A 110596-nucleotide genomic window follows, 5' to 3' on the forward strand; every position below is an offset into this window, starting at 1 on the left:
ATTATGCTGCCGGGCTTCATGGAAGCAACCATCGCCTCGTTCACCAGGATCGGCGCCTTGCGGCCCTGCACCAGCGCGGTGCAGACGACGATGTCCTGCTTGGCGATGTGGGCCGCGACCACTTCCGCCTGCTTGGCGTAGAATTCGGCCGAGAGCTGCTTCGCGTAGCCGCCCGCGGTCTGCGCGGCCTTGCTCTCCTCGTCCTCGTAGCCGACGAAGGTGGCGCCGAGGGACTTGATCTCCTCCTTCGCCGCCGGCCGCACATCGGTGGCGGAGACGCGGCCGCCGAGGCGCCGCGCGGTGGCGATGGCCTGCAGCCCGGCGACACCGGCGCCCATGACGAAGACATTGGCGGCCGGGATGGTGCCGGCGGCGGTCATCAGCATGGGGAAGCCGCGGTCGAAGGCGCCCGCCGCCTCCACCACCGCGCGGTAGCCCGCCAGATTGGCCTGGGAGGACAGCACGTCCATCGACTGGGCCCGGGTGATGCGCGGCAGCAATTCCATGCTGCACGCCTCGATGCCGAGCTGGGCGTAGGTCTCCGCCACGGCGCGGCTTGCACCGAGCGTGCCGACCAAAATGGCGCCGCGCGGGATCAGGGCGAGTTCATCGACCTCCCCCTCCCGGGCGCCGAGCGGCGCCCGCACCTTCAGCACCAGCCCGGCATTGGCCAGGGCGGCGGCCGCATCGGGCGCCACCTCCGCGCCAGCCTCGGCATAGTGGCTGTCCGGAAAACCCGAAGTGAGGCCGGCGCCGGTTTCCACGGCGACGGTGCAGCCCAGGGCGATGAGCTTCTTCGCCGTCTCCGGCGTCGCGGCGACCCGCGTTTCCGCCCCTCGCCGCTCGCGCAATACCGCAACGCGCATCAATTAGGACTCCCCGATTGCTTCGGTGCCGAAGTCGGCGCCATATGAAGGTGAGTTGCAAGTCTTGCAAGGACGCCATGTTCCGGGAGGGGACGGATCGCCCCCGGAACGGGGATTGCGGCCCGTCCGATCGGCGCCCATCCTGCCCGCATGCTGCTGCGCGATCTTCCCGATGGCTCCGCCCTGGCGATCAGCCAGCCGATGCATGCGCTGGTCTCCGGCCAGCTCGCCCGCGCCTGGGGCGCACCCGGCTTCGCCGCCCTCGATCCCTTCGAGGATGTCGCCACCGCCTGCGCCCAGCACGATGTCGCCTGGATGGGATGGGAGGCAGCCCCGACGCTGGACCCGGCGACGGGCCGGCCACACATCTTCCGCACCGTCGGCGCCCGGACCCACGCGCCGATGTGGGCGGCCGGCGTGGCGCTGGCGCTGTCGAATTGGGGGCCCTGGGTGGCGCTGCTGGTCAGCCGCCATGGCAGCCTGATCTATGGCCTTTATGCCGATCGCCACCAGCTCGACCAGGCGGATGCCGAGGCGGTCGATCGCTACCTGGCGGAGCAGGAGGTGGTGCAGCGTGACCTCGCCGCGCAGCTCGGCGCCACCCCGGCGCAGGTCGAGGCGGCCGGCGCCCTGGTCGCCGTGACGGATGCGCTGAGCCTGGCCGTCTGTGGCGGGGTGGAGACCATCGGCGGCGTTGGCACCGCGCCGATGGCGGATGGCAGCCGGGTGAAGCTGGCGCTGCAGGAAGGCGCCGGCGTGCTGAGCGTCGCGCCCTGGCCCTTCCGGCTGGCCGAGGTGACGCTGGAATGGCGTGCCCGCCGGCTGCCGCCGGGCGCCCATTGGACCGATGAGGCGGCGATGCGCGCGGACCTCGCAGCCGCCCCCGTACAGGCGCTTTCTGCACGGCTGGTGCCGGGCTGAAACGGGCCCCGGGGTGCGGGGCCGCGGCAGACCGGCTATGCTGGGTGCCGATCAACCCGACTGAGGATCCCCCCGCATGACCTTCCCCGGCCTTTCCCGCCGAAGCCTGCTCGGCGCTGCCGCGACGCTGCCCCTGGCCTCCAGCCTGGCCGCCCCCGCCCTGGCGCAGGAGAGCTGGCCGCAGCGGCCGGTCCGCATCGTCGTTCCCTTCGCGCCCGGCGGCGCGGTGGACATCACCGCGCGGCTGCTGGCGGAACGGCTGCAGCCGATCCTCGGCCAGACCATCACGGTGGACAATCGCGGCGGCGCTGGCGGCAATATCGGCGGCGACGTGGTCGCGAAGGCGCCGAAGGATGGCTACACGGTGCTGCTCGGCACCGCGACCATCCTGGCGGCCAACAAGTTCCTGTTCCGCCGCTCCATGCCCTTCGACCCGATCCGCGACCTGACCCCGGTGACGCGCGTGACCACGGGCACGGTGCTGCTGGTGGTGAACGCCAACAAGCCCTGGCGCAGCTTCGCGGAGCTGGTGGCCGCGGCGAAGCGCGATCGGGGCGCGATCACCATGGGCTCCTCCGGCGCCGGCACGGTCAGCCACCTGACCCTGGCGCGGATCAATGCGGCGGCGGGGATGGAGATCACCCATGTGCCGTACCGGGGCGGCGGCCCCGCCATTGCGGACCTGCTGGCCGGCAACATCGACATGATGTTCGACGTGATCCCGGCGCTGATGCCGCATGTGCGGGAAGGCCGTTTCCGGGCGCTGGCGGTGGGCTCCGCCGAGCGCGTGACCTATGTGCCGGAACTGCGCGAGGTGCCGAGCATGAAGGCGCTGTTCCCGAACCAGGGCATCGACATGCAGAGCTGGTACGCCGTGAACGCTCCTTCCGGCACGCCGGAAGCGGCGGTCAACCGGCTGCATGCCGCGCTGGTGCAGATCGCCCGGTCGGACGACTTCAAGCAGCGGATGGAGCCGCTGGGCTTCACCCCGGTCTGGGACGAGAGCCCCGCCGCCTATGGCCGCTACCTGCAGGCGCAGGAGCAGTTCTGGAAGGGCCTGGTCGAGGCTTCCGGCGCCACGCTGGACTGATGCCCCGGCCCCGCGCGCCGCAGTTCAGCGACGCGCGGGCGCCAGGCTGACGATGTAGGCGGCCAGATTGGCCTGCTCCTCCGGCGCAAGCTGGAAGGGCGGCATCCGGGGATGTGGTGCAGCGAGGAAGACCCCGACCGCTTCCCGGCTCGGCCGGCCGGCGGCCAGCAGCACGAAGCTCGGCACGCCGCTGCGCCGGACGGGCTGGGCGGTCGGCGCCACGTCGTGGCAGCCACCGCAATGGGCATCCGCCGTCCAGTGGCCCCGCGCCACGGCATCGCCACCGCCGCCCTGCTGCCAGGCGAGGATGCTGATGGCCAGCGCGGCGACCACGATTCCGGCAAGCACGCCGATGCGCCGGGACTGGCGCGCGGCGCGTGTGGCTTCCGACATGATGAGAACCCCCGAGAAGCTGCCGACCAGCCCGCCGCCGGCCTGAAACGTTCCGCATGATGATCCCCTGCCGCCGCGGCTTCCCTGATCTGCATCATGCCGGGCACACCATGCTGGGTGCATCACGGCGGGCCGCACCGGGATGCTTCGGTCCGGGCCGAAGCGCAGCGCCGCGGAATCGGGCAGGTTGCGGTCATGGAACAGCTCGCCACCCCCGCCCTCATCGGATTCGTCTTCCTGCTCGCCGGCGCCGTGAAGGGGCTGATCGGCCTCGGCCTGCCGACCATCGCCATCGGGCTTCTGGCGCTGGCGATGCCGCCGGCGGAGGCGGCGGCGCTGCTGGTGCTGCCCTCGCTCGCCACCAACATCCTGCAGGCCACCGGCCCGGCCTGGCGGGTGCTGCTGCGGCGGCTATGGCCGATGCTGCTGATGCTCGTGCCGGGCACCCTGGCGGGGATCGGGCTGCTGACCGGCGGCGGCGCGCTGGCGCTCGGCCTGCTCGGGCTGGCGCTGGCCGCCTATGGCGGCTGGGGGCTGCTGACGCCGCCCTTCCGGCTGCCGCCGCGGGCGGAGCGGATCAGCGCCGCGCCGATCGGCCTGCTGGGCGGGCTGGTGACCGGGGCGACCGGCGTCTTCGTCATGCCGGTGGTGCCCTGGCTCGGCGCGCTGGGACTGGCGCGGGATGCGCTGGTGCAGGCGCTCGGCATCGCCTTCCTGGCGGCGACCGTGGCGCTGGCGGTGGCGCTGGCCGTGCAGGGCAGCTTCACGCCGCTGGCCGCCGGTCAATCGCTGCTCGCCCTGCCGCCGGCGCTGGCCGGGCTGGCGCTGGGCAATTGGCTGCGCGGCCGCATTCCGCCCGCGCTGTTCCGGCGCATCTTCTTCGCCAGCCTGCTGGCGCTCGGCGCGCATCTGGCATGGCGCGGGCTTGCCTGAGGGGCCGGCTGGCCTCACAGATCGCGCCATGCCCGAGCCCGATTGCCGCCTGTACCTGATCACCCCCCCTGCCCTGCCGGACCTGCCAGGTTTCGCCGAGGATTTGGCCCGCGCGCTGGATGCCGGGGATGTCGCCGCGCTGCAGCTTCGCCTGAAGGGCGCGCCGGATGATGTGGTGCTGCGCGCCGCCGCGGCGCTGATCCCGGTGGCGCAGGCGCGTGGCGTGGTGGTGCTGATGAATGATCGCATGGATCTGGCGAAGAAAGCCGGCTGCGACGGCGTGCATCTCGGCCAGGGCGATGGCGACCCGGTTGCGGCCCGCAAGCTGCTGGGGGCGGAGGCGATGATCGGCGTGACCTGCCATGCCTCCCGCCACCTGGCGATGGAAGCGGGCGAGGCGGGCGCGGATTACGTCGCCTTCGGCGCCTTCTTCCCGACCGGCACCAAGGAAACCGTGCACCAGGCGGAGCCCGAGATCCTGGAATGGTGGTCCGAGATGTTCGAGATCCCCTGCGTCGCCATCGGCGGCATCACCGCCGCGAACTGCCCGCCGCTGGTGCAGGCCGGGGCGGATTTCCTGGCCGTGGTGGGCGCCGTGTGGAACCACCCGGAGGGACCGGCGGCCGGGGTGCGGGCGATGAATGCGGCGATTGCCTCGGCCTGAAGCACTGAAGGCAAGGCCGCTTTTGTCTTCACGCGCTTTTCGAATTGCCTTGCGAGGCCGCTGGGCCTGAAGACGACCGGAGTGGCCGCCAGATCGCACGGAAGGCGATCGCCGCGGCGAGGCCGGCGCCCAGGCCCATCAGGGCCACCGTCGGATTGCCGGGACCGCGCAGCATTTCCAGGCCGTCAAAGGCCAGCAGCCCACCCATCGCCCCGCCGGCGCCATAGATCCAGGCGGCATCGCGGCGCAGCAGCACCAGCAGCAGATGCGCCGGCACCCCCGCCACCAGGGTCAGCAGCAGCGCATAGGGGAACAGGAACAGCGAACTCAGCCAGGCCAGCAGGAACTGGGGCAGATCCGTTGGCTGCGGCAGGCGGGCGCCCTGCACCAGCTGCTCCACCGCCGCCTGCAGGAACAGCACCAGCAGCGGCGTCAGATTGGCGGCCAGCGCCGCCGCCGGCACGCCGAGCCAGAAGCGCCACGGCTCCGCCCCCAGGACACGGCGCAGAAATCGACGCAGCCTGGCCATGCCTCACCCCTTCCTCGGCATTCCGCCCCGGAACCAGATGCCGCCGACCGCGACCTGATGCCGGTGATCGCGCGGGAGTTCAAGCTGGGCGGAATGGCCGCCAGGGCGCCCGGCGTGGGAAATCCTCGCTTCGTGGCCCTGCCCTTCCCATCATACGGCGGGCCCCGCACAACATGCGCGGCCAGAAGAGCCGGGAAAGATGCCGATGGGCCTGGAATTCGAAACCTGCGACGTCTTCACCACCACCCGCCATGGCGGCAATCCGCTGGCCATCGTGCAGGGCGCCGCGGCGCTCGATGCGGATCTGATGCAGGCCATCGCGCGGGAATTCAACCTCAGCGAGACGGTGTTCATCCTGGCGGAGGATGCGGCGACGGCCAGCGCACGCATCCGCATCTTCACCACAGCGCGCGAACTGCCGTTCGCCGGCCACCCCAATGTCGGCACGGCCGTGATGCTGGCCCGCCGGATGGCGCTGGGCGGCGACCGGCTGACGCTGCACCAGCCGGCCGGGCCGGTCGATGCCCGGCTGACCCGTGATGCCGGCGGCCTGGTGACGGCGGCGGAGATCACCGCGCCGCAGCCCTTCGCCCTGCTCGGCCCGCTGGCCGCAGCCGGTCTCGCCGCCTGCGCCGGGCTGCCCGGGCTGGTGGGCGAGCCGGTCCTGGCCTCCTGCGGCACGCCCTTCGCCATCGCCGAGGTGGAAGACCCGGCGACGCTCGCCACAGCCGCGCCGGACGCCGCCGCCTTCCGCGAGTGGCTGCCGGCCACCCTGGCCGTGGGCCTGCTGCTCTACACCCGCCTGGGGCCGGACCTGCTGCGCGCGCGCATGTTCGCCCCGCTATCCGGCGTGGCGGAGGACCCGGCGACCGGCAGCGCCAATGTCGCCCTGGCCGGGCTGCTGCTGCACCGCCTGGGGGGCGAGAGCCTCGCGTTGAAGGTGGAGCAGGGCATCGAGATGGGCCGGCCGAGCCGCCTGGCGCTCGCGGCCAGCAGCACGCCGGATCGTGGCATCCGGGTCAGTGTCGGCGGCTCGGTGGTGCCGGTGAGCCAGGGTCGCCTCATCCTCTGACGGTCCGACCAAAGAAAAACGCGTTAGCCGACATGCAACAACTCCGAATCGTTTCGCGGCAGTCTTGGCGCCCATCACAAAGGGATTACGGTTGGATGCCGCGGCTGGATGCGGCCCGCGCAAAATTTTCAGAAACGCCCGAGACCGGCGCCGCATCCGCGCTGTGACCAGGAGACCTCCATGCTGCCCCGACACATCGCCGCGCTGCTGGCGCTGTCCGTCGTGCCGACGCTCGCGCTCGCGCAGGACTTCAACCGCCGGCCGTCCTTCGGCACGGTCAACCTCAGCGCCAATTTCGCGCCGGACCCGACCACGGTGAACGTCACCGCCGGCGGCACCCTGCCGGCGGAACGGCTGGGCGGGTCGCAATGCCTCGGCTCCATCGCCAATGCGCCGGATGTGCGGCTGAACTACCGCGCCGGCCAGGGCCTGCCGCTGTATCTCTCGGCCGCCTCGCGCGCCGATGTCACGCTGGTGGTGAACCTGCCGGACGGCACCTGGGCCTGCAACGACGACTTCCAGGGCACCGATCCGGGGCTGATCTTCCGCCGCCCGCAATCCGGCCAGTACGATATCTGGATCGGCCATTATGACCGCGGGTCCCGCGTGCCGGCGCAGCTCCGCATCTCGGAAGTGCCGCCGAACTGAGGCTGCGTTTCGCGGCATCCTCCCCACATGCCGGGCACTCAAGACGGAGGCCCGGCGGCTGCATGGATGAACTGACCTTCCACACCAGGCTGCACCAGCCCGGCAGCATCCTGGATGTGGGCGCGCATGACGGGCTGCTGACCCTGCCGCTGTCGCGCCTGCCCGGTGCGCGCATACTGGCCTTCGAGCCGCTGCCCAGCGCCTTCGCCCGGCTGGAAGCCGCGATCCGCGCCGAATACGGCAGCATCCCGCCGCATATCGGGCTGCACCCCGTGGCGCTCGGCGCCGAAGCCGGGCGGCTGACCCTGTCCGTGCCGGTACTGGAGGGGGTGGCGCAGGAACAATGGGCCTCCACCGCCAAGACCTATGCCGGCTTCGGCTCCGTCACCGTGCTGCGGCATGAGGTGGCGGTGACCACCATCGATGCGCTGGACCTGCCCGACCTCCGGCATGTGAAGCTGGATGCCGAGGGCTTCGAGGAGGAGGTGCTGCAAGGCGCCCGCGCCACCCTGGCCCGCTGCCGCCCGGTGCTGAGCCTGGAGGTGGAGGAACGCCACCGCCCCGGCAGCACGCGCGACGTGCCGGCGCTGCTGGCGGGCCTCGGCTACGAGACCTGGTTCGCGCTGCATGGCGAATGGCAGCCGCACGCCGCCTTCGACGCCGCGACGATGCAGGTGGCGTCGCCGGACCCGGCGGTCTTCGCCGCCAGCGATCCCTACGTCTTCACCTTCTTCGCCTGGCCGGCGGAACGCTCCGCCGCCATCCAGGCGGCGCTATCCTACGGCTGACGGCGCCGCCAGCAGCTTCGGCGGCGGCGCCAGGGCAGTGGCCGCCGCGCGCGGGATGGCGGGCAGCCACAGCACATCCTCGATCTCCGTCGCGCCGCTGGCCAGCATCGCCAGCCGGTCGAAGCCGAGCGCGATGCCGGAGGCCGGCGGCATGCCCGCCTCCAGCGCCGCCAGGAAATCCTCGTCCACGTCCCAGCCTTCCTCGCCCGTCTCGGCGCGGCGCTGGGCCACGTCGCGCTCGAAGCGGGCGCGCTGTTCCACCGGGTCGGTCAGCTCCTCGAAGGCATTGGCGAGTTCCAGCCCGGCGGCGAACAGCTCGAACCGCAGGGCGACGCGGCCATCGCGCGGGTCGCGCCGGGCCAGCGCCGCCTGCGGGGCGGGCCAGTGGGTGAGGAAGGTGGCGCGGCCGCGGCCGATGGCGGGTTCGATGTAGCGCATCACCAGGCGGAAGAAGCCGTCTTCCCAGCCATCGCTCTCCGGCACATGCAGCCCGGCGCGGGCGGCATTGGCGCGCAGCTTCGCGGCATCGCCCTCTCCGGTCGCGGCATCGATGGTGCCGAGGATGTCCATGCCGCGGCAGTGGCGGCTGAAGGCCTCGGCCATGGTCAGGCGTTCGAAGGGCAGCGCGAAATCGGCCGTAACCTCCCCCTGGCCGACCAGGCCTGGGCAGACGGAACGCAGCAGCAGCTCCGTCTCCTCCATCATCCCGGCCAGGTCCATGCCCGGCGCATACCATTCCAGCATGGTGAATTCGGGCGCGTGGTGCGGGCTGGCTTCCCCGTTCCGCCAGACGCGGGCGAGTTCGAAAACCTTCCCCGCGCCGCCCACCAGCAACCGCTTCAGCGCGAGTTCGGGCGAGGTCCGCAGCCACAGCGTGCTGTCCTGGCCGATGCCGAGATGCGGGCGGTATTCGGTGGCGAAGCCACGCAGATGCACCTCCATCCCCGGGGCGGGAACCAGGCAGGGCGTCTCCACCTCCATATAGCCGCGCGCGGCGAAGAAATGGCGGGTGGCGGCCGTCAGCGCCGCGCGCCGGCGCAGGAAGGGCAGCCGGGCGGCCAGCCCTTCTCGGGTCCAGGCGCGTCGCGGGGCGGTGGCGGCGATCGGAGCCTCGGGCATGGGCGCGTTCCCCCTTGTTGCGGCTGGGAGGTTGGGGTTTAGCAGGCCCAACCATGCCCCATCCCGCCGCCGCCCGAAACCTTTCCCGCACCCTGCGCGATACCGCTTCCCTGTCCGAGGCCGGGCTGCTGCCGCCTTCCGCCGACCTGGCGGGGCTGGAGGCGGTGCAGGCGCGCTATGCCATCGCGGTGACGCCGGCGATGGCCGCGCTGATCGACCCGGCCGACCCGCGCGACCCGATCGTGGCGCAATACATCCCCGACCCGGCGGAACTGGTCACCGCGCCGCATGAGATCGAGGATCCGACGGCGGATGCGCCCTTCACCCCGGTGCCCGGCGTGGTGCACCGCTACCCCGACCGCGCGCTGCTGAAGCCGCTGCTCGCCTGCCCCGTCTATTGCCGCTTCTGCTTCAGGCGGGAGGTGGTGGGGCCGGATGGCGGGCTGCTGACGACGGAACAGCTGGAAACCGCGATCGCTTGGTTCGAACGGACCCCGCAAGTGCGGGAGGTGATCCTGACCGGCGGCGACCCGCTGATGCTCAGCCCGCGCCGCCTGGCCTGGCTGCTGGAACGCCTGGCGGCCATTCCGCATATCGAGATTTTACGAATTCACTCGCGGGTTCCGGTGGCCGATCCGGCGCGGGTGAATGCGGCGCTGGCGGCGGCGCTGACGGTGGAGAAGCCGCTGTATCTGTGTGTCCACGCCAACCACGCGCGGGAATTTACGGCGGAGGCGATGGCCGCGCTGCGGCAGTTGACCGGGGCGGGGGTGGTGCTGCTCGGGCAGTCCGTGCTGCTGCGGGGGGTGAATGATAAGGCGGAGGCGCTGGAGGATCTGTTCCGGGCCATGCTGCGCGGGCGGGTGAAGCCGTATTACCTGCACCAGTTGGACCCGGCCCCGGGGACGGCGCGCTTCGAGGTGCCGCCGGAGGAAGGGCGGGCGCTGCTGGCGGCGCTGCGCTTCCGGGTGACGGGGCTGGCCTGGCCGACTTATGTGCAGGAACGGCCGAACGGCGGCGGGAAGGCGGTGGTGGGGCCGGTGTGGCGCGATTCCTGATTGCTGGACGTCGCGCCGAAGCCCATATGGTCATCTGAAATGACCACCCAGGCCCGCCCGATGCCCAAGCTCATCAGCGCCACCGAGTTCAAGGCCACCTGCCTCGACATCCTCGACCGCGTCGGCTCGGGCGAGTGGGACCGGGTGGAGGTGACCAAGCGCGGCCGGGTCGTCGCCGTGCTGGTCCCACCGACGCCCCCGGCCGCGGCCGTCGCCGGGCTGCACGGCTTCATGCGGGACAGCGTGGTGATCCCCGAGGGCCTCGACCTGACAGCCCCGATCGCCGACGAACACTTCGCCGCCGCCGAGGGCAAGCTGCACGGATGAGCCGGGACGGCGTGCTGCTGGACACCTGCGCGGTGATCTGGCTGGCCACCGGCGCGCCGATGGCCGCCCCCGCCCTGGCCGCGATCCAGCAGGCGGGCAATGGCGCGGGCATCTTCGTCTCGCCGGTTTCCGCCTGGGAGATCGGCTTGCTGGCGCGGCCGCGTCCCTCTCGCGCTGCCGCCATGACCTTCCTGCCGGACCCGAAGACCTGGTTCGCCCGGTTGATGGCCGCCCCTGGCCTGCGCGAAGCGCCGCTTTCAGCGGGCGCGGCGGTCGATGCCTCCTGGCTGCCCGGCGAGTTGCATGGCGACCCCGGCGACCGCCTGATCATCGCCACCGCCCGCGACCGTGGCCTGCCCCTGGTCACGCGCGACGGGCTGATTCTGGCCTATGGCCGGGCCGGGCACCTCGCCACCATCGCCTGCTGAAGGTTGCCCCTGGCCCTCCGCCGTTGTATCCGCGCCCCACATTCCCCACCGCTCATTCAGGACTACCCCACCATGGCGAAGATGCAGGCCAACCAGATGCGTGCCGGCATGGTCATCGAGTTCGAGGGCCAGCGCTACACCATCATCCGCCAGAACATCATGATCCCGGGCAAGGGCAACGCGATCATCCAGGTGGACATGCGGAACATCAAGACCGGCGCCAAGAAGGACCAGCGCTGGCGCACGGCGGATACGGTCGAGCGGCTGATGACCGAGGACAAGGAGTTCACCTTCTCCTACGCCGAGGGCGACATGATCGTCCTGATGGACCCGGAGAACTACGAGCAGACGCAGGTTCCGAAGGAAATCCTCGGCGACCGTTTGCCGTTTTTGGTCGAGAACATGACGGTCGGCGTGCGCCTGATCGAGGGTGAGCCCGTCGCCATGACGCTGCCGGAGCAGGTGACGCTGGAAGTGGTGGAAGCCGATCCGGTGGTGAAGGGCCAGACCGCCACCAGCAGCTACAAGCCCGCCATGCTGTCCAACGGCGTGAAGACCATGGTGCCGCCCTTCATCACGGTCGGCGAGAAGATCGTGGTGAAGACCGAAGACGGCAGCTACTACGAGCGTGCGAAGAGCTAAGCTCGGTCCTTCTTTTCCAGCGGGAAGCCCCCCTCACCCGCTTCGGCTAGGCGCTGCGCGCCAAGCCTGCGCTGCCCTCTCCCCCCGACGGGGGGAGAGGGTTGGGTGAGGGGGACCTCGCCAATATCTGCTCATTCAATCCGGAATCGCTCGCCCCATGGCCGTCTCCCCCCGCCTGTCCCCCGCCATGTCGGTCCTGCAGACCGCGATGCAGAAGGCTGCCCGCCGGCTGCTGCGGGATTTCGCGGATGTCGAATCCCTGCAGGTCACCGCCAAGGGCGCTGGCGATTTCGTCAGCCAGGCGGACCTCCGCGCCGAGCAGACGCTGCGCGAGGAACTGTCCCGCGGCCGCCCCGGCTGGGGCTTCCTGATGGAGGAATCCGGCACCTCCGGCAACGAGGATTGGGAATGGCGCTGGGTGGTGGACCCGCTGGACGGCACCACCAACTTCCTGCACGGCATCCCGCACTGGGCGATCTCGGTCGGCGTCGAAAAGCGCACCGGCGAGAACACCTCCGAACTCATGGCCGGCTGCATCTATAATCCGGCGGGGAACGAGATGTTCTGGGCCGAGAAGGGCATGGGCGCCTATCTGAACGACAAGCGCCTGCGCGTCTCCGCCCGCCGCGACATGGGCTCCGCCCTGTTCGCCACCGGCATTCCCTTCGCCAAGGTGCAGCGCAAGGCGGAATTCAGCGCCACGCTGGGGCGGCTGATGCCGCAGGTGGCCGGCGTGCGGCGCTTCGGCGCGGCGGCGCTCGACCTCGCCTGGGTCGCGGCCGGGCGGTATGACGGGTTCTGGGAACTCGGCCTGAACAAGTGGGACATCGCGGCCGGCCTGGTCATCGTGAAGGAGGCCGGCGGCTTCCTCTCCGACCCGGCCGGGGGCGAAACCCACTACGAGACCGGCGACGTGGTCTGCGGCAACCAGGCGCTGCACCCGAAGCTGCGGGAGGTGGTGGCCGATGGCATCGCCGCCGCGCAGGCGCACCGGGCCTCCATCACGGGCTGAACCTGGCGCGCCGCGGGAATACACCGGCGCAAGAAGACGCTGGCGCAAGAAGATATTGAAATCAGCCGGCAAACACCTACGGGGATGATTTGCACCGCCGGGGTATTGCTTTAGCCTCCGGCGCAGAATGATGCGCCGCGCCCTCATCCCCGTCCTGCTCGTTCTGCTCGCCGCCCCGGTGGCGGCGGAACAGGGGTTGTCCGTGCGGGCCGAGGGCGGCTGGCGGCTGGGCTTCGCGCCCGGCGAATCCGCGCTGGATGCCGCAACCCGCGATGCGCTGGCGGGCCTCGCCCCCGGCCTCGCCGCCAACCTCGCCGCCCTGGCGCGCGGCCGCATCACGGTGGAGGCGCAGGCCAGCAGCCCGGCCGACGATGCCTCCCTCGCCCGCCGCCTGTCGCTCACGCGTGCCGCGACGGTGCGGGATGTGCTGGTGGCGGCGGGGGTGCCGGCGACGCGCATCGATATCCGCGCGCTGGGCCGGCGCGATCCGCCGGTCGATATCGCGGAGATCCTTCCACCCGGCGTGCCGCGAGCCGATTCCGGCTCCGCCTCGCGGAATACGAGGTAGCGGCATGACCAGCCCGACCGTCTTCCTCTGGCGCATGCTCGCCTTCCTCGCCGCGGTGGTGGTGCTGGTCGGGCTGCTGGTGGGCGAGTTGACCACCGCCTTCGCGGCCAACCCGATGCTGAACGGCGTCATCGCACTGGTTCTGCTGCTGGGCATCGCCTGGAACATCCGCCAGGTGCTGGTGCTGACGCGGGAGGTCGAGTGGCTGGAGGCCTTCCGCAACCCCACCCCCGGCGCCCCCGCCCGCAAGCCGCCGCGCCTGCTGGCGGCGATGGCCAGCATGCTCGCCGGGCGGCGGTCGGAACGCCTGTCGCTGTCCGCCATGGCGATGCGCAGCGTGCTGGATGGCATCTCCTCCCGCCTCGATGAAAGCCGGGAACTGTCCCGCTACGCCACGGGCCTGCTGATCTTCCTTGGCCTGCTCGGCACCTTCTGGGGCCTGCTGATGACGATTGCCGCCGTGTCGGACGTGATCGGCGGCATGTCGGTCGGCTCGGGCGACATCAACGCGCTGTTCAACCAGTTGAAGCAGGGTCTGGCGCAGCCGCTGCGCGGCATGTCCATCGCCTTCTCCTCCTCCATGCTCGGCCTCGCCGGCGCGCTGGTGCTGGGCTTCCTCGACCTCACCGCCGGGCAGGCGCAGAACCGCTTCTACTCCGAGCTGGAAGACTGGCTGGCCGGCGCCACGCGGCTGTCCTCCGGCGCGCTGGGCAATGAAGGCGAGGGCTCGATGCCCGCCTATGTCCAGGCGCTGCTGGAGCAATCCGCCGAGAACATGGAGGAGCTGCAGCGCGCCATCGGCCGTGGCGAGGATGGCCGCGCGCAGTCGAACCAGGCGCTGATGACGCTGACGGAGCGGCTTTCCATCCTGGCGGACCAGATGCGCGCCAGCCAGGTGCTGATGACCCGCATGGCGGAAAGCCAGGCGCAGCTCGCCCCCACCCTGCAGCGCATGGCGGATGCCAATGCCCAGGGTGCGCTGGACGATGCCTCCCGCGGGCATATCCGCAACCAGGAGCTCTACCTCGCCCGCATCCTGGAGGAGATGACCCAGGGGCGGATGCAGGCCACCACGGAAATCCGCAACGAGATCAAGATCCTCGCCCGCACCATCGCGGCCCTGGCCGAAGAGCCGCCGCGGTGACGGCGCGGGCCGCCTAGCGACATGGCACTCGGCGGGCGGCGCAGGCGCGGCGGCGGCGGGCTGGATGCGTGGCCAGGCTATGTGGACGCGCTGTCCACGCTGCTCATGGTCATCATCTTCGTGCTGCTGGTCTTCGTGCTCGGCCAGGGGTTCCTGTCCGTCGCGCTGTCCTCGCGCGACCGGGCGCTGGACCGGCTGAACCGGCAGGTCGGTGAACTGTCCGAATTGCTGTCCCTGGAACGTGGCCAGGCGGAGGAATTGCGGCTCTCGCTCGACCGGCTGACCGATGACCTGCGCGCCGCCATCGTCGCCCGCGACACGGCGCTGGAGGGTCTGTCCGCGCTGCGCGAGGAACGCGACCGGCTGGTCGGCGAACGCGACGCGGCGCGTGGCGAACGCTCCCGCCTCTCCGCCCGCCTGGCGGACCTGGAAGTCTCGGCGCGGGACGGCACGGCCCGGATCGCGGAGCTGGAGGGCCGGCTGGCGGAGGCCCAGGCGCGCGTCGAGGCCGCCGGCGGCGACACCGCCCGCACCGTCCGCACCCTGACCGACGCGCAGCGCCTGCTGGCTGCCGAACGCGCGGCGCTGGAGGCGGTGCGGCGCGACCTGGCGACCTCGCGCGGCGAAGTGCAGGCGCTCGGCCGCGACCTGACGGCGGAACGCGACACGCTGGCGGCGACCGAGCGAAGCCTGCAGGAAACCCGCGCGGCGCGGGATGCGACGGCGCAGGAACTGGCGACGCGGCGGCAGGAAGCCGAGGCCCTGGCACGCGACCTCGCCGCCGCGCGCGGCACGCTGGAACAGGCGCGCGCCCAGGCCCAGGCGCTGTCCCGCGACCTCGCCGGCGAACGCGCCGCCCGGGGTGCCACGGAACGGGAGCTGGCCGAGGCCCGCGCCCTGTCGGCCGAGCAGCTCGAGGCCCGCCGGCAGGAGGCGGAGGCGCTGGCCCGCGACCTCGCCACCGCCCGCACCGCCCTCGACGTGGCGCGCCGTGACCTGGCCGAACTTGGCGAGGCGCGTGCGGCGACGGAACGCGAGCTGGCCGAGGTGCGCGCGCTGACCACGCAGCAGATCGAGGCGAGGCGGCAGGAAGCCGAGGCGCTGGCACGCGAGCTGGCCGCCGCCCGGCAGACCCTGCAGGCGGCCCAGGCCCAGGCGGCGGCGCTGACCCGCGACCTCGCCAGCGAACGCACAGCCCGCGCCACGACGGCGGAGGAACTGGCGGCGCGCCAGCGGGAAGCCGCGGCGCTGGCCGCCGAACTCGCCCAGGCGCGCCAGAGCCTGGAAGCGGCCCGCCGCGATGTGGCGGCCTTGCGGGAGGAAGCGGCGCGGCTCGACCAGACCGTCACGGCGGATCGCGCCACCATCGAGGCGCGGCTGTCCGACATCGCCCGGCTCAGCAGCCAGATCCGTGGGCTGGAGGCGCTGCGCGACCAGCTCGAGCGCCAGGCCGAACAGGCGCTGGCCCGCGCCGAGGATGAATCCCGCCAGCGTGCCACCGCCGAGGCGGCGCGGCAGGAGGCGCTGGAACTGCTCGGCCAGGCCACAGCCCGCGCCACCCAGGCCGAACAGGGCCGCGCCGCCGCCGCGCAGCTTGCCGCCGAGGCCGGCCGCCGTGCGGCGGAGGAGGAACGGCGCCGCGCGGCTGCGGAAGCGCAGGCCGGCGAATATGGCCGCCTGTCCGAAAGCGCCCGCGTGCAGGTGGCGGTGCTGACCCGGCAGTTGGAGGCGCTGCGCCGCGAACTCTCCCGCGTTGCCACCGCGCTGGATGCGGCGGAGGATTCAGGGCGCGACAAGGACGCGCAGATCGTCGCCCTCGGCCAGCGGCTGAACGTGGCGCTGGCGGCGCGGGTCGAGGAATTGCAGCGCTACCGCTCCGACTTCTTCGGCCGGCTGCGCCAGGTGCTGGGTGACCGGCCGGAGGTCCGCATCGTCGGCGACCGCTTCGTCTTCCAGTCGGAAGTGCTGTTCCCGGTCGGCTCGGCGGACCTGTCCCCTGCCGGGCAGCAGCAGATCCGCGACATCGGCGGCGTGCTGCTGGACCTCGCCCGGCAATTCCCGAGCGACCTCGGCTGGATCCTGCGCGTCGACGGCCATGCAGACCGCAGCCCGATCCGTGCCGGCGGCCGCTTCGCCAGCAACTGGGAATTGTCTGCGGCACGCGCCATCGCCGTGGCGCGGCTGCTGATCGATGCCGGGTTGCCCTCCAACCGCGTCGCCGCCGTCGCCTTCGGCGATACGCAGCCGCTGGATGACAGCGACGCCCCGGACGCCCTGGCGCGCAACCGGCGGATCGAGCTGCGGCTGGAGCCCGCGCCCACCGGCGCCGCCCCCGCCCGCCCGGCCGGCGAGCTGCGCCGCATCCTGGGCGAGGTGACGGAGGCGCAGGCCTGCGCCCGCCTCGCCGTGGTCGAGACGGGCGGCGCGCCGCGCATCACCGGCCTCGCCCGGCGCGGCACGGAGGCCAGCCTGCGTAGCGCGCTGCAGGCCCGCGGCGCCCCGCCGGCGGCAATGGAGGTGCGCGGCTTCAGCGGCCCCTATTGCGAGGTGATCGAGGCGCTGCGCCAGGTGCCGCCCGCCAGCGGCCCGGCCGCGCTGCGGCTGGACCTGGTCGGCCGCGGGCCGCTGGTGCAGGGCACGCCGCTGCGGCTGGATCTCGCCGCGCCCAGTTGGGGCGGGCAGGTCGAACTGTATTATCTCTCGGCCAGCGGCAATGCCTATCGGCTGCAACAGCTTCCGCCGCAGGCGCCGGGCGCCCGTATCCGGCTTGGCGAGCCGCGGCCGGGCTGGCCGGGCTGGGTGGCGGATGCGCCCTTTGGCATGGATGTGGTGGTGGCCATTGCCAGCGACGGGCCGCTGTTCGCGACGCCCAGGCCGGAGTCGGAAGCACTGCCGGATTTCGCTGCGGCGCTGGGCAGCGCCGTGGAAGCGGCGCGCCGCGAGGGACGGCGCGTGGCGGTGCAGATGCTGGCGGTGGAGACGGTGGCGCGATGACCCTGGCCGGCACCGTGCTGGGCATCGCCCGCTTCCCGGTGAAATCCATGGCCGGCGAATCGCTGCCGGAAGCGGAGCTGCGCTGGACCGGGCTGGCGGGGGACCGGCAATACGCCTTCGTGCAGCAGGGCCACCATGGCCGCTTCCCCTGGCTGACCGGGCGCGACCTGTCCGGGATGGTGCGCTACCGCCCGCGCTTCGTGACACCCGAGGACACACGCAACTCCGCCGTGCAGGTCGCGGCGCCGGATGGTGCGGATTTCGACCTGCGCGATCCGGCGCTGGCCGATCGGCTCTCGGCCGATTCCGGAAAGCCCTCCCAGCTGATCCAGATGGGCCGCGGCGTGTTCGATGCGATGCCGGTCTCCGTCATCACCACGGCCAGCCTCGCGATGCTCGACAGCCTGCATGGCGCGGCACTGGATGCGCGGCGCTTCCGCATCAACATTCTGGTGGACAGCGACGCGCCGGATACCGAATGGGCCGGGCGCATGCTGGAATTCGGCGGCGGCGCGCGGCTGCTGGTGGCGGACCCGGCACCGCGCTGCGCCATGGTCACCATCTGCCCGGATACGGCCCAGCGCGATGCCGGGGTGCTGCGCAGCGTGGCGCAGCATTTCGGCGGCAATCTCGGCATGTATGCCGCGGCCGCGCGGCTCGGCATGATCCGGGTCGGCGATCCGGTCCGGTTGCTCGCCTGATCCTTCCAGCTTCGGATTCAAGCCCATGACCATGCTGCATGTCGTCGATCACGCGCTGCTCGCCCATCGGCTGGCGGAACTGCGCGATGCCGCCACCCCCTCCCCCCGCTTCCGCAAGCTGCTGGCCGAGATCGGCGCGATCCTGACGCTGGAGGCGACCCGCGCCCTGCCCAGCCGTATCGCCCGCATCACCACCCCGCTGACCGAGATGGACCACCAGGTGCTGGCGGCGCCGGAGCCGGTTCTGGTCGCCGTGCTGCGCGCCGGCCTCGGGCTGATGGAGGGCGGCATGCAGGTGCTGCCGGAGGCACCGGTCGGCCATGTCGGCCTGGTGCGGGACGAGCACACGCTGAAGCCCAGCCAGTACATGCTGCGCATGCCGCCCGAGGTCCGCTCGCGCGGCGCCATCCTGTTCGACCCGATGCTGGCCACCGGCGGCAGCGCGGTGGCTGCGGTGCAGCGGGTGAAGGAGGCCGGCGCGCCGAGCATCCGCTTCGTCTGCGTGGTGGCGGCGCCCGAGGGCGTGGCGAAGCTTTCCGCCGCGCATCCGGATGTGCCGATCTACACGGCCTCGCTGGATGAGAAGCTGGACCATCGCGGCTTCATCGTGCCGGGGCTGGGCGATGCCGGGGACCGCTGCTTCGGGACGGTCGAATAGGCCTCAGATCAGCCGGGCCTCGAAAGGCGGCTTGAGGTCCGGTGAGTCGAATTCCACCACCCAAAGATCCGGGTCGCGCTTCACCTGTCGTTCGACATAGGCATCCGCCGTCGGCTGGTCCACCGGCACCAGGCCGGTGCCGCGCATCCAGGCCGGCCGGCCCTCGGCATCCCGCACCTGGGAAAGCACCACCATGGCATCCCGCGCCCGCAGCACGCACAGGATGCCGCCGCTATCCGGGTCACCCTTGCGGAGCACGGCGCCGGAGCGGCCGGCGATGTCGGACAGGCGCAGGGCCATGGAAACCCAGATGCCTGCTTTTACCTTCGGGTCCATTCGCCAATTCTCCGCGCATGCGCCCTGCCGCGCAACCCCGTCCCGGACCAGGGGAGGAAGCGGCCACCGGCACGCTTGCGAAGCGGCCGCCGCCGCGCCATTGACCCGGCGGACGGAGACAGGTCGCCATGGCGAAGACTGAGGAATTGACCGAGGCACAGCGCGCCTACGAGGCCAGGCGCGCGGCAAAGGCGGGGATGAGCCTGGACAAGTGGCTGGCCGAGAAGGCCCGCCGCAACCGCGCCGAGGAATCCGCGGCGAAGCTGGCCGAGGCCGCGAAGGCCAAGGAGCCGGAGAAGAAGGGCTGGTTCGGCCGGCTGATGGACCGCGCCCACAAGCCCATCAAGTAGCGGTCCCCGATAGCCTCAGAGCATCCGCAACAGCGTTCCGTCGCGCCGGATGGCGTGGTGGAAGATGGCGCCGCCGATATGCGCGGCCAGCAGGAACGGGAAGGCCCAGCCGATCAGGCTGTGCCCCCAATGCAGCACATTGGCCAGGCCGGGCGCCGCCTCCATGAATTTCGGCAGGTCGATGAAGCCGAGGAAGGCCGTCTGGCCCTGCAGCGGGAAGCCATAGGCATTGGTGGTCATGAAGCCGAGCAGCGGCTGGATGATCAGCGCCGCATACAGCGCATGATGCACCCCGGCGGCGGCCGCGCGCATCGCCCGCGGCAGGTGGTCCGGCAGCGCCGGCGGCCGGGCGATGCCGCGCCAGGCCAGCCGCGCCAGGGCCAGCCCCAGGATCAGCAGGCCGAGGCTTTCATGCAGCGCGTAGAACGGCATCTTCGCGTCATCCTTCATGAAGCGGATGACCAGGCCGGTGGCCAGCGCGGTGAACAGCAGCGGCACCGTCAGCCAGTGGAACCATTTTGCGAGCGCCGAATACTGGCCATCCGGATGCAGCGAATCCTGGCCCTTGATCGGCGGCTGCATCGGCGATCCGGTGGCCATCTCCATGTGCACGTATCCTTGGGTCCTGCCCCGGCACTATGGCATGGCGAGGTCCGGCCGATGAAAGCGAAACCGGCATGATTGCCGCCCATGCCGACTGGTCCATGGCGCCGGGCAAGCGCTGGATGGCGCTGGCGGAACGTCGCGGCGCCATCTGGCACGCGCAGGCGCCGCGCCTGGTCGGCGATACCGCCCAACTGCTGCCCGGGTTGCTGGCCGATGGAAGGCCGGTGGCGCTGGGGCTGGACCTGCCGCTCGGCGTGCCGCGGGACTGGGCGGCGGGGCGGGCGGAGGTGGATTTTCCGCAATTCCTCGCCGGGCTTGTGGCGCGGCCGGAATTCTTCCGCGTCGCCGCGACGCTGGCCGAGGTCTCCGCCGCGCAGCCCTTCTACCCGGCCCGCGGCATCAAGGGCATGACGCGCGCCAGCCATGCTGCCGCGCTCGGCCTGGCGGGGCCGGCCGGGCTGTCGCGGCTATGCGACCGGGCGACCGCGCTGCGGCCGGCAGGCGCGCCGGTGTTCTGGACGCTGGGCGCCAACCAATCCGGCAAGGCCGCCATCGCCGCCTGGCGGGACTGGATCGCGCCGGCCCTGGCCGCCGGCGCGCCGGTTTCGTTCTGGCCCTTCGCCGGCCCGCTGCACGGGCTGCTCGCACCCGGCCGGGTGGCGCTGGCCGAGGTCTATCCGGCCGAGGCGCTGCGCCAGCTCGGCCTGAAGCTGGCCGGCAGCAAGCGGATGCAGACGCCGCGCCGCGCCCTGGCCCCGGCCTTGCGCGCCGCCATGGAAAGGCTGCGCGTGGAACCCTCGGCGGCGCTCGCCGCGGAGCTGGAGAATGGCTTCGGCGCCGATGCGGCCGGGGAGGATCGGCTGGACTGCGTGCTCGGCCTGCTGGCGCTGGTCGCGGTGCTGGACGGCGCCCGGCCCGACCACATTCCGGATGATCCCTGGATCCGGCGGTGGGAGGGCTGGGTGCTTGGCCAGACGGACCTGCCCTATGGAATGTCCGGATAAAGCTTCGCCGCCCGCGCGACCTGCTTGACCAGCGCCACCAGCAATTCGAGTTGCGGCGCCGGCGTGCCGGTCAGTCGCGCCAGTTGCAGCGGCGCATCGAACAGCGCGTCGATCTCCATCGGCCGGCCGAGTTCCAGATCCTGCAGGATGGAGGGCTTGTGCGCCATGTTGGAGGCGGCCACGCGCGCCACATGCTGGTCGGTCAGCACCACGCCGAGCGCCGCGGCGATCGCCCTGCCCTCCTCCGCGCTGCGCCGTCCGGCCTCCCGCAGCAGCGGGTCGGCGAAGGTGTCCCGCACGCCGCGGCGCGCCAGCACACAGAGCGGCCCGTTGCCGAGATTGCCGAGCAGCTTGGCCCAGACCTCCTGCCTGATGTCGGGCGTCACCGGGGACGGCATGCCGCCGGCCTCCAGCGCGGCGGAGATCGCCCGCGCGCGGTCGGAGATGCGGCCATCCGGCTCGCCGAGGATGACGCGGATATTGCCGTGTTCGCTGTGCACCACGCCGGGCGAGACCACCTCGGCGGCGGAATACACCACGCCGCCGATGGTGCGCGGCAGGCCCACGGCGGATTCCAGCGCGCCGCCGGGATCGACCGCCGGCAGCCGCCTGTCGCGATGCGGGCCGTTCACGCCGAGGAAGTACCACCAGGGAATGCCGTTCATCACGAAGGCGACAGCGGTTTCCGGCCCGAGCAGCGGCGCGATGCCGGCCGCGACATCGGGCAGCGCCGGCGCCTTCACCGTGACGATCACCGCATCCTGCGGCCCCAGCTCGCGCGGATCGGCGCTGGCCTTGGGGCGGCTGTGATGCGTGCCGTCATGTGCCTGCACGGTCAGACCATTGGCCTGGATCGCCGCCAGATGCGCGCCGCGCGCCACCAGGGAAACCTCCGCCCCGCCGCGCGCCAGGCGGCCGGCGATGTGGCCGCCGATGGCACCGGCGCCATAGACACAGATCTTCATGCCAGCAGCTCCAGCGTCGCGCGCGTCAGGGCCTGCACGCCATTGCCGATGCAGGCCTCGTCCGGTTGATAGAAGGCATTGTGCAGCCGGTCGTCCCGCCCCGCCGCGCCACTGCCGATCCGCAGATGGAAGGATGGCGCCCGCGCGGCGAATTCGGAAAAATCCTCGGAGCCCATCGAGGCCTCGCCTTCATCGACCACGTCGCCGAACTGCGCGCGCACGGCGGCCAGCACCGGGGCCATGACGCGATCCTCATTCACCAGCGGCGGCACCATGCGCTGGTAGTCCAGCGTGCACTCCACGCGCATCGCGGTCTGCAGCCCCTCCGCCAGCCGGCGGATCGCCGCCTGCGCCGTGTCCCGCGCTGCCTCATGCAGCGTGCGGACGGTGCCCTTCAGGTGCACGCGCTCCGGAATGATGTTGTAGGTGGTGCCGCCATTGAAGGCGCCGATGGTAACCACCGCCGGATGCAGCGGCTTCACCTCGCGGCTCACCACGGTCTGCACCTGGCTGACGAAGGCGCTGGCGGCGACGATCGGATCGACCGCGGCATAGGGATGCGCGGCATGACCAGACTTGCCGCGGATCGACAGGTCGAAGCGGTCCGATGCGGCGAGGCAGGCGCCGCGCGCGAAGCCGAACCGACCGACCGGCAGGTCGGGCTGGTTGTGGAAACCGAGCGCGAGGTCGATTCCCTCCGCCGCGCCATCGGCGATCATCGCCGCCGCGCCCTGCAGCACTTCCTCCGCCGGCTGGAACACCAGCTTCACCCGGCCGGCCAGCATCGGCGCGAGATGCTTCAATAGCGAAGCAACTCCGAGCAGCGTCGCAGTGTGGATGTCATGCCCGCAGGCATGCATCTTCCCGTTGTGGCGGCTGGCGAATTCCAGCCCCGTCTCCTCATGGATCGGCAGCGCGTCCATGTCCGCGCGGATCGCCAGGGTCGGGCCCGGGCGGCCGCCCTCGATGGTGCCGATGACGCCGGTGCCGCCGATTCCGGTGACATGGGGAATGCCCAGCCGCGCGAGTTCGGCGGCGACGATACCCGCGGTGCGTGTCTCCTCGAAGGCGAGTTCGGGATGGGCGTGGATGTCGCGACGGATGGCCACCAGGGCAGCCGTGATGCCGTCTGCATCCTCGCGAATTCGCCGTTCGGGATCATTGATGCGCATTGGGGGCTGCTCCACGCAATTTCATGGCGGAATGGTAGGTGAAGAAGCGGTCATCACAAAGGGAGCGGCTTGCGAGGCTCGGAAGCACCGTGCATAGGCGTGCCAACATCACGGGAGAACATCCATGGCCGGAGAACTGACGCGACGCGCGCTTGCCGCCGGTGCCGCCCTGTTGGCGATGCCCCGGCTGGCCCGCGCCCAGGCCTGGCCCTCCGGCCCCGTCCGCATCGTGGTTCCCTTCGCGCCCGGCGGCAGCACGGACCTGACCGCCCGGTTGGTGGCGGATGGCCTGGCGCAGCGCATCGGCGTGCCGGTGGTGGTGGAGAACCGCCCCGGCGCCGGGGCGACCACCGGCAGCCAGGTGGTGGCGGATGCGGCGCCGGATGGGCAGACCCTGGTGATGAGCAATATCGCCAGCCACGCGATCAGCCCGGCGCTGTACGGCAACCTGCGCTACGACCCGGTGACCTCCTTCACCCATATCGCCATGGTGATCACCAACCCCTCCGTCTGGGTGGTCAATCCGCGCAGCGAGATCAACAACCTGGCGGATCTGGTGCAGGCGGCGAAGGCAAAGCCCGGCGGGCTGGACATGGCGTCTTCCGGCGCCGGGTCTTCCAACCACCTGATGCTGGTGCGCTTCTCCGAACTCGCGGGCATCGAGCATACCCACATCCCGTTCCGCGGCGCCGGCCCGGCGATGACGGCGGTGATCGCGGGCCAGGTGCCGATGATGTCGGACAGCCTGCCCTCTGCCGCCGGGCATATCCGCCAGGGCAGCGTGCGCGCCATCGCCATCAGCAGCGCGGAACGCCACCCGGCCTTCCCGGATGTCCCGACCTTCCGCGAGCAGGGCTTCGACCTGTCCAGCACATCCTGGTTTGCCCTGTCCGGCCCGGCCGGCATGCAGCCCGCTGTGGTGGAACGGCTGCACCGGGAGATCATGGCGGTGATCGCGACGCCGGCGAGCCAGCAGCGCTTCGCCGAGCTGGGCGGCACCGCGGGCAACATGACCCCGGCGGAGTTCACCGCTTTCGTGGCCGAGGAAGTGGCGCGCTGGGCCCCCGTGGTGCGGGCCTCGGGCGCCACCGTCGGTTAGCAGGACGGTTAATGAAGGTTCGGTAATTTATCTTGCGCATGTCCGGACATCATCTGTTGGCGTGATCGTTCGGGATGATTAGGGTTCGCCTCGAAAACGGCCGCCGGCGCCAGGCTGGCGGTCCGTCGCGTCAAGCGCCCAGCCAGTGCCGCATGCGGCTCCGGCGGGTGTTGCGGGGGCCGGCTACGGCACCGGGCGATGCGGGCCTTAGGAAGTGGCGGGGTGACCTTCGGTCGCCCCGCGGGTCGGAAATCAGGACTTGTCCCGCGGCGGGGCGGGCAACAACGAGGTGCGGATGAAGATCAACGCGAAAGACCTGGCGGCGGGGCTGGTACTTCTGGCCTTTGCCGTCGCCGGCTTGTATTTGAATTTGGATCATACGCTGGGCAATGCCCGCCGCATGGGCCCGGGCTACATGCCGATGCTGGCCTTCGGGCTGCTGTTTTTCCTCAGCATCACCATCATGGGCCTTGCGCTGTTCAGCGGGCCGGACAAGCTGGACCGCTGGGCGTGGCGGGAGATGTTCCTGATCCTCGCCGCCATCTGCGTCTTTGGCCTCATCCTCGAAAAGGCCGGGATGCTGCTGACCCTGACGGTGACCATCGCGATCTCGTCCCTGGCTGATCGAACCCACAAGCCCCTTGGCGTGCTGGGGCTGATCGCCTTCCTCGTCGCGCTTTGCTGGCTGGTGTTCATCTACTGGCTAGACATCCGCATCCCGGTCTGGCCGACCTACTTCGCCTACTGAGGGAAAACGATCCATGGAAACCCTTTTCGCGAACCTCGCCCTCGGGTTCAGCGTCGCGTTCAGCTTCGAGAACCTGACCTTCGCGCTGCTGGGCGCCTTCATCGGCACGGCGATCGGCGTGCTGCCGGGCATCGGCCCGGTGGCCACCATCTCGCTGCTGCTGCCGATCACCTTCGGCATGTCGCCGACCACCGCCATCATCATGCTGGCCGGCATCTATTACGGGTCCCAGTATGGCGGCTCGACCACGGCCATCCTGCTGAACCTGCCCGGTGAGGTCAGTTCGGTGGTCACCGTGATCGAGGGCTACAAGATGGCCCGCAACGGGCGCGCGGGAGCGGCGCTCGCCACCGCGGCGCTCGGCAGCTTCTTCGCCGGTTCCGTCGCCACGGTGGTGGTCGCGGCCTCCGGCCCGCTGCTCACCTCCGTCGCGCTGTCCTTCGGACCGGCCGACTACTTCTCCCTGATGTTCCTTGGCCTGATCATCTCCGCCGTGCTGGCGCAGGGCTCAATCGTCAAGGGCATCGGCATGGTGGTGCTGGGCGTCGGCCTAGGCCTGGTCGGCACGGACGTGCAGACCGGCCAGCAGCGCTTCACCTTCGGCGTGCCGGAGCTTTCGGATGGCGTCGGCTTCGTGGCGATCGCCATGGGCATGTTCGGCATCGCCGAGATCATCCTGAACCTCGAGCGCCCCGAATCGCGCAACGTGATGACCAACAAGGTCGGCAGCCTGTACCTGACGCGCGAGGAATTCCGCCGCGCCGTCCCGGCCGTGCTGCGCGGCACCGCGCTCGGCACCGTGCTCGGCATCCTGCCGGGCGGCGGCGCCTCGCTCTCCGCCTTCGGCTCCTACATGGTGGAGCGCAAGGTCTCGAAGTACCGGCACCTGTTCGGCACCGGCGCGATCGAGGGCGTGGCCGGCCCCGAGGCCGCCAACAATGCGGCGGCGCAGTCCAGCTTCATTCCGCTGCTGACGCTGGGCATCCCGGCCAACGCCGTGATGGCGCTGATGGTCGGCGCGCTGATCATTCAGGGCATCCAGCCGGGCCCGCGCATGGTGGAAGCCCAGCCGGACCTGTTCTGGGGCCTGATCTGCTCCATGTGGGTCGGCAACCTGATGCTGGTCATCATCAACCTGCCGATGATCGGCATGTGGGTGAAGTTGCTGGAAGTGCCGTATCGCCACCTGTACCCGGCGATCATGATCTTCTGCTCGATCGGCATCTATTCCATCAACAACAACGTCTTCGACGTCTACCTGATGGTCCTGTTCGGCATCTTCGGCTACCTCTGCTCCAAGCTGAAGCTGGAAGGCGCCCCGCTGCTGATCGGCTTCGTGCTTGGCCCGATGATGGAAGAACATCTGCGCCGCGCCATGCTGCTGTCCCGCGGCGACATCATGGTGTTCATCGAGCGTCCGATCTCCGCCTCGATGCTCGCCATCGCCGCCATCGCCCTGCTGGCGATGCTGCTGCCTGGCCTGCGCTCCGGCAAGGAAAAGGCGATGGCCGAAGGCGGCTGACGCCGCTGGGCGCCGAGGGCGGCTGACGCCTTTACCAACGCAGTCGAAGGAAGGGGCCGCTCCGCAAGGGGCGGCCCCTTTCGCTTGCGCGGTCCCGGACGCACCCTGCGGCGAACCCGCATGGAGTCGCACCGATGGACCTGCAACTGACCGGCAAGGTCGCCCTGGTTACCGGCGCCTCCGCCGGCCTCGGCCGCAGCATCGCCCGCCTGCTGGCCGAGGAAGGCTGCAAGCTGGCGCTGCTCGCCCGCCGGATGAACCGCCTCGAGGAATTCGCCGCCACCCTGCCCGCCTCCGCCGAACCTCTGCTTCTGGCCGAGGACGTGACCGACCCCGGCACCGCCGAGCGCACGCGGGACGCCCTGCTGGCCCGATTCGGCCGCTGCGACATCCTGGTCAACAACGCCGGCGGCAGCCGCCCGCAGGCGGATCTGGGGCCGGAGGAGGTCTGGCAGGAATCGATGGAGATCAACTTCCACGCCGGCCGCCGCATGGCCCACGCCATCATCCCGGCCATGCAGGCCAATAAATTCGGCCGCATCGTCAACATCACCGGCAGCGACGAGCCGCACATCATCAACGCCGCGAATGCGCCGAACGGCGCCGTCCATATCTGGGCCAAGGCGCTGTCCCGCCAGCTGGGCCGGGACGGCATCACGGTGAATTCGGTGCCACCCGGCCGTCTGCGTTCGGAACAGATCGACGCCCGAATCCTGCCGGATGAAGCCGCCCGCCAGGCCTGGGCGGAGAAGGAAGTGCCGGTCGGCTTCATCGGCGAGCCGGACGACCTCGGCGTGCTGGTGTGCTTCCTCTGCTCCCCGCGCGCCCGCTACATCACCGGGCAGGTGGTGCATGTGGATGGCGGCACGCACCGCTTCAGCCACTGACCCGCGCAGGCCGCGGGGCGGAGATTGCGCCAAGCGTGTAGCTTCGCCTCGGTTGCAGGATCACCCGCCATGTCCCACCCGCGCCCCACGCATCTGCGCCGCACCATCGCCCGCGCCAAGCACCGCCGGAGCAATGCCGCCGCCCCGCCCCGGCTGGCGGACCGGCTGGCCGATGCGGTGGCGGCGCGGGTCGGGTCCTGGCGCTTCATCCTGATCCAGTCCGCCCTGCTGGCGGCCTGGATCATCGCCAATGCCGTCGTCGGCCCCGGCGGCTGGGACCCCTACCCCTTCATCCTGCTCAACCTGGTCCTGTCCTTCCAGGCCGCCTACACCGCGCCGATCATCATGATGAGCCAGAACCGGCAATCCGACCTGGATCGCGAACGCTCCGTCGCCGACTACCAGGTGAACCTGCGGGCAGAGGCCGACATCACCCTGCTGCACGAGAAGATCGACCTGCTGCGGGAGAAGCAACTGGCCGAGATCACGGATATGCTGCGCCGCGCCCTGGACCGCATCGAGGTGCTGGAAGGCCGCCGGCCGGAAGGAGAACGCGGATGAGCCTGCTGCTGCGCGGATTGCTGGTCGCCGCCGGCGCCATCACCGCCCTGTTCGTGGCGCGGGATGCGCCGAATTTCGCGGTGGTGGAGGGCATGGTGGCGGTGCTGATCATCGCCGCCATCGTGCTGGCACTCGCCCTGACCCGGAAGAAGTGATTCCGCCGCGCAATGGGCCTGCCCCCCCGCGCAGCGGGCTTGCCAGCCATGCAGCGGGCTTGCCAGCGGACGGGCCCGGCCGGATAGGCTGACATCATGGAAATCGTGCAGGCCGTCCTGGCCCTCATTGCGGCCTGTATCGGGTTCGCGCTGATCGCGCGCCGCCTGAACCTGCCCTATGCCGTCATCCTGGTGCTGGGCGGCATGGTGCTGGCCTTCATCCCCGGCCTGCCCACCGTCACGCTGGACCCGGAAATCGCGCTGGCCTTCTTCCTGCCGCCGCTGCTGCAGGGCAGCGCCTGGCGCACGGATTGGCGCGCCTTCCGGGCCAATCTCCGCCCGATCCTGTTCCTGGCCGTGGGCGCCGTGCTGTTCAGCGCGGTCTGCATCGCCGTGGTCGCCAAGCTGCTGATCCCGGACCTGCCCTGGGCGGCAGCCGTGGCGCTGGGCGCCATCGTCGCGCCGCCGGATGCGGTGGCCGCCGCCGCCGTGCTGGCCCGCCTCCCCATGCCACGCCGCCTGGTGACGGTGCTGGAGGGCGAGAGCCTGGTGAACGACGCGACGGCGCTCGTGCTGTACCGCTTCGCCATCGCCGCGGTGGCCGCCGGCGGCATCGCGGTGGAGCAGGCCGTGGCGTCCTTCTTCCTGGTGGCGATCGGCGGCATCCTGGTCGGCTGGGGCGTCGGGCTGGCCGGCGCCTGGGCGTTCAAGCGGCTGGAGGACCCGCTGCTGGAGATCGCCGCCAGCTTCGTCGCCTGCTTCGGCAGCTTCTTCGCGGCCGAGGCGCTGGGCCTGTCCGGGGTGATTTCCGTGGTCACCACGGGGCTGGTGCTCGGCCAGTTGCAGCACCGCACCCTGACGCCGGAAAGCCGGATCAGCGCGCGCGCGGTCTGGAGCTTCGTGGAATTCGTGCTGACCAGCCTGATCTTCATCCTGGTCGGGCTGCAGCTGCGCGGCATCCTTGACCGCATCTCCCAGCATGGCGTGCTGGAACTGGTGGGGCTGGCCGTGGCGCTGTCCGTCACGCTGATCGCCAGCCGATTCATCTGGGTGTTCCCCACGGCGCTGATCCCGCGCGTGCTGCCAGGGCCGGTCGATTCGCGCCGCATCCCGCCCATCGGGCATCTGGTGGTGATTTCCTGGGCCGGGATGCGGGGCGTCGTTTCACTCGCCGCGGCGCTGGCTCTGCCGCTGGATTTCCCGCAGCGCGACCTGCTGGTGTTCCTCGCCTTCTGCGCCATCCTGGCGACGCTGGTGCTGCAGGGCACCACGCTGGAATGGGTGATCCGCCGCTTCGGCGTCGCGGAAAAGCGGGTGGTCGGCATGGCGCCGGAGGAAGCCCAGGCGCGGCGCCATGTCGCCCGCGCGACGCTGGCGGAGGTGGAACACCGGGCGGAGGATATCCTGGAAGGCGCGGTGGCGCGCGACCTGCTGGCGGAATTCCGCGAGCGCAGCCGGATCTATCATGGCGTGGCCGATGGCGGCGGACATGCGGAGCTGGAGGCGCGGATGCGGATTCGCCTCGCCGCGCTGCGCGCCGGCCGGACGGCATTGCTGGACCATCACCGCGCCGGCGCCTTGAATGACGTGATGCTGGCCAGCCTGGAACATGAGATGGACCTCGAGGAACTGCGTATCCTGCGCCTGCTGGGGGCCCGATGAGCCTGCTGTCCGAACAGCTGGAGGCGGCGCGGCGCGGCTTGCTGGACCTGTCCACCCGCAACCGCCTGCTGTCCCTGCCGAAGCCCGGCCGGTCCCGCGGCGTGGTGCTGCTGGATGACGAGGATGCCGGCTTCGTGCTGGCCGCACTGGCCGATGGCCGCGCCTTCACATTCGAGGCCGCGGCCGATTCGCCCGAGTCCGCCCCCCGCCGCACCCGTCGCCCGGTGCGGGTGGACGGCGTGGCACAGGCCGATGCGGCGCAGAGTCGGGCGGATGCACGGCGCGATAGCCGCCTGCGCGCAAAGCTGCCGCGGGAGGATCTGGCGCGGCGCCTGCGCGACCTGATGCAGGATGCCCGCACGGCGCGGGAGGAAACCGGCATCGCCACCCTCTCGCTCGCCCTCGGCGCGCTGGCCTGGCGCGACCCCGCGACGCCGGAGACGGAACGCCTGGCGCCGCTCGCCCTGCTGCCGGTGGTGCTGGAACGGCAGGGCGTGTCTCAGGTGTTCCGGCTGCGCGCGACGGGGGGCGAGGTGGAGGAGAACCTGTCGCTCCGGCAGAAGCTGCTCGCCGAATTCCGCGTCGAATTGCCCCCCTTCCCGGCCGAGGATTTCGCGCCGGTCGCCTGGGCGGATGTCGTGCAGGCCGCCATTGGCGCGCGCGAGAACTGGCGGGTGGAGCCGGATTCGCTGGCGGTCGGCCTGTTCTCCTTCCAGAAGTTCCTGATGTGGCGGGACCTGGACCCGGCGGTGAACCCGGGCCTGCTGACGCACGGCATGATCCGCGCCCTGGTCGGCGGCGAGAGGCTGGAATCGCCGCCGGTCCTGGACCCGGATGTCGATGTGGACGAGGCGATTCCGGTGGAGCGCCTCGACCACGTCATGGAGATGGATGGCAGCCAGGCGCTGGCGGCGGAGGCGGTGCGTCGCGGCGGAGCCGCGCGGGACTTGGCAGGCGGAGCCGCGCGGGACTTGGCAGGCGGAGCCCCGCGGGACTTGGCAGGCGGAGCCGCGCGGGACGCGGCAGGCGGAGCCGCGCGGGACGCGGCAGGCGGAGCCGCGCGGGACGCGGCAGGCGGAGCCGCGCGGGACGCGGCAGGTGGGGCCGCGCGGGACGCGGCAGGTGGGGCCGCGCGGGACGCGGCAGGTGGGGCCGCGCGGGACGCGGCAGGTGGGCCGGGCGACCAGCCGGGCCATGTCGTCATCCAGGGGCCGCCCGGCACGGGCAAGAGCCAGACCATCGCCACCATCATCGCCCAGGCCGTGCTGGATGGCCGCAGCGTGCTGTTCGTGGCCGAGAAACTGGCGGCGCTGGAGGTGGTGGAACGCCGCCTCGGCCAGATCGGCCTCGGCCCCGCCTGCCTGGAACTGCATGCGGAGAAGCAATCGAAGCGCGCCGTGCTGGATGAATTGCGCGCCACGCTGGCCGCGCCGCCGGTGCCGATGCCGGACCGCGCGCCCGTGCTGCGCCGGCTGGGTTCACTGCGCGGCAGGCTGAACCAGCATGCCCGCGCGATGGGCGAGGCGGTGGGCGAAAGCGGGCGCCCGCTGCATGCGGTGGTTGGCCGCCTGGCGGCGCGACGGGCCGCGGGCGCGGCGGCGCCGGACTTCACCCTGCCGGCCGGGGATTGGGACGCGGCGCGAATCGCCGCCGCGCGCGCCGCGGGGGCGGAGCTTGCAGCCTGCGCGGCGGCCGGCGGGCCGGGCAGCATCTGGCGTGGCGTCGGCAGCGCGCTGGACCCGCTGGCGCAGGACCGGCTGATGGCGCGGCTGACGGTGCTGATCCGCGCGCTGACCGCCGGCGCCACCGCACTGGCCCCCGCCGCCATGGTGCAGGCGGAGCCCGGCCCGGCCGGGGCCGCGCATCTTCTGGCGCTGTCGGCATCCATCGCGCAGGCCCCGGCGCATGATGCCGGCGCGCTGGCCCACCCCGCCTGGCAGGCGGACCCCGCGCCGCTGGCCGCGCTGGTCGAGGCGACCGCCACGCTCGCCGCCGCCGGGCGCGATGCGCGGCTGCGCCCGGGCGCCCTGGACGCGGAGGGGCTGGATTCGGCACGCGCCACCCTGGCCGAGGGTGGCGGTTTCCTGTCCTTCCTGTCTTCCACCCACCGCGCCGCCAAGGCGCTGGCCGCGCGGATCGTGGCGGATCGCGCCCCGGTACTGCCGGCGCTGGACGCCGCCATCGCCGGGCAGGCCGCCGCCCGCGCCCTGGCGGCTGGCGAGGCCACCGGCCGCGCCGCCTTCGGCACGCTCTGGGGTGACGCCGCGGCGATGGCCGCGCTGCTGGCCTGGCGCCGCCAGCATGGCGCGGCCGCCGCCGCCGCACTGGCCGCGGGGATGCCGGTGCTGGACGACACGGCGGTCCAGGCGGCTCTGGATGCCTGGGAGGAGCTGGCGGCGGCAACGCAGCTCGACCTCACGCAGGCCTTCGGGCAAGCCGATCCGCCACTCGCGGAGATTGCCGCGCGGCTCGGCGACTGGGCGGCGCAGCCGGAGGCGCTGACCCCCTGGCTTGCCTGGTGCCGCGCGGTGCAGGCGGCGGGGGAGGATCTGGCGCCGCTGGTGCAGCGCCTGGCGGATGGCAGCCTGCCCCCCACCCAGGCCGCCGATGCGCTGCAGGATGCGCTGGATGAGGCGCTGTTGAAGGCCGCGATGCGCGCCCGCCCGGAACTCGCCGCCTTCGATGGCGCCGGCTTCGACCGGATGCTGGTGGATTTTGCCGCCGCCGACCGGGACCGCATCGCCCTCGCCCGGCGCGAGGTTGCCGCCACCCATGCCGCCGCCGTGGCGCGGGTGCGGGAGATGCCGGGCTACCGCCTGTTGCTCGGCGAGTTCGAGAAGAAGCGCGGCCATCTGCCGGTGCGCGAATTGCTGCTGCGGGCGGGTGCCGCGGTGCAGGCGGCCAAGCCGGTCTTCCTGATGTCGCCACTTTCCGTCGCGCAGATGCTGGCGCCGCCGCATGGCCTGAAGCCTGGACTGACCTTCGACCTGCTGGTGATGGACGAGGCATCGCAGATCGAACCCGTCGATGCCCTGGGTGCCATCGCACGATCCCGCCAGGTGGTGGTGGTGGGCGATGACCGGCAGATGCCGCCCACCCGCTTCTTCCAGCGCATGACCTCGGAGGAGGAAATGCCGGAGGAGGAGGAGGCCTCGGACACGGTGGCGGCGCGGGAGGTGGAGAGCATCCTCGGCCTGGCCAATGCGCGCGGCGTGCCCAACGTGATGCTGCGCTGGCACTACCGCAGCCGGCACGAGAGCCTGATCGCTACCAGCAACGCGCAATTCTATGGCGGCAGGCTGATGGTGCTGCCCTCCCCGCGCGGCCGGTCGGCGGCGCTCGGCCTGTCGCTGGTGAAGGTGGATGGTGCCTGGCAGGCCGGCGCCGGCGTGAACCAGGCGGAAGCGCGCGCGGTGGCGGAAGCGGTGCTGCGCCATGCGAAGGAAACGCCCGGCGAGACGCTCGGCGTCGCCGCCTTCTCGCTGCGCCAGCGCGACGCGATCCTGGATGCGGTGGAGGCGCTGCGGCGCGAGGATGACTCGGCGGAGGCCTTCTTCACCGCGCATCCGCACGAACCCTTCTTCGTGAAGAACCTGGAGAATGTGCAGGGCGATGAGCGCGACGCGATGTTCATCAGCGTCGGCTATGCGCGCGGCGCGGATGGCAAGCTCGCCATGCGTTTCGGGCCGCTATCCGCCGAGGGCGGTGAAAGGCGGCTGAACGTGCTGATCACCCGCGCCAAGACGCGCTGCGTGGTGTTCTCCGGCATCACCGCCGACGACATCGATCTGGAGCGCGCCACGGGCGCCGGCGTCGCCGCGCTGAAGGCGTTTCTTCGCTTCGCCGAATCGGGTGAGGACCGCCGCGCCACGGGCGGTGACGCCACCGCACCCCTGGCACGGGTGATCGCGGAGGAAATCAGCGCGGCCGGGATGGAGCCGGTGGCGCGCGTCGGCAGCGCCGGCCTGTTCCTCGATGTCGCGGCGCGGCGGGATGGCGACTACCTGCTGGGCGTCGAGGCCGATGCGGCGGATTGGGCCGCGCTGCGCGGTGCGCGGGACCGCGACAATGGCCGTGGCGCCGCGCTCGGCCGCATGGGCTGGCGGCTGCACCGCGCCTGGAGCCTGGCCTGGCTGCAGCGACCGGATGCGGAACGCGCGCGGCTGCGCGCGGCACTCGGCGCTTCACCGGAAGAAGCCCAGACCGCCGCACCCTCCACCGATCCCGGCCTGGCGCAGCCCTATGTGGAAGCCGCGCCGGAGAAGCCGGAAGGCAACATCCCCGACCAGCCCTTCGCCCGACTCGCCGCCCTGCTGGCGGAGATCATCCGGGTGGAGCAGCCGTTGCATGGCGATGCGGTGCTGGAACGCGCGCGCCTGGTCTTCGGGCAGGCGGCGCTGTCCGCCACCGACCGCGCGGCGCTGCAACAGGCGCTCCGCCTGGCGAAGCAGTTGGAAGGCGTGACGGAGGAGGCGGGCTTCTGGACCGCGGAAGGCGCGCCCCCGGTGCAGCCGCGGGACCGTCGCGCCAGCGCGCCGCATCTGCGCCGCGCCGCCCTGCTGCCGCCAGCGGAGGTGCAGGCGGCCGCGGCCGCATTGCTCGCCGCGCTGCCCGGCTCGACCGAGGATGAGTTGGTGGCCGGCGTGGTGCGGCTGCTGGGGCTGGAAGCTTCGGCTGCCCCCGCCATCGCGGCCCGCATCGCGGCGCTGGTCGGCGCGGGGGTGCTCAGCCCGGCCGCTGCGTGACCTGGTCGCGCAGCCAGTCGAGGTCGCGGCGCAGGGCGTAGAATTGCCGTCCATAGGCGCTGGGCACCGAGAGCTTGGCGATCTTGCCTTCAAGGCCGTTGATGCGTGCCAGCAGCGCATCGCGCGCCGCGTCGTCCCGGGCGGCCGGCAATTCGGCCTCGATGCCGCGCATGTCGTCGTAGTAGCGCCAGATGCGGCTTTCCATCTGCCAAGTATAAAGCGGTGGGGCAAATCGTATCAGCGGCAGCGCCAGGGTCAGCAGCGGGATCAGCAGCACCCACATCCGCTCCACGGTCACGGCCACCCAGAAGGGCATCCAGCTCTGCAGGAAGGTCGGGCCGCTCTCGTACCAGCGCGCCGCATCGCGGTGCAGCGGCAGATCCTGGTTCAGCGCCGAGGGGAAGCGTCCTTCCGGCGCGAAGCTCTGCCGGCCGCGATGTTCTTCCTGCAGGATGCGGATGAACAGGCTGACGAGTTGCGGATGCACGTCGGCTGGCGCGATCAGCGAAGCCGCGGGCGCCAGCAGCACCACATCCTCCGCCGGCAGATCCAGCGCCAGGGAGAAGCCGCTGCGCGGCAGGTGCACCGGCGTGACATAGGGAAGCAGGCGGGCATAGGCGGCGGCGCGGGTTTCGAAATCCACCAGCTCCACCTGCTCGCCCGCCGCCATCAGGCGGGAGATCGCCGGGCCGGGCTCGGCGGCGACGAAGATCGCGGCATCAACCTCCCCGGCCAGCAGCGCATCCGCGGCATCGGTGCCGCTGAACGGGGAGGCTATGAAGCTGTCCGGCTCCACCGCATTCACCTCCAGCAGCGCCAGCGCCAAGGCACGCGTGCCGCTGCCCGGCGGCCCCATCGCGATGCGCGCACCGTTCAACTGCTGCAGCCGCTGCCGCCCGGCATCACGACGCACGAAAACCCAGGCAGGCTCGAAGAAGACGGAGCCGAGCGAAACCAGCGCCACCTCCTGCCGCGCAGAGGCGACACGCCCCTGTGCGGCGACCGGCATGGTGCCCGCGACGCCACCCTGGACCAGCGCGAAATCGACCCGGCGCTGACGCAGCATGGCGAGATTCTCGACGCTGCCCTGGCTCTCGACCAGCTCGACGGTGAAATCCTCGGCCCGCAACGCCTCCGCATAACGGCGCGTGGCGCGGGCATAGGCGCTGTCCGCGCCAGGGCCGGTCGCGATCCGCAACATCTGCGGCGGCGGCGGCGCGACGAAGCGATACGCAATGCCGAGACCGCCCGCGACCAGCAGTACGATCAGGCCCCAGGTACGGAGAAACGTGACGATGGCGGCCCACATGCAGGCGTAACGGATCAGATGGCGCAGGGTTCATCGACTCATCGCGCTCCAACCGTCGCAACCATTTCACGCCCGCCTGCGTTCCCCCGGCACCACGAACGGTCCTGAGAGCGGGCCATCACGACGGAAGGAACGACATGATGACCAACAAGGCACGTCTTCTCGGCGCCGCGGCGCTGGGCCTGATGGTGGCGGCCTGCGGTACCGATCCGCAGGAACGCATGACGGGTGGTGCTGCGGCGGGCGCCGCGACGGGTGCGGGCGTCGGCGCGCTGGGCGGTCCGGTTGGTGCGCTGGCGGGTGCCGCGGTCGGCGGTGGCGCGGGTGCAGTGGCCGGTGCCACGACCTCCCCGAGCGACGTCAATCTCGGCCGGCCGGTCTGGAACGATCCGGCGACGCGCGTCCCGGGCATGAACAACGACCGCAGCAGCAGCAGCGCGGCCAGCGGGTCCACCCGCGACGTGCAGCAGGCGCTGAGCCAGCGCGGCTTCAACCCCGGTCCGGTGGACGGGGTGATGGGCCCGCGGACGCGCAGCGCACTGCGTGATTTCCAGCGTGCCAACAACATCGAAGCCACGGGCCGCACCAATTCCGCGACCATGGCGGCACTGAATGTCAGCGGTGGCGGGTCCCAGGCGATGCGCGGCAGCAGCGGCCGCACCGATCCGAACCGCGCCTATATGGGTGGCGGCATGGTCGGCGGTGGCATCGGCGCCAATGCCGGTTCACAGATGAGCCAGACCAACCCGGATCGCAGCGGCGCAGCGACGGATGCCGACCCGGGCACCGGCGGCACCGGCGGCTCGGGTGGCAGCACCCGGATGCCGAACAGCCCGAACTACGGTGGCAGCGGCACGAGCAACCCGATGGAGCGCAGCGGGACGGCGACCGGCGCCGATCCGGGCACGGGTGGCACCGGCGGTTCGGGTGGTGGCGCGGCGACGCGCCCGACCAGCCCGGGCATCAGCGGGCGCCCGAACTCCTCGGGCAGCAACCTGGAGCGCAGCGGCACGGCGACGGATGCAGATCCGGGCACCGGCGGCACGGGCGGCTCGGGCGGTTCCAGCGGCGGGACCAGCATGCCGCCGCGCTGAGCCAAGTTCAGCGGCGCGAAGGGGCCGGGGGCGAAAGCCTCCGGCCCTTTTTGTTTTCAGCTGCCCATCATGGTGGCGGGCAGCCAGGTGACGATGCCGGGGAAGATGGTGACCAGCGCCACGGCGGCGACCATCAGCAGGAAGAACGGCAGCGTGTTGCTGGCCACCGTCATCATCCCCTTCCCCGTAAGCCCCTGCAGCACGAACAGGTTGAAGCCGACAGGCGGCGTGATCTGCGCCATCTCCACAACCAGCACGATGAAGATGCCGAACCAGATCAGGTCGAAGCCGGTCTGCGCGATGATCGGCAGCACCACGGATGCGGTCAGCACGATCATGCTGATGCCGTCGATGAAGCAGCCGAGCAGCAGGTAGATCACCGTCAGGAAGGCGATGATCATGAACGGGCTGAAGCCCTGGCTGCCGACCCAGGTGGCCATCGCGGCCGGAATGCCGGAATAGGCCATCGCCTTGGTCAGGAAGGCCGCGCCCGCCAGGATCAGGTTGATCATGCAGGACAGCTTCACCGCGCCCATCAGGCTGGCGGCGAAGGACTTGCGGTTCAGCGTGCCACCCCAGGCGGACAGCGCCAGCGCGCCGGCAACGCCGAAGGCCGCGGCTTCCGTCGCCGTCGCCCAGCCGAAATAGATGCTGCCCATGACGAAGCCGATCAGCACCAGCACCGGCAGCAACTGGCCGCTGGCGCGCAGCTTCTCACGCAACGGCATCGGCGGATCGGCCGGCGGCACCAGCTTCGGGTTCAGCAGCGACCAGATGGCGATGTAGCCGCTGAACAGCGTGATCAGCAGCAGCCCCGGCAACAGCCCCGCGATGAACAGCCGCACGATCGAGACCTCCGCCGCCACGCCATAGACGATCATGACGATGGAAGGCGGGATCAGCAGCCCCAGCGTCCCGGCCCCGGCGAGCGAGCCGATCGCCAGGGGCTGGTGGTAGCCGCGCTGGGTCAGAGCCGGCAGCGACATCTTGCCGATGGTCGCCGCCGTGGCGGCGGAACTGCCCGAGACGGCGGCGAAGATGCCGCAGCCAATGACGTTCACATGCATCAGCCGCCCCGGCAGCCACTGCACCCAGGGCGCCAGGCCACGGAACATGTCGTCCGACAACCGGGTGCGGAACAGGATCTCGCCCATCCAGATGAACAGCGGCAACGCCGCCAGCGTCCAGCTTGCGAGCGAACCCCAGACGGCACTGCCCAGCACCTTCTCCGCCGGGAAGCTGGCCATGCCGGTCATCAGCATCGGCAGGGCGACGACGCCGACAAGGCCGGTCATCAACAACCCCAGCCCGATCCAGACGCCGAGGCCGAGAATCAGGAACAGCACGCCGAGCAGCAGGAGCCCGGCCTCGGTCTGCGCGAGGTCCATGCTCAGATCTCCCCCATCGCGCGTTCCAGGGCCGATTCCTCCGCCGCGCGGCGGTAGGAGGGTGTGCCGCCGGACAGATGCACCACCAGATCGTCCAGCAAAGCCAGCGCGAACAGCCCGCAGCCCACGGCGCAGGCGGCCTGCGGCACCCAGAGCAGCCAGGGCACGGTGCCCTGCGCCACGTCGTCGAACTGCCAGGAATCAAAGGCGAGGTCACCGACCGCATAGGCCAGGAAGGCAGCCAGCCCAGTGCTGAGCACCAGCGCCAGCGTCTCCATCCCGAAGCGGGCGGCGCCCTTCACATGGCCGATGATGAGGTCGACGCGGATATGCGCGCCGTGCCGGAAGGCATAGGCCAGCGGCAGCAGGGCGGAGCCGGCGACGGCGAAGGCCGTCAGGTCATCCGCGCCATCCAGCGAAAGGCCGAACTGCCGGCCGATTACCTGCAACGCGATGATGATCCCGATACCGGCCAGCGCCATGCCACCGGCAATGCCTCCGGCCAGGTACAGCAGGTCCAGTCCCCGGCGCAGCGCGCCCACTTCAGCCCGGCGCAGCGCGCCCATCTCAGCCCGCCGCCCGCAGATCGGCGATGATCTTGCGGCCATCCTCGCCGGCGCGGCCCGCCCACTCATCCGCCATGGTGGCGCCGATGCGGGCCATGCCCTGCATCAGCGCAGGCGAGGCGGTGGCGACGGTCATGCCACGAGCTGCCAGGCTGGCCTGCGCCGAGTCGCGGGCGGCGGCGCTCATCGCCCAGCCACGCGTCTCGGCGGCGGCGGCGGCGCTGCGCACGGTGGCCTGTACCTCGGCCGGCAGGGCCTCCAGCGCGCGGCGGTTCACGAAGACCGCGTTCTTGGTCCAGGTGAATCCGATCGGCGTGAAGAACTTCGCATAGTCCCAGGCGGCGCTGTCCACGCCGGTGGCGGCGGAGGTGACCATGGAATTGACCACGCCGGTGGCGAAGGCCTGCGGTATCTCGGCCGCCTGCACCAGCGTCGGCGTGGCGCCGATCAGCGTGGCGAAGCGGTTGGTCATCACGTTGAAGGTGCGCATCTTGGTGCCGCGCAGCGCCTCCAGCGTGTCCACCGGGAAGTTGGTGTAGAAGCCCGACGGCGGCCAGGGCACCGTGTAGAGCAGCGACAGCCCCTGCCGCGCCAGCCGCGCCTCCAGCATCGGGCGGGACAGGTCGGCCAGCTTCCTGGCGCCTGCGTAGTCGGTCACCAGCTGCGGGATGCTGTCGACTTCCAGCAGCGGGTCCTCATTGCCATAGGCGGAGATCAGGATCTCGCCGAGCTGCACCTGGCCGGTTTGCGCGCCGCGCTTGATCTGCGGCAGCGGCAGCAGCGCGCCATTGCTGTGCAGCTGGATGGAAAGCTTGCCGCCCGAGCCCGATTCCACCGCGGTGATGAACTCGCGGATGTTGCGCGTGTGGAAGTTGCCGTCCGGGTAGGGCGAGGCGAATTGCCAGCGCGTGGTCTGCGCCTGGGCGAGGCGGGGCAGCGCAGGCGCGGCGAGGCCAGCCGCCAGAATGGCGCGGCGCGAAATGATCATGTCTGAAGCCCCCGAATGGCAGTGTGTTGCTGTGATCATCGGGGCCAAACGGCGAAGCGCGCAAGGGGCTGTTGCAGTGCAGCGAACGTTTCGCGTCGCGCGTGGCGAAGGTCGGGCCCCGCTCACCCAACCCTCTCCCCCCGCGAGCGGAGGGAGAGGGCTTCCGGGTCAGGCCTTGTAGTCGGCGATCAGCTTGGCGCCGTCGGCGCCGGCGCGCGCCACCCACTCATCCGTCATCGTCGCGCTGATGCGGCGCAGGCCGGCGAGGAATTCCTCGGTCGGCGGGACGATCTGCATGCCGCGCTGGCCGAGCGTGGACTCCGTGTTGCGCTGCGCCTCCGCGCTCAGCTCGTAGCCGCGCGTCTCCGCGGCGGCCGCGGCGGCGCGGACCGCAGCCTGGTCCGCCTCGGACAATGCGCCGAGCGCGCGGCGGGAGACCAGGACGGCGTTCTTGGTCATCGAGAAGCCGAGCGGCGTGAAGACCTTCGCGTAGTCCCAGGCGGCCGTATCCACGCCCGTGGCAGCGGAGGTGATCTGCGCCTGGACCACGCCGGTCGCGAAGGCCTGCGCCAGTTCCGCGGACTGCACCAGGGTGGGCTGCGCGCCGACCAGGGCGGCGAAGCGGTTGGTCGCCGGGCTGAAGGTGCGGAAGCGCAGGCCGCGCAGGCCCTCGATGGTCGGGATCGGGTTCTGCGCGTAGAGGCCTGCCGGCGGCCAGGGCAGCATGTAGAGCAGGCTGAGGCCCTGCCGCCCCAGTCGCGTCTCGATATACGGCTTCTGCAGATCGGCCAGCTTCTTGGCCTGCGGGTAGTTGGTCACGAGCTGCGGAATCGCGTCCGCGTCGAAGAAGACATCCTCGTTCGAATAGGCGGTCAGCAGGATCTCGCCGGCCTGCACCTGGCCGGTCTGCACGCCGCGCTTGATCTGCGGCATCGGCAGCAGCGCGCCGTTAGAATGCAGCTGGATGGACAGGCGCCCGCTGGTCGCGGCCTCGATCTCCGTCACCATCTGGCGGATGTTGCGGGTGTGGAAATTGCCGTCGGCATAGGGCGTGGCCATCTGCCAGCGCGTCTGCGCGGCGGCGCCGCGCGACAGCGCAGGCATGGCAAGGGCCGCGCCAGCGGCGGCGAGGAGGTTGCGGCGGTCGATCATGGTGAAGCTGTCCCTCGGATGTTGCTCTCCGTGGCGCGAGCATCGCCCTCAACCGGCCGGATGAGCAACCCCCTTGGGCAGGACCCTGGTTACAGCGGATAGTCCCGCGCCGGATCGATGCCGGCGGCGGCCAGGAACTTCCGCATCTCCACCACCTCCTCCTTCGACAGGCTGTGCTGGGTGTCGTGGAAGCCGTGCGTGCGGCCGGCGAGTGCGACCTTCACCTGGCCATGCCCGCCGGTGCTCACTTCCGCGCCCACCGCCTCCAGCACCGCGAAGGCCTGCTTCGGGTCGATGTTGGCGCTGACGGGGTGCGCGAAAAGCGCGTGCAGGACCTTGCGGTGCTGGTGGTTCATGAATGCGGTCCCTGGCGTTGTTGCCAGGGCAGTTTCGGTCCGCGCAGCCGCCTGGTCCTTGACGTGAATCAAGGGCGCCCGGTTCAGTTGGCCGGGCGGGTTCCCATGGCCACCGTGCGCTCATCCATCCGCGGCTGATGCACCAGTCCGCGGCGGGTGGCCCAGGAATTGGTGATGTTGTGCAGCGGCACCATCGCCACGTCGTCGGTCGCAAGCCGGATCGCCTGGCGCAGCACCGCCGCGCGATCCTCCAGCTTCAGCAGCGTCGCCGCGCGGTCGGTCAGCGCGTCCAGCTCCGGGTTGGAATAGCGCGCCGCATTCGCCGCGCCGCGCTGCGCCCGGCGATCGAAGGTGCCGAGCACGCTGATCAGGAAACTGCCCGCCTCCCCGGTGGAAGATCCCCAGCCGGCCAGGCGGATGGGAAATTCCTGGCGCGAGGAACGGCCGGAGTAGCTCGACCAGGGCAGCGCCTCCACCGCCGTGCGCACGCCGATGCGCGTCCACATCTGCGCCACCGCCTGGGCGGTGCGAGCATCGTTCGGGTAGCGGTCATTCGGCGTGAACAGCGTCATCCGGAAGCCGTCCGGGTAGCCGGCCTCGGCCAGCAGCCGGCGGGCGCCTTCCGGGTCGTATTCCGGCACCGGAACCTCCGGCGCGTGGGTCGTGGTGCCGGGTGGCATCCATTGTCCGGCGGGCGCGGCCGCGCCCTCCATCACCCGCTCGACCAGCGCCTGCCGGTTCACCGAGATGGTCAGCGCGAGGCGCACGCGCACATCGTCGAACGGGTTCACCTCCATCGGCCGCCCGTCATTGTCGGTCACCAGCGGCAGGTTGCCGCGGCGGGAACGGTCGAAGGCAATGAAGATCAGCCGCAATCCCTGCACCTCGGCGATGGAGACGCGGTTGTCGCGGCGCAGGCGCGCGAGGTCCGTGGACGGCACCTGGTCGATCAGGTCCACATCGCCGGCGAGCAATGCGGAAACCCGCGCCGTGTCATTCGCGACGACGCGGTAGGTCACGCGTTCCCAGGGCTGGCGCGGACCGAACCACGCATCGTTCCGCACCAGCTCGAACCGGTCACCGGGAATCGAGCTGGCGATGCGGTAGGGGCCGGTGCCGATGGCGGCGCGGCCGGAATTGAAATCCTCCGTGCCGCGGCCCTCCACCGCATGTTTCGCGACGATGGCGATGGAGCCGAGCTCCACCGGCAGCAGCGGGTGCGGCGCGGCGGTGTGGAAGCGCACGGTGTGGGAATCGACGATCTCCGTACGCTGGATGGCGCGTACGAAGGGGCTGAAGCTGGCCGGGCTGTTCGGCACCGTCGGCGGACGCGCGACGGAAAAGGCGACGTCCTCCGCCGTGAAGGGCGTGCCGTCATGCCAGGTGACGCCCGGCCGCAGCTTGAATTCCCACACGGTGGGCGCGATCGCGTCCCAGGATGCGGCGAGGCCGGGATAGGGCTTCACCTCCGCATCGCGCTCCACCAGCCGGTCGAAGATGTGCATCGACAGCGCGAAGTTGGGCGCCGCGTTGTAGAAATGCGGATCCACGGAAGTCGGCGGCGCGCCGGTCGCGACCGTAAGGTTCTGGGCGAAGACGGCCGTGCTGGCCGCAGCGAAAATGGTCGTCAGAACCCCGAGCCGCATTCGTATCACCCCGCGCTTTCGACGTAGTGCCGCAGTTCCTCGGCCTCATGGACCGCTTCCTCGATGCGCGCCTTCACCAGGTCGCCGATCGAGACCATCCCGGCGAGGCTGCCATCCTCGTCGATGACCGGCAAGTGACGAACGCGGCGATCCGTCATCAGCGCCAGCGCCTCCGGAATCCGGGTGCGTGGCGTCACGGTATGCAGCGCGCGGGTCATCAACTGCGCGACCGGCATCGTCACGGCATCCGCACCATGGGCGCCGATGGCGCGGACGATGTCGCGTTCACTGACGATGCCCAGCACGTCGCCGCCGCCGTCGCGCACCAGCGCGGCACCGATGCGGTTCTCCGACAGCACCTGGGCAACGCGGCCCACCTCGTCTTGCGCGGCGACCGATATCACATCCGCGCCCTTGCGGCGCAGGATGATGGCGATGGTCATGGTTGTATCCTCCCGATGCGGGAGGACGCGCAGCGGCGTCCCCCCGCCGGGCGATCGTGACAGGGAGGACAGGTCCGGTTCAAGCTTTGCGTGCAGGGCGGCGACCACACCCGCATAAGTTGTGCACCGCCCCGGTCAGGCCGGCGCGCTTTCCCCCGTCAGCTGCGTCCGCACCAGTTCGGCAAAGCGCCCATCCAGCGCCACCAGCTCCGCGAAGCTGCCGCGTTCCATCACATGGCCCTGCTCGAAGACCAGGATCTCATCCGCATCCCGCACGGTGGACAGGCGGTGGGCGATGACGAAGGTGGTGCGGCCGGCCATCAGCGCCCGCAGCGCGCGCTGCACGCGGGCTTCCGTCGCGGCATCCAGCGCGCTGGTCGCCTCGTCCAGGATCAGCACCGGCGGGTCCTTCAGCAGCGCCCGCGCGATCGCCAGCCGCTGGCGCTGCCCGCCGGAGAGCGAGGTGCCGCGCTCGCCGATCAGCGTGTCGTAGCCCTGCGGCTTGGCGGCGATGAAGTCATGCGCCTCCGCCATCCGGCAGCAGCGCTCCAGATCCTCCTGCGTCGCATCGGGGCGGCCGATCAGCAGGTTGGCGCGGATGGTGCGGTTGAACAGCAGGCTTTCCTGGAACACCACGCCGACATTGCGCCGCAGGCTGTCCAGCGTCAGGTCGCGCAGGTCGTGGCCATCCAGCGTGATGCGCCCCTCGGACGGATCCCACAGCCGCTGCAGCAGCGCCATGGCGGTGGATTTGCCCGCCCCGGTCTGGCCGACCAGCGCGATGGTGCGCCCGGGCGGCGCATCCATGTCCACCTCGCGCAGGATCGGCGGGCCGCCAGGATAGGCGAAGCCGACATTCTCGAACTTCACGGCGCCCTCGGCCCGCTGCAGGTTCAGCGCATCCGGCTTCTCCGGCACGGACGACCTGGCATCGAGCACCGCGAAGAACTCCTCCAGCGACGGCATCTGGAACACCATGCGGGAGACGAAGCCGACCGCGCCCTCCAGCCGCCCGATCAGCAGCGTGGCGAAGCCCATGAAGGACACGATCTCCCCCACCGTCGCCTGGCCCTGCACATGCAGCACGGTGCCCAGCACGAAGATGGCGATGACCGTGATGGTGGAGGCCGCGCGCGTCAGCACGGACACCACGGCCCACCAGTTCAGCACCGGGAACTGATGGTGCAGCACCTCCCGCACGATGTCGCCGAACAGCCGCGCTTCCGATGTGAGGCGGGAGAAGGACTGCACCACCACGACGTTGGACAGCGCATCCTGCGCATTGCCGGCCAGGCGCGACTGCAACGTCTCCACGCGGCCCTGCGCTTCCTCCGTCTTCTGGATCACCCAGGCGGAAACCAGCGCGAACAGCACCACCAGCGCAATCAGCAGCAGGCCGAGCCGCCAGTTCATCACCAACGTCAGCGGCAGCAGCACGATGGCGGCGATGAAGGTGGTCAGGTGCTCGCGGAAGAAGGACAGCCACAGGCCGAACAGGTTGTCCGCACCGACCAGCATCACCTTCATCAGCCGGCCGGACTGCGTATCGCCATGGAAGGACACCGGCAGCGACAGCACATGCTCGAAATAGCGCGCCATGATGGTCAGGCGGTTGCGGTGCGCCATGCGGTCCGACAGCAGCGCCACGGCGACATTGGCGCCGATCGCGGATAGCCCGACCGCCGCCCACAGCACGAGCAGGGACAGTGCCTCCGTCCACAGGCTGCTGCTGGTCATGCGTTCCGACCGCGACAGCAGGTCGATCACCCGGCCGAACAGCACAGGCTCCAGGAACTGCAGCCCGGCCAGCGCCAGTGCCGCGAAGCCAAGGCCATAGGCGATCCAGCGATCCGGCCCAAGAAGCTGGAGCACCCGAAGATACAGCCGCAGGAAGCGCATACGCCGGGACCCCTCCCTCCCCCATCTCCGGGCGCCCGACTCTGCCCGGCGCCGGGGGGAGGCGGCCCAGGAGTCGCGAAAAAGCGGCCATCTTGCAAGTTGCAGCGCGGACACGGCGGGAACAGGATGCAAGCGGCAGAGCGGGGCAGAAGTTTCCGCAGCCAGATTGTGGAGGATGCTTTCCGATGACCATTGCCCGCCGCGCCCTGCTTGGCGCCGGTCTCGCCGCCCCCGCCCTGCTGCCGGGGCTTGCCCGCGCCCAGGGGGCGAACCAGGGCTGGAGCCCGACCCGGCCGATCCGCCTGGTCGTCGGCTTCCCGCCCGCCGGCACCACCGACATCGCCGCCCGCCTGCTGTCCGAGCCCCTTGCCCGGCGCCTGGGCGGCCAGGTGGTGGTGGAAAACCGGCCCGGCGCAGGCGGCAACCTTGCCAATGACGTGGTCGCCAAGGCGGAGCCGGATGGTCACACGCTGCTGATGCAGACCATCAGCGGCGGCGCCATCAACTACGCGCTGTATGGCAGCCGCATGCCGGTGAAGCCGGAGGACCTGGCCGCCGTCGGCATGATGCTGCGGGTGCCGAACGCCATCTTCGTGACGCCGGAGCTTCCGGTCCGCACGCTGCGGGAACTGGTGGACTACGCCAAGGCCCGGCCCGGCGCGCTCAACATCGGCTCCTCCGGCGCCGGCACCTCGCTGCACATGACCGGCGAATTGCTGAAGCTGGAGGCCGGGATCGACATGATCCACGTGCCGTTCCGCGGCGCCGGCCCGATGCTGCAGGAGATCATCGCCGGCCGGGTGGAGGTGGGCGTGGACAACCTGCCCTCCGCCATCGGCCATCTGCGCGACGGCCGCCTGCGACCGCTGGCGGTGACCACCAAGGAACGCTCCCCGGCGATGCCGGAGGTGCCGACCACGGCGGAAGCAGGCTTCCCGGGCGTGGAGGCGACTGCCTGGTTCGGCGTGCAGGCGCCCGCCCGCACCCCGGCCGCGGTGCTGAAGCGCATCTCGGACGAGCTGAATTACGTGATCCGCCAGCCGGAAATGCAGCGCCGCCTGGCCGATCTCGGCGGCATGCCGCCCAACCTGACGCCGGATGGCGGCACCAGCCCGGAGACCTTCGACGCCTTCGTGAAGGCCGAGATCACCAAATGGGCCGAGGTGGTCCGCCGCTCCGGCGCCCGGGTCGAATAGCGGGCTGGCCGTTCCGTGAGGCGGGTGGGCCTTGTGCCCGCCCGCTGCGCCGAATACCTGGGGCCGCAAATCGGGAGACCTCGACCAGCATGACCCTCAGCCGCCGCGGCGCCCTTGGCGCCGCCCTCGCCCTGCCCTTCATCGGCCAGGCCGCCGCCCAATCCGGCCAGGCCCCCTGGGCCCCCTCCCGCCCCGTGCGGATCGTGGTGCCGTTCCAGGGCGGCGGGGCTACGGACCTGACCGCGCGGCTGCTGGCCGAGCGCCTGTCGCCGATGCTCGGCCAGCCGGTGGTGGTGGACAACCGCCCGGGCGCCGGTGGCAACCTCGGCGCGGACATGGTGGCCAAGGCAGACCCGGATGGGCACACGCTGCTGATGTGCACGATCGGCACCGCCAGCATCAACCAGTTCCTCTACAGCCGCATGCCCTACAAGCCGGAGGATCTCTCCGCCGTCGCGCTGGCCAACCTGGTCGCGAACGGCATCATGGTGAATGCCAACCTGCCGGTGCGGAATTTCGCGGAGTTCCTGGCCCATGCGAAGGCCAATCCGGGCAAGCTGAACTACGGCACGCCGGGCAACGGCACCTCCGGCCACCTGTCCGGCGAATACCTGAAGGTCCGCGCCGGGATCGAGATGACGCATGTGCCCTATCGCGGCACCGGCGGCGTGATTCCGGACCTGATCGCGGGCAACATCGATGTTGCGGTGGACAACCTGCCGGCCTACCTGCCGCATGCGCGGGAGGGCCGCATGAAGATCATCGCCGTGACCAGCAAGGATCGCTGGTTTGCGCTGCCGGAGGTACCGACCGTGCAGGAATCCGGCATCGCGGGCTTCGAGGCGGTGGCCTGGTTCGGCGTGCAGGCGCCTTCCCGCATGCCGCGCCCGATCCTGGACCGCTACGCCACCGCGATCGCCGAGATCTCCCGCAACCCGGAGGTGGTGGAGCGCCAGCGCAGCATCGGCGCCGAGCCCTTCCCGCTCGGCCCCGACGAATTCGCCGCCTTCATCCGGGCGGAGAACACCAAGTGGCAGGAAGTGGTGCGGCTGGCCGGCGCGCGGCTGGACTGAGCCTCACACCACCCAGTCGTCATCGGTGATGCGGGCGATGCCGTTGCCATCGGCGATGGTCGCCCCATCCGGGCTGGTCAGCGCCAGGCGGAACCACTCCGTGCCCTCCGCAACCTCATCCGGCCGCAGCGTGATGGCGACGGTCTTGCTGGTCTCGCCCGGGGCGAAGACCAGCGTGCCGGCGGCGGCGACGTAATCGGTCTCATCCGCCGTGCCGGGCATGGTCTGCCAACCCACCGTCACCGGCGCCACGCCCGGCGCCGTCAGGCTGACGGTGAACACCGCCTGGCGCGAGGCCTGCGCGACATCGGGCAGGATCGGCTGCAGCGCCGCGATCTTGTCGAAATTCACGCTGTGCCAGTCATCGGCCAGGATGCCGCCGGTGTCGCCGGAATTGGGGTTCCAGGACCACCAGGCATAGGACACGCCGGCACCCGCCACATCCTGCACCCCATCGGCATTCGTATCCCCGCCGAGATAGGCGGTGATTTTCTCCATCCAGGCCTGGTCGCGCGGGTCCGTCAGGCGGGAGCCGAGTTCGCCGACCAGCACCGGGGCCGTCCCCTCCCGCCACAGATAGCCCCACATGCGATCGAAGATGGCGGGCAGGTTGTCCGGGAAATCGGCGGCGTAGAAGAAGGGCTGCGGGAAGACCGAGTTCGGATAGTCGTGCGGCGCATAGACCAGCTTGTCCGGCTGGTTCAGCAGGATCGGCCGGTCCCGCGCCCCGGCCAGGTTGCCGCCCCACCAGTAATGCTCGCCATCGTGCTGGCCGACGCCTTCCACCAGGATCAGCCAGTCCGGGTTCTTCGCCAGCACGGCGTTGCCCGCGATCTCCGCCGCCGTTGCCCAGGATTTCCAGTTGGCGCCATGCGGTTCGTTGTGCAGGTCCGCGCCGATCACGGTGGGGTTGCCGGCATAGCGCGTTGCCAGTTCCTCCCACATCTTCACCCAGCGCGCCGTGGTGTATTCGCCCTCGTACCACAGCCCGTTGCCGTTCGGGCCATTGCCGGCGCTGCTGCGGTGGTGGTCCAGGATGATCCGCAGGCCGATTTCCCCGGCATGTTCCACGATGCGGTCGATGATCTGGACCGGCGTCAGGCCAGCAAGATCCGGGTTCAGCCGGAAATCGATGCCATTGGGCGTGCCGCCCTTCTGGATCGCCTCGGCCGAGAAGGGCAGGCGGATGGCGTTGAAGCCGAGTTCCGCCATCTGCTCCATCATCTCCCGCCAGTTGCGCAGATGCAGCCCATGCGGCGCGAAGGCGGTGGTCTCCATCCCGAACCAGTTCAACGCGGCGATGCGGGCTGGGGCGCCGGTCGCGTCCACGATCTCCCGCCCGGCGGTGGACAGCACGCCCTGCAGGCCCCTGCCACCCGGGTCGCCTTCGGTGATGGTCGCGGCATCGGCGGTCATCAGCCGCGGCAGGTCGTCGTTGCGGAGGGTCCCGGTCGCGGCCCCGTCCGCCAGCACGCCGCGCACGGCATGCGACAGGTGCAGCAGCACCGTCTCATCCGCCTCGATCACCCGGTCGCCCAGCACCTTCACCACGATGTTGCGGCTGGTCTCGCCGGGGTCGAAGCGCAGCGTGCCGCTGCTGGCCAGGTAGTCCTCGCCGGCCACCGCGGTGCCATCCGCCGTGGCGAAGCGCACCAGCACGGCCTTGGTGGAAGCCTCCGCCAGCGTCACGGTGAAGCTCAGGCTGGCCTGGCCGGAATTGCGCTCCACCACGCTGGCATCGGCGATCTCGATGCGCGGCCCGTCATCGTTCAGCACGACGGCCTCCGCCACCGCCGCGCCCAGCGTGCCGCCGCTGGCGCCGGTCAGGCGCAGGTTGAAGCTCTCGGTGCCTTCGGCCACCGCGTCATCGACCAGGGTGACGGCGACCACACGGCTCGTTTCGCCCGCGGCGAAGGTGACGCTGCCGAGCGCGGCCCGGAAATCCGTCCCGGCCCGCGCCGTGCCGGCCTCGGTCGCGTAGCTCACCGTCACGGGGGCGGTGGCCGCATGGCTCAGGCCGATGCGGAACAGCGCCACGCCCTCGGATTCCAACATCGTGACACCGGCGATATCCACCTCCGGCGGTGTCGGCGGCACCAGCCCCGGCACATCCAGTTGCCAGTCGGAGGGGTCGGGGACGCTGCCGCCGGGCCCGGCGGTGAAGCCGAGCGTGATGCGGCCACCGGCCGGCACATCGGCGTTCCAGGGCGCGTTCCGCAGCACCACGCGGCCATCCGCCTGGCTGACGACTTCCGCGCCCCAGATGTTATCGATGATGAAGCCGGCGTCGAAGGCGAGCGTCCAGCCGGCCAGGGCGCGGTCCGTATCCAGCACCACCTGGCCGACGAAGCCATGCCCCCAGTCACTGCTGCGGGAAAACGCGACCTCAACCGGCATCCTGCCCTCCCCGCGACGTCGCGGCACTTCATCCCACGTCGCGATTCGGCCGGTCAAGCCGTTCCGGTATCGAGATTTTCGGCTTCAGTTTCGCCAGGCGGCCGGAACATGGCGGAAGGGCAGCCCCGCCAGGTCCAGCGCCGCCGGGCCGGGGCAGTCGCATTCCACGATGGCGGCGCAGCGCCCGGCGAAGGCGGCGCGGAAATGGTTCTTCGCCTTGTTCGCCAGGATGCGCGTGGCGCCCAGGTCGATGCCGTGCAGCGCGAAGAAGGCCGGGTCCACCGCCGCCTCCTTCCGGCTGGTGACGATGATGCGCAGCCAGTCGCCGACCCGCAGCACCGCGGTGGCGCCGAGATCCACCGGCGCGCCGCGTTCCATCGGCCCTTCATTGGTGAACAGCCCATCGGTCAGCCGCTCCACCGTGGCGGTGACGGTGACGGGCGGGCCGAAATCCACCGTGGTGCGGCCGCCGAGCGCGAAATCCGCCACGCCGCCCTGCCCCGCTGCCTGGGCAGCGGCGACGCTGGCCGGATCGTGCAGGAAGGCGAAGACGGTGGGCACGCCGGGCGCGGCCTCCACCAGCACACGCAGCAGGCCGGGGCTGTCGGCGACGCCGCCGGAAAGCGGGTTGTCCGCCGGATCGAGCAGCGCCACCAGGCCGGCCGGCGCGGCGAGTGCCGTGGCCAGCGCCTCCCGCGCCCCCGGCAGCGTCACGGCGAAGCGCGGCAGGCGGCGTTCGATGGCGCCGATCACGGCCTGCGCGGCCCGAGTGGCGGCCTCGGCGCTGGTCGCCCAGGCCATGCCGGAGGGCCCGGCGAAAGGCGTATCGCCCCAGGAGAAGCCGCCGAAGGGCGCGGCTTCCAGCACCACCTCATCCTGCAGCGCCGCCGCCTCCGCCCAGACCTCCGCCATCGGCCCGGATTCGGAGCGCATATGGAAGGAATGCAGCACGACCGGCAGTTTCAGGATGGCGCCATGCAGCCGCTCGCCGGCCATGCGGCGTTCCAGCAGCGCCAGCGCGCGCAGCGCCGTCGCGTCCATGTCGAGATGCGGATAGGTGCGATAGACGCTGGCGCCATCCAGCAGCGTGGCGAGTTCCGGCGCCATGTTGCCGTGGAAATCGAAGCTGGCGGTGAGCGGCGTCGCGCCGATCAGGTCCCGCACCCGGCGGACGATGTGCAGGTCCGCCGCCGGCACATCCTCCGCCACGCAGGCGCCGTGCAGGGACAGGTACACACCATCCCAGGGCGCGCCCGCGCGCAGCCCTTCCAGCACTTCCCCAAGCCAGCCCTCGAAGGCCGCCCGCGTCAGCGGGCCGCCGGGCTGCGCGGAGGTGCAGCGCAGCACCGTCGCCTGCCAGCCGGGGCGCGCCTCCAGGAAGCGCGCCAGCCCGCCGAGCTCCGTGCCGGTGCCGGCATAGCGTTCCAGCGCCGCCGCGCCGGAAACCCATTCGCGGGAGCGCAACGCCTCCGGCTCGGTCGGGGTGGGGGAGAAGGAGTTACCCTCGAACCAGAGGCGGGCGACAGCGATCTTCGGCATGGCCCCAGTCTAGCGGGTTCGCCGAAAGACTAAAGCTGGCGCGGCGCGAAGGTATCGCAGGCTTCCAGCGTACCGTTCTGCAGCCCGGCGCGGAACCAGCGCACCCGCTGCGCGGAGGTGCCGTGGGTGAAGCTCTCCGGTACCACCTGGCTACCGCCACGGCGCTGCAGCCGGTCATCGCCCACGGCGGCGGCGGCACCAAGGCCTTCCTCGATATCGCCATCCTCCAGGATCTGCCGCGCATCCTGCGCCCGGCGCGCCCAGAGGCCGGCCAGGCAATCCGCCTGCAACTCCACCCGCACCTGCATGTCGTTGGATTGCTGGCCCTGGCGCAGCAGGCCGAGCTGGTTCTGCACATGGTGCCCGACCTCATGCGCGATCACATAGGCGGCGGCGAAATCGCCCGGCGCGCCGAGGCGGCGCTGCATTTCCGCCAGGAATTCGAGGTCGATATACACCTGCCGGTCACCGGGGCAGTAGAACGGGCCGACCGTCGCCTGCGCCACGCCACAGGCGGATTGCACGGCGCCGCTGAACAGCACCAGCGTCGGCGCGTCGTAGCGGCGGCCATTCTCCGCGAAAAGCGGCGTCCAGACATCCTCTGTCTCGGCCAGCACGCGGCGCACGAAGCGCGCGCCCTCGTCCTGCGCCGGCGCGCCCTGGCGCGTCTGGGTCTGGGTTTGCGGTGCCGGGTCCATGCCGGACAGGATCACACTGGGATCGACGCCGAACAGCAGCGCCAGCACCACCAGCACCACGCCGCCCAAGCCGCCACCGATCGCGATTCCGCCGCGGCCAACCCGCATGCCGCGACGATCCTCGACATTGCCGCTTTCGCGCCCACCGCCCAACCGCATCGCCGCACCCTCCGTGTCGGGGCAGCAACGTCCGCGGGGTGGTGGAGTTTCAGCCGCGCAGCAGCAAGCCGGGCATTCAGCCGCGCAGCAGCGCGGCCAGCGCCGGGCTCAGCCCGATCGCCTCGCGCCCCTGCGGCGCGGCATAGCTGCCGGCGCGCGGCTTCGGCAGGCGCATCCGCACCATCGCCTCGGCCAGCGTCACGGCGCAGGCGATGCCATCCAGCAGCGGCACCGGGGAACGCGCCTGCAGCCCGGCCGCCAACCCGGCCAGCGCGGCGCCACCCAGCACCACCGAATCGCAACGCGCCGCCATCGCCTCCGCCGCCGCCAGCACCTGCGCCGCCGCGCCGTCCGGGTCCGCGATGGCCTGCTGCGGCGTCAGCGGCAGGCCCACCACCTCCGCGCAGCGCGCCGCCAGGCCGTGGCGCGCCACCAGTTCCTCATAGGGCCGCGCCTGGCCGAGCGTCAGCACGCCGAAGCTGCCGCCCAGCAGGCAGGCGGTCAGGCAGGCGGCCTCCGTCATGCCGAGCACCGGGCAGGGCATCATCTGCCGCGCCGCATCCAGCGCCGTGTCGTGGCTCACCGCCAGCACCACCGCCTCCACCGCGCCGGCATGTTCCGCCAGCGTCGCCAGCAGCGCATGGGCGGCGATGGCGTTCTCCACCCGCGTCGAGATCACCGCCGGGCCGAAGCCGGGTGTCGCGCCGATGATCTGCGTGCCCGGCGCCGCTGCCGCCCGGGCCGCCGCGACGCAGGCCTGCGTGATGGCCTCCGTCGTGTTGGCGTTCGCCACCAGGATCCGCATGGGTTCAGCCACCGACCATGGTGCCGCCCGGCGCCGCCGAGGCGCCGGCCAGTGCCAGCAGGCCTTCCGGCAGGGCGCGGGAGGATTCGGTCAGCAGCAGCAGGCGCAGCGCCTCCCGCTTGCCCGGGCTGGCAGGCGACGGGGGTGGCGCGGGTGGCAGTGGCTCCGCCATGGCGCCGGGCTGGGAACCGGCTTCCGCAGCGGCCTCGGGCGTCACCGGCACCGGGTCGGCCGGCAGCGGCTCGGCCGGCAATTCGGCCAGGCTCTCTGCGCGGCGCTTCCAGACCTGCAGCGGGTTGAACAGCAGCACGTCGCCGGGCCGCACATCCATCCGCAGCGCCAGGCCCGGCTCGGCGCAGAGGCTGTCGAGCAGGTCCAGCGCCTGCATCTGCGGCCCGGTCAATCGCGGCGTCTGGGGCACGCGCTGCGCGGCATCGATCGAGTCGCGCGCATAGCGGCCGACGAAGGCGCCGGAGGCGGTGCTGAACACCGGCAGGTCGATCACCTCCCCGGTCGGGGTCGCGTGCGGCATCGGCCGGTACAGCAATTCCAGCGCCGCGCGGTCGCGCTTCATCATTTCATTGTGCACGGAGGCCGCGGCGACCAGCATGGCCGGGTCCACATCGGGCGGCTGGCGCAGCACCAGCAGCGCGACGATATCTGCCGCATCGGCATGGAAGCGCCAGCGCAGCGCCCCGCCGGCGGCGGAGACCATGCGCTGCACCGCGCCTCCCAGTCCCGGCAATGGCCGCCCGAGATGGGCGCCGAGCGCCACCAGCAGCGGCTCGGCCAGCGCCTCCCCCAGCCGTTCCAGCGTCAGGCCGCGCAGCAGCACGAAGCCGCGGCCGGTATCCAGCCGCGTCGCGGCGCCGCGCAGCACCGCGCCCAGATGCGGCAGCGGCGCCTCGGCCGCGGATTGCGGGGCGCGGCCGCCGAGCGCGGTCAGTGCCTGTTCCAGCTCCGCCAGATCTTCCGCCCCCAGCGGAATCATCCAGTCGGAGGTGCGGAGGTCCGCGGCCCGCCAGGCCGCCTGCCCGGCCTGCGGCACGATGCGCGGGCGGGGCGGGACCAGGGGGGGATTGGCGCTTTGGGAAGCCTGGGGCGTGTCACTCATCGCCGCCACACTACCAGCCCTTGCGCCGGCCGCCACATCTTGCCTTGCGGCCCGCCCTGCCCCCAGGCTGTGCGCTTACCTGGGAGACCGCAAATGGCCGAATCCGCCCCCGCCCCGCACCTCGACCTGCCCTTCGACACGGAGGCGATGCTGGACGGGCTGCGGCCCTGGGTGGAATGCGAAAGCCCGACCTTCGACGCCGCCGCGGTAGGCCGCATGATGGACCTGGCCGGCCGCGACATGGCGATGGCCGGCGCTCGGGTGGAACGCATTGCCGGCCGCATGGGCTTCGGTGACTGCGTCCGCGCCCGGTTCCCCCACCCGGCCGGGGACACCGCGCCCGGCATCCTGGTCCTGGCACACCTGGATACGGTGCACCCGATCGGCACATTGGCGAAACTGCCCTGGAAGCGGGATGGCGGCACCTGCCGCGGGCCGGGCATCTTCGACATGAAGGGCGGAACCTTCCTGGCGATGGAGGCGATGCGCCAGGTGCTGCGCGCCGGGGTCACCACGCCCCTGCCCGTCACCTTCCTGCTGACCTCGGACGAGGAAGTCGGCAGCCCCTCCACCCGCGACCTGATCGAGGCCGAGGCCCGCCGCGCCCGCTACGTGCTGGTGCCCGAGCCCGCCCGGCCGGATGGCGGCGTGGTCACCGGCCGCTATGCCATCGCCCGCTTCAACCTGCGCACCACCGGCCGCCCCAGCCATGCCGGCATCACCCTCGGCGAGGGCCGCTCGGCCATCCGGGAAATGTGCCGCCAGGTGCTGGCGATCGAGGCGATGACGACGGAGGACTGCACCTTCTCCGCCGGCGTCATCCATGGCGGGCAATGGGTGAACTGCGTGGCGACGCATTGCGATGCGGAAGTGCTGTCCATGGCCAAGCGCCAGGCGGACCTCGATGCCGGCGTCGCCCGCATGCTGGCGCTGCAGCCCAGCGCGCCAGACGTGGCGCTGGCGGTGACGCGCGGCGTGACCCGGCCGGTGTGGGAGGCGGATGCGGGCACCCGCGCGCTGTATGACGTGGCGAACGGCATTGCCGGGAAGCTCGGCTTCGCCATTCCGCCGCAATCCTCCGGCGGCGGCTCGGACGGCAATTTCACCGGCGCCATGGGCATCCCGACGCTGGATGGCCTCGGCGTGGCCGGCGCCGGGGCGCATACGCTGGATGAGCACATCGCGATCGGCAGCCTGGTGCCGCGGGCGAGGCTGTTCGCGGGGTTGCTCACGACGCTTTCTTGAGATTCGTGCGGCGTCGCGAAATTGGGTAATCTTCCCACCAGACGAGCAAGGGGAAGAAGATGGTGAATCCGACGGCTTTCGCCATGGTCCTGGCGCTTGCGGCGGCGCCCGGGCTGGCGCTGGCGCAGAGCGCGCCGATCAACGGGCCGAATGCGGCCGCGGTGCATGGCCAGAACTGGAACATGCGGCAGGACCTTTCCTCCTCCACCGCCACGGACGGGCTGCCGCTGACCCGGACCCAGCGGCTGCGCCAGCAGGCGGCGGAAGCGGAGGCGCGTCGCCGGGCGCAGCAGCGCCCGACCCGCTGAAAACAGTATCTTCCGTGCGGTCAGGCGCTTCCGCCTGACCTTGCGGCCCAGGCTATTCCGCTGCCTGGGCCTGGCGTTCCGCCTGCGCCGGGCGGGCGGCGATCACCGCCTGCAGGGCCAGCGCCACCGCGGCCTGGCAGGGCTCGATCACCGGGATGCCGCAGGCCTCCTCCACCGCCGCGCGGTGGAAGGCCATGCCGGCGCAGCCCAGGATCACCGCCTCCGCCCCCATTTCCGCGATCCGCCGGCCGGCCGCGACCAGGGCGGCGCGGGGGGCGACCGGGTCGGTCAGCACCTCCATCGGCAGGTTCAGCGGGATATGGCCGAGCAGCCGGCTTTCCACGCCCATCGCCTGCAGCGACCGGCGCTGGCGCGGCAGGGATGGGTCGCCGAAGGCGATGATGCCGAAGCGGTCCGCGCGGGCCAGCGCCGCAGCCACCGCGCTGCGCAGCGGGCCGAAGACCGGCGCGCGCGTCACGGTGCGGACCGCATCCACCCCGGGGTCGGACACGCAGGCAACCACATAGGCCGCCGCCGCCTCCTGCTCCACCAGCCGGCACAGCGGTTCCGCCACGCCGAACCAGTCGCGCCAGGTGACGATGGCGGGCGGGCCGGGATCGAGCTGCGTCACCTCGATCGGCGGCAGGCCCGGGGCGCGGAACCCCTGCAGCGCCAGGTCGATGCCCTGGGTGCAGCTGCGGCTGCTGTTCGGGTTGATCACCAGGATCCGGCCGGACATCGTGCACCCTCCTCCGCCGAACCCCTGCGGCCCGGCGCGCGTTGCGGCAGGATCGGCGGGGGCGAGCCCCGAGACAAGGGGAAGCTTGATTGGGCGACCCTCGCACGACATATTGCACCGCACAACGGCCAAGCGAACCTGGGGCTTCCTTCCCCGGTCGAGAGAAGGCCGAAAGGAACGCCACATGACACGCTGGGAGCCCGACCGTTCGGCACCCGCTGACAGCACCACCCCCGCCACGTCTGCCTGGACGATGGTCAGCCGGGGCATGCGCAACCGCTGCCCGGTCTGCGGCGAGGGCAAGGTCTTCCGCGGCTATCTGCGGGTGGTCGATGAATGCGAGGTCTGCCACGCGCCGCTCGGGTCGCTACGGGCCGATGACCTGCCGCCCTACATCACGATCTTCGTTGCCGGCCACATCCTGCTGCCGCCGGTCTTCTGGGTCGAGAAGGCCTGGATGCCGCCGATGTGGCTGCACATGGCCGTCTGGCTGCCGGCCTTCACCATCGCCTGCACCCTTCTGCTGCGGCCGATCAAGGGCGGCACGGTGGGCTGGATGACGCGGCTCGGCTTCGACCCGCAGGCAGAGGCCGCCCACCCACCGCCGGGGCCGCCGCGCGCCGACCATGCCTGACAGGACCGCCACCGCCGCCCCGGAGCGCGACCTGGTCCGCGTGGACCTGCCGGACGGCCATGCGCTGCTGCCCAGCCCCTATGCCGAGGCGGATCGCCGCCAGGCGGTGGAGGATCTGCTGGCCGGCAACCGCTTCCGCCCGGCGGGCCTCGGCCCCGGCCCCTTCGGACTGGGCATCGCGGTGCGCGACGGGCGGTTGATGCTGGAAATCCGCGATGCGGCGGATGCGCCGCTGCATGCGCTGGTGCTGGCGCTCGGCCCTTTCCGCCGGCTGATCAAGGACTACCACATGGTGGTCGAAAGCCATGAGAAGGCGGTGGCCGAGGGCGGCTCCGAGGCCCGCATCCAGGCGATCGACATGGGCCGCCGCGGTCTGCACAACGAAGGCGCGACGCTGCTGACGGAGCGCCTCGCCGGAAAGGTCGAGATCAACTTCGAGACGGCGCGGCGGCTGTTCACCCTGGTCTGCGCCCTGCACCAGCGGATCTGACGCCCCGCCCCGGGCGCCGGATATTGTCGCACCGGGGCTGGCGGAGGCTCGCGTGGCGGGACGACGGAGCGGTCGGAGAGGCCTGGTGGGCGGTGCCGCCGCCCTGGCCGGGCTTGGCGCGGCCGGAGCCGCCGCGGTGGCGGCCAGCCGGTCGAGCCAGGCGGCGGAGTACGATGCGGCGCTGGCCGAATGCCGCGGCGCGCCCCCGGCCAGCCTGCCACCGGCGGAGGCGCTGGTGCATTACGCGGCGATGGCCGCCAACAGCCACAATACCCAGCCCTGGCGCTTCGCCATCGCCGCCGATGAAGTGGCGATCCGGCCGGACCTGGCGCGCCGCACGCCGGCGGTGGACCCGGATGACCACCACCTGCATGCCAGCCTCGGCTGCGCGCTGGAGACCCTGGTGCAGGCCGCCCCGGCGCTCGGGATGCAGGCCGAGGCGGAGGTGACGCCGGAAGGTGGCGCGCGGGTCCGGCTGGAGCCGGCGCCGGTCAGCCCCGGCGCACTGTTCCAGGCGATCCCTCGCCGCCAGTCCACCCGTGCCGCCTTCGCCGGCGGCAGCCTGGCCCCGGCCGAGCTGCGCGCGCTGGAGGTTACCCGGCCAGATGATGGCGTGGCGCTGCTGCTGATCGACGACGCAGCGCGGCGGGAGACGCTGCTGGACCTGGTGGTGGCCGGCAATGCGGCGCAGATGCGTGACGCCGCCTTCCTGGCGGAGCTGCTCGCCTGGCTGCGCTTCAGCCATGCCGAGGCGGTGGCGACGCGGGACGGCCTGTTCACCGGCGCCTCCGGCAATCCGGTGGTGCCCGGCGCGCTCGGCCGGCGGCTGTTCCCGCATGTCTTCACCCTGGGGGCGGAGACGGACCGCTATGTCCGCCACATCCGCTCCTCCGCCGGGCTGGCCATCTTCGTGGCGGATCGGGACGCGCCGGAGGGATGGGTGCGGGCCGGGCGCTGCGCCCAGCGCTTCTGCCTGCAGGCCACCGCGCTCGGCCTGCGCACGGCCTGGGTGAACCAGCCGGTGGAAGTGCCGGGCCTGCGCGCCGCCCTGGCCGCCTGGCTCGGCGTGGCGCCGCTGCGGCCGAACCTGATCCTGCGCTTCGGCCGCGGCCCGGAACTGCCGCCTTCGCTGCGCCGCCCCGTCGCGGAAATGCAGGAGGCGGGCTATAAGCCGGCCGCATGAAGATCGACGGCATTCCCTATCGCAGCGTCTGGGTCGAGCCCTCCGATGGCTGGTCCATCCGCATCTTCGACCAGACGAAGCTGCCTTGGTCGCTCGACATCCTGCGGCTGACCGAGGTCGGCCAGGTGGCGCAGGCGATCCGCAGCATGCAGGTGCGCGGCGCGCCGCTGATCGGCGCGGTGGCCGCCTATGGCGTGGCGCTGGCGCTGCGGAAGGATGCCTCGACCGAGAGGCTGGAGCAGGTGGTGGCCGAACTCGGCGAGACGCGCCCGACCGCCATCAACCTGCGCTGGGCGCTGGCCCGCATGCGCGCCGCCTTGCACAACCTGCCCGCCGGCGACCGCGTGGCAGCGGCCTATGCCGAGGCGGCGGCGATCTGCGACGATGATGCCGAGACCTGCCGCCGCATCGGCGAGCACGGCCTGCCGCTGATCGAATCGGCCGCCAAGGACCGGGAACGGGTGAATGTCCTCACCCATTGCAATGCCGGATGGATCGCGACGGTGGATTGGGGCACCGCGCTGGCGCCGATCTACATGGCGCATGATGCCGGCCTGCCGGTGCATGTCTGGGTGGATGAGACGCGCCCGCGCAACCAGGGCGCCGCGCTGACCGCCTGGGAACTCGGCAAGCATGGCGTGCCGCACACGATCATCGCCGACAATGCCGGCGGCCACCTGATGCAGCATGGCCAGGTGGACCTGGTGATCGTCGGCACGGACCGGGTGACGCGGAACGGCGACGTCGCCAACAAGATCGGCACCTACCTGAAGGCGCTCGCGGCACATGACAATGGCGTGCCCTTCTGGGTCGCCCTGCCGCATTCCACCCTGGACATGTCCGTGGGCGACGGCGTCGCCGAGATCCCGATCGAGGAGCGCAGCGGCACCGAGGTGACGGACCTGACGGGCCGCACGGCGGATGGCCGGATCGAGACGATCCGCGTGGCCGCCGAGGGCAGCGCCGCGGCCAATCCGGCCTTCGACGTGACCCCGGCGCGGCTTGTGACCGGGCTGATCACGGAACGCGGCCGCTGCGCCGCCTCCGAGGCCGGGCTGCGGGCGCTCTACCCCGAGAAGGGCTGACCGCGGCCCGTCGGCTCCAACAGCCACAGCCCGACAACTAGCGACAGGCCACCGAAGCCGGCCAGGCCGGCGGCGGCGATCAGCGGCACGCGGCCCGGCAGCGTGGCATCGCCGAGCACCAGGGTCACGGTGGCCAGGATGGCGACCAGGCCAATACCAACCAGCAGAAGCGCGAAGCGGGGCATGGTGTAGGTTCCGGTTATCCGTGCTGACATGTCGGTATCTACGCAGGGCGCTTGGCGAGGGCGCGACGCGGGCGCGGCAGGAATGAGGCATCTCATTCCCGCAACATGACAATCCATCCACATTTGCCGTAAATTGCGGCACCGGCCGCGGCGCGGCGGTTGCGCCGAATCCCCCGCGATGGGATCGTACTGCCGGGAGACACCTCACAAACTGGGAGCTTCACCATGCGCCGTCTGCTCGCCGCATGCCTGTTCGGCATGGCCTTCACCACCGCCGCCGCCATCGCCCCCGCCGCGCAGGCCCAGGGCCAGCCGCCGCTGCGCTGCGCCGTGGACGGCACCTTCGCGCCGCACGCCTTCCCGACGCTGCAGGGCGGCGTGCAGGGCTTCAACATCGACCTGTTCCGCGAAGCGGCGAAGCGCATGGGCCGCGAGCTGACCATCGACAGCGCCAGCTTCTCCGGCCTGATCCCGGCGATGAATGCCGGGCGCTACGACTTCCTCTGCGCGCCGACCACGGCGACGGCGGAGCGCGCGGCGAACATGCTGTTCACCGAGGGCTATCTCTACACCGCCTTCCAGTTCGGCATCCGCCGCGGCAACGCGCCGATCCGCAGCACGGACGACCTGCGCGGCAAGGCAATCAGCGTGAACAAGGGCAGCGCATACGACGCCTGGGCCGCCGCCAATGCGGCGCGCTACGGCTTCACGGTGCAGACCTACGACACGCAGACGGATGCGGTGCAGGCGGTGATCTCCGGCCGCGCCTACGCCAACCTCGGCGGCAACACCGTCGTGCGCTACGCCGCGACCCGCACGCCGCAATTCGTGCCCGATTTCGTGCTGACGGACACGCGCGCCCATTGGTCCGCGCCGCTGCCGATGAACGCAACGGAAATGCGCGTGCAGCTTGAGAATGCGCTGGAATGCATGAAGCGGGACGGCACCATCGCGCGCCTGTCGCAGCAGTGGTTCGGCACGGCGCCGGCGGCGGATGACGCGGAGAACACCGTGTTCCCGGGCACCGGCGTGCCGGGCCTGGCCGGTTACGACGCGACGCCGCGCGAGCCGCGCTGCTGAGCATCGCTGCATGACGGGCTGGGAGGCGTTTGCCTTCAACTTCCTCAACCCCGAGGTCGCGGCGCAATACGCGCCGATGGTCCTGGCGGGGTTGGGGGTCACCATCCTGCTGGCGATGCTCGTCATCGCCAGCGGGCTCGTGCTCGGCCTGGCGCTGGCGGTGCTGCGCGCCTTCGGCGTGCGGCCGTTGAACTGGGCCATCATTTTCGTCGTGGACGTATTCCGCGCGCTGCCGCCGCTGGTCATCATCGTGCTGATCTATTTCGGCCTGCCCGCCGCGGGGCTCGCTATGTCCGGCTTCTGGGCCACTTGGCTGTCGCTGACGCTGGTGTTGATGGCTTTTTCCGAGGAAATCTTCTGGGCCGGTATCTCCGCCGTGCCGAAGGGGCAGTGGGAGGCGGGGCGCGCCATGGGCCTGCATTTCCTGCCGACGCTGCGGCTGATCGTGCTGCCGCAGGCGATCCGCATCGCCGTGCCGCCGCTGGTCAACCGCACCATCGCCATCACCAAGGGCACCGCGCTTGGCAGCGTCGTCGCGGTTTCTGAAATCCTCGGCGCGGCGCAATCCGGCATGGCCTTCTCCGGCAATCCCACGCCGCTGACCCTCGGCGCGCTGGCCTATCTGGTGCTGTTCGTGCCGGTGGTGATCGCCGGTCGCTGGATCGAGACAAAATTCGCGTGGCGCCGATGAGCGATTTCGTCCAGGCCTTCCTCAACGCCGAGATCGCCCTCGCCTCCTCCCACCTGCTGTGGATCGGGCTGGTGCAGACCATGCTGCTGGCGCTGATGACGGTGCCGCTCGGCTTGGTCATGGGCTTGCTACTGGCGGTGCTGGCCACGCGCAAATCGCGCTGGGTGCGCTGGCCGCTAATGGCCTTCACGGATTTCTTCCGCGCCATCCCGCCGCTGGTGCTGCTGATCTTCCTGTACGCGGCGCTGCCCTTCGGCGGCATCGACCTCGGCGCCTGGGGCTCCGTCGCGCTGGCCTTCCTGCTGAACACCGGGGCCTACTATGCCGAAATCCTGCGCGCGGGCATCGAGAGCGTGCCGCGCGGACAGCCGGAGGCAGCGCGCGCGCTGGGCCTGAAGCGCTGGCAGGTCTGGATCTTCGTGGTGCTGCCGCAGGCGGTGCGGAACGTGCTGCCCGACCTCATCAGCAACACGCTGGAGGTGGTGAAGCTGACCTCCATCGCCAGCGTCGTCGCGGTGCCCGAGCTGCTGTACCAGGCGCGCCAGGCGCAGAGCATCACCTACAACGCCACGCCCATCCTGGTGGCGGCGGTGATCTACTTCCTGCTGCTGTGGCCCTGCGTGCGGCTACTGTCGCGGCTGGAGAACCGGCAACTGGCGGGCCGCCGGTAAGGCGCGCCCCTCATTCCAGCGCGGCCAGCCGCTGCCGCAGCCGCGCCACCTCATCCGGCGCGAGCTGGGCGCAGAGCCGGCTGACCACCTCCGGCAAATCCTTCGCCCCATCCGACGCCTTGCGCAGGATGACGCGCGCGATGGGACCGACCAGGAAGGCCAGTTCCTCCGTCAGCCGCGCGGCGATCGGCGCCGGAAGCTGATAGGCCGGCAGCTGGTAGGTCGGGACCGGCGGCGGGGCCGGCATGGGGGCCGGCGGCAGGATGCGCGTGGCCTCGCCCTCCGCCTGCAGGGCGGCCCGAAGCGCGGTTCCGAATTCCGTGGCGGAGGCGAAGCGCTGCGCCACATCCTTCGCCAGCCCGCGGCGCAGGACCTGGCCGAGGGCCGTGCCCTCCAGCCGGCCGAGATCGGCGGGCGTCGGCCCGGCCAGCCGCACCAGCGTATCGGTCAGGCCGTTGCCCCCGAAGGGCGTGCTGCCGAGCAGGATCTGGTAGAGCACCGCGGCCATCGAAAACAGGTCGGCGCGATGGTCCACCGCCCGCCCGAGCGCCTGTTCCGGCGCCATGTAGCTGGGCGAACCCACCATGCCGCCCACCATTGTCGTCGTCGAATCGCCCAGCCGGGCAATGCCGAAATCGGTGATCTTCACCGCACCGCGCGGCGTCACCATGATATTGCCCGGCTTGATGTCCCGGTGGATCACGCCGACCGAATGCGCGGCAGCGAGCCCTTCCAGCACCTGCAGCACCACCAGCGGCAGTTCCGGCACCGCCGCCGCCCGTTCCGCCGGCGGCTGGCGCATCAGGGTGGAGAGCGTGTCGCCCGGCACGAATTCCATGACGATGTAGGGCATCGCCCCGTCATCGGCGAAGTCGTAGACGCTGACGATCGCGGGATGGGAGCATTGCGCGGCGGCGCGGACTTCCGTGCGGAAACGCTCCAGGAACTCGGCGCGGTCATCCGGGCCGGCCGCCTCCATGCTGATGACCTTCACCGCCACCATGCGGTCGATCAGCGGGTCGACGGCCAGGTACACCCGCCCCATGGCGCCGGCGCCGAGCTGCTCGATCGGCTGGTAGCGCCCGAAGGAGGCGGGGAGCGGCGGGTCTTCCATCGCGCTCACGCGCCCAGCATCTTCGCGGCTTCCTCCAGGCTGCGCCGCATTCGTTGGAAGGCGCGGCCAAGCTCCCCGATCTCGTCGCGACCCGTCGGCAGGAGATCCTGTTCCACCGGCTTGTCGAGGCTGGCGGCGGTGGCGAAGCGGACGATGCGGCTGATCGGGTTAAGGATGACGAAATGCAGCAGCAGGTTCAGGCCCAGCATCAACCCGGCGAAGATCGCCAGCAGCACCGCCATGGCGCTGGTCAGGTTGGCATTGGCGCTGCGTAGCGCTGCGGCCATCGGCACGGAGACCAGCTGCGCGCCCACCGTCTCATGCATCCGCCAGCCGAAGCCGTTGCTGGTGCCATAGGCGGCCACCATCCGCTGCGGCGCGGCCTCCACGGTACTGTGGCAGGTCAGGCAGGCCTGGTCGCGGATGGTGATGGGGCGTGCCAGGGTCAGCACACGTTCGCCGCGCACCTCGCGTTCCCCCAGCAGCTCCGTCAGACCGGTGTCGTTGCGGAAGGCATTGATGAAATCGGCTTCCCAATCGGCCGCCCGGTCGGCCGGGTTGGTCGGGTTCAGCGCCGCTTCCTTGTAGCTGTAGTCCGGATGCTCGGCCCGCACCGCGCGGAAATTGTACTGCGCGGCGTAGGAGGGCACGGTCAGCGGCGCCACCCAATCCGTCTGTTCCCGCATCACCGCCGGCACCACCTCCGCGATGGTGTAGCTGCGGACGGCGTTGGCGGCGCTCATCATGATGCGGGCGTTCTGCACCACCTCGCGCCGCGCATTCGCCTCGAACTGGTGGGATAGGAACAGCCAGGATGCCCCGGCGGCCAGCGCGAAGACCGCCAGCAGGCCGAGGTTCAACTTCGCGCGTATGCCCATGCCGCTTCATGCTCCGCCTGTCGCGCGCCGCCAAGGGTATGCGCGCCTGCGTAACGGCCCGCAGGCACGGGAGTCAGGCGGCTTCCGGCAAGCCTCCGGCGGCGACGACCACGCGCAGATGGTGGTCCACATCGCCGAACAGCCCGGCCAGCATGGTCAGCCGCTTGAAGTAGTGGCCGGCCTTGTATTCCTCGGTCACCGCGATGCCGCCATGCAGCTGGATCGCGTCCTTGCCGAGCTGGTCGGCGTTCTTCGCAACCAGCGCCTTGGCTGCGGACAGCGCCACGCGGCGGGCGGCCGGGTCGGCTTCCTGCACCATCATCGCGGCATACATCGCCATGCTGCGGGCCTGTTCGGTCGCCACCAGCATGTCCGCCGCGCGGTGCTGCAGCGCCTGGAAATTGCCGATCGGCTGGCCGAACTGGGTGCGCTGCTTCAGGTAGTCCACCGTCAGGTCGCGCAGCACCTCCATCGCGCCCAGCGCCTCGGCGCAGATCGCGGCATTGGCCTCGTCCACCACCTGCTCGATCAGCGGCAGCGCGGCGCCTTCCGGGCCGAGCAAGGCACTGGCGGGGACCGTCACATTCTCCAGCACCACCTCCGCCGCGCGCAGCCCGTCCTGCGTCGCGTAGCCGCGGCGGGTGACGCCTTGCGCGGTGGGGTCGAGCAGGAACAGGCTGATGCCGTCCCGGTCCCGGCGGCCGCCGGCGGTGCGGGCGGAGACGATCAGGCGATCCGCACTGTCGCCATGCATCACCACGCCCTTGGCGCCGTTCAGCACCCAGCCATCGGCGCTGCGCGTGGCGGTGGTGGCGACATCGTGCAGATCGTGCCGCGCCTGGCGTTCCTGATGCGCGAAGGCGAGCGTGAGGCTGCCTTCGGCGATGGCCGGGATCAGCTCGGCCCGCTGCGCGTCGCTGCCGGCGCGCTTCAGCAGCCCGCCGCCGAGCACCACGGTGGCGAGGTAGGGTTCCACCACCAGGCCGCGGCCGAACTGCTCGCAGACCAGCATGGTCTCCACCGGCCCGCCGCCGAAGCCGCCATCCTCCTCCGAGAACGGCAATCCCAGCAGCCCCATCTCGGCGAATTTCTGCCAGTTGGCATCGGCGTAGCCGCGCGGTTCGGCGCGATACGCCTTGCGCTTCTCGAAGTCGTCATAGGCATCCGCAACCAGGCGGCGGATGCTGTCGGAGAGCATGCGCTGCTCGTCGGTCAGGTCGAAATCCATGCAGCCCTCACACCTTCCCTAAACCGTCCCCTGGCGCCGCGCCGTTGCGCGGCGAGGCCGCGAATGCGGCCCGCGGCCCCTGCCGCGCTCTTCACAGGCCCAGAAAGGCCTTGGCGATGATGTTGCGCTGGATCTCGTTGGAGCCGCCGTAGATGGAAACCTTGCGGTAGTTGAAGAACAAGGGCGCCGCCGCATCCGCCCAATCCGGGCCGACGCTGGGCAGGTTCAGCCCCTCCTCCTCCCGGTCCGGGCGCGGCATGGCGTAGGGGCCGGCGACATCGACCAGCAACTGCGTCGATTGCTGCTGGATCTCGCTGCCCTTGATCTTGAGGATCGAGGAGGATGGGTCCGGCTTGTCGCTCGCCTTGCCGCGCTGCGCGGCGACGACGCGCATCTGCGTGATCTCCAGCGCCTTCAGCTCAATCTCGGACCAAGCCAGGCGGCGGCGGAAATCCGGGTCGTCCCAGACCATGCCCTCGCCGGCCGGCGTGTCCTGCGCCAGCCGCTTCACGCGGGCCAGGCGTTCCTTGGTCATGCCGATGCGGGCGATGCCGATGCGTTCGTTGGAGAGCAGGAACTTGGCGTAGTCCCAGCCCTTGTTGAGCTCGCCGACCAGGTTCTCGGCGGGCACGCGCACCTCGTCGAAGAACACCTCGTTCACCTCATGCCCGCCATCGATGGTGATGATGGGCCGCAGGGTGATGCCCGGCGTCTTCATGTCCACCAGGATGAAGGAAATCCCGGCCTGCTTCTTCACCGTGGAATCGGTGCGGACCAGGCAGAAGATCCAGTCGGCATACTGGCCGAGCGTGGTCCAGGTCTTCTGGCCGTTGATGACGAATTCCGCGCCTTCCCGCCGCGCCGTGGTCTTCAGCGATGCCAGGTCCGATCCCGCGCCGGGCTCCGAGAAGCCTTGCGCCCACCAGATATCGAGGTTGGCGGTGGAGGGCAGGAAGCGCTGCTTCTGCGCCTCCGATCCGAAGGTGGCGATGACCGGGCCGACCATGTTGACGTTGAAGCCGAGCGGCTGCGGCACCGCCGCGGATTGCAGTTCCTCGACATAGATATAGCGCTGCACCGGCGACCAATCCTGCCCGCCCCATTGCACCGGCCAGTTCGGCGTGGCGAGCCCCTTGGCGTGCAGGATGCGCTGGCTGGTCACGTAGTCGTCGCGCGCCAAAGCGCGGCCCTCGCTGACCTTGCGGCGGATGGCGAGCGGGATCTCGCTGCGGAAGAATTTGCGGAGATCATCGCGGAAGGCGATCTCGTCGGGGGTGTAGCGGAGGTCCATGTCTCGTCTCCTAGGCCTTGGCCGCTTCTTCGTCACGCCCGGGCTTCCGCGCTACTTCGTCGCGCCCGAGCTTTTGCGCTTCTTCGTCGCGGAGCGCGCTCGCCAGCAGCTTGCCCGCGGCGCTGCGCGGCAGGCCCTCGCGAATCTCCAGCGCGGCGGGCATCTCGTGCTTGCCGACGCGGTCGGCCAGAAATGTGCGCAGATCCTCCAGTGTGAAGGGCTGCGTGCCGGGCTTCAGGGCGCAGAACGCCTTGGCCGCCTGGCCACGATAGGCATCGGGCACGCCGATCACCACGCATTCCGCGACCGCCGGGTGCTCGTAGATCGCCTGCTCGATGGCCGCGGGATAGACGTTGAAGCCACCGGACAGGATCATGTTCTTGCGGCGATCGACCAGCGTGAAATAGCCCTGGGCATCCATCCAGCCGGTATCGCCTGTCAGGAACCAGCCGTCGGCGAAGGCGGTGGCGTTGTCATCCGGCCGGTTCCAGTAGCCGGCGAAGACATTGGGGCCGCGGATGGCGATTTCTCCGATGTCGCCGACCGCCATTTCGCGGGTGGGCTCGTCCAGCGCGACGATGCGCATCTCGATGCCCGGCAGCGGCAGGCCGATGATGCCGGCGCGGATCGGGCCATGTGGCGGGATGCGCGTGCCGGCCGGGCAGGTTTCCGTCATGCCCCAGCCGCCGCCAATGCGCAGCTTCAGCATGCGCTCGACACGCCCCTGCACTTCCTGCGGCATCGGAGCGCCGCCGGAACTGCATTGGCGGAGCGAGGACAGGTCCCGCGCCTCGATACCCGGCACGCCCGAAATGCCGATCCACATGGTCGGCACGCCGGAGAAGGTGGTGATGCGCAGCCGCTCCACATCCTCCACCCATAGCGACGCATCGAAGCGTACCCGCAGATGGCACAGCGCGCCCTGCGCCAATTGCCGCAGCAGCACGGCGGTCAGCGCGAAGATGTGGAACAGCGGCAGCAGCACCAGCACGCGCGCCGTGCCTTCCGGCAGATCCGTGTGGTCGCGCCAGGATCTGTAGATGGCGACGGCGGCGGTCAGGTTGCCGTGGCTCAGCATCGCGCCCTTCGGCGTGCCGGTGGTGCCGCCGGTGTATTGCAGCAGCGCCAGGTCGTCGGGCGTGATCCCGGGCCAGGAATCGGGCGGCTCGGCTTCCGGTACCACCGGGAAGTCACAGGCCGCATCCTCCCCGCCCCAACGTGCCTCCGGCGCCAGCAGCACGTCCCGCACGGCGCCTTCCGCGCGCAGCCATTCGGCATTGCTGACCAGCGCGGCGAAGCCCGTGGTGATCAGCAGCGTCGCGCCGGAATCACGCGCCTTGTGCGCCAGCTCCCGCTTCGCATCCAGCGCCGAGAAATGCACCACGCGCGCGCCCGTCCGCAGTGCCGCGAAGAAGCACAGCGGATGCCAGGGCGTGTTGGGCAGGTACAGCGCGACGCAGTCGCCCTTGCCGATGCCGCGCGCCATCAGCCCCGCCGCGATGCGGTCCGACAGCGCGCGCATCTGCGCGTAGCTCAGCACATGGCCGCGATATTCCAGCGCCGACTTCTCCGCGAAACGCGTTGCCACCGCATCGAGAAAGCCAGGCAGGGTGCCGCGCGCAATCGGCGTGTCCCAGCGGCATTCCGGCGGGTAGGACGCCTCCCACGGGTGCATGTCAGTCGGCTTTCAGGCTCGCGAAGCCACGCCCCTCGGCGGCGAGGCGGCCGAGCAGGTCGGCGGGCAGCAGCGTGTTGTCGCCCGTCGCCTCGGCAAAGGCGGCGAGCCGCGCCACCACATGCAGCAGGCCGATGGAATCCGCGTAGTGCATCGGGCCGCCGCGCCAGGCCGGCCAGTTGTAGCCATGCAGCCAGACCACATCGATGTCACCCGGCCGCGCGGCGATGCCTTCCTCCAGGATGCGCGCACCTTCGTTCACCATGGGCAGAACGAGGCGATCCAGGATTTCCTCCTGCCCGATTTCGCGCTGCTCCACGCCCTCGGCCGCGGCGACGCGCCGGATCAGCGCGGTAACCTCCGGATCGACGACGCCCGTGCGACTTCCCTCGGGATACAGGTAATACCCCTTGCGGGTCTTCTGGCCGAGGCGCTCCGCCTCCACCAGCGCATCGGCGACCGGCGCGCGCTTGCCCGTCGCGCGGCGGATGCGCCAGCCGATGTCGAGGCCGGCAAGATCCGCCATGGCGAAGGGGCCCATGCGGAAACCGAAATCGGTCAGCGCCCGGTCCACCTGCTCCGGCGCAGCACCCTCCAGCAGCAGCCGCTCCGCCTGCTGCGTGCGGCGGGCCAGCATGCGGTTGCCGACGAAGCCATGGCAGACGCCGACCACCACCGGAACCTTCGCCAATTTGCGACCGATTTCCGTCGCCGTGGCGAGCGCCTCGGGAGATGTCTCCTTCGCGCGCACCACTTCCAGCAGCTTCATCACATTGGCCGGGGAAAAGAAGTGCATCCCCAGCACGTCCTGCGGCCGCGACGTGGCGGCGGCCATCTCGTCGATGTCGAGGTAGGAGGTGTTGCTGGCCAGGATCGTGCCCGGCCTGGTCACCCGGTCGAGATGGGCGAAGACCTGCTTTTTCAGGCCCATCTCCTCGAACACCGCCTCCACCACCATGTCGGCATCGGCGGTCGCATCCAGCCCGACGGCGCCCTCGATCAGCGCCAGCCTCGCGTCACGCGCCTCGGGCGCCAGGCTGCCGCGCTTCACGCTGCTTTCGTAGGTGCCGCGGATGCGCTCCATGCCGCGGGCCAGCGCGGCGTCATCGGTCTCGATCACGCGCACCGGGATGCCGGCATTGGCGAAGCACATGGCGATGCCCGCCCCCATGGTGCCGCTGCCGAGCACCGCCGCGCGCGCCACCGGCCGCGGCTGGGTGCCCTTGGGCAGGCCGGCGATCCGGGCGGCCTCGCGCTCCGCGAAAAAGACATGGCGCAGCGCCTTGCTGCGCGGGTCGTCCAGCAGGCGCAGGAAGGCCTCACGCTCGAAGGCCACCGCCTCCGCGAAGGGCTTTTCGAAGGCGGCGCGGACGCAGGCGATGCAATCGGCGATCTGCGGCTCCGTCGCGGCGCGCTTCGCCAGGGCGGCGGCCTCCTTCTCGAAGGCGTCGCGATCGCCCAGCCCTTCATCCCGCGCCGAGACCGGCTTCGGCTTCGGCTGCTTCACGAATTCCCGCGCCGCCTGCAGCAGGTCGCCCAGCACCACCGTATCCGCCAGCCCCGCCGCCACCGCCGCATCGGCGTCCATCGGATCGCCCGAGACCATCAGCTTCAGCGCCGCCGCAGCCCCCATCAGCCGCGGCGCCCGCTGCGTGCCGCCGGAACCGGGCAGCAGGCCCAGCTTCACCTCCGGCAGCCCCAGCTTCGCCTTCGGCCCCAGCACCCGCCAGGAGCACGCCATGGCCACTTCCAGCCCGCCGCCCAGCGCCGCGGCATGGATGGCGGCCACCACCGGCTTGGCCGCGCCATCCAGCGCCGCCACCAGTTCCGCCAGGGTGGGCGAGGCCGGCGGCTTGCCGAATTCGGAGATGTCCGCCCCGGCGATGAAGGTGCGGCCCTCGGCGGCGATCACCAGGCCGGCGACGGAAGGATCAGCCTCCGCCCGGCGCAGCGCCTCGAACAGCCCGGCCCGGAGCGCGGCGGACAGCGCATTGACCGGCGGGTTGGAGAGCGTCGCCACCGCGATGCCGTCCACGACCTCATACCGCACCGGTTCCGCCATGCGCCTGCTCCCACGATTTGGGCCATCCTGTCCGTCATCCCCGCGCCATGGTCAAGGCGGACGACGCCCGGCAGGATGCGGGGCGAAAGGGAGACATCCATGCCACTTCCCGCACTGCTGCAGGGCCGCCTGCGCCTGCCCGCCATCGGCGCGCCGCTGTTCATCGTCTCGAACCCGGAACTGGTCATCGCGCAGTGCCGCGCCGGCATGGTCGGCAGCTTCCCGGCCCTGAACGCCCGGCCGAAGGAGGAGCTGGACCCCTGGCTCACCCGCATCCGGGCCGCGCTGACGGACCAGGACGCGCCCTTCGCGGTGAACCTGATCGTCCATGCCTCCAACGACCGGGTGGAGCATGACCTGGCGGTGTGCGCCCGGCACCGCGTGCCCATCATCATCACATCGCTGCGCGCCCCGCATGCGGTGGTCGATGCCGTGCATGAATGGGGCGGGCTGGTGTTCCATGACGTGACCAACCTGCGCCACGCCCGCAAGGCGATCGAGGCCGGGGTGGATGGGCTGATCCTGGTTGCCGCCGGCGCCGGCGGCCATGCCGGCACGCTGTCCCCCTTCGCCCTGGTGGCGGAGGTGCGGCGCATCTTCGACGGCCCGCTGATCCTGTCGGGCGCCATCACCACCGGCGGGCAGATCCTGGCGGCGCAGGCCATGGGCGCGGATCTGGCCTATCTCGGCACCCGCTTCATCGCCTCCGCCGAGGCCAATGCGGCGGAGGGCTACAAGCGGATGATCGTCGAGGCGAAGGCGGAGGATGTGCTCTACACCCCCTTCTTCACCGGCATCCCCGGCAACTACCTGAAGCCCAGCATCACCGCCTCCGGCCTCGACCCGGATGCGCTGCCGGTGGTGGACAAGACCAGCGCCAATTTCGGCACCACGCGGGTCAAGCCCTGGAAGGATGTGTGGGGCGCCGGCCAGGGCGTCGGCAGCATCACCGATACGCCGCCCGCCGCGGAGATCGTGGCGCGGCTGCGCGCGGAATACGCGGCGGCCAAGGCGGCGCTGGCAGGCGGCGACGCGTGATCGCCGCGCTGCCGTCCTACGCCTCCTCGAATGCGAGGTCGTCGAGATAGGGCACCAGATCCTCCAGCGGCAGGTGCGTGAGGTCCTTGTCGAGGGTGGCGCGAGGCTTGCGTTGCGTCGCATCGCCCAGTTCGTCCCGCAGCGCGCCGAGGAAGGCGGGCGGCGCCACCAGGATGACACGGCCGAATTCATCCGCCGCAGCCTCCAGCCGCTCCGCCAGCTGCCGCGCGAAGGCCTGCTTCGCCGCCTTGTGCAGATCCTGGCGCGGTTCGACGGCGTGGCGCGTGGTGCTGGCGCTTTCATGCACGCGGCCCGGACGGTCCCGCCCCTGCTCATGCGACATCGGGTTGTCGATGTCGGTGGCGTCCTGCTCACGTTCCGACCAGCGGCCACCCGGCGCGGGGCGCTGGAAGACCCGCGCATGCTGCCCATCCGCGACCAGTGCCCAATCCATCGCTGTCCGCATGAGACGTCTCCTCCGCGCCGGCCCGGCGCATCATCGGTCTTTCCGGTGCCGGCCTGGGATCAAACAATCGGCAAGGATGCAGGATGGCAGCGACCCGGCCGCGATTGACCGGCTTGCGGGGGCGCGCCTAGCCTCGGACCGGACAAGAAAGAAACCGGAGGATAAAGGGACATGCATCGCCGTTCGCTGCTACAGGCGGGCGCGGGTCTCGCCGCGGCCGGCCTGGCCGGCCCCGCCATCGCGCAGCCCGCCCGCACCGCCACCCTGCGCTTCGTGCCACAGGCCAATCTGACCGCGCTGGACCCGATCTGGACCAGCGCCATCGTCACCCAGATGCACGGCTACCATGTGTTCGACACGCTCTACGCCATGGATGCGCGGCTGCGCCCGCAGCCGCAGATGGCCGAGGGGCACGAGGTTTCCGCCGATCGCCGCGTCTGGCGCATCAAGCTGCGGGAGGGTCTGAAGTTCCACGATGGCTCCCCGGTGCGCGCGGCCGACTGCGCCGCCTCCCTCGCCCGCTGGTCGAAGCGCGACCCCTTCGGGCAGATCCTGGCGGTCTCCGTCGATGAATGGCGCGCCGCGGATGACCGCACGCTGGAAATCCGCCTGAAGCGCCCCTTCCCGCTGCTGCTGGAAGCGCTCGCCAAGCCGGACGCCAACGTGCCCTTCATCATGCCGGAGCGCCTGGCGACCACCGATGCCAGCACGCAGATCGCGGAGGTGATGGGCAGCGGCCCCTACCGCTTCGTGCCGGGCGAATTCGTCTCCGGCAGCCGCGTGGTCTATGCGAAGAACGAGGCCTATGTGCCGCGCCAGGAAGCCGCCAGCGGCGCGGCCGGCGGCAAGATCGCGCATTTCCCGCGCGTCGAGTGGCACATCCTGCCGGACCCGGCGACGGCGGCCGCGGCGTTGCAGGCCGGCGAGGTGGATTGGCTGGACCAGCCGCTATCCGACCTGATCCCGACCCTGACGCGCAACCGCAATATCGAGGTCGGTGTCCTGAACGAGGCCGGCATCCTGTCCATCATGCGGCTGAACCACCTGCAGGCGCCCTTCAACAATGTGAAGGTGCGCCAGGCCGTGGCGCTGGCGGTGAACCAGGAAGACTACATGCGCTCGACGCTCGGCGACGACCGCAGCGTCTGGCGCACCTGCCGCAGCCTGTTTCCCTGCGGCACACCCTACGGCGTCGAGGACCTGTCCGAGCTGAACGCCCCGCCGCGCAACCTGGACCGGGCGCGCGCCGCACTGCAGGCCAGCGGCTACAATGGGGAGAAGGTGGTGATCATCAGCCCCACCGACTTCCCGCTGATCGGCCCGCATGGCCATGTGACGGCTGATGCGCTGCGCCGCATCGGCTTCAACGTGGAGCTGGTGGAGACCGATTGGGGCACCGTGGTGCAGCGCCGCGTGCGGCAGGAACCGGTGGAGCGCGGCGGGTGGAGCATCTTCCACACCTATGGCTCCTCGCTGGCCTATCTCAATCCGGCGGTGTCGTCGTTGGTGAAAGGGCCGGGGGCGAATGGCTGGTTCGGCTGGTATGACAGCCCGAAGGCGCAGGAGCTGGTGCAGAACTGGCTCGACGCGCCGGACGCGGACCGGCAGCAGGCGCTGGCGAATGAGATCAACAAGCTGGCGCAGGATGATGTGGCGACGATCCCGCTCGGCCAGTTCAACATCCGCAGCGCCTGGCGGAAGAGCATCACCGGGCATCTGAAGGGCAGCATGCCCTATCCCTGGGGCGTCCGGCCGGTGTGATTTGCGAAGCCCTCCCCCGCGAATGCGGGGGAGGGAGAAAGGCCAGCCTTCTTCACCGCCTCATTAACCAGTGCCGAATCTCTCGAGAAGTGTATCACCTTCGTCGTCTGACGACATGGAAGTCGAATAGCGCCATTTACTTTGCACAACCCAACTTAAATATTTTGCTTAACGCCTATTCTTTCCTGCGAGCGAATGGCTGCCAATCGCCCTTTCCGCTCAATATCGTTGAAATCCAATTCCGAAACGACCGAGCGTCTAACAGCGCATCGAAAATATTCATGAATTCGATGATGTGGTCGATCTGGCACACGGCCACCAAGAACGACGAATGCCGTCCCTTATTATATGTTTTGTGTGTTTCAATTTCTGCGTCAAACCGCATGGTGCAGTACGGTATATCCTGAACCTCAATTTTGTTTTCTCGCGCAATGCAAGATTTGAGAGGACCATCGATAACGATGAGCGGCACAAAAAATTTCGCGACCGCATTTCCTTTCTGCGGCCAATGCTCGATGCTTCGCTGCTCTTGCCACTCGGCAATTGCCGCCTTTACGGCAGAATACATCGCCTCTCGAAAAAAATTGGCGCTAAACTGATTTTTCGTGTCTCGTTCTGAGCGTGATAAATGCTTGACGACGGACCTGCCGATAAGATCTCCGAAGACAGACCCTCCTAGAAAAGTATTATGGTATGAGTAATGTTCAGCGTCACCGCCCAAATTCCGCTGAGCGAAAAAAGGGGTTGTTGCGCCAGCAGTGTCCCAAATGGTTTTCTGCGAGAGGAAGACGATTGCGGGGGCAGTCGAAGTCTTGACATCCGCCACCAGATAAAATTCCGCTTCGACTAGATGCCGACCACGACGAAAGTGACACTGAGTGAAGGTGGCGAAATCGATTTCACGTTGCTTTTTTGTCTCGTCGTCGGTATAGAAAGGGCTTGGATGCACATCATAGCCAGCGCTGAGCAGGCGCTGATGGCATCTAATTTCCCCAGAAAAGCCGACCTCGCCGCTCAGTAGGCGCGCAAGATCCGCGTTGCTCAGAGCACCGTCAGCTTCACCGATCTTGACGCTCATTCGCTTAATTTGGCCTTCACCACCTCGTTCACCAGGGCCGGATTCCCCTTGCCCTGCATCGCCTTCATCGTCTGGCCAACGAAGAAGCCGAACAGCTTGTCCTTGCCGCTGCGGTATTCCGCGACCTTGTCGGCATTGGCTTCCATCACCTGCGCCACCACCGCCTCGATCGCGCCGGTATCCGTCACCTGCTTCAGGCCGCGCTCCTCGACGATCTCGCCCGGTGCCTTGCCGGTTTCCAGCATCGCCTCGAACACCTGCTTGGCCAGGCTGCCGGACAGGGTCTTGTCGCTGATCAGGTCCAGCAGCGCGCCGAGATTCTCCGCCGTCACCGGCGGGTCCGCCACGTCGCGCTTCAGGCGGTTCAGGGCGGCGAAGAAATCGCCCGTCACCCAGTTCGCGGCCAGCTTGGCGTCGCGGCCCTTTGCCACCGTCTCGAAGAAAACCGCGGTTTCCTTCTCCAGCGTCAGCACATGGGCGTCGTAGGGCGACAGGCCCATGGCAACATAGCGCGCGCGCCGCACATCCGGCAGTTCCGGCAGTGCCGCCTTCAGCGCCTCCACCCAATCCTGTTCCAGCACCAGCGGGGGCAGATCGGGCTCGGGGAAGTAGCGGTAGTCATGCGCGTCTTCCTTGGAGCGCATGGACCGCGTGATGCCGCGGGCGGTGTCGAACAGGCGGGTTTCCTGGAACACCTCCTCGCCGGCTTCCCAGACCTCGATCTGGCGCCGCGCCTCGGCCTCCACCGCCTGCATGACGAAGCGGATGGAGTTGACGTTCTTCACCTCGCAGCGCGTGCGGAACCCCTCGCCCGCCTTGCGGACGGAGACGTTGACGTCGGCCCGCATCGAGCCCTCGTCCATGTTGCCGTCGCAGGTGCCGAGGTAGCGCAGGATCTGCCGGATCTTCGTGAGGTACGCGCCGGCTTCCTCGGGGCTCCGCATGTCCGGCTCGCTGACGATCTCCATCAGCGCGACGCCGGAGCGGTTGAGATCGATGAAGCTTTTGGTCGCGTGCTGGTCATGCAGCGACTTGCCCGCATCCTGTTCCAGGTGCAGCCGCGTGATGCCGATGGTCTTGGTCGCGCCGTCGGCCAGCGTGATCTCCACCGCGCCCTCCCCGATGATCGGGTGGGCGAACTGGCTGATCTGATAGCCCTGCGGCAGATCGGCGTAGAAATAGTTCTTGCGGTCGAAACGCGACCAGAGGTTCACCTGCGCATTCAGCCCGAGCCCGGTCCGCACGGCCTGCGCCACGCATTCCTCGTTGATCACGGGCAGCATGCCGGGGAAGCCGGCATCGATGAACGACACCTGGCTGTTCGGCGCAGCGCCGAATTCGGTGGCGGCGCCGGAGAAGAGCTTCGCCTGGCTGATGACCTGGGCGTGGATCTCCAGGCCGATGACGAGTTCCCAGGGGCCTGTGCGGCCCTCGATCGTGTAGCTCATGCCGGACGTCCCTTCGCCCAATCAAAGGTGGCGATCTGCTGTTGCCTCAGGAAGGCGCTGTGATCTTCACCCGGCTGCAAACCAAGGCGCCGGGCGCACTCGATGAACCCGGACAGCGCTCCTTGCGCCAGCACCTGCGACTTGAGGTTCTCACTGTTCACGACGATCGCGCTGATCATACCGTGTGCCTGAGGAAGTGCGGCTGCACAAACCACCTCGAGATGCTTCGCGCACGCGCTCCGAACCGGAAGGCTCCAGGCGAACCCGTTGGCCGCCGCAATCTCGCCGTAGGTCAGGCAGCGGCGCTGCGCCGCGGCTGTACGGATGGTGGCGATGGAACGTTGGACATCCCACGCCCCGCCAAGCGGTTCGTTCACGCCCCCGCCCTCAGCCGCGGCAACGCGGAAAAATCGGCCGCCCGTTCCAGCGTCCGCCCCACGGCGAACACCGTCTCCTCATCAAACGCCCGCCCGATCACCTGCAGCCCGAGCGGCAGCCCCTGTGCGTCCAGCCCAGCCGGCACCGCCAGCCCCGGCAGGCCGGCCAGGTTGGCGGTCACGGTGAAGATGTCGTTCAGGTACATCGCCACCGGGTCGTCCTGCTTCTCATCCATCCCGAAGGCGGCAGACGGCGTGGCCGGCGTTACGATGGCGTCGACATCCGCATAGGCCTGCTCGAAGTCACGGCGGATCAGGGCGCGCACTTTCTGCGCCTTGAGGTAGTAGGCGTCGTAATAGCCGGCGCTCAGCACATAGGTGCCGATCATGATGCGGCGCCGCACTTCTGGCCCAAAGCCGGCGGCGCGGGTGCGTTCATACAGGTCGCGCAGGTCGGAGCCCGGCTCCGTCACCCGCGTCCCGAACCGCACGCCGTCATAGCGCGCGAGGTTCGAGGACGCCTCCGCCGGCGCCACGATATAGTAGGTCGGCAGCGCGTACTTCGCATGCGGCAGGCTGATCTCGACCGTCTCGGCGCCGGCATCGCGCAGCCATTGCAGGCCCTGTTCCCACAGCGCCACAATTTCGGGCGCCATGCCGTCCAGCCGGTATTCCTTCGGCACGCCGATCCGCAGGCCCTTCACGCCGCGCTCGCAGGCCTTGGCGAAATCGGGCACCGGCAGGTCGGCGCTGGTGGAATCCTTCGGGTCGAAGCCGGCCATCGACTTCAGCAGGATGGCGCAATCCTCCACCGTGCGCGCCACCGGCCCCGCCTGGTCCAGCGAAGACGCGAAGGCGACGACCCCGAATCGGGAGCAGCGCCCATAGGTCGGCTTGATGCCCGCAATGCCGCAGAAGGCCGCCGGCTGGCGGATGGAGCCGCCCGTATCGGTGGCCGTCGCCCCCAGCGCCATCCGCGCCGCAACCGCGGCCGCGGACCCGCCGGAGGACCCGCCGGGGACCAGCCGCGTATCCGGGTCATTCGCCCGGGACCAGGGGTTCTCCACCGGCCCGGAGGCGCTGGTGGTGTTGGACGAGCCCATGGCGAATTCGTCCAGATTTGCCTTGCCCAGGAACACCGCGCCGTCGTCCAGCAGCTTCTGGCTGATGGTGCTCTCATAGGGCGGCACGAAGCTGTCGAGGATGCGGCTGCCCGCCGTGGTGCGCGTGCCCGCAGTGCAGAACAGATCCTTGATGGCGAGCGGAATGCCCTCCAGCGCCCCCACCTGCCCCGCCGCACGGCGCTCGTCGCTGGCCTTCGCCTGCGCCAGCGCCTTTTCCGCGGTCACGGTGATATAGGCGTTCAGGCGCGGGTTGAGCTTGGCGATGCCGTCCAGATGCGCCTGGGTCAGCTCGACGCTGCTGATGGTGCCCTCGGACAATGCGTCCAGCGCGCCGCGCAGGGTGAAATCCGTGGGATGCATCACTCGACCACCTTCGGAACGCCGAAATATTCGCCCTGGCGATCCGGGGCATTGGCCAGGATGGCATCCGCCTGGCCGCCATCGGTCACCACATCGGGACGCAGCCGCGCCTTGGCCTGCGCCACAGGGCTGCCGCCGGCCATCGGCTCCACCCCGTCCGTGTCCACTTCCTGCAATTGTTCGATCCAGCCCAGGATGCCGTTGATCTCGGCCTGCGCCTGCTGCACCTCGCTATCGTCCAGCCTGATGCGGGCGAGCGAGGCGATGCGCCGGATGGTGGCGGTATCGAGGGACATGGGTCTCGGGAAATCCTTGATCTGCCTGGGTTTGCCAGGAAAGCGGAGGGGGAACATAACGGCCGCCATGCCCGCCATCAACATGCGCGACCTGCGCGCCGCCCTGCCCCGCCATGCGCGCCTCATCGGGCTGGACCCGGGCGCGCGGATCATCGGCGTCGCGCTGTCCGATGTCTCGCTGATGCTGGCCTCCCCCTACGGCGCCATTCCGCGCGGCAAGCTGGCGGCGAATGCGGCGGAGATCGCGCGGATCGCGAAGAAGGAAGGCGCCGGCGGGCTGGTGGCCGGGCTGCCGATATCCATGGATGGCAGCTTCGGCCCGGCGGCGCAGGCGGCGAAGGATTGGGCCCTGGCCGTGTCCCAGGCCACCGGCCTGCCGCTGGCCTTGTGGGACGAGCGCCTGTCCTCCGCCGCGGTCAACCGCATGATGATCGCGGCCGACCTTTCGCGGGCCAAGCGGGCCAAGGCGGTGGATGCCGCGGCGGCCGCCTATATGTTGCAGGCCGCTCTGGATGCCAGCGCCGGCCCGGCGTAGCTTCGCGCCATGCTCCCCTACCCGCACCGCCACCTGCTCGCCATCGAGGGCCTCGAGCCCCCCTACATCGCCGATCTGCTGGATCTGGCGGAGAACTACGCGCTGCTGAACCGCCAGGGGAAAACCCAGCGCGACCTGCTGAAGGGCCGGACGCTGATAAACCTGTTCTTCGAGGACAGCACCCGCACCCGCACCAGCTTCGAGCTGGCCGGCAAGCGGCTGGGCGCGGACATCGTCAACATGTCCGTCTCCACCAGCAGCGTGAACAAGGGCGAGACGCTGCTCGACACCGCCTCGACGCTCAACGCCATGCACACCGACCTGCTGGTGGTCCGCCACGGCCAGTCCGGCGCGCCGGCGCTGCTGGCGCAGAAAGTGGATGCGGCGGTGATCAATGCCGGCGACGGCACGCATGAACACCCGACCCAGGCGCTGCTGGATGCGCTGACGATCCGCCGCCGCAAGGGCAGCCTCGAAGGCCTGACCGTCGCCATCTGCGGCGACGTGCTGCATTCCCGCGTCGCGCGGTCCAACATCCACCTGCTGCTGGCAATGAATTCCCGCGTGCGGATCGTCGGCCCGCCGACGCTGATCCCCGCCGAGGCCGCGCGGCTCGGGGTGGAGGTCCACCACAGCATGAAGACCGGCCTGGCCGATGCCGACGTGGTCATGATGCTGCGGCTGCAGAAGGAACGCATGACCTCCGGCCTGGTCCCGTCTTCCCGAGAGTTCTTCCGCTTCTACGGGCTGGATGCGGAGAAGCTGGCCTTTGCCAAGCCGGACGCCATCGTCATGCATCCCGGCCCGATGAACCGCGGCGTCGAGATCGACAGCGCCATCGCGGATGATCCCGTCCGCAGCGTCATTGGCGAACAGGTGGAGATGGGGGTGGCCTGCCGCATGGCGGTGCTGGACGTGCTCGCCCGCAACCAGCGGCGGAATACCTAAGGCCCCCTCACCGCCCGCGCATAGGCGGCCGGCGTCTCGATCAGCGCCCGTGCCGCCACCTGGTCGTCGTCGCGCCCTTCCGCCGGCGGGCAGGCGTTGCGCAGGGCGGCGATCTCGCTCGCCAGCACCGGCGCCCGGGCGGCGCGTTGCCGGGCCAGTACGCGGCCCATCGGCGCCTCCCCCTGCCGCAGCGCCGCCAGGCCCTGGGCCATCACCTCCGGCCCCAGGCTGGTGCACAGCGCGGGCAGCACGCCGAGGCCCTGGATCGGCCAGCCCGAGACCGCCACGATCCGCGACCAGGTCACCAGGATATCCGCGCCATTCGGCAGCGGCGCGACAATCTGGATCAACCCCTTGCCCATGGTGGCGCTGCCCACCACCGCCGCCCGACCGGTTTCGGCCAGGGCCGCGGCGACGATCTCGGCGGAGGAGGCGGTGCGGCCATCCACCAGCACCACCACCGGCCGCCCTTCCGCCAGATCCTGCCCGCCGGCGAAGTAGCGACGATTGGCTTCCGGGTGCCGCCCCTCGGTCCGCATCACCTCGCCCTCCGCCAGGAAGGCATCGGCCACCGCCACCGCCTGGCTCAGCAGGCCGCCGCGATTGCCGCGCAGATCCAGCACCACGCCGCGCGGCACGCCTTCGGCGAAGCCATCCCGCAGCACCTGGGTCAGGCGCCGGTCCGTCATGGCGGAGAAGCCGCTGAGGCGCACGAAAAGGATATCGTTGCCGCGCTCCACGCTCACCGTCTCCGGCACCACCAATTCGCGCACCAGGGTGAAGCTGCGGCGGCGGCCGGCGCGCATCACGGTCAGCCTCACCTCGCTGCCCTCCGGCCCCTCCAGCAGCCGCGCCGCCAGGCCGGGCTCTCGCGGGCCGAGCGGCCTGCCATCCACCGCCAATAGCCGGTCCCCGGTGCGGATGCCCGCCAGCGCCGCCGGGCCATCCCGCGTCACCGCATCGATCACCAGCGCGCCGCGCTGCACGGCGACACGCAGGCCGAGGCCGGATTGTCCAACGCGGCGTTCCCGCGCGCGACGCGCATCCTCAGGCGTCATGTAGCGGCTATAGGGGTCGAGGTGGTTGAACAGCTCCTCGAAGCCGGAGGCCAGCATCCGCTCCGCCCCCGCCTCCCGCAATTGCGGGGAGGCGCGCCAGGCGGCGTTGTAGAAGGCCTCCAGCGTCACGGCGACGGCGTTGCCCTGTTCGAAGGCCGTGCCCGGGCGGATCAGCGGCGCCAGCGAGGCGGTAGCCAGCACCCGGTCCTCGCCGAGCAGCAGGATGCCATCCTCCCGCAATTCCGCGTTGAAGCGGGTATCCAGCACCGCCAGGCCGCGCAGCGACCACAGCACCAGGTTGGCGGGGCTTGCCGCCTCCAGGTGGCGTTCCAGGATCAGGCCGTGGCTGCGCGCCAGCACGCTGCCGATCGCGCCGCCGGGCAGTGCCGCCCCATCCTGCGCCGCCACCCCGCCCGTCTGCAGATGCAGGACGGGCAGCAGCAGGATCAGCGCCGCCGCGAACCCTTGCCGGAGGATTTGGCGCGCGGCGAGGAGCCAGCGCCCGGACGCCCGCGGGAGGTGCCCCGCGGATCGCCCTGCATCAGGGAAAACACCATGCCCCCGGTGCGCGGTACGGCTTCGGACAGTCTCACCTCGACCGCCTGGCCGAGGGAGAAGGTCAGCCCCGTATTGCGGCCGGACATCGCATGCCCGGCCTCGTCCAACTGCCATCTGTCGTCCGGCAAGGTCGCGAGCGGAACAATCCCGCTGGCGCCGTTCTCCTGCACGGTGACGAACAGGCCGAAGCGTGTCACCCCGGAAATCCGCGCTTCGAAAACTTCTCCAACACGTGTTGCCATGAAAGCAGCAAGATAGCGGTCGATGGCGTCACGTTCCGCCATCGCAGCGCGTCTTTCGGTCTGCGTGATGTGTTCCGCGGTATCCGGAAACCGCGCCGCCTCGGCCGGGGCCAGGCCGTTCTTGCCCAGGGCGAGGCCGGCGATCAGCGCGCGGTGCACCAGCAGGTCCGCGTAGCGGCGAATCGGGCTGGTGAAATGCGCGTAGCGCGCCAGCGCCAGGCCGAAATGGCCGATATTGTCCGGCGAGTATTCCGCCTGTGACTGGCCGCGCAGCACCGCCTCATTCACCAGCCGGTCCTCCGGCTTGTCCTTCACCGCGGCGAGGATGCCGCCGAAATCGCGCGGATGGATACGATCCCGCGCCGGCAGCTTCAGGCCGAGCGATTCCAGGAACTGCCGCAGCCCCTCCAGCTTGGCATCCGAGGGCCGGTCATGGATGCGGTACATGCAGGGCTGGCTCAGCCGTTCCAGTTCCTCCGCCGCACAGACATTGGCGGCGACCATGAATTCCTCGATCAGCCGGTGCGAATCGAGCCGGGCGCGCGGCACCACGGCCTGCACCTTGCCCGTCTCGTCCAGCAGCACGCGGCGTTCCGGCACGTCCAGTTCCAGCGTGCCGCGCCGGGCACGATCGGCCAGCAGGGCCTCGAAGGCGCCGTAGAGATGGCCGAGCAGATCCGCCGGCACGCCTTCCGGCACCGTCCCCCCGTCCTTCGCCGCCTGCACCTGTTCATAGGTGAGCCGGGCGGCGGAGCGCATGATGCCGCGGCCGAAGCGATGCGCGGTCTTCCGCCCCGCCCGGTCGAAGCGCATCTCGACGAACAGGCAGCCACGCGGTTCGTCGGGGCGCAGGCTGCACCAGCCATTCGACAGCGCCTCCGGCAGCATCGGCACGACGCGGTCCGGGAAATACACAGAATTGCCGCGCGCCCAGGCCTCCCGGTCCAGCGCACTGTCCGGCTTCACGTAGTGCGCGACATCGGCGATCGCGACCAGGCAGCGCCAGCCTTCCGGGTCCGGCTCCGCCCAGACGGCATCGTCGAAATCGCGCGCATCCTCGCCATCGATGGTGACCAGCGGGATGTCGCGCAGATCCTCCCGCCCCCGCTTCGTCACGCCCTTCGCATCCTCCGCCTCCTGCACCGCCTCGGCGGGGAAGATGTCGGGGATGCCATGGGCGTGGATGCAGATCAGGGAGACGGAGCGCGCCTCCCCCATCCTGCCCAGCACCTCGATGATCCGGGCCGGGCGCGGGCCGAGGCTGTGGTGGCTCGGCATCGGCTCGGCCAGCACGATATCGCCGGGCTTGGCGCCATTCAGCTCCACCACCCGCCAATCCGCGCGCTGGCGGCGATCGGTCGGGATGATGCGGCCTTCCTCGAACACGCCGAGGATGCGGGCAGGCGTGTCGCGCGCGATGCGCTTGAAGGTGCGGCCTTCGTATTTGTTGCCGCCGATGAATTTCAGCCGCGCCAGCACCCTCTCGCCGGGCGCCAGCGCCGCCTGGCCCTTGGCCTCGCGCTGCATGAAGATGACCGGCGGCGGGCCGCGGTCCCGGTCCCATTGCAGGGGTCGCGCGATCGGGTCGCCATCCGGATCGGTGCCGACCACCTCCACCGGCAGCATGTCCGGCAGGCGCTCCGGCGCGGCGATGCCCTTGCGGCCGACCGGCGTCGCCTGGCCGCTGTCCTGCAGGCCCCGCAGCAATTCGCGCAAGGCGGGGCGCTGGTCGGAGGACAGGCCGAAATGCCGGGCGATCTCCGTCTTGCCGACGCGGCCGGGCGCGGTGCGCAGGAAGTCGCGCAACTGCACCAGAGTGGGCAATGCGGAGGGCGCACCCTCCGGGATGCCGGTGCGGTGGTTCGGCGCCTTGCCGGCGAATTTCCCGGCCGGGCGCTTGCGGGCGGCGTGGCCCTTAGCGGGGGGACCGCGCCGCACCATCCTAACTGGCCTTCCGCGCGGCCGGCTTCTTCGCCGCCGTCGCAGCCTTCGGCTTGGCCGCCGCCTTGGCCGGCGCCTTCTTCGCCGGGGCCTTCTTCACCGGCGCCTTCTTCACCGGCGCCTTGCCGTCCGCCGCCGTCTTCGGCGCCGCCTTCTTCGTCGGCGCCTTCTTCGGGGCTTCGGCGTCCGCGTCCGCCTTTGCCGCAGCCTTCTTCGCCGGGGCCTTCTTGGCGCCCTTCTTGCCCTTGTTCAGCGGCGGCAGCTCCTTGCCCTTCTCGGCCAGCAGCTTCACCGCCTCATCCAAGGTCACCGTGTCGAAATCCATGGTCTTCGGCATGGAGGCGACGCGGCTGCCATGCATGACGAAGGGCCCGAAGCGCCCGCGCCGCACATCGACATTGCCGCCCGAGGGATGGTCCCCCAGCGCCCGCCCGCGCGGCTTCACATCAGCCAGCAGCGCCATGGCGCGGTTCAGGCCGATGACCAGCACGTCGTCATCCGGGTCCAGCGACTTGAACAACTGCCCCATCTTCACATAGGGGCCGAAGCGGCCGATCGCGGCGACGATCTCCTCCGCCGTCTCCGGATGCACGCCGACGATGCGCGGCAGCGACAGCAGGGCCAGCGCGCGGTCCAGCGTCAGGCTGTCCGGGTCCATGCCCTTGGCCAGGCTGGCGCGGCGCGGCTTCACCTTCTTGCCCTTCTCGTCGAGGGTTTCCTCGCCGAGCTGGACGTAAAGCCCATAGGGGCCGCGACGCAGGCTGATGTTCTTGCCGCTCGCCGGATCGACGCCCAGCTCGCGCTGACCCTCGTTGAAGCCCGCCGCCCCCTCGGCCTCCGACCCCGGCGCCACCAGCGGGCGGGTGTAGCGGCACTCGGGATAATTCGAGCAGCCGATGAAGGCCCCGGTCCGACCCAGCCGCAGGCCGAGCCTGCCGCCGGAACAGGCCGGGCAGCCGCGCGGGTCCACGCCATCGGACCGCGCGGGGAAGAAATGCGGGCCGAGATCCTCGTCCAGCGCATCGATCACGTCGCTGATCGTCAGCTCGCTGGTGGCGGAGATGGCCTTGGAGAATTCCTCCCAGAAGGCGCGCATCACCGCGCGCCAGTCGGCCCGGCCGCCGGAGATGTCGTCGAGCTTCTCCTCCAGCCCCGCAGTGAAGCCGGTATCCACGTAGCGTTCGAAGAAGGCCATCAGGAAGGCCGTCACCAGCCGCCCGCGGTCCTCCGGCACGAAGCGCCGCTTCTCCAATTTCACATAGTCCCGGTCCTGCAGCACCTGCAGGATCGAGGCGTAGGTGGAAGGCCGGCCGATGCCGAGTTCCTCCAGCCGCTTCACCAGGGTCGCCTCGGAGAATCGCGGCGGCGGCTGGGTGAAGTGCTGGTTGGCGGCGATGGCGCCGGTCTTCACCGCATCCTTCTCCCGCATCGGCGGCAGCGTCTTGCTCTCGTCGTCGGGCTCGGGCCCGGCGGTGGCGATGCCGGCGCGCGCATCCGCGGCGCGGTCGTCCTCATCCTCGCGGTAAAGCCGCAGGAACCCGTCGAAGGCGATGACGGAGCCGGTGGCGCGCAGCTTCGTGCGGCCGGATGGCTCCACCAGCTCCACCGCCGTCTGGTCGATCTCGGCCGACTGCATCTGGCTGGCGACGGCGCGCTTCCAGATCAGCTCATACAGCTTGCGCTGCCGGTCATCGAGGAAGCGGGCCACCTGTTCGGGGGTGCGGGAGACGTCGGTCGGCCGGATCGCTTCGTGGGCTTCCTGCGCGTTCTTCGCCTTCGAGGAATATTCGCGCGGCGCGCCCGGCACGTAGTCGGCGCCGAAGGCTTCCTTCACATGGTCGCGGATGGCGAACATCGCCTCGCGGGCCATCTGCACGCCATCGGTTCGCATATAGGTGATGAGGCCGACGCTCTCGCCGCCGATATCGGTGCCTTCATAAAGCTGCTGCGCCACCCGCATCGCCGCCTGCGCGCCCATGCCAAGCTTGCGCGACGCCTCCATCTGGAGCGTCGAGGTGGTGAAGGGCGGCGGCGGGTTGCGCTTGGTCCGGCGCTTCTCGACCGAGGCAACGCTGAACTTGCCTGCCTCGACCGCCGCCTTGGCGGCCATCGCCGAGGCTTCGTTCGGCAGGTCGAACTGGTCGAGCTTCTTTCCCTCGTGATGCGTCAGGCGAGCCGAGAAGGGCGCGCCGGAGGGCGTCGCGAAGCGGCCCTCGACCGTCCAGTACTCACGGGCCCGGAACGCCTCGATCTCGGCTTCGCGCTCGCAGATCAGCCGCAGCGCGACGGATTGCACGCGGCCGGCGGACCGGCTGCCGGGCAGCTTGCGCCACAGCACCGGGGACAGGTTGAAGCCCACCAGGTAGTCCAGCGCGCGGCGCGCCAGGTAGGCGTCGATCAGCGGCACATCCAGGTCGCGCGGATGCGCCACGGCATATTGCACGGCCCGCTTGGTGATCTCGTTGAAGGTGATGCGGTGCACCTCGACGCCCTTCAGGACGCCGCGGCGGGCCAGCATGTCCTTCACATGCCAGGAAATCGCCTCCCCTTCCCGATCCGGGTCGGTGGCGAGGAACAGGCGGCGGGCGCCCTTCAGCGACTTGGCGATGGCGGTGATCTGCCGGTCGCCCCGCTCATCCGCCTCCCAATCCATGGCGAAATCCTCGTCCGGCCGGACGCTGCCATCCTTGGCCGGCAGGTCGCGGACATGGCCGAAGGAGGCGAGGACCGTGAAGTCGCCACCGAGGTATTTGTTGATGGTCTTGGCCTTTGCGGGGCTTTCGACCACGACGACATCAGGCATTTTGATCTATTCGCCTTCGCGCGCTTGTCCCGCCTCGATCGCCCGAACGGTCAGGTCACTGACCGCACGACCCGGTTGCCAGGCAGGCACTCAACCAGCCCTGACAACTCCAGGTCGAGCAGGATCGCCTGGACGGATGGCGCAGATAGCTGGCAGCGGCGAACCAGATCGTCAACGGCGACCGGTACCGATCCAATCAATTCAAGAATTTGCGCCGCCGATTCGGGGGGGTCCGAGGCGGAAACCGGGTCCGGGGAATGGTTAATTGACCTCGGAGCCCGGGAAAACAGCGGCAGTTCCAACGGCTGGGCCGGCAGGTTGGCCAGCACATCCTCGGCATTCTCGGTCAGGTGGGCGCCCTGGCGCAGCAGGTCGTTGCCGCCGCGGGCGCGCGGGTCCAGCGGGCTGCCGGGCACCGCGAACAGCTCCCGCCCCGCCTCCAGCGCCAGGCGGGCGGTGATCAGGCTGCCGGAACGCGGCGCCGCCTCCACGACCACCAGCCCCAGCACCAGCCCGGCGACAATCCGGTTGCGGCGCGGGAAGTGCCGCGCCATCGGGGCGGTGCCGAGCGGCGCCTCCCCCACCACCACGCCACCTTCCGCCGCGATGCGGGCCTGCAGCGCCGCATTCTCCGGCGGGTAAGGCTGGTCCAGCCCGCCGGCCACCACCGCGATGGTGCGGCCATGCGCGCCCAGCGCCCCCAGATGCGCCGCCGCATCAATTCCGCGCGCCAGGCCGGAGGTGACGGCGACACCGCCCATGCACAGCCCCGCCGCCAGCTCCTCCGCGATGCGCCGCCCGGCGGCGGAGGCGGAGCGCGCGCCGACCACGCCGACCTGGCGGCGCTTCAGCACGGACGGGTCGCCCAGCACCGCCAGCACCGGCGGCGGGTCCTCCAGCAGCGCCAGCAGCGGCGGGTAGGCGGGATCGTCGAGGAACAGGAAGGAGCCGCCCATCCGGGCGACCGCGACCATCTCACGCTCCACCTCGGCCAGCGGCGGCGGGGTGAAGGCGCGGCCGCTGCGGGCGGCATGCGCCGGCAGCGCGGCCAGTGCCGCGGCGCCGCTGCCATGGCGGGCGATCAGGCGACGGAAGGTGGCCGGGCCGATGCCCTCGGTGCGAGACAGGCGCAGCCGCGCCAGGGCCTCGGCCGGAATCACCTGGTTTTCTTGCCGATGCGCGGCTCGGTGCCGGCCAGCAGGCGGCGGATATTGGCGTGGTGGCGGATGGCGATCAGCAGGGCCACGCCCAGGCAGAAGCCGGCCAGCCGCCAATCGCCGGACAGCGCCGCCACCACCGGCGCCAGGGCGCAGACGGTGAGCGCGCTGAGCGAGGAAATCCGGGTCAGCGCCGCCATGGCGAGCCAGACGCCCAGCAGCAGCAGCCCGAGGCCCGGCTGCGCCGCCAGCAGCACGCCGGCCCCGGTGGCGACGCCCTTGCCGCCCTTGAAGCCGAGCCAGATGGGGAAAGTGTGCCCCAGCAGCGCGCAGAAGCCCGCGAGCAGCGCCGCATCCTCGCCCCAGATCCAGCGGGCCAGCAGCAGCGCCACCGCGCCCTTGGCCGCATCCAGCACCAGCGTTGCCGCGGCCAGCTTCCTGTTGCCGGTGCGCAACACATTGGTGGCGCCGATGCTGCCGGAGCCGATCGCCCGCACATCGCCCAGCCCGGCCGCCCTGGTCAGCAGCAGCCCGTAGGGCACGGAGCCGAGCAGGTAGCCCAGCAGCCCGGCGAGAATCAGCCCGATATTCACCCGAACACCCTCTGGCCCGCCTTCCAGGTGCCGAGCACCCGGCCTTCCAGCGCCCGCCCGTCGAACGGCGTGTTCTGCGCCTTGCCCGGCAGCTTGCCGGAATGCACCTGCCAGCCGCGCTCCAGGCTGAATGCCACCAGGTCGCCCGGCGCGCCCTTGCGGAGCCGCCCGGCCTCGATGCCCAGCAGCGCGGCGGGCCTGGCCGTCATCAGCCCGATCGCCTCCAGCAACGGCAGGCGGCCGCCATGCACCTGCGCCAGCGTCACCGCCAGCAGCGTGGCCAGGCCGGCACCGCCCGGTTCCGCCTGGGCGAAGGGCAGGCGCTTGTCATCCGCATCATGCGGCTGGTGGTCGGAGGCGACGGCATCGATGGTGCCATCGGCCAGCGCCGCCACCACCGCCAGCCGGTCCTGCTCGTCCCGCAGCGGCGGGGACAGCTTGGCATAGGTGCGGTATTCGCCGATCGCCGTCTCGTTCAGGTCGAAATAGGGCGGCGCCGTATCGCAGGTGACGCGCAGTCCCTCCGCCCTGGCGCGCCGGATGGCCTCCAGCGCCGCAGCGGTGCTGAGATGGGCGAAGTGGACATGGCCGCCGGTCAGGCGGGCCAGGGCGATGTCCCGCTCCACCATCATCGATTCGGCGGCGGGCGGGATTCCGGGCAGGCCCATGCGCGTGGCACGCTCGCCCTCGGTCGCCGCGCCGCCGGCGGCCAGCGTCGGCTCCTCCGGATGCTGCACGATGAAGCTGCCGAAGGCGCGGGCATAGGACAGCGCCAGCCGCATCAGCCGGGCGGAGCCGATGGCCCGCCTGCCATCGGTGAAGGCCACCGCGCCGGCCTCCCGCAGCAGGCCGAACTCGGCGAGGTCCTTCCCGGCGCAGCCGCGCGTGGCGGCGCCATAGGGCAGGATGGTGAGGCTGGCGCCGGCCTGGCGGGCGAGGAAGGAGACCAGCGCCGGGTCGTCGATGGCGGGCTGTGTGTCCGGCAGGGCGCATAGCGTGGTGATGCCGCCCGCCGCCGCGGCCTGGGCGGCGGAGGCGATGGTCTCGCGGTGCTCCGCGCCCGGCTCGCCGAGCGCGGCGCGCAGATCGACCAGCCCGGGCGCGACGCAGGCGCCCTGCAGGTCCAGGGTTTCCGCGCCATCAGGCACGCCGAGATTGGTGCCGAAATCAGCGATCCGGCCCTCCCGCAGCAACAGCGATCCGGGCGCGTCGAGCCCCGTGGCGGGGTCGAGCAGGCGGGCATGAAGGAGGACAAGGTCGGGCATTGCTGCCGTTATAACCAACGCGGCGAGTCCCGCCATGCATGGTCGTGCGGCTTCGGTTGCGCCTATGCTCGCGGCTCCTCCCCTGGACAAGGCCACATGATGCTCCGACGCCGCGCCGCCCTCGCCCTTCCCGCCGCATTGCTGGCCGCTCCCATGGCCGCTTCCGTGGCCGGCCCGGCCCTGGCGCAGGCCGATTGGCCGACCCGCCCGGTGCGGATCGTGGTGCCCTTCGCGGCCGGAGGCAGCACCGATGTCTCCACCCGCCTGCTGGCCCCCCGCATCCAGGAAATCCTGGGCCAGTCGGTCGTGATCGAGAATCGCGGCGGCGCGGGCGGCACCATCGGCTCCGATTCGGTCGCCCGGGCGCCGAAGGATGGCAGCGTGTTCCTGATGGGCACGATCTCCACCCATGTGCTGGCCGTCGGCCTGTATGGCGACCGCCTGCCCTACGACCCGGAACGCGACTTCATCGCCGTGGCGCCCACCGTGATGGTGCCGATCTGCATCACCGTGCATCCCGGCCTGGGCGTCACCGACCTGGCCGGGCTGATCGCGCTGCTGAAGGCCAATCCGGGCAAGTATGCCTACGGCACCGGCGGCGCCGGCGGGTCCGCGCATATTGGCGCTGTGGCCTTCCTCAATGCCATCGGGGCGGAGGCGACGCATGTGCCCTATCGCGGCAGCGCGCCGATGCTGACGGACATGCTGGCCGGCCAGGTGAACATCTGCTTCGACACGCCCGCCCTGATCGCGCCGCACCACGCCGCCGGCAAGCTGCGCTGCCTGGCGGTGGCGACGGATGCCCGTTCGCCGCTGATGCCGGATGTGCCGACCGCGGCGCAGGCCGGGCTGCCGGGCTACAAGGCCTATTCCTGGTTCGGCCTGTTCGCTCCGGCCGGCACGCCGGATGCGATCGTCACCCGGATGAACGCGGCGGTGCGCCAGGCGCTGCTGGAACCGGCCACCGCCACCCGCCTGCGCGAACAGGACCTGCCGCCGATCGCCGAGGGCAGCCCGGCCCAATTCGCCGCCTTCCTCAAGCGGGAACTGGCCGAATGGGTGCCGGTGGTGCGCGCCAGCGGCGCCACGGCCAACTGAAGCCTTGACCTGACGGGCGAGCGGTCTAGAACACGCTCCTTCGCCGGGTGGGCTGCAAGGCCCGCCCGCAAACCGTTTGAACCGCTTCCTGTGCTGGAACCTGTACGATGGCCAAGGCCAATACCATCCTGATCAAACTGGTGAGCACGGCCGAGCCGTCCACGGGCTATTTCTACGTCACCAAGAAGAACACCCGGAACGCCACCGGCAAGCTCGAGATGAAGAAGTACGACCCGGTTGCCCGGAAGCACGTGCTGTTCCGCGAGTCGAAGATCAAGTAATCCGCCGGGGGGGGCTCGCTCCCCCCGCGCCGCAGGGCCTACAGGCCGCGCTGGACCCCTGAGTCTGGCGCGAATTTCTGCGTTTTACGGTCGGCGGCCTTGGCGCCGCCTGATGCGCCGAAAGGCGTGGCGCCGCCTGGAGCATGATCCGCGAAGGCGGCATCGCCGTAGCGGTTAATCACCCTCTCAGCAAAGGCTGGACCATGATCCATGGCTGCGGATCATGGTCTAGCGCGCGCTGCGGTCGGCGGCCTTGCCCTGGTCGGCGGAAGGCGCCCAATCCGTGCGGATGGCGGCTTCCACCTTGTTCCGGCCGCTGTTCTTGCCGCGGTACAGCGCCGCGTCAGCCGCACTGACCACGTCATCCGCCTGCGCGCCGATGCCGCCGGCGGCAACGCCGATGCTCATGGTGATGTTGAGCGCGATGCCTTCCGCGACGATCGGGACATTGGCGATGGCGGCGCGCAGGCGCTCCGCCACCAGCATCCCGTCCTCGGTCGCGGCGCCGGACATCACCACCAGGAACTCCTCCCCGCCATAGCGGGCCACGACGTCGGCGGCGCGCAGATGGCCGCGCACACGCTCCGCCACCTCCCGCAGCACCACGTCGCCGGCGGCGTGGCCATGGGTGTCGTTCACCAGCTTGAAGCGGTCCACATCCATCAGCAGCACCGCCGCGCCGGAATTGCGCAGCACGCCTTCCAGATGGCGGCGGACATAGCGCCGGTTCCGCAGCCCCGTCAGCGGGTCCGTCACCGCCATCTCCAGGCTGCGATCCAGGTCGGCGCGCAGCCTTTCCTGGTAGCGCTTGCGGCGGATCTGGTTGCGCACGCGGGCGCGCAGCTCGTTCGGATCGACCGGGCGGATCACATGGTCGTTGGCGCCGAGGTCGAAGCCGCGCAGCACCAGGTTCTTCTGGCCGGGATCGGCCACCAGCAGCACCGGCACATCCCGCGTATTGGCATGCGCGCGCAGGCGTGAGGCCAGGCGCAGCGCATCGCCGCCATCGAGCGACAGGCTCAGCAGCACCACGTCATGCAGCCCGTCCTGCAGGATGTCCCAGGATTCGGCCGGGTCGGTGCAATGCGCCACCTCGATCCCATCGGCGCCGAGCACCACGCCCAGCGCCTCCGCCTCCGCCGCATCCTCGTTGACGATCAGGGCGCGGGCGCCGGCGACACTGGGGGATGGGCCGGGCGGTGGCTCGAAGCCCAAATCGCGGGCGGTCTCGGCACGCAGGCGCCAAGCGTCCAGCACCTGCTTCATCCGCAGCAGGGCACGCAGCCGGGCGAAGAGGGTGGCATCGTCCACCGGCTTGGAGAGGAAATCGTCCGCCCCCGCCTCCAGCCCCCGCACGCGCTCCGCCGGGTCGGTCAGGGCGGTGATCATGACGACGGGGATATGGGCGGTGCCGGGCTGCGCCTTCAGCCGGCGGCAGACCTCGTAGCCGTCCATGCCGGGCATCATGACATCGAGAAGAACGACATCGGGCATCCAGCGTTGGACGGTCGTCAACGCCTCGGGCCCCGAGGCGGCGATCGCCACCTCGTAATATTCGTTCAGCAGCTTGATCTCGAGCAGACGGAGATTCGCGGCGATGTCATCGACGACGAGGATGCGGGCCGTCATCGAACCACCGCCCCTTGCCGGCCACGGATCGTCACAGCCGTCTGGCGACGAGACTGCAATCCGGCTACACGCTGCGCTGCTGACCTGATGCACATGGTCACAAATCTGTCAAGGAGAAATCAGTGTCAGACATCACGCAAGGCGAATCCGCCGCGACCAGCTCGGCCCATCGAGAGGTCGCCAATGCCAGCCTGTTCTTCAAGCGGTGGTTGGCGAACCCGTTGCAGATGGGCTCCATCATCCCGTCCTCGGACACGCTGTGCCGCAAGATCGCGGCCCTGGTGCGACGGGCGGAGGATGAGGTCGTGGTGGAGCTCGGCGCCGGAACGGGCGTGATCTCCCGCGCCCTGCTCGCCGCCGGCGTACCGCCGGAGAGGCTGGTGGTGGTCGAGATCGTGCGCGACATGGCCGACCACCTCCGGGCAGCCCTGCCCGGGGTGAACGTCATCTGCGGCGATGCCTTCGAGCTGCCAAAGGCACTGCCCGAAGCGATGCATGGGAAGGTCGGCACGGCGATCTGCGGTATTCCCCTGGTGCTGTTGCCGCGGGCGGACCAGCAGCGATTCGTCGATGCGGTGGAGGCGGTGGCCCCTGGCAAAGGTTTCCTGCTGTACACCTACTGCATCACCTCGCCACTGCCCTACCGCGCCCTGGGTCTGGCAGCGAAGCGCGAGGTCTGGACCCCGATGAACTTCCCGCCGGCCAGCGTCTGGCACTACCAACCTGCCCGGTCGTGAGACGCGCCGCAATGTCTGAGCAAGGAAGCTGTGCCAGGCGGATGCGGAACCTGCCAAGGTCGTGTGCCCTCAGCCGCTGCTGAGGGCCACTTCCGAACCGTCCGGCCGCGTAATCCGCGCCACCAGGCGCGGATGCGGGCTGCGACGGACCTTCAGCGCCTCGTCCAGCCCACGCTGGCGCAGCGCCTCGCGCAATTGTTCGGCATCAGGGTGCTCGGCTTCCAGGGCCACCAGCTTGCAGCCGGATTTCTTCAGCCGCGGCGCCGCGCCCTTGCCGTCGTCCCACTGGATCAGCGGCGGGATCAGGTTGCGCATGTCCTGGCGCTGCGGCGGGAAGGCCATGCGCCAGGTCAGGTCGCCGCGCGACCAGGCCTTCACTTCCCCGGCCTGGCTGGTGCCAAGCCGGGTGACCACCGCATCCAGCACCGGGGTGCGGGCGACCCAGGCGAGCAGATGCGGCCCGGCCTCCAGCATCATCGCGACGGCCGGATCATCCAGGTCGAAGGGCCGCGCCTGCGTCGGCTGCGGCTGGTCCGGGTCCGCTGCGATCACTTCCAGGTAGCTCTGCGGCCCCAGGCTCAGCAGCATGTTGTGCGTGCCGATGCCGGGATGCGCACCACCCTGGGTGGGGCGCACGCCAAGCTGCGCCTCGATGTAGTCGGCGCCTTCCTCGAGGGTGCGGGCGCCAATGACGATGTGGTCGATCTCGGCCATCTCAGCGGGCCTGGAACTGGGTATTGCCGAACAGCACTTCGCGCTCCTTGTCGGACATACCGCCGACTCGTTGATTCTCGGCCAGCACCGCCACGCCCCGCTGCACGGCGGGCCGTGCAGCGATGGCGTCGTGCCAGCGTTGCAGATTGGGGAATTCGGCCAGGTCGATGTTTCGCCGCGCCGGGTTGCGTATCCAGGGGAAGGTGGCGATGTCGGCGATCGAATACACCTCCCCCGCCAGCCATTCTGCCTCCCCGAGCCGCTTATCCAGCACGCGGTGCAGGCGGCCGACCTCCTTCGCGTAGCGCGCCTGGGCGTAGGGGATCTGTTCCGGGGCATAGGTATGGAAATGACCGTACTGGCCGAACATCGGCCCGACGCCGCCCATCTGGAACATCAGCCATTCCAGCGCACGGTAGCGCCCGGCCGGGTCGGCGGGCAGCAGGCGGCCGGTCTTTTCGGCAAGGTAAATCAGGATCGCGCCCGATTCGAACAGCGTCAGGCGCTGCCCGCCCGGCCCGTCCGGATCGACGATCGCCGGGATGCGGTGGTTCGGCGTGATCGCCAGGAATTCCGGCTTGAACTGGTCCCCCGCGCCGATGTTCACCGGCACCACGGTGTAGGGCAGGCCCAGCTCCTCCAGGGCGATGTGGATCTTGTGGCCGTTCGGCGTCGGCCAGGTCCAGACCTCGATCGGCATGCGGCTGTCCCCCCCCCTGTGGTCGTCTTCATCATCCAGGGTGGGCCGGCCGCGGCGGGCTGGCAAGGCGCCGCCGCGAACCCTGACTCATTGGGAAGTCAGCAGAAATGCGCGCCGCGCGTCTCCACCGGCACCATGTAGAGCGACTGGCTGGCGCACATGAACAGCCGGTTCCGCCTGGTGCCGCCGAAGCAGATATTGGCGCAGATCTCGGGCAGGCGGATCTGGCCGATGCGCGCACCGTCGGGGGCGAAGACGTGCACGCCGTCATAGCCTTCGCCAACCCAGCCCATGGCGCCCCAGACATTGCCGGCCTCGTCGCAGCGGATGCCATCCACCATGCCGGTGCGGCCATCCAGCGTCATCTCGGCGAAGGTGCGCGGGTTGGTCAGCCGCGCGCCGTCCACGTCATAGGCCCAGATGATGCTGCGGGCGTCCGGGTAATGGCTGCGGCCGGTATCCGCGACATACAGGGTGCGGTAGTCGGGCGAGAAGCACAGGCCGTTCGGCTTGAACACGTCATCCGCCACCTTCGCCACCTGGCCGGATTGTGCGTCGATCCGGTAGATCGCCTCCTTGATGAAGGGGCGCGGCGATTGCGCGGATTCGGGCACGCGATTGCCCTCGTAATCCATCAGCCCGCCATAGCCCGGGTCGGTGAACCACAGCGCGCCATCCTCGGGGTGCACCACGCCATCATTCGGCGCGTTGAAGGGACCGTCCGGGCCACGCGCGGCCAGCACCGTGACGCGGCCATCGGGTTCGTAGCGCACCACGTCGCGGTGAAAGTGGCGGAAGGCGATCTGCCGTCCCTCGCGGTCGAAGGTGTTGCCGTTGGAATAGCCGGAGGGGCTGCGGAAGCGGCGATGCGTCGTCAGGTCTTCCTCGACCAGGCGCAGGCATTCGTCATTGGGAATGTCCGACCAGATCAGGAACCTGCCGGTCGCGTGCCAGGCGGGACCCTCGGCCCAGCCCATGCCGGTATGCAGGCGGGTGATGGCGGAATTACCGAGCTTCGCGGTGAAGCGCTTCGGGTCGATCGCGATGATGTCGGGGTCAGGGTAGCGCTGCGGCTGGGCGTCCGGACCATAGCTGCGCTGCGCGGCAGCGGGCGTCGCAGCCAGGACCGCGGCCGCGCCAAGCAGGGCGCGGCGCGACGGGTCGGGGAGACGGTTCATGCTGTTTCCTCCATTGGCCCTGCACGGGCGGCCGGAGGATGGCATGGGGCCGATGCGGGGGTGCAACCCCCGCGTGCATCATCCCGAAGGCGTGATGACCGGCTTCCTCAGGCGTTGCCGCCGAGATAGTCCATCGCCACCTGCACGCCGCCCGACTGGTGCGGCACGCCGGCCGCGCGCAGCCCCATCTCCACCCCACCGAGCGCACCCACCATCTGCAGGGGCGAAATGTCGCCCAGATGGCCGATGCGGAAGACGCGGTCGTTCAACTGGCCCAGGCCGTTGCCCAGGCTCATGTTGAACTTCTCCAGGATGGTCGCGCGCAGCGCATTGGCGCTGTGGCCCTCCGGCAGGCGCACGGCGGTCAGGACGGAGGAGTAGTGGCGCGGGTCCTGGCACTGCACCTCCAGCCCCCAATGGCGCACGGCGCGGCGGGTGGCTTCCGCCATGCGGTCGTGCCGGGCGAAGACGTTGTCGAGGCCTTCCTCCAGCAGCATGTCGCAGGCGGTGTCCAGCGCGTAGAGCATGTTGGTGGCCGGCGTATAGGGAAAGTAGCCGGTGGCGTTGGCCGCCAGCATCGGCTTCCAGTCCCAGAAGCTGCGCGTCAGCCTGGCCTGCTCGCTGGCCTTGATGGCCCTGGCGCTGATCGCGTTGAAGGACAGGCCCGGCGGCAGCATCAGCCCCTTCTGGCTGCCGGAGACGGTGACATCGACGCCCCACTCGTCATGCCGGTAATCCATGGAGCCGAGGCCGGAGATGGTATCCACCAGCAGCAGCGCCGGGTGGCCGGCGGCGTCGATCGCCGCGCGGACCTCCGCGATGCGGGAGGTGGCGCCGGTGCTGGTCTCGTTGTGCACGACGCAGACGGCCTTGATGGCGTGGGACTTGTCGTCGCGCAGCTTCTGGCCGATGGCATCCACATCCGCGCCGCGGCGCCAGTCGGTCTTCACGAAATCGGCGACGATGCCGAGGCGCTCCGCCATCTCGTTCCAGAGATGCGCGAACCAGCCGGTCTCGCACATCACCACGCGGTCGCCGGGCGAGAGGGTGTTGACCAGCGCCGCCTCCCAAGCCCCGGTTCCGGAAGCGGGGTAGATCACCACATGGGACTCAGTCTTGAAGATGGCCTTCGCCTTCTCCAGCACCTGGGCGCCGAGCTTGCCGAAATCCGGCCCGCGATGATCCATGGTCGGGTGGTCCATGGCGCGCAGGATGCGGTCCGGCACGTTGGAGGGGCCGGGGATCTGCAGGAAATGGCGGCCGGAATTGGGCTTGGACTGGAAATAGGCCATCGGGTCTTGGCTCCCTCTCTGGCCCGATAGCTAGCCGCAGACCATGCCGACTGCCAATGAGTAAGCCTTGTCGGATTGATGAGATTTATAGATGACCACCCGCCCGGGCGCCGCGGTAGAGAGTGGCCGGAGGAGAGCCCAAGCATGAATGCCAGTACCGGAATCGAAGCCAGGGTCGCAGATAGCCGCCTCGCCCGGCGCCTGCAGCGCGAGACGGAGGGGGAGGTGCTGTTCTCCGCCGGTGACCGCGGCCGCTATGCGACGGATGCCTCGATCTACCAGCAGATGCCGATCGGCGTGCTGGTGCCGCGCAGCACGGCGGATGTGGCGGCTGCCATGGCGATCTGCCGGGAGGAAGGCGTGCCAGTGCTGCCGCGCGGCGGCGGCACCAGCCAATGCGGCCAGACGGTGAACCGGGCGCTGGTGCTGGACTGCACGCCACATCTGCGCCGGGTGCTTTCCGTGAATGGCGACACCGCGACGGTGGAGCCCGGCATCACCCTCGGCGCGTTGAACGAGGCGCTGAAGGCGTCGAAGCAGTTTTATCCGGTCGATCCCTCCACCTGGCAGCGCTGCACCATCGGCGGCATGGCGGGCAATAATTCCTGCGGGTCGAAATCCATCCGCTACGGGCTGATGGCCGATAATGTCCGCGCCATCGATGCGATCCTGGCCGATGGTACGCGCTTCCGCTTCGGCGACATCCCCGAAAATCTCGGCCCGGACGTGCCCGGCTCCGTTGCTGACCTTGTGGCAAAACTGCGCGCCATCGGGGCACGGGAGGCGGAGGAGGTGGCGGCCCGCTTCCCCGACCAACTGCGCCGCGTCGGCGGCTACAACCTGGATGCGCTGACGCCGGCCGGCCGTGCCGCCGGCCGCGGCAGCCTGGCGCGGCTGCTGGTCGGCAGCGAGGGCACGCTGGCCTTCTCCGCCTCGCTCGACCTGAAGCTGTGGCCGATCAAGCCGCGCAAGGTGCTGGGCATCTGCCAGTTCCCGTCCTTCCGCCAGGCGATGGCCGCGTCCCAGCACCTGGTGACGCTGGACCCGGAGGCGGTGGAGCTGGTGGACCGCACCATGATCGACCTCGGCCGGTCGATCCCGATCTACCGCGACACCATCGACCAGATCCTGATCGGTGAGCCGGACAGCCTGCTGATCGTCGAATTCCACGGCCATGACGATGCGACCCTGCTGCAGGGGCTGGACCGGCTGGAGGAGATGATGGGCGACCTCGGCCTGCCCGGCCAGGTGGTGCGCATCACCGATGCCGGCTTCCAGGCGCGCGTTGCGGAAGTGCGCGAGGCCGGCCTCAACATCATGATGAGCATGAGGGGCGACGGAAAGCCGGTCTCCTTCATCGAGGATTGCGCCGTCCCGCTGGCCGACCTGGCGGATTATACCGAACGCCTGAACGACGTCTTCGCCCGCCACGGCACCAAGGGCACCTGGTACGCCCATGCCAGCGTCGGCTGCCTGCATGTCCGGCCCGTGCTGAACATGAAGTCCGGCGAGGACGTGACGAAGATGCGCGCCATCGCGGAGGAGTGCTTCGCCCTGGTGCGCGAATACAAGGGTTCGCACTCGGGCGAGCATGGCGACGGCATCGTCCGCTCCGAATTCCACCAGCCGATGTTCGGCGCCCGCATCGTGAAGGCGTTCGAGGCAGTGAAGGACGCCTTCGACCCCGGCACGCCCGAACTGCCGCATGGCCTGCTGAATCCGAACCGCGTGGTGCATCCGCCGCGCATGGATGACCGCCGGCTGTTCCGCTACGGCCCGGACTATGCGGCCGATCCGGCGGTGACGCCGGCGCTCGACTGGTCCGCCTGGCCAGGCCCGCAAGGCGGCCTGCTGGGCGCCGTCGAGATGTGCAACAACAACGGCACCTGCCGGAAATTCGACGCCGGTTCCATGTGCCCCTCCTATCGCGCCACGCGGCAGGAACAGCACCTCACGCGCGGCCGCGCCAATACGCTGCGCCTCGCCCTGACCGGGCAGCTGGGTGCCGAGGGCCTAGCCTCCGACGAAGTCGCCGAGGCGATGGCGCTGTGCGTCGGCTGCAAGGCCTGCAAGCGCGAATGCCCGACCGGTGTCGACATGGCGAAGATGAAGATCGAGGCCGCTCATGCCCGCGGCCGCCGCCATGGCGTGGCCTTCCGCGACCGGCTGATCGCCGAGATGCCGCGCTGGGCGCCCTTCGCCGCCATCGCGCCCTTCGTCTTCAACGCCCGCGACCTGATCCCCGGGATGGCCAGGCTGAGCGAGCGCCTGACCGGCCTCGCCGCCGGCCGCACCCTGCCCCGCTTCCGCGGCGACGCCTTCCATGATGCGGAGCTGCGCGCCCCGGATGGCCGCGCCAACGAGGTCATCCTGCTGCCCGACCTCTTCAACCGCTACTTCGAGCCGGAGAATTTACAAGCTGCCGTCCGCGTCTTGCGCGCCGCCGGTGCCGATCCGGCCGTCGCCCGCCCCCCGCGCGGCAGCCGCCCGCTGGATGATGGCCGCACCTACCTCGCCGCCGGGATGGTCGAGCAGGCCCGCGCCGAGGCACGGCGGACGCTGGAGGCGCTGTCCGCATGGGACAGCCCCGTGCTCGGCCTGGAACCCTCCTGCCTGCTGACGCTGCGCGACGAGTTCCTGTCACTTCTCCCCGGCGAGCCGGCCCGGAAGCTGGCGGCGCGCGCCATGCTCGTCTCCGAATGGCTGGCGAAGACCAAGGCGCCGCTGACGCTGAAGCCGATTGGGGCGGAGGCGCATATCCATGGCCATTGCCACCAGAAGGCGGTCGGCGACTTCCCGGCGGCGGTCGCGACGCTGACGCGCATCCCAGGGCTGAAGGTCACGCCCATCACCTCCTCCTGCTGCGGCATGGCGGGCGCCTTCGGCTATGATGCGGAGAAGCTGCCGACCTCCATCGCCATGGCCGAACTCTCACTGCTGCCGCATATTCGCCGCACCGCGCCGACCGCGCTGATCGTCGCCGACGGCACCTCCTGCCGCCACCAGATCGGCGATCTGGCGAAGCGGCCGGCGCTGCATTCCATCCGACTGCTGGACATGGCCCTGACATGACGCAACCTGCCGACATCCTCGATTTCTGGTTCAGTGAAGGGCCTGGCACCTTCCGCAAGGCCTGGTTCACCAAGGATGACGCCTTCGATGCCGGCATCCGCGCCCGCTTCGGCTCGCTGCTGGTGCCGGCGCGCGAGGGCGTGCTGGATGGCTGGGCCGCGACGCCGGACGGCGCGCTGGCACTGCTGATCCTGCTCGACCAGTTCCCACGCAACCTGCATCGCGGCAGCGCCGAGGCCTTCGCCTCCGATCCCCATGGCCGCGCCATCGCGCGGCAGGCGGTGCTGGAGCGCAAGCAGGACCTCGCCCTGCACCCGGTGCAGCGCAGCTTCCTGTACCTGCCCTTCGAGCACGGCGAGTCGATGGAAGACCAGGACCTGTCCGTCGCCTTGTTCGAGGGGCTGCGCGACTTCCCCGCGATCGCCGCGCCAGATGGCGTCATCGACTATGCCTGGCGGCACCGCGTGGTGATCCAGCGCTTCGGCCGCTTCCCGCACCGCAACGCGGCGCTCGGCCGCACCAGCACGCCCGCGGAGGAAGCCTGGCTCGCGGCTGGCGGCGGTTTCTGAAAATCTATTCCGCTTGTCTCACGAATGGGCCATGTTGCGCCCCCTGAGCACACGGGGGCGGCGATGATACGGAATGGTCGGGCGATGCTAGTGCGCCTCTCGGCGCTTGTCGCCCCGATGTTCCTTGTGCCGGGTACCGCCTCCGCCCAGCCCCGTCCTGCGCTGGCCCAGACACCGCCCGGCTTCTACGCGGCCGCCGGAATCGGCGTGAACCAGCCGCAATCGGCCGATGTCGAGACCAGCGGCACCATCCGCAACACGCTGCGCGGCAATGGCACCGTGCGGTTCGAGCCGATGGCGATGGGCGTGGTCGCGCTGGGCTACGGCTTCGGCAACGGCATCCGTGTGGAGCTGGAGGGCAGCCTGCGCGCCAATGCGGTGGACCGTGCCAGTGCCGGGCCGGGCCTCGCCCCGGTCACCAGCAGCCAGGGGCAGCTCTGGAACTGGGGGCTGATGGCCAATGCGCTGGTCGATGTCGATCTCGGCGCGGAGTGGATCCAGCCCTATTTCGGCGTCGGCCTCGGCTATGTCTGGTCGGAGGTGAAGGATTTCCGGGTGGCCAGTTCCGGCCAGCGCCTCGCGGTGGATGGCACGGAGGGCAACCTCGCCTACCAGGCCATCGCTGGCGCCGCCTTCCCGATCGCCGCCGTGCCGGGCCTTTCGGCCACCGCCGAATACCGTTTCATGGGCACCGTGGAGCAGGATTACGCCGCCAACCTGTTCACCACGACCCGCCGCCGCACCGCGCCCACCGCCGGCCGCGCCGAGATCAGCCCCTACCACCACGCGGTGCTGTTCGGCCTGCGCTATTCGCTCGGCGGCGTGGCGGAACCCGCGCCCGCGACCCCTGTCGCCTTCACCCCGCCGCCGATCGCCGTGCAACCGCCGATCGCCGCGGCGCCGGCCGTCACGCGCAGCTTCATCGTCTATTTCGGCCTGAACAGCGCCAGCCTGACCGTCCGCGCCCGCCAGATCGTCATCGAGGCCGCCCAGGCGGCGCGCAGCGGCAGCACCGTGATCGAGGTCGGCGGCCACACGGATGCGGCCGGCAGCCCCGCCGCCAACCAGCGCCTGTCGCGCCGTCGGGCGGAGGCGGTGGCAAGCGAGCTCCGCCGCCAGGGCATCGCCGGCGACAGCATCTCCATCACCGCGCATGGCGAGACCCAACCCGCCGTGCCGACCCGCAGCGGGGCGCGGGAGCCGCGCAACCGACGGGTGGAGATCATCCTGCGGTAACAGCATCCGGCGAACCAAAGCCGGTCTGCCGCGTCATCTGCCCGGACCCAGCCGGGCGCGACGCGCGCCGATCGATAGGATCGCCCCATGCCAGACCCCGTTCCGCTCGACCTGTGCCTGCAGGTCAACGGCGCGCCGCGCCAGCTTTCGCTCGACCCGCGCACCACGCTGCTGGATGCGCTGCGCGACCACCTGCACCTGACCGGCAGCAAGAAGGGCTGCGACCACGGCCAGTGCGGCGCCTGCACGGTGCTGGTGAATGGCCGCCGCATCAATGCCTGCCTGTCGCTGGCCGTGATGCATGACGGCGACGCCATCACCACCATCGAGGGCCTCGGCACGCCGGATGCGCTGCACCCGATGCAGGCCGCCTTCATACGGCATGACGGCTACCAATGCGGCTATTGCACGCCGGGCCAGATCTGCTCCTCCGTCGCCGTGCTGGAGGAGATCGCCGCCGGCATACCGAGCCACGTCACCGGGGACCTGACCGCGGAGGCGACCTTCACGGCCGAGGAGGTGCGGGAACGGATGAGCGGCAATATCTGCCGCTGCGGCGCCTATTCCAACATTCTCGACGCCATCACCGAGGTGGCGGGCGCATGAGGGCCTTCACCTATGAGCGCGCCGCGACGCCGCAGGACGCGGCCGCGGCGCTGGCCGGCCACCCGCAGGCCCGCTTCATCGCCGGCGGCACCAACCTGCTGGACCTGATGAAGCTGCAGATCGAGGCGCCGACGCATCTGGTGGATGTGAACCACCTCGGCCTCGACCGCATCGAGCCGACGCCGGAAGGCGGCCTGCGGATCGGCGCGCTGGTGCGGAATACGGACCTGGCGGCGGATGCGCGGGTGCGGCGGGATTATGCGGTGCTGTCCCGCGCGCTGCTAGCCGGCGCCTCCGGCCAGCTTCGCAACAAGGCGACCACGGCGGGCAATCTGCTGCAACGCACGCGCTGCCCGTATTTCTACGACACCGACCAACCCTGCAACAAACGCCAGCCCGGCAGCGGCTGCGGCGCCCTGCAGGGCTATTCGCGCCAGCTTGCCGTGATCGGCGGCAGCGAATCCTGCATCGCCACCCACCCCTCCGACATGGCGGTGGCGATGCGGGCGCTGGATGCGGTGGTGGAGACGATCCGCGCCGATGGCAGCGCACGCGCCATCCCGATCGCCGATTTTCACCTGCTGCCCGGCGACACGCCGCATCTGGAGACGGTGCTGGAGCAGGGCGAGCTGATCACCGCCGTCACCCTGCCGCCGCCGGTCGGCGGGCGGCAGGTGTATCGGAAGGTGCGCGACCGCGCCTCCTACGCCTTCGCGCTGATCTCGGTGGCCGCGGTGCTGCAGCCGGATGGCACGGGGCGCGTGGCGCTGGGCGGCGTGGCGCCGAAGCCCTGGCGGGTGGCGGCGGCTGACGCCGCGCTGCCGCAGGGCGCGCAGGCGGTGGCATCCGCGCTGCTACAAGGCGCGGCGCCGCGGCCGGACAATGCCTTCAAGCTATTGCTGGCGGAACGCACCCTTGCCGCGGTGCTGGCGGAAGGAAGGGCCTGAGCCATGAAGTTCGACACCGCCGCCACCACCAACCCGATCGACCGCCTGCGCATCATCGGCCAGCCGGCGGACCGCATCGATGGCAGGCTCAAGACCACCGGCACCGCGCCCTATGCATACGAACGCCAGGACATCCCGGGCGACATGGCGCATGCCTATGTGGTCGTCGCCGGCATCGCCAAGGGCCGCATCGGCGCCATGACGCTGGAGGATGCGCAGGCCGCCCCCGGCGTGCTCGCCATCGTCACCGCCGCCAATGCGGGGGAGCTCGGCCAGGGCAAGATGAACACGGCCCGGCTGCTCGGCGGGCCGCATGTGGAGCACTACCACCAGGCCATCGCCGTGGTCGTGGCCGAGAGCTTCGAACAGGCGCGGGAGGCCGCGCAGGCGATCCGCGTAACCTGGCTGCCCGAGGAAGGTAATTACGACCTGGCCGCCGCCCGCACCGCCATGGGCGATGCGGGGCAGGAGGATGATACGCGCGTCGGCGATTTCGAAGCCGGCTTCGCCAGCGCACCGGTGCAGCTCGATGCCACCTACACCACGCCGGACCAGACCCATGCGATGATGGAGCCGCATGCGACCATCGCCGCCTGGGATGGCGGCAGCCTGACGGTCTGGTGCTCGAACCAGATGGTCGCCTGGACCCGTGGCGACCTGGCCCTCACGCTGGGGCTGGAGAAGGAGAAGGTGCGGCTGGTCTCGCCCTATGTCGGCGGCGGCTTCGGCGGCAAGCTGTTCCTGCGGGCCGATACCGTGCTGGCGGCCCTTGCTGCCCGCGCCACCGGGCGGCCCGTGAAGCTGGCCCTGCCTCGGCCACTGATCGCCAACAACACGACCCACCGCCCCGCCACCATCCAGCGCATCCGCATCGGCGCGGGGCGTGACGGGCGGATCGCCGCGATTGCGCATGAAAGCTGGTCCGGCAACCTGAAGGGCGGTGACCCGGAAACCGCGGTGGACCAGACCAAGCTGCTCTATGCCGGCGCCCACCGCCTGACCGGCCTGCGGTTGGCCGAGCTGGACCTGCCGGAGGGCAATTCCATGCGCGCCCCCGGCGAGGCGCCCGGCATGATGGCGCTGGAGATCGCGATGGATGAGATGGCGGAGAAGCTGGGCATGGACCCGGTGGAATTCCGCATCCTGAACGACACCCAGGTCGATCCCGCCGATCCGTCCCGCCCCTTCTCCCAGCGCCAGCTTGTCGAATGCCTGCGCCGGGGTGCCGAGCGTTTCGGCTGGTCGCGCCGCCAGGCGCGGCCCGGCCAGGTGCGGGAGGGTAGCTGGCTGGTCGGATTCGGCATGGCGGCCGGGTTCCGCAACAACCTGCAGACCAAATCCGCCGCGCGGGTGCGGCTGGATGGCGATGGCGGCGTGATCGTCGAGACCGACATGACCGATATCGGCACCGGCAGCTACACCATCCTCGCCCAGACCGCGGCGGAGATGATGGGCGTTGCGCTGGACCGGGTGGCGGTGCGGCTGGGCGATTCGGATTTCCCGGCCTCGGCCGGATCAGGCGGCCAATGGGGCGCCAACAACTCCACCGCCGGCGTCTATGCCGCCTGCGTGAAGCTGCGGGAGGCGGTGGCCCAGGCGCTCGGCTTCAACGCCAGCGATGCGGTGTTCGAGGATGGCGAGGTCCGCCTCGGCAACCGCGCCGTCCCCTTGGCGGAGGCCGGGGCACTGTCGGCGGAGGATCGCATCGAATACGGCGACCTCGCCAAGCGCTACCAGCAATCCACCTTCGCCGGCCATTTCGTGGAGGTCGCGGTGGATGCCGCGACCGGGGAGGTGCGGGTGCGGCGCATGCTGGCGGTGTGTGCCGCCGGGCGCATCCTCAACCCGAAGACCGCGCGCAGCCAGGTGATCGGCGCCATGACCATGGGCGTCGGCGCTGCGCTGATGGAGGAGCTGGCGGTGGACACAAGCCGCGGCTTCTTCGTGAACCACGATCTGGCGGGCTACGAGGTGCCGGTGCATGCCGACATCCCGCACCAGGAGGTGATCTTCCTGGACGAGACGGACCCCCTCTCCTCCCCCATGAAGGCGAAGGGGGTGGGGGAGCTGGGGCTGTGCGGCGTCGGCGCGGCGGTGGCGAATGCCGTCTACAACGCGACGGGCGTGCGGGTGCGGGACTATCCGGTCACGCTGGACAAGCATCTGGCGAGGCTGCCGGCGGTGGCGTGAGAGGAGCGGGAGCGGGCGGGCGGTCCCCCCTCACCCAACCCTCTCCCCCCTGTGGGTGGAGAGGGCTTTCGGGCGGTTGGCTACGCCAGCGCCGCCGCCACCACGGGCGCAAGCCCGGCGAATTCGGCGGAGCGCGGGCTGCGTGGCCGCCAGGCCAACGCCAGCATCCGCCCCGGCGCGGCGGCGCCATCCAGCCGGCGGACCTCCACCGGGCTGTCGCCCAGCACACCGCCATCGATGGCAAGCTGCGGCAGCAGCGTGACGCCCAGATTGCCGGCCACCATCTGCACCAGCGTGTGCAGGCTGGTGGCGGCGAAGCCTTCATCGCCGGAATTGGCCAAGCCGCGCGGCAGGCCGCAGGCGGCCTCGGCATGGGCGCGCAGGCAGTGGCCATCCTCCAGCAGCAGCAGGCGTTCCCCGGCCAGGGCGGCCACCGGGACCGAATCGCGGTTGGCCAGATGGTGGCCGCGCGGCAGGGCGACGCGGAACGGGTCCTCCGCCAGCGGCAGAGTCTCCATGGTGCCGGCCGCCGGCAGCGCCAGCAGCAGCAGGTCCAGCCGCCCGGCCTCCAGCCCCGCCACCAGGCGTTCCGTCAGATCCTCCCGCAGCCACAGCCGCAGGCGCGGATAGGCGGCGCGCAAGGCGGGCATCAGGCGGGGCAGCAGGAAGGGGCCGATGGTGGGGATCACGCCGAGGCGTAGCGGACCCGAATGCGGGTCCCGCGCCATCGCCGCGGTTTCCGCCACCGCCTCCAGTGCGGCCAGCGCCGTACGGGCGCGGGCCACCAGTTCCAGGCCGAGCGGCGTGAAGACCGGCCGCTTCACCGCCGTGCCGCGTTCCAGCAGGGCGGCCGCCAATTGCCGTTCCAGCGCGATCAGCCCGGCCGAGAGGGTGGATTGCGTGACCGCGCAGGCCGCCGCCGCCCGGCCGAAATGGCCATGGTCGGCGAGCGCGACCAGGTAGCGGAGCTGTTGCGGGCTGGGCAGGAGCATGATCGATAGAACCGATTGAAACCTGGAAAACTATTCATTGGCACGCTTTGCTGCACTGCGCCATATCACGGCTGTGGCGGCGCAAGCCGTGACGATATCCCGCGAAAATCCTCCCCAGGAGATCACCGCATGCTGACCGTTGGCGACAAGTTCCCGGCCTTCAAGCTCACCGCCGTCAAGGGTGGCAAGGAAGGCCTGCTCGGCCCGGGCAAGTCCTTCACCGAGATCACGGAGACGACGGATTCCGGCAAGTGGAAGGTCGTGTTCTTCTGGCCGAAGGACTTCACCTTCATCTGCCCGACCGAAATCGCCGCCTTCGGCAAGCTGAACGGCGAGTTCGCCGACCGTGACACCGTGCTGTACGGCGCCTCCACGGACAGCGAGTTCGTGCACCTGAACTGGCGCGTCTACAACGAGGACATCCGCAACCTCGAGATCCCGATGCTCGCCGACACCAAGCGCGAGCTGTCCGAGGCGCTCGGCATCCTCGACAAGAACGAGGGCGTGCCGCTGCGCGCGACCTTCATCGTCGATCCGGAGGGCACGATCCAGTGGGCCGCCGTGAACGGCCTGAACGTCGGCCGCAACCCGCAGGAAGTGCTGCGCGTGCTCGACGCCTTGCAGACGGATGAGCTGTGCCCCTGCAACTGGGAGAAGGGCAAGGATGTCCTGAAGCCGCAGGAACTGTTCGAAAAGGCGGCTTGATTTTGTCGTTCACGCAGCCAGCCGCCACACCAACCCTGGCTGCATGAACGAACGGGGGGCAATCAGCCCCCCGTAAGCCCCCCGATCTCCCTCGCCTGCGGCGCGGGAGATATTCGTCGCGCCAGATGCAAGGTTCCTTCCCATGTCCCTCGAAGCCATCCGCGCCCGCCTGCCCGAATACGCCAAGGACCTGAAGCTGAACCTCGGTTCGCTGGCTTCCGAGCCGGTGCTGAACCAGCAGCAGCGCGCCGGCACCTTCGTCGCCTCCGCCATCGCCAGCCGCAATGCGGAGCTGACCGCCGCGATGGTCGCCGAATTCGGCGCACAGCTTTCGCCTGAGGCGCTGACCGCCGCCAAGGCCGCGGCCGCCATCATGGGCATGAACAACGTCTACTATCGCTTCACCCACCTGGTCGGCGGCGACTACGCGAGCATGCCGGCGAAGCTGCGCATGAACGTCATGGCCAAGCCGGGCGTGGACAAGGTGGATTTCGAGCTGTGGTCGCTCGCCGTCTCGGCCATCAATGGCTGCGGCATGTGCATGGAAAGCCATGAGAAGATCGTGCTGCATGGCGGGCTGACCAAGGAACAGGTGCAGGCCTCCGTCCGCATCGCCGCCGTGGTGCACGCCACCGCCGCGACGCTGGACGCCGAGGATGCGGTGGCCGGCGAGATCCGCGCCGCCGCCTGAACCCGGCATGCGGCGGCGCCCGAATTGGGCGCCGGCCGTATACGGTTTCGCAATACCCGCGCCGCTAGGATGCGGCGATGGCTCATCCCCGCTCCCTCGGCGATCGCGAGAGATTCGTCGCTTTCGCCTTCGCCGCGGCGGATCTGCTGGTGGAAGTCGGCAGCGACGGCCGCATCGGCTTCGCGGCCGGCGCCTTCCGCGCGCGGCTCGGCCAGACGCCCGAGAGCTTCATCGGCACCGACCCGATCCGCCTGATCGCGCCGGAAGACCGCGCCGCCTTCGCCACCGCACTCGCACTGCTGCCCGGCCGGGGGCGCCTGGCGCCCACCGCCTTCCGGCTGGCGGATGTCGAGCACACGCCCTTCTCCGTCTCCGGCCTGCACATGCTGTCGGCCGAGACCCAGGCGCGGCTCTGCCTGTGCTTCTCCCCCCTGCCCGCGCCGCCCGACCTGCGCCCCGCCGATGGCCCCGCTTTGCTGCGGGAAGCCGAGCAGCGCCTGCGCGCCGGCCATGCGGATCGGCTGGCCTTGATCGACCTGGGCACCGCCCGCGCCTCCGCCACCGAGATGCTGGAGCGGGCGCTGCGGGAGGAGGCGGGTCCGGAAGCCCTGGCCGCCGAACTCGCCCCCGGCCGCTACGGCCTGCTGCCCGGGGAAGGCCAGTCGCTGCCTGAGCTCGGCCCGCTGGCCCGGCGGCTGGAGGATCTGCTGGGCACCGAGGCCGGCAGCGTCGCCATCACCACCATCTCCCTGGCCGGTGGCGGGCTGACACCGGCCCAGGCCGCCCGCGCCCTGCGCTACGGGCTGGGCACTTTCGTCCGCCTCGGCGCGGCGGGGCTGCGAAATGCCGGCTTCGAGGATGGGCTGTCCGGCGTGGTGGCGAAGGTGACGGAACGCGCCGGCGTGCTGCGGCGGATCATCGCCGCGCGCCAGTTCCGCCTGGATTTCCAGCCGATCGTCCACCTCGCCACCCGCCGCCTGCATCACCATGAGGCGCTGCTGCGGCTGGAGCCGGGAGTGCTGGCGCCTGGCGAGGGGCCGCAGGAGTTCGTCTCCCTCGCCGAGACGATCGGGCTGACGGAGGAGCTGGACCTGGCGGTCGCCACCATGGCGATCGCCGCCGCCAATGCGGTGCCGGATGGGCAGCACCTCGCCTTCAACATCTCCGGCCTCTCGGCGCAGTCGGTCGGCTTCCGGCGGCGCCTGCATGCGCTGCTGAACCGGGACCCGCGCGGCGCAAGGCGGGTGATGGTGGAGCTGACCGAATCGGCCGAGATCGAGGATGAGGATGCCGCCGCCCTCACGCTGCGCGGCCTCCGCGCCCGCGGCGTGCCGATCTGCATCGATGATTTCGGCGCCGGCGCGGCCGCCTTCCGCTACCTCAAATCCTTCCCCGCCGACTACGTGAAGGTCGATGGCAGCTACGTGCAGGCGGCGCTGACCAGCGACCGCGACCGGAGCTTCGTCGCCGCCATGGTGGACCTGTCCCTCGCGGTCGGCGCGCAGGTGGTCGCGGAGCGGATCGAGACGGAGGAAGCGGCCCTGGCGATGCAGGAACTCGGCGTGCATTACGGCCAGGGCTGGCTGTTCGGGAAGCCGGGGCCGCTATAGGCGGGCGGCCAGCCAAGGCGGGCGAGCGGCCCGTGGCGCATCGTTTCCCATGACCCGCGCGCTTGGCGCTGCCATCATCGGCCCATGCGGGCCGGAGCGCCCTGCCCGCGCTGCACGGAAGGACGCGCATGACCCCGGACCAGAACAAGCAGCTCATTCGCGGATTCATCGACCAGGTCATCAACCAGGGGCACCTGGACGCAGCGGGCGACTATATGGCGGAGGATGTGGTTGAGCTGGAGCCCTTCCCGGGACAGCAACCCGGCCTTGCCGGCGTGAAGGAGGTGGTGCAGGGCATGCGAAGCGCATTCCGGGACATGCACTGGACCGTGGAGGAGCAGATCGCCGAGGGCGACAAGGTGCTCACACGCTTCACCTGGACCGGCACGCACGAAGCTTCGTTCTTCGGGGTGCCGGCGACGCACCGCAAGGTCTCGGTGGGCGGCATGGTGATCGACCGGATCGAGGCGGGGAAGGTGCAGGACACGCGCATCCAGATGGACGTCTTCGGGTTGATGCGGCAACTCGGCGCCTGAACGGCCGGCCGGCCCGG

Annotated in this window: 104 protein-coding genes (1 of these 104 only partly in view); 56 read left to right on the forward strand and 48 right to left on the reverse strand. The window is 70.5% G+C overall.

All coding sequences use genetic code 11. From position 1 onward, the window contains the following. A protein-coding gene (locus tag HB662_RS13635) for a Re/Si-specific NAD(P)(+) transhydrogenase subunit alpha (protein ID WP_171970247.1) crosses the window boundary here: on the reverse strand, positions 1-866 show its 5' portion. The gene continues 283 nt to the left of window position 1, outside the view; the window shows 866 of its 1149 coding nt (coding positions 1-866); its start codon is at positions 864-866; its stop codon lies beyond the left edge, outside the window. A gap of 150 nt (positions 867-1016) precedes the next feature. Between HB662_RS13635 and HB662_RS13640 the strand changes: the two genes are divergently transcribed. Both HB662_RS13640 and HB662_RS13645 read left to right on the forward strand, forming a co-directional pair. Then, the gene (locus HB662_RS13640; RefSeq protein ID WP_168050366.1) at positions 1017-1787 is read left to right on the forward strand and encodes a DUF3891 family protein; all 771 of its coding nucleotides are present in this window, start codon (positions 1017-1019) and stop codon (positions 1785-1787) included. A 76-nt stretch (positions 1788-1863) separates the two neighbouring features. Beyond that, on the forward strand, positions 1864-2877 hold the full coding sequence (locus tag HB662_RS13645; RefSeq protein WP_168050367.1) for a Bug family tripartite tricarboxylate transporter substrate binding protein: 1014 nt from the start codon (positions 1864-1866) through the stop codon (positions 2875-2877). 24 nt (positions 2878-2901) lie between these two features. Here HB662_RS13645 and HB662_RS13650 read toward each other — a convergent pair whose 3' ends face one another. Next, complete coding sequence (locus HB662_RS13650; RefSeq protein ID WP_168050368.1) at positions 2902-3270, reverse strand: c-type cytochrome; 369 nt, start codon at positions 3268-3270, stop codon at positions 2902-2904. A 195-nt stretch (positions 3271-3465) separates the two neighbouring features. On the opposite strand from HB662_RS13650, the gene HB662_RS13655 reads away from it, so the two are divergent. After that, positions 3466-4203: a sulfite exporter TauE/SafE family protein gene (locus HB662_RS13655; RefSeq protein WP_168050369.1), complete on the forward strand. Its 738-nt coding sequence runs from the start codon at positions 3466-3468 to the stop codon at positions 4201-4203. Positions 4204-4231: 28 nt separating this feature from the next. Beyond that, entirely contained in the window at positions 4232-4867 is a 636-nt protein-coding gene (thiE, locus tag HB662_RS13660; RefSeq protein WP_168050370.1) for a thiamine phosphate synthase, read from the forward strand. 28 nt (positions 4868-4895) lie between these two features. Here thiE and HB662_RS13665 read toward each other — a convergent pair whose 3' ends face one another. Beyond that, entirely contained in the window at positions 4896-5396 is a 501-nt protein-coding gene (locus HB662_RS13665; protein ID WP_168050371.1) for a hypothetical protein, read from the reverse strand. Between the two features lie 205 nt (positions 5397-5601). Between HB662_RS13665 and HB662_RS13670 the strand changes: the two genes are divergently transcribed. The 3 genes from HB662_RS13670 (at position 5602) to HB662_RS13680 (ending at position 7904) form a co-directional block, all read left to right on the forward strand. Beyond that, positions 5602-6468, forward strand: coding sequence for a PhzF family phenazine biosynthesis protein (locus HB662_RS13670; protein ID WP_168050372.1), 867 nt, complete (start codon positions 5602-5604; stop codon positions 6466-6468). A gap of 180 nt (positions 6469-6648) precedes the next feature. Next, positions 6649-7116, forward strand: a complete 468-nt coding sequence (locus HB662_RS13675; RefSeq protein WP_168050373.1) for a peptidase S1 — start codon at positions 6649-6651, stop codon at positions 7114-7116. A gap of 62 nt (positions 7117-7178) precedes the next feature. Then, positions 7179-7904, forward strand: coding sequence for an FkbM family methyltransferase (locus HB662_RS13680; RefSeq protein ID WP_168050374.1), 726 nt, complete (start codon positions 7179-7181; stop codon positions 7902-7904). Here the strand turns inward: HB662_RS13680 and epmA are convergent. After that, positions 7890-9023: an EF-P lysine aminoacylase EpmA gene (gene epmA / locus HB662_RS13685; protein ID WP_168050375.1), complete on the reverse strand. Its 1134-nt coding sequence runs from the start codon at positions 9021-9023 to the stop codon at positions 7890-7892. The genes HB662_RS13680 and epmA overlap by 15 nt on opposite strands. Positions 9024-9076: 53 nt before the next feature. Here epmA and HB662_RS13690 point away from each other — a divergent pair, with 53 nt between their 5' ends. The 10 genes from HB662_RS13690 to upp all read left to right on the forward strand — a co-directional run bounded on the left by HB662_RS13690 (position 9077) and on the right by upp (position 18555). Continuing rightward, on the forward strand, positions 9077-10081 hold the full coding sequence (locus tag HB662_RS13690) for a lysine-2,3-aminomutase-like protein (RefSeq protein ID WP_168050376.1): 1005 nt from the start codon (positions 9077-9079) through the stop codon (positions 10079-10081). A gap of 60 nt (positions 10082-10141) precedes the next feature. Further along, on the forward strand, positions 10142-10408 hold the full coding sequence (locus tag HB662_RS13695; protein ID WP_209443284.1) for a type II toxin-antitoxin system Phd/YefM family antitoxin: 267 nt from the start codon (positions 10142-10144) through the stop codon (positions 10406-10408). After that, entirely contained in the window at positions 10405-10836 is a 432-nt protein-coding gene (locus HB662_RS13700; RefSeq protein WP_168050378.1) for a type II toxin-antitoxin system VapC family toxin, read from the forward strand. Before HB662_RS13695 ends, HB662_RS13700 begins: the two co-directional genes overlap by 4 nt. 72 nt (positions 10837-10908) lie before the next feature. Then, positions 10909-11478, forward strand: coding sequence for an elongation factor P (efp, locus tag HB662_RS13705; protein ID WP_168050379.1), 570 nt, complete (start codon positions 10909-10911; stop codon positions 11476-11478). Positions 11479-11635: 157 nt separating this feature from the next. After that, positions 11636-12490 carry an inositol monophosphatase family protein gene (locus tag HB662_RS13710; protein WP_245185641.1) on the forward strand — a complete coding sequence of 285 codons (855 nt, stop codon included), beginning with the start codon at positions 11636-11638 and terminating at the stop codon, positions 12488-12490. Positions 12491-12617: 127 nt separating this feature from the next. After that, the gene (locus HB662_RS13715; protein WP_168050380.1) at positions 12618-13058 is read left to right on the forward strand and encodes an OmpA family protein; all 441 of its coding nucleotides are present in this window, start codon (positions 12618-12620) and stop codon (positions 13056-13058) included. Positions 13059-13062: 4 nt separating this feature from the next. Further along, the gene (locus tag HB662_RS13720; RefSeq protein ID WP_168050381.1) at positions 13063-14202 is read left to right on the forward strand and encodes a flagellar motor protein MotA; all 1140 of its coding nucleotides are present in this window, start codon (positions 13063-13065) and stop codon (positions 14200-14202) included. A gap of 21 nt (positions 14203-14223) precedes the next feature. Further along, positions 14224-17196 carry a peptidoglycan -binding protein gene (locus HB662_RS13725; RefSeq protein WP_168050382.1) on the forward strand — a complete coding sequence of 991 codons (2973 nt, stop codon included), beginning with the start codon at positions 14224-14226 and terminating at the stop codon, positions 17194-17196. Continuing rightward, on the forward strand, positions 17193-17897 hold the full coding sequence (locus HB662_RS13730) for an MOSC domain-containing protein (RefSeq protein WP_168050383.1): 705 nt from the start codon (positions 17193-17195) through the stop codon (positions 17895-17897). The genes HB662_RS13725 and HB662_RS13730 overlap by 4 nt, the downstream gene beginning before the upstream one ends. Positions 17898-17922: 25 nt before the next feature. Next, positions 17923-18555 carry a uracil phosphoribosyltransferase gene (upp, locus tag HB662_RS13735; protein WP_168050384.1) on the forward strand — a complete coding sequence of 211 codons (633 nt, stop codon included), beginning with the start codon at positions 17923-17925 and terminating at the stop codon, positions 18553-18555. Positions 18556-18558: 3 nt separating this feature from the next. On the opposite strand, the gene HB662_RS13740 is transcribed toward upp, so the two are convergent. Next, positions 18559-18891, reverse strand: a complete 333-nt coding sequence (locus tag HB662_RS13740) for a DUF1491 family protein (RefSeq protein ID WP_168050385.1) — start codon at positions 18889-18891, stop codon at positions 18559-18561. Positions 18892-19019: 128 nt separating this feature from the next. Between HB662_RS13740 and HB662_RS13745 the strand changes: the two genes are divergently transcribed. Beyond that, positions 19020-19241, forward strand: a complete 222-nt coding sequence (locus tag HB662_RS13745) for a hypothetical protein (protein WP_168050386.1) — start codon at positions 19020-19022, stop codon at positions 19239-19241. Positions 19242-19256: 15 nt separating this feature from the next. On the opposite strand, the gene HB662_RS13750 is transcribed toward HB662_RS13745, so the two are convergent. After that, positions 19257-19847 (reverse strand): cytochrome b, encoded by a 591-nt coding sequence (locus HB662_RS13750; protein ID WP_168050387.1) that lies wholly within the window; start codon positions 19845-19847, stop codon positions 19257-19259. Positions 19848-19918: 71 nt separating this feature from the next. Between HB662_RS13750 and HB662_RS13755 the strand changes: the two genes are divergently transcribed. Further along, the gene (locus HB662_RS13755; RefSeq protein ID WP_171970248.1) at positions 19919-20851 is read left to right on the forward strand and encodes a hypothetical protein; all 933 of its coding nucleotides are present in this window, start codon (positions 19919-19921) and stop codon (positions 20849-20851) included. Here the strand turns inward: HB662_RS13755 and HB662_RS13760 are convergent. Beyond that, positions 20833-21816, reverse strand: a complete 984-nt coding sequence (locus tag HB662_RS13760) for a ketopantoate reductase family protein (protein WP_168050389.1) — start codon at positions 21814-21816, stop codon at positions 20833-20835. The genes HB662_RS13755 and HB662_RS13760 overlap by 19 nt on opposite strands. After that, complete coding sequence (locus HB662_RS13765; RefSeq protein ID WP_168050390.1) at positions 21813-22988, reverse strand: M20 metallopeptidase family protein; 1176 nt, start codon at positions 22986-22988, stop codon at positions 21813-21815. Before HB662_RS13765 ends, HB662_RS13760 begins: the two co-directional genes overlap by 4 nt. Before the next feature lie 124 nt (positions 22989-23112). On the opposite strand from HB662_RS13765, the gene HB662_RS13770 reads away from it, so the two are divergent. The 8 genes from HB662_RS13770 (at position 23113) to HB662_RS13805 (ending at position 34367) form a co-directional block, all read left to right on the forward strand. Next, positions 23113-24087, forward strand: coding sequence for a Bug family tripartite tricarboxylate transporter substrate binding protein (locus HB662_RS13770; protein ID WP_168050391.1), 975 nt, complete (start codon positions 23113-23115; stop codon positions 24085-24087). A gap of 259 nt (positions 24088-24346) precedes the next feature. After that, positions 24347-24835: a tripartite tricarboxylate transporter TctB family protein gene (locus HB662_RS13775; RefSeq protein ID WP_245185642.1), complete on the forward strand. Its 489-nt coding sequence runs from the start codon at positions 24347-24349 to the stop codon at positions 24833-24835. A gap of 13 nt (positions 24836-24848) precedes the next feature. Continuing rightward, on the forward strand, positions 24849-26357 hold the full coding sequence (locus tag HB662_RS13780; protein WP_168050392.1) for a tripartite tricarboxylate transporter permease: 1509 nt from the start codon (positions 24849-24851) through the stop codon (positions 26355-26357). Between the two features lie 134 nt (positions 26358-26491). Then, positions 26492-27244 (forward strand): SDR family NAD(P)-dependent oxidoreductase, encoded by a 753-nt coding sequence (locus HB662_RS13785; RefSeq protein ID WP_168050393.1) that lies wholly within the window; start codon positions 26492-26494, stop codon positions 27242-27244. A gap of 69 nt (positions 27245-27313) precedes the next feature. Then, entirely contained in the window at positions 27314-27805 is a 492-nt protein-coding gene (locus tag HB662_RS13790; RefSeq protein ID WP_168050394.1) for a DUF1003 domain-containing protein, read from the forward strand. After that, a complete protein-coding gene (locus tag HB662_RS13795) occupies positions 27802-27960 on the forward strand; it encodes a hypothetical protein (RefSeq protein WP_168050395.1) in 159 nt (52 codons plus the stop codon). The genes HB662_RS13790 and HB662_RS13795 overlap by 4 nt, the downstream gene beginning before the upstream one ends. Before the next feature lie 96 nt (positions 27961-28056). Continuing rightward, positions 28057-29622, forward strand: coding sequence for a Na+/H+ antiporter (locus HB662_RS13800; RefSeq protein WP_168050396.1), 1566 nt, complete (start codon positions 28057-28059; stop codon positions 29620-29622). Next, positions 29619-34367 (forward strand): DUF4011 domain-containing protein, encoded by a 4749-nt coding sequence (locus HB662_RS13805; protein WP_168050397.1) that lies wholly within the window; start codon positions 29619-29621, stop codon positions 34365-34367. Before HB662_RS13800 ends, HB662_RS13805 begins: the two co-directional genes overlap by 4 nt. Here the strand turns inward: HB662_RS13805 and HB662_RS13810 are convergent. Beyond that, positions 34348-35676: a TAXI family TRAP transporter solute-binding subunit gene (locus tag HB662_RS13810; RefSeq protein WP_168050398.1), complete on the reverse strand. Its 1329-nt coding sequence runs from the start codon at positions 35674-35676 to the stop codon at positions 34348-34350. The two genes, HB662_RS13805 and HB662_RS13810, sit on opposite strands and share 20 nt — an antisense overlap. Positions 35677-35813: 137 nt before the next feature. Between HB662_RS13810 and HB662_RS13815 the strand changes: the two genes are divergently transcribed. Then, positions 35814-36770: a peptidoglycan-binding domain-containing protein gene (locus tag HB662_RS13815; RefSeq protein WP_168050399.1), complete on the forward strand. Its 957-nt coding sequence runs from the start codon at positions 35814-35816 to the stop codon at positions 36768-36770. Between the two features lie 56 nt (positions 36771-36826). Here the strand turns inward: HB662_RS13815 and HB662_RS13820 are convergent, their stop codons facing one another. From HB662_RS13820 to HB662_RS13855, 8 genes are all read right to left on the reverse strand, one after another. Next, positions 36827-38158 (reverse strand): TRAP transporter large permease, encoded by a 1332-nt coding sequence (locus HB662_RS13820; RefSeq protein WP_168050400.1) that lies wholly within the window; start codon positions 38156-38158, stop codon positions 36827-36829. Positions 38159-38160: 2 nt separating this feature from the next. Beyond that, positions 38161-38724, reverse strand: coding sequence for a TRAP transporter small permease (locus HB662_RS13825; protein WP_209443285.1), 564 nt, complete (start codon positions 38722-38724; stop codon positions 38161-38163). 1 nt (position 38725) lies between these two features. After that, the gene (locus HB662_RS13830; RefSeq protein ID WP_168050401.1) at positions 38726-39712 is read right to left on the reverse strand and encodes a TRAP transporter substrate-binding protein; all 987 of its coding nucleotides are present in this window, start codon (positions 39710-39712) and stop codon (positions 38726-38728) included. Between the two features lie 168 nt (positions 39713-39880). Then, complete coding sequence (locus HB662_RS13835; protein WP_168050402.1) at positions 39881-40864, reverse strand: TRAP transporter substrate-binding protein; 984 nt, start codon at positions 40862-40864, stop codon at positions 39881-39883. 89 nt (positions 40865-40953) lie between these two features. Then, a complete protein-coding gene (locus HB662_RS13840) occupies positions 40954-41220 on the reverse strand; it encodes a hypothetical protein (RefSeq protein ID WP_168050403.1) in 267 nt (88 codons plus the stop codon). Positions 41221-41303: 83 nt separating this feature from the next. Next, positions 41304-42866 carry an ABC transporter substrate-binding protein gene (locus tag HB662_RS13845; protein ID WP_168050404.1) on the reverse strand — a complete coding sequence of 521 codons (1563 nt, stop codon included), beginning with the start codon at positions 42864-42866 and terminating at the stop codon, positions 41304-41306. Between the two features lie 5 nt (positions 42867-42871). After that, positions 42872-43309, reverse strand: coding sequence for a CBS domain-containing protein (locus HB662_RS13850; protein ID WP_168050405.1), 438 nt, complete (start codon positions 43307-43309; stop codon positions 42872-42874). Positions 43310-43444: 135 nt separating this feature from the next. After that, positions 43445-45208 carry a glucan ABC transporter ATP-binding protein/ permease gene (locus HB662_RS13855; RefSeq protein ID WP_168050406.1) on the reverse strand — a complete coding sequence of 588 codons (1764 nt, stop codon included), beginning with the start codon at positions 45206-45208 and terminating at the stop codon, positions 43445-43447. A 185-nt stretch (positions 45209-45393) separates the two neighbouring features. Between HB662_RS13855 and HB662_RS13860 the strand changes: the two genes are divergently transcribed. Beyond that, positions 45394-46404 (forward strand): Bug family tripartite tricarboxylate transporter substrate binding protein, encoded by a 1011-nt coding sequence (locus tag HB662_RS13860; protein WP_168050407.1) that lies wholly within the window; start codon positions 45394-45396, stop codon positions 46402-46404. A gap of 89 nt (positions 46405-46493) precedes the next feature. Beyond that, positions 46494-47477, forward strand: coding sequence for a Bug family tripartite tricarboxylate transporter substrate binding protein (locus HB662_RS13865; RefSeq protein WP_168050408.1), 984 nt, complete (start codon positions 46494-46496; stop codon positions 47475-47477). Positions 47478-47480: 3 nt separating this feature from the next. Here the strand turns inward: HB662_RS13865 and HB662_RS13870 are convergent, their stop codons facing one another. From HB662_RS13870 to HB662_RS13890, 5 genes are all read right to left on the reverse strand, one after another. Then, the gene (locus HB662_RS13870; protein WP_168050409.1) at positions 47481-49874 is read right to left on the reverse strand and encodes a Calx-beta domain-containing protein; all 2394 of its coding nucleotides are present in this window, start codon (positions 49872-49874) and stop codon (positions 47481-47483) included. A gap of 84 nt (positions 49875-49958) precedes the next feature. Further along, positions 49959-51413, reverse strand: a complete 1455-nt coding sequence (locus tag HB662_RS13875) for a M81 family metallopeptidase (RefSeq protein ID WP_168050410.1) — start codon at positions 51411-51413, stop codon at positions 49959-49961. Between the two features lie 29 nt (positions 51414-51442). Next, positions 51443-52270: a KPN_02809 family neutral zinc metallopeptidase gene (ypfJ, locus tag HB662_RS13880; protein ID WP_168050411.1), complete on the reverse strand. Its 828-nt coding sequence runs from the start codon at positions 52268-52270 to the stop codon at positions 51443-51445. A 76-nt stretch (positions 52271-52346) separates the two neighbouring features. Then, on the reverse strand, positions 52347-53087 hold the full coding sequence (locus HB662_RS13885) for an aspartate/glutamate racemase family protein (RefSeq protein ID WP_342449509.1): 741 nt from the start codon (positions 53085-53087) through the stop codon (positions 52347-52349). Continuing rightward, on the reverse strand, positions 53080-54189 hold the full coding sequence (locus HB662_RS13890; protein WP_168050412.1) for a TauD/TfdA family dioxygenase: 1110 nt from the start codon (positions 54187-54189) through the stop codon (positions 53080-53082). The genes HB662_RS13885 and HB662_RS13890 overlap by 8 nt, the downstream gene beginning before the upstream one ends. Positions 54190-54282: 93 nt before the next feature. Between HB662_RS13890 and HB662_RS13895 the strand changes: the two genes are divergently transcribed. Together HB662_RS13895 and HB662_RS13900 are read left to right on the forward strand one after the other, a co-directional pair. Beyond that, complete coding sequence (locus tag HB662_RS13895; protein ID WP_168050413.1) at positions 54283-55434, forward strand: M20/M25/M40 family metallo-hydrolase; 1152 nt, start codon at positions 54283-54285, stop codon at positions 55432-55434. A 59-nt stretch (positions 55435-55493) separates the two neighbouring features. After that, entirely contained in the window at positions 55494-55742 is a 249-nt protein-coding gene (locus HB662_RS13900) for a hypothetical protein (protein WP_168050414.1), read from the forward strand. A 52-nt stretch (positions 55743-55794) separates the two neighbouring features. Here the strand turns inward: HB662_RS13900 and HB662_RS13905 are convergent, their stop codons facing one another. Next, positions 55795-56481 (reverse strand): aspartate/glutamate racemase family protein, encoded by a 687-nt coding sequence (locus tag HB662_RS13905; RefSeq protein ID WP_168050415.1) that lies wholly within the window; start codon positions 56479-56481, stop codon positions 55795-55797. 184 nt (positions 56482-56665) lie between these two features. Here HB662_RS13905 and HB662_RS13910 point away from each other — a divergent pair, with 184 nt between their 5' ends. The 4 genes from HB662_RS13910 to mtnA all read left to right on the forward strand — a co-directional run bounded on the left by HB662_RS13910 (position 56666) and on the right by mtnA (position 59873). Continuing rightward, a complete protein-coding gene (locus HB662_RS13910; RefSeq protein ID WP_168050416.1) occupies positions 56666-57115 on the forward strand; it encodes a DUF983 domain-containing protein in 450 nt (149 codons plus the stop codon). Further along, positions 57108-57605: a UPF0262 family protein gene (locus HB662_RS13915; protein WP_168050417.1), complete on the forward strand. Its 498-nt coding sequence runs from the start codon at positions 57108-57110 to the stop codon at positions 57603-57605. The genes HB662_RS13910 and HB662_RS13915 overlap by 8 nt, the downstream gene beginning before the upstream one ends. Before the next feature lie 85 nt (positions 57606-57690). Further along, positions 57691-58788 carry an Acg family FMN-binding oxidoreductase gene (locus tag HB662_RS29955; RefSeq protein WP_168050418.1) on the forward strand — a complete coding sequence of 366 codons (1098 nt, stop codon included), beginning with the start codon at positions 57691-57693 and terminating at the stop codon, positions 58786-58788. Beyond that, on the forward strand, positions 58785-59873 hold the full coding sequence (gene mtnA, locus HB662_RS13925) for an S-methyl-5-thioribose-1-phosphate isomerase (RefSeq protein WP_168050419.1): 1089 nt from the start codon (positions 58785-58787) through the stop codon (positions 59871-59873). The genes HB662_RS29955 and mtnA overlap by 4 nt, the downstream gene beginning before the upstream one ends. Here the strand turns inward: mtnA and HB662_RS13930 are convergent. Next, positions 59855-60058, reverse strand: coding sequence for a hypothetical protein (locus HB662_RS13930; protein ID WP_168050420.1), 204 nt, complete (start codon positions 60056-60058; stop codon positions 59855-59857). The genes mtnA and HB662_RS13930 overlap by 19 nt on opposite strands. Before the next feature lie 225 nt (positions 60059-60283). Here HB662_RS13930 and HB662_RS13935 point away from each other — a divergent pair, with 225 nt between their 5' ends. Genes HB662_RS13935 through HB662_RS13945 form a run of 3 tightly spaced genes read left to right on the forward strand, consistent with a single transcriptional unit; the run spans position 60284 to position 62500 of the window. Further along, positions 60284-61138 (forward strand): transporter substrate-binding domain-containing protein, encoded by an 855-nt coding sequence (locus tag HB662_RS13935; RefSeq protein WP_168050421.1) that lies wholly within the window; start codon positions 60284-60286, stop codon positions 61136-61138. A 10-nt stretch (positions 61139-61148) separates the two neighbouring features. Continuing rightward, positions 61149-61829, forward strand: coding sequence for an amino acid ABC transporter permease (locus tag HB662_RS13940; RefSeq protein WP_168050422.1), 681 nt, complete (start codon positions 61149-61151; stop codon positions 61827-61829). Then, positions 61826-62500, forward strand: a complete 675-nt coding sequence (locus HB662_RS13945) for an amino acid ABC transporter permease (protein WP_168050423.1) — start codon at positions 61826-61828, stop codon at positions 62498-62500. Before HB662_RS13940 ends, HB662_RS13945 begins: the two co-directional genes overlap by 4 nt. Positions 62501-62510: 10 nt before the next feature. Here the strand turns inward: HB662_RS13945 and HB662_RS13950 are convergent, their stop codons facing one another. The 6 genes from HB662_RS13950 to HB662_RS13975 form a co-directional block, all read right to left on the reverse strand. Continuing rightward, a complete protein-coding gene (locus HB662_RS13950) occupies positions 62511-63614 on the reverse strand; it encodes a serine/threonine-protein kinase (protein ID WP_245185670.1) in 1104 nt (367 codons plus the stop codon). A 5-nt stretch (positions 63615-63619) separates the two neighbouring features. After that, on the reverse strand, positions 63620-64492 hold the full coding sequence (locus tag HB662_RS13955) for a c-type heme family protein (RefSeq protein WP_168050425.1): 873 nt from the start codon (positions 64490-64492) through the stop codon (positions 63620-63622). Between the two features lie 73 nt (positions 64493-64565). Further along, a complete protein-coding gene (locus HB662_RS13960) occupies positions 64566-65720 on the reverse strand; it encodes an acyl-CoA dehydrogenase family protein (protein ID WP_168050426.1) in 1155 nt (384 codons plus the stop codon). A 91-nt stretch (positions 65721-65811) separates the two neighbouring features. Continuing rightward, positions 65812-67011 (reverse strand): acyl-CoA dehydrogenase family protein, encoded by a 1200-nt coding sequence (locus HB662_RS13965; protein WP_168050427.1) that lies wholly within the window; start codon positions 67009-67011, stop codon positions 65812-65814. 10 nt (positions 67012-67021) lie between these two features. After that, positions 67022-68686, reverse strand: a complete 1665-nt coding sequence (locus tag HB662_RS13970; protein WP_168050428.1) for an AMP-binding protein — start codon at positions 68684-68686, stop codon at positions 67022-67024. Between the two features lies 1 nt (position 68687). Beyond that, positions 68688-70748: a 3-hydroxyacyl-CoA dehydrogenase NAD-binding domain-containing protein gene (locus HB662_RS13975; RefSeq protein WP_168050429.1), complete on the reverse strand. Its 2061-nt coding sequence runs from the start codon at positions 70746-70748 to the stop codon at positions 68688-68690. A 99-nt stretch (positions 70749-70847) separates the two neighbouring features. Here HB662_RS13975 and HB662_RS13980 point away from each other — a divergent pair, with 99 nt between their 5' ends. After that, positions 70848-71786: an NAD(P)H-dependent flavin oxidoreductase gene (locus HB662_RS13980; RefSeq protein WP_168050430.1), complete on the forward strand. Its 939-nt coding sequence runs from the start codon at positions 70848-70850 to the stop codon at positions 71784-71786. Between the two features lie 16 nt (positions 71787-71802). On the opposite strand, the gene HB662_RS13985 is transcribed toward HB662_RS13980, so the two are convergent. After that, positions 71803-72252 carry a host attachment protein gene (locus HB662_RS13985; RefSeq protein ID WP_168050431.1) on the reverse strand — a complete coding sequence of 150 codons (450 nt, stop codon included), beginning with the start codon at positions 72250-72252 and terminating at the stop codon, positions 71803-71805. 171 nt (positions 72253-72423) lie between these two features. Between HB662_RS13985 and HB662_RS13990 the strand changes: the two genes are divergently transcribed. Beyond that, entirely contained in the window at positions 72424-74013 is a 1590-nt protein-coding gene (locus tag HB662_RS13990) for an ABC transporter substrate-binding protein (RefSeq protein WP_168050432.1), read from the forward strand. Between the two features lie 175 nt (positions 74014-74188). Here the strand turns inward: HB662_RS13990 and HB662_RS13995 are convergent, their stop codons facing one another. From HB662_RS13995 to gatC, 5 genes are read right to left on the reverse strand one after another with little or no spacing between them, the layout of a single operon-like run. Further along, the gene (locus HB662_RS13995) at positions 74189-75091 is read right to left on the reverse strand and encodes a hypothetical protein (protein ID WP_168050433.1); all 903 of its coding nucleotides are present in this window, start codon (positions 75089-75091) and stop codon (positions 74189-74191) included. Further along, positions 75088-76539 (reverse strand): Asp-tRNA(Asn)/Glu-tRNA(Gln) amidotransferase subunit GatB, encoded by a 1452-nt coding sequence (gene gatB, locus HB662_RS14000; protein WP_168050434.1) that lies wholly within the window; start codon positions 76537-76539, stop codon positions 75088-75090. The genes HB662_RS13995 and gatB overlap by 4 nt, the downstream gene beginning before the upstream one ends. Next, positions 76536-76916, reverse strand: a complete 381-nt coding sequence (locus tag HB662_RS14005) for a hypothetical protein (protein WP_168050435.1) — start codon at positions 76914-76916, stop codon at positions 76536-76538. The genes gatB and HB662_RS14005 overlap by 4 nt, the downstream gene beginning before the upstream one ends. Continuing rightward, positions 76913-78400, reverse strand: a complete 1488-nt coding sequence (gene gatA / locus HB662_RS14010) for an Asp-tRNA(Asn)/Glu-tRNA(Gln) amidotransferase subunit GatA (protein ID WP_168050436.1) — start codon at positions 78398-78400, stop codon at positions 76913-76915. Before gatA ends, HB662_RS14005 begins: the two co-directional genes overlap by 4 nt. Continuing rightward, positions 78400-78696: an Asp-tRNA(Asn)/Glu-tRNA(Gln) amidotransferase subunit GatC gene (gatC, locus tag HB662_RS14015; RefSeq protein WP_168050437.1), complete on the reverse strand. Its 297-nt coding sequence runs from the start codon at positions 78694-78696 to the stop codon at positions 78400-78402. Before gatC ends, gatA begins: the two co-directional genes overlap by 1 nt. Positions 78697-78763: 67 nt before the next feature. On the opposite strand from gatC, the gene ruvX reads away from it, so the two are divergent. Together ruvX and HB662_RS14025 are read left to right on the forward strand one after the other, a co-directional pair. Beyond that, positions 78764-79231 carry a Holliday junction resolvase RuvX gene (gene ruvX, locus HB662_RS14020; protein WP_168050438.1) on the forward strand — a complete coding sequence of 156 codons (468 nt, stop codon included), beginning with the start codon at positions 78764-78766 and terminating at the stop codon, positions 79229-79231. Between the two features lie 9 nt (positions 79232-79240). Next, on the forward strand, positions 79241-80179 hold the full coding sequence (locus HB662_RS14025; protein WP_168050439.1) for an aspartate carbamoyltransferase catalytic subunit: 939 nt from the start codon (positions 79241-79243) through the stop codon (positions 80177-80179). On the opposite strand, the gene HB662_RS14030 is transcribed toward HB662_RS14025, so the two are convergent. The 6 genes from HB662_RS14030 to pyrC are packed head-to-tail and all read right to left on the reverse strand — an operon-like array spanning position 80176 to position 89796. Further along, entirely contained in the window at positions 80176-81645 is a 1470-nt protein-coding gene (locus tag HB662_RS14030) for a S41 family peptidase (RefSeq protein WP_168050440.1), read from the reverse strand. The two genes, HB662_RS14025 and HB662_RS14030, sit on opposite strands and share 4 nt — an antisense overlap. 38 nt (positions 81646-81683) lie before the next feature. Further along, positions 81684-83978, reverse strand: a complete 2295-nt coding sequence (gene rnr, locus HB662_RS14035; RefSeq protein ID WP_168050441.1) for a ribonuclease R — start codon at positions 83976-83978, stop codon at positions 81684-81686. Position 83979: 1 nt separating this feature from the next. Next, positions 83980-86781, reverse strand: coding sequence for a type I DNA topoisomerase (gene topA / locus HB662_RS14040; protein WP_168050442.1), 2802 nt, complete (start codon positions 86779-86781; stop codon positions 83980-83982). Positions 86782-86831: 50 nt separating this feature from the next. Continuing rightward, the gene (gene dprA / locus HB662_RS14045; protein WP_168050443.1) at positions 86832-87941 is read right to left on the reverse strand and encodes a DNA-processing protein DprA; all 1110 of its coding nucleotides are present in this window, start codon (positions 87939-87941) and stop codon (positions 86832-86834) included. Continuing rightward, a complete protein-coding gene (gene plsY / locus HB662_RS14050) occupies positions 87938-88525 on the reverse strand; it encodes a glycerol-3-phosphate 1-O-acyltransferase PlsY (protein WP_168050862.1) in 588 nt (195 codons plus the stop codon). Before plsY ends, dprA begins: the two co-directional genes overlap by 4 nt. 2 nt (positions 88526-88527) lie before the next feature. After that, a complete protein-coding gene (gene pyrC / locus HB662_RS14055) occupies positions 88528-89796 on the reverse strand; it encodes a dihydroorotase (protein WP_168050444.1) in 1269 nt (422 codons plus the stop codon). 96 nt (positions 89797-89892) lie between these two features. Between pyrC and HB662_RS14060 the strand changes: the two genes are divergently transcribed. Both HB662_RS14060 and rpmG read left to right on the forward strand, forming a co-directional pair. Then, entirely contained in the window at positions 89893-90894 is a 1002-nt protein-coding gene (locus HB662_RS14060; protein ID WP_168050445.1) for a Bug family tripartite tricarboxylate transporter substrate binding protein, read from the forward strand. 107 nt (positions 90895-91001) lie between these two features. Then, a complete protein-coding gene (rpmG, locus tag HB662_RS14065; RefSeq protein WP_168033295.1) occupies positions 91002-91175 on the forward strand; it encodes a 50S ribosomal protein L33 in 174 nt (57 codons plus the stop codon). 228 nt (positions 91176-91403) lie between these two features. On the opposite strand, the gene HB662_RS14070 is transcribed toward rpmG, so the two are convergent. Further along, the gene (locus tag HB662_RS14070; protein WP_168050446.1) at positions 91404-92804 is read right to left on the reverse strand and encodes a PleD family two-component system response regulator; all 1401 of its coding nucleotides are present in this window, start codon (positions 92802-92804) and stop codon (positions 91404-91406) included. Positions 92805-92926: 122 nt separating this feature from the next. On the opposite strand from HB662_RS14070, the gene HB662_RS14075 reads away from it, so the two are divergent. Beyond that, the gene (locus tag HB662_RS14075; RefSeq protein ID WP_342449511.1) at positions 92927-93541 is read left to right on the forward strand and encodes a class I SAM-dependent methyltransferase; all 615 of its coding nucleotides are present in this window, start codon (positions 92927-92929) and stop codon (positions 93539-93541) included. A gap of 69 nt (positions 93542-93610) precedes the next feature. Here the strand turns inward: HB662_RS14075 and HB662_RS14080 are convergent, their stop codons facing one another. The 4 genes from HB662_RS14080 to HB662_RS14095 all read right to left on the reverse strand — a co-directional run bounded on the left by HB662_RS14080 (position 93611) and on the right by HB662_RS14095 (position 97425). Then, on the reverse strand, positions 93611-94255 hold the full coding sequence (locus HB662_RS14080) for a VOC family protein (RefSeq protein WP_168050447.1): 645 nt from the start codon (positions 94253-94255) through the stop codon (positions 93611-93613). Position 94256: 1 nt separating this feature from the next. After that, the gene (locus tag HB662_RS14085) at positions 94257-94955 is read right to left on the reverse strand and encodes a glutathione S-transferase family protein (protein WP_168050448.1); all 699 of its coding nucleotides are present in this window, start codon (positions 94953-94955) and stop codon (positions 94257-94259) included. A 98-nt stretch (positions 94956-95053) separates the two neighbouring features. Further along, positions 95054-96133 (reverse strand): SMP-30/gluconolactonase/LRE family protein, encoded by a 1080-nt coding sequence (locus HB662_RS14090; RefSeq protein WP_168050449.1) that lies wholly within the window; start codon positions 96131-96133, stop codon positions 95054-95056. A 107-nt stretch (positions 96134-96240) separates the two neighbouring features. Beyond that, positions 96241-97425, reverse strand: a complete 1185-nt coding sequence (locus HB662_RS14095) for a pyridoxal-phosphate-dependent aminotransferase family protein (protein WP_168050450.1) — start codon at positions 97423-97425, stop codon at positions 96241-96243. A 144-nt stretch (positions 97426-97569) separates the two neighbouring features. On the opposite strand from HB662_RS14095, the gene HB662_RS14100 reads away from it, so the two are divergent. The 6 genes from HB662_RS14100 to paoC all read left to right on the forward strand — a co-directional run bounded on the left by HB662_RS14100 (position 97570) and on the right by paoC (position 106045). After that, on the forward strand, positions 97570-100497 hold the full coding sequence (locus HB662_RS14100) for an FAD-binding and (Fe-S)-binding domain-containing protein (protein WP_168050451.1): 2928 nt from the start codon (positions 97570-97572) through the stop codon (positions 100495-100497). Continuing rightward, positions 100494-101066 (forward strand): DUF924 family protein, encoded by a 573-nt coding sequence (locus tag HB662_RS14105; RefSeq protein ID WP_168050452.1) that lies wholly within the window; start codon positions 100494-100496, stop codon positions 101064-101066. The genes HB662_RS14100 and HB662_RS14105 overlap by 4 nt, the downstream gene beginning before the upstream one ends. Positions 101067-101150: 84 nt before the next feature. Then, positions 101151-102302, forward strand: a complete 1152-nt coding sequence (locus HB662_RS14110; RefSeq protein WP_168050453.1) for an OmpA family protein — start codon at positions 101151-101153, stop codon at positions 102300-102302. 87 nt (positions 102303-102389) lie between these two features. Then, positions 102390-102908 carry an aldehyde dehydrogenase iron-sulfur subunit PaoA gene (paoA, locus tag HB662_RS14115; RefSeq protein ID WP_168050454.1) on the forward strand — a complete coding sequence of 173 codons (519 nt, stop codon included), beginning with the start codon at positions 102390-102392 and terminating at the stop codon, positions 102906-102908. Next, positions 102905-103855 (forward strand): FAD binding domain-containing protein, encoded by a 951-nt coding sequence (locus HB662_RS14120; RefSeq protein WP_168050455.1) that lies wholly within the window; start codon positions 102905-102907, stop codon positions 103853-103855. Before paoA ends, HB662_RS14120 begins: the two co-directional genes overlap by 4 nt. Before the next feature lie 3 nt (positions 103856-103858). Further along, complete coding sequence (paoC, locus tag HB662_RS14125) at positions 103859-106045, forward strand: aldehyde oxidoreductase molybdenum-binding subunit PaoC (protein WP_168050456.1); 2187 nt, start codon at positions 103859-103861, stop codon at positions 106043-106045. Between the two features lie 80 nt (positions 106046-106125). Here the strand turns inward: paoC and HB662_RS14130 are convergent, their stop codons facing one another. Next, entirely contained in the window at positions 106126-107040 is a 915-nt protein-coding gene (locus tag HB662_RS14130) for a LysR substrate-binding domain-containing protein (protein ID WP_168050864.1), read from the reverse strand. A 126-nt stretch (positions 107041-107166) separates the two neighbouring features. Here HB662_RS14130 and HB662_RS14135 point away from each other — a divergent pair, with 126 nt between their 5' ends. The 4 genes from HB662_RS14135 to HB662_RS14150 all read left to right on the forward strand — a co-directional run bounded on the left by HB662_RS14135 (position 107167) and on the right by HB662_RS14150 (position 110579). Next, on the forward strand, positions 107167-107742 hold the full coding sequence (locus tag HB662_RS14135) for a peroxiredoxin (protein WP_168050457.1): 576 nt from the start codon (positions 107167-107169) through the stop codon (positions 107740-107742). 142 nt (positions 107743-107884) lie between these two features. Then, positions 107885-108433 carry a carboxymuconolactone decarboxylase family protein gene (locus HB662_RS14140; RefSeq protein WP_168050458.1) on the forward strand — a complete coding sequence of 183 codons (549 nt, stop codon included), beginning with the start codon at positions 107885-107887 and terminating at the stop codon, positions 108431-108433. Positions 108434-108510: 77 nt separating this feature from the next. Then, positions 108511-110043 carry an EAL domain-containing protein gene (locus tag HB662_RS14145; protein WP_168050459.1) on the forward strand — a complete coding sequence of 511 codons (1533 nt, stop codon included), beginning with the start codon at positions 108511-108513 and terminating at the stop codon, positions 110041-110043. 128 nt (positions 110044-110171) lie between these two features. Then, complete coding sequence (locus tag HB662_RS14150; protein ID WP_168050460.1) at positions 110172-110579, forward strand: ester cyclase; 408 nt, start codon at positions 110172-110174, stop codon at positions 110577-110579. Positions 110580-110596: the final 17 nt, after the last annotated feature.

It is taken from the genome of Falsiroseomonas frigidaquae (assembly GCF_012163145.1).
GTDB classification, from domain to species: domain Bacteria; phylum Pseudomonadota; class Alphaproteobacteria; order Acetobacterales; family Acetobacteraceae; genus Falsiroseomonas; species Falsiroseomonas frigidaquae.

Excerpts from the sequence above, each read along its gene's own strand:
- HB662_RS13640 (WP_168050366.1), top strand. The coding sequence starts at position 1,017 with ATGCTGCTGCGCGATCTTCCCGATGGCTCCGCCCTGGCGATCAGCCAG.
- HB662_RS13645 (WP_168050367.1), top strand. The coding sequence starts at position 1,864 with ATGACCTTCCCCGGCCTTTCCCGCCGAAGCCTGCTCGGCGCTGCCGCG.
- HB662_RS13650 (WP_168050368.1), bottom strand. The coding sequence starts at position 3,270 with ATGTCGGAAGCCACACGCGCCGCGCGCCAGTCCCGGCGCATCGGCGTG.
- HB662_RS13655 (WP_168050369.1), top strand. The coding sequence starts at position 3,466 with ATGGAACAGCTCGCCACCCCCGCCCTCATCGGATTCGTCTTCCTGCTC.
- thiE (WP_168050370.1), top strand. The coding sequence starts at position 4,232 with ATGCCCGAGCCCGATTGCCGCCTGTACCTGATCACCCCCCCTGCCCTG.
- HB662_RS13665 (WP_168050371.1), bottom strand. The coding sequence starts at position 5,396 with ATGGCCAGGCTGCGTCGATTTCTGCGCCGTGTCCTGGGGGCGGAGCCG.
- HB662_RS13670 (WP_168050372.1), top strand. The coding sequence starts at position 5,602 with ATGGGCCTGGAATTCGAAACCTGCGACGTCTTCACCACCACCCGCCAT.
- HB662_RS13675 (WP_168050373.1), top strand. The coding sequence starts at position 6,649 with ATGCTGCCCCGACACATCGCCGCGCTGCTGGCGCTGTCCGTCGTGCCG.
- HB662_RS13680 (WP_168050374.1), top strand. The coding sequence starts at position 7,179 with ATGGATGAACTGACCTTCCACACCAGGCTGCACCAGCCCGGCAGCATC.
- epmA (WP_168050375.1), bottom strand. The coding sequence starts at position 9,023 with ATGCCCGAGGCTCCGATCGCCGCCACCGCCCCGCGACGCGCCTGGACC.
- HB662_RS13690 (WP_168050376.1), top strand. The coding sequence starts at position 9,077 with ATGCCCCATCCCGCCGCCGCCCGAAACCTTTCCCGCACCCTGCGCGAT.
- HB662_RS13695 (WP_209443284.1), top strand. The coding sequence starts at position 10,142 with ATGCCCAAGCTCATCAGCGCCACCGAGTTCAAGGCCACCTGCCTCGAC.
- HB662_RS13700 (WP_168050378.1), top strand. The coding sequence starts at position 10,405 with ATGAGCCGGGACGGCGTGCTGCTGGACACCTGCGCGGTGATCTGGCTG.
- efp (WP_168050379.1), top strand. The coding sequence starts at position 10,909 with ATGGCGAAGATGCAGGCCAACCAGATGCGTGCCGGCATGGTCATCGAG.
- HB662_RS13710 (WP_245185641.1), top strand. The coding sequence starts at position 11,636 with ATGGCCGTCTCCCCCCGCCTGTCCCCCGCCATGTCGGTCCTGCAGACC.
- HB662_RS13715 (WP_168050380.1), top strand. The coding sequence starts at position 12,618 with ATGATGCGCCGCGCCCTCATCCCCGTCCTGCTCGTTCTGCTCGCCGCC.
- HB662_RS13720 (WP_168050381.1), top strand. The coding sequence starts at position 13,063 with ATGACCAGCCCGACCGTCTTCCTCTGGCGCATGCTCGCCTTCCTCGCC.
- HB662_RS13725 (WP_168050382.1), top strand. The coding sequence starts at position 14,224 with ATGGCACTCGGCGGGCGGCGCAGGCGCGGCGGCGGCGGGCTGGATGCG.
- HB662_RS13730 (WP_168050383.1), top strand. The coding sequence starts at position 17,193 with ATGACCCTGGCCGGCACCGTGCTGGGCATCGCCCGCTTCCCGGTGAAA.
- upp (WP_168050384.1), top strand. The coding sequence starts at position 17,923 with ATGACCATGCTGCATGTCGTCGATCACGCGCTGCTCGCCCATCGGCTG.
- HB662_RS13740 (WP_168050385.1), bottom strand. The coding sequence starts at position 18,891 with ATGGACCCGAAGGTAAAAGCAGGCATCTGGGTTTCCATGGCCCTGCGC.
- HB662_RS13745 (WP_168050386.1), top strand. The coding sequence starts at position 19,020 with ATGGCGAAGACTGAGGAATTGACCGAGGCACAGCGCGCCTACGAGGCC.
- HB662_RS13750 (WP_168050387.1), bottom strand. The coding sequence starts at position 19,847 with ATGGAGATGGCCACCGGATCGCCGATGCAGCCGCCGATCAAGGGCCAG.
- HB662_RS13755 (WP_171970248.1), top strand. The coding sequence starts at position 19,919 with ATGATTGCCGCCCATGCCGACTGGTCCATGGCGCCGGGCAAGCGCTGG.
- HB662_RS13760 (WP_168050389.1), bottom strand. The coding sequence starts at position 21,816 with ATGAAGATCTGTGTCTATGGCGCCGGTGCCATCGGCGGCCACATCGCC.
- HB662_RS13765 (WP_168050390.1), bottom strand. The coding sequence starts at position 22,988 with ATGCGCATCAATGATCCCGAACGGCGAATTCGCGAGGATGCAGACGGC.
- HB662_RS13770 (WP_168050391.1), top strand. The coding sequence starts at position 23,113 with ATGGCCGGAGAACTGACGCGACGCGCGCTTGCCGCCGGTGCCGCCCTG.
- HB662_RS13780 (WP_168050392.1), top strand. The coding sequence starts at position 24,849 with ATGGAAACCCTTTTCGCGAACCTCGCCCTCGGGTTCAGCGTCGCGTTC.
- HB662_RS13785 (WP_168050393.1), top strand. The coding sequence starts at position 26,492 with ATGGACCTGCAACTGACCGGCAAGGTCGCCCTGGTTACCGGCGCCTCC.
- HB662_RS13790 (WP_168050394.1), top strand. The coding sequence starts at position 27,314 with ATGTCCCACCCGCGCCCCACGCATCTGCGCCGCACCATCGCCCGCGCC.
- HB662_RS13795 (WP_168050395.1), top strand. The coding sequence starts at position 27,802 with ATGAGCCTGCTGCTGCGCGGATTGCTGGTCGCCGCCGGCGCCATCACC.
- HB662_RS13800 (WP_168050396.1), top strand. The coding sequence starts at position 28,057 with ATGGAAATCGTGCAGGCCGTCCTGGCCCTCATTGCGGCCTGTATCGGG.
- HB662_RS13805 (WP_168050397.1), top strand. The coding sequence starts at position 29,619 with ATGAGCCTGCTGTCCGAACAGCTGGAGGCGGCGCGGCGCGGCTTGCTG.
- HB662_RS13810 (WP_168050398.1), bottom strand. The coding sequence starts at position 35,676 with ATGTGGGCCGCCATCGTCACGTTTCTCCGTACCTGGGGCCTGATCGTA.
- HB662_RS13815 (WP_168050399.1), top strand. The coding sequence starts at position 35,814 with ATGATGACCAACAAGGCACGTCTTCTCGGCGCCGCGGCGCTGGGCCTG.
- HB662_RS13820 (WP_168050400.1), bottom strand. The coding sequence starts at position 38,158 with ATGGACCTCGCGCAGACCGAGGCCGGGCTCCTGCTGCTCGGCGTGCTG.
- HB662_RS13825 (WP_209443285.1), bottom strand. The coding sequence starts at position 38,724 with ATGGGCGCGCTGCGCCGGGCTGAAGTGGGCGCGCTGCGCCGGGGACTG.
- HB662_RS13830 (WP_168050401.1), bottom strand. The coding sequence starts at position 39,712 with ATGATCATTTCGCGCCGCGCCATTCTGGCGGCTGGCCTCGCCGCGCCT.
- HB662_RS13835 (WP_168050402.1), bottom strand. The coding sequence starts at position 40,864 with ATGATCGACCGCCGCAACCTCCTCGCCGCCGCTGGCGCGGCCCTTGCC.
- HB662_RS13840 (WP_168050403.1), bottom strand. The coding sequence starts at position 41,220 with ATGAACCACCAGCACCGCAAGGTCCTGCACGCGCTTTTCGCGCACCCC.
- HB662_RS13845 (WP_168050404.1), bottom strand. The coding sequence starts at position 42,866 with ATGCGGCTCGGGGTTCTGACGACCATTTTCGCTGCGGCCAGCACGGCC.
- HB662_RS13850 (WP_168050405.1), bottom strand. The coding sequence starts at position 43,309 with ATGACCATCGCCATCATCCTGCGCCGCAAGGGCGCGGATGTGATATCG.
- HB662_RS13855 (WP_168050406.1), bottom strand. The coding sequence starts at position 45,208 with ATGCGCTTCCTGCGGCTGTATCTTCGGGTGCTCCAGCTTCTTGGGCCG.
- HB662_RS13860 (WP_168050407.1), top strand. The coding sequence starts at position 45,394 with ATGACCATTGCCCGCCGCGCCCTGCTTGGCGCCGGTCTCGCCGCCCCC.
- HB662_RS13865 (WP_168050408.1), top strand. The coding sequence starts at position 46,494 with ATGACCCTCAGCCGCCGCGGCGCCCTTGGCGCCGCCCTCGCCCTGCCC.
- HB662_RS13870 (WP_168050409.1), bottom strand. The coding sequence starts at position 49,874 with ATGCCGGTTGAGGTCGCGTTTTCCCGCAGCAGTGACTGGGGGCATGGC.
- HB662_RS13875 (WP_168050410.1), bottom strand. The coding sequence starts at position 51,413 with ATGCCGAAGATCGCTGTCGCCCGCCTCTGGTTCGAGGGTAACTCCTTC.
- ypfJ (WP_168050411.1), bottom strand. The coding sequence starts at position 52,270 with ATGCGGTTGGGCGGTGGGCGCGAAAGCGGCAATGTCGAGGATCGTCGC.
- HB662_RS13890 (WP_168050412.1), bottom strand. The coding sequence starts at position 54,189 with ATGAGTGACACGCCCCAGGCTTCCCAAAGCGCCAATCCCCCCCTGGTC.
- HB662_RS13895 (WP_168050413.1), top strand. The coding sequence starts at position 54,283 with ATGGCCGAATCCGCCCCCGCCCCGCACCTCGACCTGCCCTTCGACACG.
- HB662_RS13900 (WP_168050414.1), top strand. The coding sequence starts at position 55,494 with ATGGTGAATCCGACGGCTTTCGCCATGGTCCTGGCGCTTGCGGCGGCG.
- HB662_RS13905 (WP_168050415.1), bottom strand. The coding sequence starts at position 56,481 with ATGTCCGGCCGGATCCTGGTGATCAACCCGAACAGCAGCCGCAGCTGC.
- HB662_RS13910 (WP_168050416.1), top strand. The coding sequence starts at position 56,666 with ATGACACGCTGGGAGCCCGACCGTTCGGCACCCGCTGACAGCACCACC.
- HB662_RS13915 (WP_168050417.1), top strand. The coding sequence starts at position 57,108 with ATGCCTGACAGGACCGCCACCGCCGCCCCGGAGCGCGACCTGGTCCGC.
- mtnA (WP_168050419.1), top strand. The coding sequence starts at position 58,785 with ATGAAGATCGACGGCATTCCCTATCGCAGCGTCTGGGTCGAGCCCTCC.
- HB662_RS13930 (WP_168050420.1), bottom strand. The coding sequence starts at position 60,058 with ATGCCCCGCTTCGCGCTTCTGCTGGTTGGTATTGGCCTGGTCGCCATC.
- HB662_RS13935 (WP_168050421.1), top strand. The coding sequence starts at position 60,284 with ATGCGCCGTCTGCTCGCCGCATGCCTGTTCGGCATGGCCTTCACCACC.
- HB662_RS13940 (WP_168050422.1), top strand. The coding sequence starts at position 61,149 with ATGACGGGCTGGGAGGCGTTTGCCTTCAACTTCCTCAACCCCGAGGTC.
- HB662_RS13945 (WP_168050423.1), top strand. The coding sequence starts at position 61,826 with ATGAGCGATTTCGTCCAGGCCTTCCTCAACGCCGAGATCGCCCTCGCC.
- HB662_RS13950 (WP_245185670.1), bottom strand. The coding sequence starts at position 63,614 with ATGGAAGACCCGCCGCTCCCCGCCTCCTTCGGGCGCTACCAGCCGATC.
- HB662_RS13955 (WP_168050425.1), bottom strand. The coding sequence starts at position 64,492 with ATGGGCATACGCGCGAAGTTGAACCTCGGCCTGCTGGCGGTCTTCGCG.
- HB662_RS13960 (WP_168050426.1), bottom strand. The coding sequence starts at position 65,720 with ATGGATTTCGACCTGACCGACGAGCAGCGCATGCTCTCCGACAGCATC.
- HB662_RS13965 (WP_168050427.1), bottom strand. The coding sequence starts at position 67,011 with ATGGACCTCCGCTACACCCCCGACGAGATCGCCTTCCGCGATGATCTC.
- HB662_RS13970 (WP_168050428.1), bottom strand. The coding sequence starts at position 68,686 with ATGCACCCGTGGGAGGCGTCCTACCCGCCGGAATGCCGCTGGGACACG.
- HB662_RS13975 (WP_168050429.1), bottom strand. The coding sequence starts at position 70,748 with ATGGCGGAACCGGTGCGGTATGAGGTCGTGGACGGCATCGCGGTGGCG.
- HB662_RS13980 (WP_168050430.1), top strand. The coding sequence starts at position 70,848 with ATGCCACTTCCCGCACTGCTGCAGGGCCGCCTGCGCCTGCCCGCCATC.
- HB662_RS13985 (WP_168050431.1), bottom strand. The coding sequence starts at position 72,252 with ATGCGGACAGCGATGGATTGGGCACTGGTCGCGGATGGGCAGCATGCG.
- HB662_RS13990 (WP_168050432.1), top strand. The coding sequence starts at position 72,424 with ATGCATCGCCGTTCGCTGCTACAGGCGGGCGCGGGTCTCGCCGCGGCC.
- HB662_RS13995 (WP_168050433.1), bottom strand. The coding sequence starts at position 75,091 with ATGAGCGTCAAGATCGGTGAAGCTGACGGTGCTCTGAGCAACGCGGAT.
- gatB (WP_168050434.1), bottom strand. The coding sequence starts at position 76,539 with ATGAGCTACACGATCGAGGGCCGCACAGGCCCCTGGGAACTCGTCATC.
- gatA (WP_168050436.1), bottom strand. The coding sequence starts at position 78,400 with ATGCATCCCACGGATTTCACCCTGCGCGGCGCGCTGGACGCATTGTCC.
- gatC (WP_168050437.1), bottom strand. The coding sequence starts at position 78,696 with ATGTCCCTCGATACCGCCACCATCCGGCGCATCGCCTCGCTCGCCCGC.
- ruvX (WP_168050438.1), top strand. The coding sequence starts at position 78,764 with ATGCCCGCCATCAACATGCGCGACCTGCGCGCCGCCCTGCCCCGCCAT.
- HB662_RS14025 (WP_168050439.1), top strand. The coding sequence starts at position 79,241 with ATGCTCCCCTACCCGCACCGCCACCTGCTCGCCATCGAGGGCCTCGAG.
- rnr (WP_168050441.1), bottom strand. The coding sequence starts at position 83,978 with ATGGTGCGGCGCGGTCCCCCCGCTAAGGGCCACGCCGCCCGCAAGCGC.
- topA (WP_168050442.1), bottom strand. The coding sequence starts at position 86,781 with ATGCCTGATGTCGTCGTGGTCGAAAGCCCCGCAAAGGCCAAGACCATC.
- pyrC (WP_168050444.1), bottom strand. The coding sequence starts at position 89,796 with ATGCCCGACCTTGTCCTCCTTCATGCCCGCCTGCTCGACCCCGCCACG.
- HB662_RS14060 (WP_168050445.1), top strand. The coding sequence starts at position 89,893 with ATGATGCTCCGACGCCGCGCCGCCCTCGCCCTTCCCGCCGCATTGCTG.
- rpmG (WP_168033295.1), top strand. The coding sequence starts at position 91,002 with ATGGCCAAGGCCAATACCATCCTGATCAAACTGGTGAGCACGGCCGAG.
- HB662_RS14070 (WP_168050446.1), bottom strand. The coding sequence starts at position 92,804 with ATGACGGCCCGCATCCTCGTCGTCGATGACATCGCCGCGAATCTCCGT.
- HB662_RS14080 (WP_168050447.1), bottom strand. The coding sequence starts at position 94,255 with ATGGCCGAGATCGACCACATCGTCATTGGCGCCCGCACCCTCGAGGAA.
- HB662_RS14085 (WP_168050448.1), bottom strand. The coding sequence starts at position 94,955 with ATGCCGATCGAGGTCTGGACCTGGCCGACGCCGAACGGCCACAAGATC.
- HB662_RS14090 (WP_168050449.1), bottom strand. The coding sequence starts at position 96,133 with ATGAACCGTCTCCCCGACCCGTCGCGCCGCGCCCTGCTTGGCGCGGCC.
- HB662_RS14095 (WP_168050450.1), bottom strand. The coding sequence starts at position 97,425 with ATGGCCTATTTCCAGTCCAAGCCCAATTCCGGCCGCCATTTCCTGCAG.
- HB662_RS14100 (WP_168050451.1), top strand. The coding sequence starts at position 97,570 with ATGAATGCCAGTACCGGAATCGAAGCCAGGGTCGCAGATAGCCGCCTC.
- HB662_RS14105 (WP_168050452.1), top strand. The coding sequence starts at position 100,494 with ATGACGCAACCTGCCGACATCCTCGATTTCTGGTTCAGTGAAGGGCCT.
- HB662_RS14110 (WP_168050453.1), top strand. The coding sequence starts at position 101,151 with ATGCTAGTGCGCCTCTCGGCGCTTGTCGCCCCGATGTTCCTTGTGCCG.
- paoA (WP_168050454.1), top strand. The coding sequence starts at position 102,390 with ATGCCAGACCCCGTTCCGCTCGACCTGTGCCTGCAGGTCAACGGCGCG.
- HB662_RS14120 (WP_168050455.1), top strand. The coding sequence starts at position 102,905 with ATGAGGGCCTTCACCTATGAGCGCGCCGCGACGCCGCAGGACGCGGCC.
- paoC (WP_168050456.1), top strand. The coding sequence starts at position 103,859 with ATGAAGTTCGACACCGCCGCCACCACCAACCCGATCGACCGCCTGCGC.
- HB662_RS14135 (WP_168050457.1), top strand. The coding sequence starts at position 107,167 with ATGCTGACCGTTGGCGACAAGTTCCCGGCCTTCAAGCTCACCGCCGTC.
- HB662_RS14140 (WP_168050458.1), top strand. The coding sequence starts at position 107,885 with ATGTCCCTCGAAGCCATCCGCGCCCGCCTGCCCGAATACGCCAAGGAC.
- HB662_RS14145 (WP_168050459.1), top strand. The coding sequence starts at position 108,511 with ATGGCTCATCCCCGCTCCCTCGGCGATCGCGAGAGATTCGTCGCTTTC.
- HB662_RS14150 (WP_168050460.1), top strand. The coding sequence starts at position 110,172 with ATGACCCCGGACCAGAACAAGCAGCTCATTCGCGGATTCATCGACCAG.